The organism is Litchfieldella rifensis, assembly GCF_042646605.1.
In the GTDB taxonomy this organism is placed as follows: domain Bacteria; phylum Pseudomonadota; class Gammaproteobacteria; order Pseudomonadales; family Halomonadaceae; genus Litchfieldella; species Litchfieldella rifensis.
The window spans coordinates 310,228-414,619 of record NZ_JBHRUG010000027.1 but is presented as its reverse complement, the minus strand read 5'-3'; the positions used below and the strand labels follow the sequence as shown (position 1 = coordinate 414,619).

At 59.9% G+C, this 104,392-nt stretch carries 88 protein-coding genes, 1 tRNA gene and 3 pseudogenes; 33 read left to right on the top strand and 59 right to left on the bottom strand.

From position 1 onward, the window contains the following. Positions 1-351, top strand: a 351-nt coding sequence (locus tag ACFOEV_RS14495) for a Mu transposase domain-containing protein (RefSeq protein WP_449280242.1), incomplete at its 5' end; no start/stop codon positions are given. Next, positions 348-1,154 carry an IS21-like element helper ATPase IstB gene (gene istB, locus ACFOEV_RS14490; RefSeq protein ID WP_386775125.1) on the top strand — a complete coding sequence of 269 codons (807 nt, stop codon included), beginning with the start codon at positions 348-350 and terminating at the stop codon, positions 1,152-1,154. The genes ACFOEV_RS14495 and istB, both read left to right, overlap by 4 nt. A gap of 193 nt (positions 1,155-1,347) precedes the next feature. On the opposite strand, the gene ACFOEV_RS14485 is transcribed toward istB, so the two are convergent. The 3 genes and pseudogenes from ACFOEV_RS14485 to ACFOEV_RS14475 form a co-directional block, all read right to left on the bottom strand. Beyond that, positions 1,348-2,643 (bottom strand): hypothetical protein, encoded by a 1,296-nt coding sequence (locus tag ACFOEV_RS14485; RefSeq protein ID WP_386775123.1) that lies wholly within the window; start codon positions 2,641-2,643, stop codon positions 1,348-1,350. 1,149 nt (positions 2,644-3,792) lie between these two features. Further along, positions 3,793-4,815 carry an IS110 family transposase gene (locus ACFOEV_RS14480; protein WP_386775121.1) on the bottom strand — a complete coding sequence of 341 codons (1,023 nt, stop codon included), beginning with the start codon at positions 4,813-4,815 and terminating at the stop codon, positions 3,793-3,795. Positions 4,816-4,926: 111 nt separating this feature from the next. Continuing rightward, positions 4,927-5,097: pseudogene (locus tag ACFOEV_RS14475) on the bottom strand (ATP-binding protein); the annotation flags it as partial. A 383-nt stretch (positions 5,098-5,480) separates the two neighbouring features. Between ACFOEV_RS14475 and ACFOEV_RS14470 the strand changes: the two are divergent. Then, positions 5,481-5,714, top strand: coding sequence for a hypothetical protein (locus ACFOEV_RS14470; RefSeq protein WP_386775119.1), 234 nt, complete (start codon positions 5,481-5,483; stop codon positions 5,712-5,714). Positions 5,715-6,863: 1,149 nt separating this feature from the next. On the opposite strand, the gene ACFOEV_RS14465 is transcribed toward ACFOEV_RS14470, so the two are convergent. After that, on the bottom strand, positions 6,864-7,439 hold the full coding sequence (locus ACFOEV_RS14465; RefSeq protein WP_386775117.1) for a helix-turn-helix domain-containing protein: 576 nt from the start codon (positions 7,437-7,439) through the stop codon (positions 6,864-6,866). Positions 7,440-7,909: 470 nt separating this feature from the next. On the opposite strand from ACFOEV_RS14465, the gene ACFOEV_RS14460 reads away from it, so the two are divergent. After that, on the top strand, positions 7,910-8,182 hold the full coding sequence (locus ACFOEV_RS14460) for an HU family DNA-binding protein (RefSeq protein WP_386775115.1): 273 nt from the start codon (positions 7,910-7,912) through the stop codon (positions 8,180-8,182). A gap of 238 nt (positions 8,183-8,420) precedes the next feature. Here ACFOEV_RS14460 and rpiB read toward each other — a convergent pair whose 3' ends face one another. From rpiB to ACFOEV_RS14430, 6 genes and pseudogenes are all read right to left on the bottom strand, one after another. After that, on the bottom strand, positions 8,421-8,870 hold the full coding sequence (gene rpiB, locus ACFOEV_RS14455) for a ribose 5-phosphate isomerase B (protein ID WP_386775113.1): 450 nt from the start codon (positions 8,868-8,870) through the stop codon (positions 8,421-8,423). Between the two features lie 33 nt (positions 8,871-8,903). Further along, positions 8,904-10,178 carry a TRAP transporter large permease gene (locus ACFOEV_RS14450; protein ID WP_386775111.1) on the bottom strand — a complete coding sequence of 425 codons (1,275 nt, stop codon included), beginning with the start codon at positions 10,176-10,178 and terminating at the stop codon, positions 8,904-8,906. Further along, positions 10,179-10,658 carry a TRAP transporter small permease gene (locus ACFOEV_RS14445; RefSeq protein WP_386775109.1) on the bottom strand — a complete coding sequence of 160 codons (480 nt, stop codon included), beginning with the start codon at positions 10,656-10,658 and terminating at the stop codon, positions 10,179-10,181. A gap of 57 nt (positions 10,659-10,715) precedes the next feature. Then, positions 10,716-11,705 (bottom strand): TRAP transporter substrate-binding protein, encoded by a 990-nt coding sequence (locus tag ACFOEV_RS14440; protein WP_386775107.1) that lies wholly within the window; start codon positions 11,703-11,705, stop codon positions 10,716-10,718. Positions 11,706-11,778: 73 nt separating this feature from the next. Further along, positions 11,779-12,519, bottom strand: a complete 741-nt coding sequence (locus ACFOEV_RS14435; protein WP_386775105.1) for a FadR/GntR family transcriptional regulator — start codon at positions 12,517-12,519, stop codon at positions 11,779-11,781. 512 nt (positions 12,520-13,031) lie between these two features. Next, positions 13,032-13,227 (bottom strand): annotated as a pseudogene (locus ACFOEV_RS14430) (IS66 family transposase); the annotation flags it as partial. Between the two features lie 524 nt (positions 13,228-13,751). Between ACFOEV_RS14430 and ACFOEV_RS14425 the strand changes: the two are divergent. Beyond that, positions 13,752-13,922 carry a hypothetical protein gene (locus tag ACFOEV_RS14425; RefSeq protein WP_386775103.1) on the top strand — a complete coding sequence of 57 codons (171 nt, stop codon included), beginning with the start codon at positions 13,752-13,754 and terminating at the stop codon, positions 13,920-13,922. Between the two features lie 514 nt (positions 13,923-14,436). On the opposite strand, the gene dmeF is transcribed toward ACFOEV_RS14425, so the two are convergent. Beyond that, complete coding sequence (gene dmeF, locus ACFOEV_RS14420) at positions 14,437-15,384, bottom strand: CDF family Co(II)/Ni(II) efflux transporter DmeF (protein ID WP_386775101.1); 948 nt, start codon at positions 15,382-15,384, stop codon at positions 14,437-14,439. Positions 15,385-15,565: 181 nt separating this feature from the next. Between dmeF and ACFOEV_RS14415 the strand changes: the two genes are divergently transcribed. Both ACFOEV_RS14415 and ACFOEV_RS14410 read left to right on the top strand, forming a co-directional pair. Beyond that, complete coding sequence (locus ACFOEV_RS14415; RefSeq protein WP_386775099.1) at positions 15,566-15,832, top strand: hypothetical protein; 267 nt, start codon at positions 15,566-15,568, stop codon at positions 15,830-15,832. A 154-nt stretch (positions 15,833-15,986) separates the two neighbouring features. Then, positions 15,987-16,709, top strand: a complete 723-nt coding sequence (locus ACFOEV_RS14410) for a Crp/Fnr family transcriptional regulator (protein WP_386775097.1) — start codon at positions 15,987-15,989, stop codon at positions 16,707-16,709. Positions 16,710-16,764: 55 nt separating this feature from the next. Here ACFOEV_RS14410 and ACFOEV_RS14405 read toward each other — a convergent pair whose 3' ends face one another. Continuing rightward, positions 16,765-16,968: a hypothetical protein gene (locus ACFOEV_RS14405; protein WP_386775095.1), complete on the bottom strand. Its 204-nt coding sequence runs from the start codon at positions 16,966-16,968 to the stop codon at positions 16,765-16,767. A gap of 522 nt (positions 16,969-17,490) precedes the next feature. On the opposite strand from ACFOEV_RS14405, the gene ACFOEV_RS14400 reads away from it, so the two are divergent. Further along, a complete protein-coding gene (locus ACFOEV_RS14400; RefSeq protein ID WP_386775093.1) occupies positions 17,491-18,078 on the top strand; it encodes a histone deacetylase family protein in 588 nt (195 codons plus the stop codon). Positions 18,079-18,653: 575 nt separating this feature from the next. Here the strand turns inward: ACFOEV_RS14400 and ACFOEV_RS14395 are convergent. The 19 genes from ACFOEV_RS14395 to ACFOEV_RS14305 form a co-directional block, all read right to left on the bottom strand. After that, positions 18,654-21,926 (bottom strand): DEAD/DEAH box helicase, encoded by a 3,273-nt coding sequence (locus ACFOEV_RS14395; RefSeq protein WP_386775091.1) that lies wholly within the window; start codon positions 21,924-21,926, stop codon positions 18,654-18,656. 344 nt (positions 21,927-22,270) lie between these two features. Then, positions 22,271-23,125, bottom strand: a complete 855-nt coding sequence (locus ACFOEV_RS14390) for a hypothetical protein (protein ID WP_386775089.1) — start codon at positions 23,123-23,125, stop codon at positions 22,271-22,273. Next, on the bottom strand, positions 23,112-24,797 hold the full coding sequence (locus tag ACFOEV_RS14385) for an AAA family ATPase (RefSeq protein WP_386775087.1): 1,686 nt from the start codon (positions 24,795-24,797) through the stop codon (positions 23,112-23,114). Before ACFOEV_RS14385 ends, ACFOEV_RS14390 begins: the two co-directional genes overlap by 14 nt. A gap of 274 nt (positions 24,798-25,071) precedes the next feature. After that, positions 25,072-25,281 carry a hypothetical protein gene (locus tag ACFOEV_RS14380; protein WP_386775085.1) on the bottom strand — a complete coding sequence of 70 codons (210 nt, stop codon included), beginning with the start codon at positions 25,279-25,281 and terminating at the stop codon, positions 25,072-25,074. 100 nt (positions 25,282-25,381) lie between these two features. Further along, on the bottom strand, positions 25,382-26,302 hold the full coding sequence (locus ACFOEV_RS14375; RefSeq protein WP_386775083.1) for a nucleotidyl transferase AbiEii/AbiGii toxin family protein: 921 nt from the start codon (positions 26,300-26,302) through the stop codon (positions 25,382-25,384). Then, positions 26,292-27,068 carry a type IV toxin-antitoxin system AbiEi family antitoxin domain-containing protein gene (locus ACFOEV_RS14370; RefSeq protein ID WP_386775081.1) on the bottom strand — a complete coding sequence of 259 codons (777 nt, stop codon included), beginning with the start codon at positions 27,066-27,068 and terminating at the stop codon, positions 26,292-26,294. The genes ACFOEV_RS14375 and ACFOEV_RS14370 overlap by 11 nt, the downstream gene beginning before the upstream one ends. 302 nt (positions 27,069-27,370) lie before the next feature. Next, positions 27,371-27,727 (bottom strand): nucleotide pyrophosphohydrolase, encoded by a 357-nt coding sequence (locus ACFOEV_RS14365; protein WP_386775079.1) that lies wholly within the window; start codon positions 27,725-27,727, stop codon positions 27,371-27,373. Between the two features lie 99 nt (positions 27,728-27,826). Beyond that, positions 27,827-30,217, bottom strand: a complete 2,391-nt coding sequence (locus ACFOEV_RS14360) for a DNA/RNA helicase domain-containing protein (RefSeq protein WP_386775077.1) — start codon at positions 30,215-30,217, stop codon at positions 27,827-27,829. A gap of 187 nt (positions 30,218-30,404) precedes the next feature. Continuing rightward, a complete protein-coding gene (locus ACFOEV_RS14355; protein ID WP_386775075.1) occupies positions 30,405-30,680 on the bottom strand; it encodes a hypothetical protein in 276 nt (91 codons plus the stop codon). 16 nt (positions 30,681-30,696) lie between these two features. Continuing rightward, positions 30,697-31,227, bottom strand: coding sequence for a hypothetical protein (locus tag ACFOEV_RS14350; RefSeq protein ID WP_386775073.1), 531 nt, complete (start codon positions 31,225-31,227; stop codon positions 30,697-30,699). Between the two features lie 904 nt (positions 31,228-32,131). After that, the gene (locus ACFOEV_RS14345) at positions 32,132-33,127 is read right to left on the bottom strand and encodes a type IV secretion system protein (RefSeq protein ID WP_386775071.1); all 996 of its coding nucleotides are present in this window, start codon (positions 33,125-33,127) and stop codon (positions 32,132-32,134) included. Next, complete coding sequence (locus tag ACFOEV_RS14340; protein WP_386775069.1) at positions 33,124-33,417, bottom strand: EexN family lipoprotein; 294 nt, start codon at positions 33,415-33,417, stop codon at positions 33,124-33,126. Before ACFOEV_RS14340 ends, ACFOEV_RS14345 begins: the two co-directional genes overlap by 4 nt. A gap of 9 nt (positions 33,418-33,426) precedes the next feature. Next, positions 33,427-34,077 (bottom strand): type IV secretion system protein, encoded by a 651-nt coding sequence (locus tag ACFOEV_RS14335; RefSeq protein ID WP_386775067.1) that lies wholly within the window; start codon positions 34,075-34,077, stop codon positions 33,427-33,429. Between the two features lie 2 nt (positions 34,078-34,079). Beyond that, the gene (locus ACFOEV_RS14330; RefSeq protein ID WP_386775065.1) at positions 34,080-34,403 is read right to left on the bottom strand and encodes a hypothetical protein; all 324 of its coding nucleotides are present in this window, start codon (positions 34,401-34,403) and stop codon (positions 34,080-34,082) included. A 73-nt stretch (positions 34,404-34,476) separates the two neighbouring features. Beyond that, positions 34,477-35,163, bottom strand: a complete 687-nt coding sequence (locus ACFOEV_RS14325) for a hypothetical protein (protein ID WP_386775063.1) — start codon at positions 35,161-35,163, stop codon at positions 34,477-34,479. Further along, the gene (locus ACFOEV_RS14320) at positions 35,150-35,383 is read right to left on the bottom strand and encodes a plasmid-related protein (protein WP_386775061.1); all 234 of its coding nucleotides are present in this window, start codon (positions 35,381-35,383) and stop codon (positions 35,150-35,152) included. The genes ACFOEV_RS14325 and ACFOEV_RS14320 overlap by 14 nt, the downstream gene beginning before the upstream one ends. An 861-nt stretch (positions 35,384-36,244) precedes the next feature. Further along, complete coding sequence (locus ACFOEV_RS14315) at positions 36,245-37,195, bottom strand: DUF6602 domain-containing protein (RefSeq protein ID WP_386775059.1); 951 nt, start codon at positions 37,193-37,195, stop codon at positions 36,245-36,247. Between the two features lie 116 nt (positions 37,196-37,311). Continuing rightward, entirely contained in the window at positions 37,312-38,373 is a 1,062-nt protein-coding gene (locus tag ACFOEV_RS14310) for a site-specific integrase (protein ID WP_386775057.1), read from the bottom strand. Positions 38,374-38,470: 97 nt separating this feature from the next. Further along, positions 38,471-38,547 (bottom strand) — tRNA-Ile (locus ACFOEV_RS14305). Positions 38,548-38,678: 131 nt separating this feature from the next. Here ACFOEV_RS14305 and ACFOEV_RS14300 point away from each other — a divergent pair. From ACFOEV_RS14300 to fhuF, 10 genes and pseudogenes are all read left to right on the top strand, one after another. Beyond that, positions 38,679-39,254 carry a hypothetical protein gene (locus ACFOEV_RS14300; RefSeq protein WP_386775055.1) on the top strand — a complete coding sequence of 192 codons (576 nt, stop codon included), beginning with the start codon at positions 38,679-38,681 and terminating at the stop codon, positions 39,252-39,254. A 178-nt stretch (positions 39,255-39,432) separates the two neighbouring features. Beyond that, positions 39,433-41,529, top strand: coding sequence for a TonB-dependent receptor (locus tag ACFOEV_RS14295; RefSeq protein WP_386775053.1), 2,097 nt, complete (start codon positions 39,433-39,435; stop codon positions 41,527-41,529). Positions 41,530-41,686: 157 nt separating this feature from the next. Further along, a complete protein-coding gene (locus ACFOEV_RS14290; RefSeq protein WP_386775051.1) occupies positions 41,687-42,880 on the top strand; it encodes an MFS transporter in 1,194 nt (397 codons plus the stop codon). 89 nt (positions 42,881-42,969) lie between these two features. Then, entirely contained in the window at positions 42,970-44,730 is a 1,761-nt protein-coding gene (locus ACFOEV_RS14285) for an IucA/IucC family protein (RefSeq protein ID WP_386775049.1), read from the top strand. After that, positions 44,727-45,632, top strand: a complete 906-nt coding sequence (locus ACFOEV_RS14280) for a GNAT family N-acetyltransferase (RefSeq protein WP_386775047.1) — start codon at positions 44,727-44,729, stop codon at positions 45,630-45,632. The genes ACFOEV_RS14285 and ACFOEV_RS14280 overlap by 4 nt, the downstream gene beginning before the upstream one ends. Further along, positions 45,632-47,440, top strand: a complete 1,809-nt coding sequence (locus ACFOEV_RS14275) for an IucA/IucC family protein (protein WP_386775045.1) — start codon at positions 45,632-45,634, stop codon at positions 47,438-47,440. The genes ACFOEV_RS14280 and ACFOEV_RS14275 overlap by 1 nt, the downstream gene beginning before the upstream one ends. Then, positions 47,433-48,740, top strand: a complete 1,308-nt coding sequence (locus tag ACFOEV_RS14270; RefSeq protein ID WP_386775043.1) for a lysine N(6)-hydroxylase/L-ornithine N(5)-oxygenase family protein — start codon at positions 47,433-47,435, stop codon at positions 48,738-48,740. Before ACFOEV_RS14275 ends, ACFOEV_RS14270 begins: the two co-directional genes overlap by 8 nt. A gap of 296 nt (positions 48,741-49,036) precedes the next feature. Continuing rightward, a pseudogene (locus tag ACFOEV_RS14265) lies at positions 49,037-49,246 on the top strand (TonB-dependent receptor domain-containing protein); the annotation flags it as partial. Between the two features lie 56 nt (positions 49,247-49,302). Beyond that, on the top strand, positions 49,303-49,428 hold the full coding sequence (locus ACFOEV_RS14260) for a hypothetical protein (protein WP_386775041.1): 126 nt from the start codon (positions 49,303-49,305) through the stop codon (positions 49,426-49,428). Between the two features lie 115 nt (positions 49,429-49,543). Further along, complete coding sequence (fhuF, locus tag ACFOEV_RS14255; RefSeq protein WP_386775039.1) at positions 49,544-50,275, top strand: siderophore-iron reductase FhuF; 732 nt, start codon at positions 49,544-49,546, stop codon at positions 50,273-50,275. Between the two features lie 36 nt (positions 50,276-50,311). Here fhuF and ACFOEV_RS14250 read toward each other — a convergent pair whose 3' ends face one another. Further along, positions 50,312-50,923 carry a superoxide dismutase gene (locus ACFOEV_RS14250; RefSeq protein ID WP_386775038.1) on the bottom strand — a complete coding sequence of 204 codons (612 nt, stop codon included), beginning with the start codon at positions 50,921-50,923 and terminating at the stop codon, positions 50,312-50,314. A gap of 263 nt (positions 50,924-51,186) precedes the next feature. On the opposite strand from ACFOEV_RS14250, the gene ACFOEV_RS14245 reads away from it, so the two are divergent. The 4 genes from ACFOEV_RS14245 to ACFOEV_RS14230 all read left to right on the top strand — a co-directional run bounded on the left by ACFOEV_RS14245 (position 51,187) and on the right by ACFOEV_RS14230 (position 57,289). After that, on the top strand, positions 51,187-51,954 hold the full coding sequence (locus tag ACFOEV_RS14245; protein ID WP_386775036.1) for an ATP-binding cassette domain-containing protein: 768 nt from the start codon (positions 51,187-51,189) through the stop codon (positions 51,952-51,954). Between the two features lie 70 nt (positions 51,955-52,024). Beyond that, positions 52,025-52,918, top strand: coding sequence for an ABC transporter substrate-binding protein (locus ACFOEV_RS14240; protein WP_386775033.1), 894 nt, complete (start codon positions 52,025-52,027; stop codon positions 52,916-52,918). Beyond that, positions 52,908-54,893, top strand: a complete 1,986-nt coding sequence (gene fhuB, locus ACFOEV_RS14235) for a Fe(3+)-hydroxamate ABC transporter permease FhuB (RefSeq protein WP_386775031.1) — start codon at positions 52,908-52,910, stop codon at positions 54,891-54,893. Before ACFOEV_RS14240 ends, fhuB begins: the two co-directional genes overlap by 11 nt. A 257-nt stretch (positions 54,894-55,150) precedes the next feature. Then, a complete protein-coding gene (locus ACFOEV_RS14230; RefSeq protein ID WP_386775029.1) occupies positions 55,151-57,289 on the top strand; it encodes a TonB-dependent receptor in 2,139 nt (712 codons plus the stop codon). A 125-nt stretch (positions 57,290-57,414) separates the two neighbouring features. Here the strand turns inward: ACFOEV_RS14230 and ACFOEV_RS14225 are convergent, their stop codons facing one another. From ACFOEV_RS14225 to ACFOEV_RS14215, 3 genes are read right to left on the bottom strand one after another with little or no spacing between them, the layout of a single operon-like run. Continuing rightward, a complete protein-coding gene (locus ACFOEV_RS14225; RefSeq protein WP_386775027.1) occupies positions 57,415-58,452 on the bottom strand; it encodes a FecCD family ABC transporter permease in 1,038 nt (345 codons plus the stop codon). Further along, positions 58,449-59,453 (bottom strand): FecCD family ABC transporter permease, encoded by a 1,005-nt coding sequence (locus tag ACFOEV_RS14220; RefSeq protein ID WP_386775025.1) that lies wholly within the window; start codon positions 59,451-59,453, stop codon positions 58,449-58,451. Before ACFOEV_RS14220 ends, ACFOEV_RS14225 begins: the two co-directional genes overlap by 4 nt. A 4-nt stretch (positions 59,454-59,457) precedes the next feature. Continuing rightward, positions 59,458-60,420, bottom strand: a complete 963-nt coding sequence (locus ACFOEV_RS14215) for an ABC transporter substrate-binding protein (RefSeq protein ID WP_386775023.1) — start codon at positions 60,418-60,420, stop codon at positions 59,458-59,460. A 107-nt stretch (positions 60,421-60,527) separates the two neighbouring features. Between ACFOEV_RS14215 and ACFOEV_RS14210 the strand changes: the two genes are divergently transcribed. Both ACFOEV_RS14210 and ACFOEV_RS14205 read left to right on the top strand, forming a co-directional pair. Beyond that, positions 60,528-61,382: an ABC transporter ATP-binding protein gene (locus ACFOEV_RS14210; protein ID WP_386775143.1), complete on the top strand. Its 855-nt coding sequence runs from the start codon at positions 60,528-60,530 to the stop codon at positions 61,380-61,382. Further along, positions 61,379-62,320 carry a sucrase ferredoxin gene (locus ACFOEV_RS14205; RefSeq protein ID WP_386775021.1) on the top strand — a complete coding sequence of 314 codons (942 nt, stop codon included), beginning with the start codon at positions 61,379-61,381 and terminating at the stop codon, positions 62,318-62,320. The genes ACFOEV_RS14210 and ACFOEV_RS14205 overlap by 4 nt, the downstream gene beginning before the upstream one ends. A gap of 29 nt (positions 62,321-62,349) precedes the next feature. Here ACFOEV_RS14205 and purU read toward each other — a convergent pair whose 3' ends face one another. The 6 genes from purU to glyA are packed head-to-tail and all read right to left on the bottom strand — an operon-like array spanning position 62,350 to position 69,950. Next, the gene (purU, locus tag ACFOEV_RS14200; protein ID WP_386775019.1) at positions 62,350-63,216 is read right to left on the bottom strand and encodes a formyltetrahydrofolate deformylase; all 867 of its coding nucleotides are present in this window, start codon (positions 63,214-63,216) and stop codon (positions 62,350-62,352) included. Between the two features lie 52 nt (positions 63,217-63,268). Further along, entirely contained in the window at positions 63,269-63,904 is a 636-nt protein-coding gene (locus tag ACFOEV_RS14195) for a sarcosine oxidase subunit gamma (protein WP_386775018.1), read from the bottom strand. Continuing rightward, positions 63,897-66,947 carry a sarcosine oxidase subunit alpha family protein gene (locus ACFOEV_RS14190; RefSeq protein WP_386775016.1) on the bottom strand — a complete coding sequence of 1,017 codons (3,051 nt, stop codon included), beginning with the start codon at positions 66,945-66,947 and terminating at the stop codon, positions 63,897-63,899. Before ACFOEV_RS14190 ends, ACFOEV_RS14195 begins: the two co-directional genes overlap by 8 nt. Further along, on the bottom strand, positions 66,944-67,306 hold the full coding sequence (locus ACFOEV_RS14185; protein ID WP_386775014.1) for a sarcosine oxidase subunit delta: 363 nt from the start codon (positions 67,304-67,306) through the stop codon (positions 66,944-66,946). The genes ACFOEV_RS14190 and ACFOEV_RS14185 overlap by 4 nt, the downstream gene beginning before the upstream one ends. 12 nt (positions 67,307-67,318) lie before the next feature. Then, entirely contained in the window at positions 67,319-68,569 is a 1,251-nt protein-coding gene (locus ACFOEV_RS14180) for a sarcosine oxidase subunit beta family protein (RefSeq protein ID WP_386775012.1), read from the bottom strand. Positions 68,570-68,627: 58 nt separating this feature from the next. Beyond that, entirely contained in the window at positions 68,628-69,950 is a 1,323-nt protein-coding gene (gene glyA / locus ACFOEV_RS14175) for a serine hydroxymethyltransferase (RefSeq protein ID WP_386775010.1), read from the bottom strand. A 293-nt stretch (positions 69,951-70,243) separates the two neighbouring features. On the opposite strand from glyA, the gene ACFOEV_RS14170 reads away from it, so the two are divergent. Next, positions 70,244-71,122 carry an AEC family transporter gene (locus tag ACFOEV_RS14170; protein ID WP_386775008.1) on the top strand — a complete coding sequence of 293 codons (879 nt, stop codon included), beginning with the start codon at positions 70,244-70,246 and terminating at the stop codon, positions 71,120-71,122. Between the two features lie 24 nt (positions 71,123-71,146). Further along, on the top strand, positions 71,147-71,497 hold the full coding sequence (locus ACFOEV_RS14165; RefSeq protein WP_386775006.1) for a hypothetical protein: 351 nt from the start codon (positions 71,147-71,149) through the stop codon (positions 71,495-71,497). 78 nt (positions 71,498-71,575) lie between these two features. Here ACFOEV_RS14165 and ACFOEV_RS14160 read toward each other — a convergent pair whose 3' ends face one another. Further along, positions 71,576-72,682: an FAD-binding oxidoreductase gene (locus ACFOEV_RS14160; protein ID WP_386775004.1), complete on the bottom strand. Its 1,107-nt coding sequence runs from the start codon at positions 72,680-72,682 to the stop codon at positions 71,576-71,578. 359 nt (positions 72,683-73,041) lie between these two features. Here ACFOEV_RS14160 and ACFOEV_RS14155 point away from each other — a divergent pair, with 359 nt between their 5' ends. The 3 genes from ACFOEV_RS14155 to ACFOEV_RS14145 all read left to right on the top strand — a co-directional run bounded on the left by ACFOEV_RS14155 (position 73,042) and on the right by ACFOEV_RS14145 (position 77,368). After that, entirely contained in the window at positions 73,042-74,328 is a 1,287-nt protein-coding gene (locus ACFOEV_RS14155; protein ID WP_386775002.1) for an aromatic ring-hydroxylating oxygenase subunit alpha, read from the top strand. Between the two features lie 180 nt (positions 74,329-74,508). Continuing rightward, complete coding sequence (locus tag ACFOEV_RS14150; protein WP_386775000.1) at positions 74,509-75,969, top strand: sensor histidine kinase; 1,461 nt, start codon at positions 74,509-74,511, stop codon at positions 75,967-75,969. 10 nt (positions 75,970-75,979) lie between these two features. After that, positions 75,980-77,368, top strand: a complete 1,389-nt coding sequence (locus tag ACFOEV_RS14145) for a sigma-54-dependent transcriptional regulator (RefSeq protein ID WP_386774998.1) — start codon at positions 75,980-75,982, stop codon at positions 77,366-77,368. A gap of 355 nt (positions 77,369-77,723) precedes the next feature. Here ACFOEV_RS14145 and ACFOEV_RS14140 read toward each other — a convergent pair whose 3' ends face one another. The 4 genes from ACFOEV_RS14140 to ACFOEV_RS14125 all read right to left on the bottom strand — a co-directional run bounded on the left by ACFOEV_RS14140 (position 77,724) and on the right by ACFOEV_RS14125 (position 83,211). After that, positions 77,724-78,047 (bottom strand): hypothetical protein, encoded by a 324-nt coding sequence (locus tag ACFOEV_RS14140; RefSeq protein ID WP_386774996.1) that lies wholly within the window; start codon positions 78,045-78,047, stop codon positions 77,724-77,726. A 287-nt stretch (positions 78,048-78,334) separates the two neighbouring features. Next, complete coding sequence (locus ACFOEV_RS14135; RefSeq protein WP_386774993.1) at positions 78,335-78,574, bottom strand: hypothetical protein; 240 nt, start codon at positions 78,572-78,574, stop codon at positions 78,335-78,337. A gap of 30 nt (positions 78,575-78,604) precedes the next feature. Continuing rightward, positions 78,605-81,472 carry a formate dehydrogenase subunit alpha gene (fdhF, locus tag ACFOEV_RS14130; RefSeq protein ID WP_386774991.1) on the bottom strand — a complete coding sequence of 956 codons (2,868 nt, stop codon included), beginning with the start codon at positions 81,470-81,472 and terminating at the stop codon, positions 78,605-78,607. 17 nt (positions 81,473-81,489) lie between these two features. Continuing rightward, a complete protein-coding gene (locus ACFOEV_RS14125) occupies positions 81,490-83,211 on the bottom strand; it encodes an NADH-ubiquinone oxidoreductase-F iron-sulfur binding region domain-containing protein (RefSeq protein ID WP_386774989.1) in 1,722 nt (573 codons plus the stop codon). Positions 83,212-83,463: 252 nt separating this feature from the next. Between ACFOEV_RS14125 and ACFOEV_RS14120 the strand changes: the two genes are divergently transcribed. The 3 genes from ACFOEV_RS14120 to ACFOEV_RS14110 all read left to right on the top strand — a co-directional run bounded on the left by ACFOEV_RS14120 (position 83,464) and on the right by ACFOEV_RS14110 (position 87,725). Beyond that, positions 83,464-83,991, top strand: a complete 528-nt coding sequence (locus ACFOEV_RS14120) for a PRC-barrel domain-containing protein (RefSeq protein ID WP_386774987.1) — start codon at positions 83,464-83,466, stop codon at positions 83,989-83,991. A gap of 211 nt (positions 83,992-84,202) precedes the next feature. After that, positions 84,203-85,777, top strand: a complete 1,575-nt coding sequence (locus ACFOEV_RS14115; protein ID WP_386774985.1) for a BCCT family transporter — start codon at positions 84,203-84,205, stop codon at positions 85,775-85,777. 277 nt (positions 85,778-86,054) lie between these two features. Further along, positions 86,055-87,725, top strand: coding sequence for a BCCT family transporter (locus ACFOEV_RS14110; RefSeq protein WP_386774983.1), 1,671 nt, complete (start codon positions 86,055-86,057; stop codon positions 87,723-87,725). A 79-nt stretch (positions 87,726-87,804) separates the two neighbouring features. Here ACFOEV_RS14110 and ACFOEV_RS14105 read toward each other — a convergent pair whose 3' ends face one another. The 3 genes from ACFOEV_RS14105 to ACFOEV_RS14095 all read right to left on the bottom strand — a co-directional run bounded on the left by ACFOEV_RS14105 (position 87,805) and on the right by ACFOEV_RS14095 (position 91,012). Next, a complete protein-coding gene (locus ACFOEV_RS14105; RefSeq protein WP_386774981.1) occupies positions 87,805-88,527 on the bottom strand; it encodes a 3'-5' exonuclease in 723 nt (240 codons plus the stop codon). Between the two features lie 4 nt (positions 88,528-88,531). Further along, complete coding sequence (locus ACFOEV_RS14100; protein ID WP_386774979.1) at positions 88,532-90,442, bottom strand: DUF294 nucleotidyltransferase-like domain-containing protein; 1,911 nt, start codon at positions 90,440-90,442, stop codon at positions 88,532-88,534. Between the two features lie 168 nt (positions 90,443-90,610). Continuing rightward, positions 90,611-91,012 (bottom strand): DUF4168 domain-containing protein, encoded by a 402-nt coding sequence (locus ACFOEV_RS14095; RefSeq protein ID WP_386774977.1) that lies wholly within the window; start codon positions 91,010-91,012, stop codon positions 90,611-90,613. 259 nt (positions 91,013-91,271) lie between these two features. Here ACFOEV_RS14095 and ACFOEV_RS14090 point away from each other — a divergent pair, with 259 nt between their 5' ends. Then, entirely contained in the window at positions 91,272-92,228 is a 957-nt protein-coding gene (locus ACFOEV_RS14090) for a DMT family transporter (RefSeq protein WP_386774975.1), read from the top strand. 13 nt (positions 92,229-92,241) lie between these two features. Here the strand turns inward: ACFOEV_RS14090 and etfB are convergent, their stop codons facing one another. The 10 genes from etfB to ACFOEV_RS14040 all read right to left on the bottom strand — a co-directional run. Further along, positions 92,242-93,045 carry an electron transfer flavoprotein subunit beta gene (gene etfB, locus ACFOEV_RS14085; RefSeq protein WP_386774973.1) on the bottom strand — a complete coding sequence of 268 codons (804 nt, stop codon included), beginning with the start codon at positions 93,043-93,045 and terminating at the stop codon, positions 92,242-92,244. Next, a complete protein-coding gene (gene etfA, locus ACFOEV_RS14080) occupies positions 93,035-94,345 on the bottom strand; it encodes an electron transfer flavoprotein subunit alpha (protein WP_386774971.1) in 1,311 nt (436 codons plus the stop codon). Before etfA ends, etfB begins: the two co-directional genes overlap by 11 nt. Then, positions 94,342-96,309 (bottom strand): (Fe-S)-binding protein, encoded by a 1,968-nt coding sequence (locus ACFOEV_RS14075; RefSeq protein WP_386774969.1) that lies wholly within the window; start codon positions 96,307-96,309, stop codon positions 94,342-94,344. Before ACFOEV_RS14075 ends, etfA begins: the two co-directional genes overlap by 4 nt. A gap of 255 nt (positions 96,310-96,564) precedes the next feature. Further along, positions 96,565-98,637 (bottom strand): dimethylglycine demethylation protein DgcA, encoded by a 2,073-nt coding sequence (dgcA, locus tag ACFOEV_RS14070; RefSeq protein WP_386774967.1) that lies wholly within the window; start codon positions 98,635-98,637, stop codon positions 96,565-96,567. 10 nt (positions 98,638-98,647) lie between these two features. Beyond that, a complete protein-coding gene (locus ACFOEV_RS14065; RefSeq protein WP_386774965.1) occupies positions 98,648-99,193 on the bottom strand; it encodes a 4-vinyl reductase in 546 nt (181 codons plus the stop codon). Between the two features lie 194 nt (positions 99,194-99,387). Continuing rightward, the gene (locus ACFOEV_RS14060) at positions 99,388-100,365 is read right to left on the bottom strand and encodes a dipeptidase (RefSeq protein WP_386774963.1); all 978 of its coding nucleotides are present in this window, start codon (positions 100,363-100,365) and stop codon (positions 99,388-99,390) included. Positions 100,366-100,506: 141 nt separating this feature from the next. Then, complete coding sequence (gene mtgA, locus ACFOEV_RS14055) at positions 100,507-101,211, bottom strand: monofunctional biosynthetic peptidoglycan transglycosylase (protein WP_386774962.1); 705 nt, start codon at positions 101,209-101,211, stop codon at positions 100,507-100,509. A gap of 109 nt (positions 101,212-101,320) precedes the next feature. Further along, positions 101,321-102,454 carry a choline metabolism transcriptional regulator GbdR gene (gene gbdR / locus ACFOEV_RS14050; RefSeq protein WP_386774960.1) on the bottom strand — a complete coding sequence of 378 codons (1,134 nt, stop codon included), beginning with the start codon at positions 102,452-102,454 and terminating at the stop codon, positions 101,321-101,323. A 329-nt stretch (positions 102,455-102,783) separates the two neighbouring features. Next, on the bottom strand, positions 102,784-103,641 hold the full coding sequence (gene fghA / locus ACFOEV_RS14045; protein ID WP_386774958.1) for an S-formylglutathione hydrolase: 858 nt from the start codon (positions 103,639-103,641) through the stop codon (positions 102,784-102,786). Between the two features lie 84 nt (positions 103,642-103,725). Beyond that, on the bottom strand, positions 103,726-104,392 hold a 667-nt coding region (locus ACFOEV_RS14040), incomplete at its 5' end, for a zinc-binding dehydrogenase (protein ID WP_386774956.1).

Here is a 104,392-nt window from a genome sequence, read left to right as displayed (position 1 = left end):
TCCCCGGCGGAGCGCTTCGTGGCCGAAACCGAGGCACTGCAAGCCCTCCCGGCGACTGACTTCGACACCCGCTATCACGATCTCCGCCAGGTCGGCTGGGACGGCTATATCGAAGTGCGGGGCAACCGCTACAGCGTGCCGGACGCCCACTGCGGCCAGGCGGTGATCATTCGCCTGAGTCTCGATGACGAGTTGACGGTCTACACCCCGGCCGGCGAGGCCATTGCCCAGCATCGCCTCCAGGCCCCTCAAGCCGGCTGGCGCAGCGTACCGGAGCACCATGCCGCCCTGTGGCAGCAGACCCTGGCCGTGCAGCAGCGTGACCTGCGGGTCTACGAGGAGGTGCTGTGATGGCCCTGGAACAGCTTCTCAGTCGCCTGAAGATGGAACATCTCCAGGCTTCGCTCGACAGCCTCTGCGAGCACGCCAGCAAGCAGGACCTGAACTACCGTGAGTTCCTCGAGCAGGCCCTGGCCCAGGAATGGGGCGGGCGCCACCAGAAGGGCCTGGAGTCGCGGCTGAAACAGGCGCGGCTGCCGTGGATCAAGACCCTCGAGCAGTTCGACTTCAGCTTCCAGCCCAGCATCGACCACAAGATCGTGCGTGACTTGGCCGGCCTGGGCTTCGTCGAGCGTGGCGAAAACGTGGTGCTGCTCGGCCCGCCGGGCGTCGGAAAGACCCATATCGCCGTAGCGCTTGGGGTGAAAGCCGCCGAAGCCGGCCACCGCGTGCTGTTCATGACCCTGGATCGGCTGGTGAGCACCTTGGTGCGCTCCCGCCAAGAGAACCGCCTGGATCGGCAACTCCAGCAGCTGACCTATCCCAAGGTGCTGGTGCTCGACGAGATGGGCTACCTGCCGATGACCCGTGAGGAAGCCAGTCTGTTCTTTCGGCTGATCAACCGGCGCTACGAGCGAGCCAGCACCATCCTGACCTCGAACAAGTCGTTCATGGACTGGGGCGAGATCTTCGGGGATCAGGTGATTGCCACGGCGATCCTGGATCGGCTGCTGCACCATTCGACGACCCTGAACATCAAGGGCGAGAGCTACCGATTGAAGGACAAACGACGAGCCGGCCTGGTAACGACGCCCACTGCGAAGGAGGACGACACCTCACACGACCCTGAAGCTGTTCCGATGAAAGAGCACTGATGAAAACCGGACAATCCGAATTGATGAAAAACGGACAACCTTCAGTGATGTTGACACTGTTGGAAGACAGCGGGAGAACCGGTCAATCCGCCGGACGGCAAGCCAGTCGAATGTACCAGCTGTAGCCAATTGCTGGCGACTGACCAGTCCCGAGAGAGCCTTGCAGGAAACGATTTTGTGTCGACACAGCCAGTCATTGTTCCGACATGCGGGACTCCGGAAAACGCCCTCTCTCAGGAAACATGAGATCAAAATTGCTGGCTAGTAGTTGTATTTCCCTTTGATTATCACCCGCCCCATCAATTATAGAATAGATGGAGATGTCAAGGGTAAGTGCCAAATGCTTGAGTCGCTTGTACATTGGCAACTTTTTCTGCTTGGCGGCAAGAAACACTGCCTCCTTCAAGATTTGGCCAAGATTTTTTCCTGACCGATACAGGCTGAGCTTAACGGCTTCCTCATAACAGGGCAGTGCCCTCTGAAAATCTCCGGCCAGAATATGCCAACGACCCGATAGCCATTCCGTAAAGTAGACACCTACCCCGTATTGATCCTGATCTTCCTGCAGTTTTCGAAACTGCTCCAGCGCCAGGCGGGTGCGCTCCATGTCACCCTGGCTCTTGGAAGACTTCAGCTTGAGATCTTCGAAAAGAAGCAATCCCGACATGCAGACAGACTGAAGCCTGTTCCCGGAGGCAATGTTGATGTGCGACAGCACCAGGCCAATATCAACAGGGGGAGCATCCGCCAGGACCTCGCGGAATATGAGACGACGCAGCTCAGCGTGGGACTCGGCACGCGCCTCGAAGAAGGCCAGGGCCCGAGCGGTAATCAGCCACTCGATGAACACACCGGCAAGCGACTTGCGCTCCGGAAAACTCTCCTGCAACTCCCTCTGCAACCGCGCGATACTTACCAGAGAAGGCAACGGCTCCCCCTCTCTCCAACGCTTCAGATATTCTCGATAGTTTTTGTTCTCCCCTACCGACTCAGGATAAAGCCTGATGCCCAGCTGTCCCGATGCAACCCCCAACTCCTGCTCCAGCCACGTGAACACCACGTCTATAGGATTCCGGTCCGTGTCCAGCAACAGATTCAGATTCGGACCGGAGATGCCTTGAGACAGGTTCAATAGAAAGGATGCTGCTCGCGGTGCATAGCATTTCTCTATCAGAACCGGCAGGGTATCGGCACGGGTTAGAGCATCTACCGAGATATTCCTGACCATGCCGATGTATTCTTCATGCATGACTTCGACCGTTGCCATCACATAATCGGCGAATTCATCACTGCTTTTGTCTCGCAGGGGCCTGGAAATCAATCGCTGCTGCAGAACGGGTATCTTGCGCCAGTCATAGTCTCCCTCCCTGGCTAGACGATCCACATCCCTGTCACCTCCCTTCGTACCCAGCGCATTGGACAGCAAACGATAGCATTCGCCCAGACGGGGAAATGGGGGCAGGAAATCGTTGTGTGCGGGGCTGGTCATTGTCGGTTTCCTGAATTGGTTGAATCGGAGCGTGAGCGTCCCTGCTCGTGAAACGAATCCTGTCCGGATCAACAGCTATCGTTTCGGTCCCTGACCACGATTACCGCCGGACTTGTGCCCGCTCTTCTTGCTCGGCCAGTTGCCACCCGGAAAACTGGTTGCATGTACTTTATGTCGATTCCCGGAGGAATCACTCGATTTCCTGTCTTCCCGGTGCCCTGTCCTGTTGTGTGTCTGACGCTCGCGGGAACTGCTGGGATGGTTCTGCATGTGGAGTCTCCTTTCAGAATTAAAGTAGCCGAGTTGGCTACAATGACCACGATAGGAGAAGCGTTCCCGGGAATCGGCGCGAGATTGGTCAATTTTTTTCCAACAGTGGAAGACGGACTGACAAAACGGAGATGCGATGTGACATGTCAATCTGGTCTCCTCCCGTCTGCAGCTGCTTACCGGCCGGCCGTCATGATGGTGAAATCATGCCCGGTTACAGACCGGGTGATGATCAGGCACTCCGGTATAGTCTCCCATCCGGCCTTTGGAGTCCTTTTTCACTCACGCTCAACCGTCGTGGGGTAGCTTGCTGATCTCGTCGCAGGTCAAGCGGAGATGCCTACTAGCACGAGAACCCAGGACCCTTCATCCAGGCGAATTCAGCTCGCACTATCGATCATGGCCTGGCGCTGCGCGTCCTCGAGGCCCGATGTCAGGTCCGCATATAGGCGTGCATAGAGGTTTAGTGCCCAGGGTTGGCCTCCCATGAGCCCCAGCACCCCAAGGGTGGTTGCCCCCGGCTCGAGCGTCCAGTGTCAACGTCACTGAAGGCTGTCCGCATTTCATCAGTTCAGATTGTCCGTATATGGACTCCTCCTCGTTTGCCAGCATGATGTTCCAAGATGGGAGGTACGACTGCTCACGTATATCCGGTCTTTGAATGATGCCTTTCTCGATAGGCATCTGACCCAAATGGGCTATTCGCACGTCGGCTCCCAATCGTTTTTTCGAGTTCTTCCACTCTGCGGACAACAAGGGGTATTCCGACGTCGGTTCGACCTGTTCGCCATCTCACAGCATGCTAAGCAATCGTGGTGGTGGGTTCGCTCACGGCACATCGTGTGATACGTCGATGCTCTCAAGTCCAACTGCGCTGTCTCAGCCAGCCGCCAGTGCTGGATCATAGGCGGCCTTATGGCGTGAGATCGCCCAAGCGATGCGCGCCGTCTTATTGGCGAGCGCCACGGTAGCCACATTGGCATGTTTGCGTGCCGCCAGGGCTTGGAGCCAATGGCTCAGACCATCATCCTTGCCCTGTACGTGCCGAAGGACAGTTCTCGCGCCATGTACCAGTAGTTTGCGTAGGTAACTATCACCTCGCTTGCTGATCCCCAGTAGGCGATCGCGACCACCGGTACTGTGTTGCCGTGGTATTAGGCCAAGTGAAGCGGCAAAATCACGACCGCACTTGAATGCTTGACCATCGCCTAGGGCACTAGCCAAGGCACTGGCAGTGAGAGGCCCGACGCCACGCAGCATCAACAGCCGCTTGGCAAGGGGGTCTTCATGAACGCGTTGCTCGATCCTCTCCGTCAAGGATGTGATGCGGTCATCCAGATAGCGCAAGTCCTCCGCCAGCAGCATACGGAATTCATCGCTGAGGCCATTCTCAGCATCTTCCAGCCAGCGTGGCAGTGCAAGGCGTAACTGATGGATGCCAGTGGGCGCGACCAGACCATACTCACCCACCAGGCCACGGATCTGATTGACCTTGGCGGTCCGCTGACTGACCAGTTCTTCTCGGACGCGGTGGGCGGCTTGGATATCCTGTTGGGCCACAGTTTTCACCGCCACGAAGCGCATCTGGGGACGACCCATGGCTTCGCAAATTGCCTCAGCATCCACACGGTCGTTCTTGTGGCTTTTGACATAAGGCTTCACAAACTGGGCCGCGATCAGCCTCACGATATAGCCACGCTTCTGTAGCTCGCGTGCCCAGTGGTGGGAAGCGGAGCAAGCCTCCATCCCAATCGCAGCACCAGCCGGGACACGTTTACATAATGCATCCAGCCACTTCTGTCGTGAGTACTTGCCCTGCCACTGCACTTGGTCATGACGATCAACACCATGCACGTGAAACACCGACTTGGCGATATCGACTCCGACACGGATAATGTTCATCAGGGCTTCTCCTCATCCACATGATGGTTGGATCTTCACACCCACCATTTTGGCGCAATGACGCCGGAGTGGGGTGAGGAGGAGTCCATCCCATTGTTTTTGTCAGTCCTCTTACATCGGAACAGCTTCAGGCTCGTGTGAGGTCTCGTCCTCCTTCGGGGTGGGGGTGGTCACCAGGCCGGCTCGCCGCTTGTCTTTCAGCCGGTAGCTCTCGCCCTTGATGTTCAGGGTCGTCGAGTGGTGCAGCAGCCGATCCAGGATCGCCGTAGATGACCAGTGCTCCCAGGGGCACCGCGGCGAGACGAGTCCAGACGCTCCATGGGTGGGCATGGCGACGCCACATATCGGCATTGCGGGAGAGAAAGGGGCTCATGGAGATTTCGGGCTTCCTTGTTCTGGCATGGTGATCCGGGAGCGAATACGGGAATTTCATTACTACAGACCAACTTACGGTTGCCCTAACTAATAAAGAAGCGGCTGCAGCATTAGGCGAAGCTGCATCGGTGCAGCTTGAGCGCGAAGGTTACGTCTCGCCTTGAACAGTCGTGCATGAATCATGAACGAAGGTAGAGGAGGAAGAAGAGACAATAGATCCGTTTAGCGGGTCAAGAAGGTTGCCAGGTTGTATCAGGCTGGCACCTGACGGATTGAAATACGGTGAAGACATGAGGGAAATTGGAGGAGGAACTCGTAACCCACTGATCGGAAAAGAGATGTATTTGTGGCAAATGAACTTTTTCACAAAAGTGCAAAAAGCATTTGCAGTTCTACGCCTTACTGTTAAGGATGAAAATCAGGTGATCACCTACAAAATACTGTTCTATAAAGAGAAGCAGGAAATCATTGTTGAAATAATGAAGCAATTCAGTATTGCGCAACAGAATCTACCGTTGCGGTAAAGACTCAACCGTTGCGCAACCAAAAGTTGAAATTTCAACCCTAAGTTGACTCGACATTTTTTCTGGAAAACCCTGGAATTATCCGCTAAAACAGAAGAAGCCCCCGGGGCTGCAACCCCAGAGGCTTCGATTGTCCACCTAACAGCTACGAAAGGAGACATCATGAATCATAGCGCACTACGTCCGGGCGACCAACCTGAGCTTCCTGTAATCTCCGAGCTAATTGAGGCGTCGGGCGGTCTCGTTGCTTGCGCAGGGAGAGTTCACAATGACAAGCATCGACCGATTTTCAATGCAGCGGCGTATAACCTTAGCCTGCACGCTGCCTGTGTGCGCCTTGTCGCTGATCGGCTGAATGGGGCCCAAGGAAAGGCAAGCGAGGCTCTGTTGCGCGACTTGGCGATCTCTAAGTCTGATTCCTGCGCACCTCCCGAGGTTCTACTCGACGAATATGTGTCGTGCCATCTTGCGAGAGCTTCGGCTGCGCTGGGTGTGCTGAGGGCTGTTTACCAGGATAACGCCAGCCAGCTAAGCCAGTATGTTAGCAGCGCCCTCTTCGTTGCCATCCATTGGATCGAATGCGCCAGGCGATGTATTAAGGAGTGGATTCTGCACCGTCGAGCTACTTGAGTACCCATGGCTGCCCTCTGCGAGGCGGCCTTATTGAAACCTTCAGACGATCTGGTCTTCTACTCTGCTTTTTGTTCTGCGCACATCGGCTCACTGACATCATGCATCCTCTTGATTAGCTATGTATGCGAGCCCGGCTTCCAGTAGTCGTTGCTCATGAAGTCGCCGTGAGCCTTTTCGCCCTTAGGGGTTGCCACCACCCTCACGGTTTTCGGGTAAGTCCCTTCCCCTTGATCCGCCCTTCCCTTGCGGCCTTTTGCCGTTTGGGGCGGCCCTTTGGATGCCACTCCGGCCACGGTCCGGTAGATCGTGTTCGCTGCGTGAGTGAGGGAGTCCCATGCGGACTTGGCTTTCATGCGAGATAAGGACTCCACATTCTTCAGGTAGTGCCTACCTTGGATCAGGGATCGGATGATGTATGGAGTGGAATCCAAGAAGGGGCCACGAGGTCATCGAGAGGCGTGAATGGGCGTCACTGCGTATCTCTCAGGTATATCGGCGATATCAGATGGAGGGGGGTCACCTGTCGCTGGCAAGTTTACGGTGGCCTGCTGGTGACATCTCACGTGTTCCTGTGGCCAGGGCAATGAGGGCCGACATGTCCAGGATATGAACTTCTCGACCTGTCACTGAGATCATCCCCTTTCGCTGAAAACGGCCCACGGTTCGACTGATGGTTTCCACCGCCAATCCCAGGTAGTGGGCGATATCGGTCCGGGTCATGGGAAGCCGGAAGCGATAGGCGGAATAGCCTTGGCGGTGGAACCGCTCTGACAGATTCCAGAGGAAGAAGGCCAGGCGCTCATCGGAGGTCTTCCCCAGCAGCAGCCCTAGCAGCCGATGATCGCTTCGCAGTTCCTTGCTGATGCAGCCATAGAGGTAGTGGCGTAACTTGGGGTCACTCTCGGCCAAGGCATCAAGCCGATGAAACGGGAATTCGCAAACCGTGCTGGTTTCCAGCGTGATAAGCGAGCCCGGATAGTAGGGATCGTCGATACCATCCAGACCCACCAATTCACCGGGCAAGTAGAAATTGGTCAACTGGGTACCCCTCTCCTCCTGGATCACTTGCTTGAGGCTACCCGAGCGCACCATGAAAATGCTGGTGAAGGGATCCCCTGACGAACCAGGCTCTTCCCTTTTCTCAGCGCTCCGTGAAAACGGATCGTGTCATCGATGGTCGCAACATCCTCGCCATCCAGCGCATCGTGAACCCTGTGTACAAGTTCGGCAGCGGACTACAGTAAACGGATAGCATTGGTGGTCAGTGGCTCGGAAAGACATGATCATCCCTGGGGCACCGTGCTTCCCGCATTGTGAGGCTGGAGAACGACCAAGGGACGCACAATGAGAAAATTCGATTATTACTTAATTAGACTTAGCACAATGATGCGCAATTGCTTTCGCTTCAGTCAACCATTTTCATGCGCCACGTTTTGTTACTAATTGGCAATATTTATATACGGCAAATGTTCTGAATATTGGTTGTCATTCTTGAGAATAATCTATATAAGCGGGCATTGGATTATCTCCGTAATACTCACGCTGTTGCTTAAGGATAACAAATGAAGAAGGATGAACTGATCGAGAGAGTGTCGATGAAAGCAGGACTGAGCAAGGCCCAGGCAAGTCGAGCACTCGAGGCCATGACCACCTCCGTGGCCAAGACACTGCAACAGGGAGACTCCGTGTCATTGATCGGTTTCGGAACGTTCCAAGTGAGTCAGCGTGCTGCGCGCAGGGGACGTAATCCGCAGACGGGGGCGGAAATCGTCATCCCTGCGTCAAAGAGCCCGACGTTCAAGGCGGGTAAAGGGTTGAAAGACGCGGTGAAGTGATCCCGCTAGCCGGTACTTGCCGGCCATCTTTTCAAAGCTGTCTGTCCAGCAGCGAACAGATGAGTGATGACGGAGCCTGCAGATAACCTGTCGGGGCTTGCGGTATTCATCTAGGTGCCCACACAACAGCAGGTGGGTACCTAAAGTCATGAAATCAGATCGCAGGCCTCGACCTGCCCGGGGCCCAGGTCGGGTTCCTGGTGAATATCCTGGGGTAGTAGAAGTATCAGCGAGGCCCTTACTCAGCGCTCGTTTCCATCGCTGTCAGCTTCTCCACACGTCGGCGAAACTCCTCATCAGTGGAGAACTCCGCCTCGAGAAAGGCCTTGATCAAGTCATTGGCGAGCCAGGCGCCGACTATCTGGGCGCCGATGCACATCACATTGACATCATCGTGCTCCACGCACTGGTGGGCCGAGTGAATGTCGTGGCACACCGCCGCCCGGATGCCTTTCACCTTGTTGGCGGCAATCGAGGCCCCCACGCCGGTACCGCAGACCATCAGCCCACGATCCGCTTGGCCGGACATCACAAGGGATGTCACATCCTTTGCGATATCGGGAAAGTCCACGGGCTGATCATCATGGGAGCCGACGTCGACCACCTCGTGGCCCAGGGATTCGATGTAGGCAACGACGGTGGCTTTCAGCGGGAAGCCCGCGTGATCCGAACCAACAACGATTTTCATGGCAACTCCAGCATAGACAGGTGGGAACTCGTGTTAGCGCAGCAGGCCCGGCAACCACAGCACCATATCGGAGGCAAAGGTGATGATCGCCAGGGTCATGAACAGCGGCACGTAGAACGGCATCAGGGCCTTGAGCAACTGCCGCAAACTGATATTGGCAATTGACGAGATCAGATAGAGCGATAGTCCCATCGGCGGGGTTAGCAGACCGATCATCAGGTTGAAGATGGCGACGATGCCAAGATGTACCGGATCGACACCGGCCAGAACCATGGGCGGCGCGATCACCGGCACCACCAACAGGGTCGCGGTAGTCGAATCCAGGAACATCCCCACCACAAAGAAGATCAAGTTGGCGATCAGCAACAGCACCAGAGGGTCGGTCGAGATCTGCAGAATGAAGGCGGCGAAGGTCTGGGGGATCTGCTCTACCGCCAGTATCCACCCGAACAGGGATGCCGCCGCGACAATGATCAGGATGGCGCTGGTGCTTCTGAGAGTGGCCTGCATGGCTGACCACAAGTGCGACCAGGTCAGCTCCTTGTAGATAAAACCACTGATCAGCAGAACATAACCCGCGGTGACGGCTGCCGCCTCCGTTGGTGTAAAGAACCCCAGCATCATTCCGGCAATCATTAGCACCGGCGCCAGCAGCGCTGGCAAGGCAGGCAGCAGCGACGCTACCACCTCTCGAAGGTTCGGCCACCGCGGCGAGCGCGGCATGTCCGAGCGCATTGCCAGCACAGCCGCGGTGGCCATCAGCAAAGCCACGCAAATCAGCGCAGGCACGATGCCGGCGATCAGCAGCTGGATGATCGACACACTGGTAACAGAGCCATAGACGATCAGCGGAATACTTGGTGGGAAAATGGGACCCACGACTGCAGAAGAGGCGGTGACCGCCGCGGAGAAAGGCATCGCGAAGCCACGCTTGCGCATGGCTTCGATCTCGATCTTGCCAAGCCCACCCACGTCGGCCAGGGCAGCACCGGACATGCCAGAAAAGATCAAACTTGAGAAGATATTCACTTGGGCCAGGCCACCAGGAGCACGCCCCACCAGAGTATCGGCGAAACGAAAGATGCGATCGGTCACTCCCGAGAGATTCATTAGGTTGCCGACGAAGATAAAAATCGGCACCGCCACCAAGGGGAAACTGTCAAGAGCATAGGTGATCCGCTGCCCCAAAAGGCCTAGCGGAAACCCTTCTACCAATATGTAGACGATGCCGGGCAGCAGGATGGCGTAGACCACCGGAAAGCCAAGAAGAAAGAGGGCCAGAAAAGCCAGGATAAGCGCCATTCCCATTTACGAAGCCTCCGGCCGATGGTCGAGAGGTTCCTGGGGACAGCGGCGACGGAGCCGCAGAATGTGCTGCAGGCAAGCCACGAAGAACCCCACCGCGGTGGAGCCAAGGAAGATCCAAAACGGAATCTTTAGCGTCGGGGTGGCGTTGTTAAGGTTGTCGAAGATGGTGGTGAAGGTGGCATAGGCCACAAACCCGCTTGAAAAGGCCGCCCCCAGGAAGATGATCCCATCGAGAAGGCGTTTGAATCGGCCGGTCACGGCATCATGGAACTCGCCCATGCGAATATTCTCTCCATGACTAACCACCAGCGGATAGCTTGCGAACACCAGGTACACCAGGAGAAAGCGGGTGAACTCTTCGGCCCCCACCAAGGGCGCCGAGAATAGATCCCGCATGACTACCTGGGCCAGCGGGACGAGCACGATCCCGGCCAACAGTAGCGCACACAGTCCTTGCCATGCTTTCCTGACAATAGGCACCTGCATCTCCTCACCAAATCCTGATTCTCGGGGAGGGGCTCCCCCCCGAGCCGTGCCCTACTCCACCTGAGCGATCTGTTCGATGTAAGGCCCAAAATTGGGGAAGTCTTGGTCGATCTGAGCGCTGACCTGCTCGCGGAATGCCTCGAGATCCAAGCCATCGTCAGCGGTGATCACCGTCATGCCATGCCCTTTCAGCTCATCGACCAGCTCGCTTTCAGAGCTTCGGGCCCATTCAAGGGATTCATCGGCCTTCTTGTCGAGCACCTCGGTGATGGCGCTACACTGCTCGTCGGTGAGCGACTGCCAAGCCTTCTCGTTGACGAAGACGGCCAGCACCGAATGCATATGCCCCGTCAGCGCCACATGAGATTGCACTTCATAAAGCTTGTTGGCAGCGATCATGGTCAGTGGGTTTTCTTGCCCCACCACGAGCCCGGTCATGAGCGCTGTCGGCAGTTCGGATACCGCCACCGGGGTAGGGTTGGCGCCGAAGCCCTTGACCATGGAGATCCACAGATCCAGCGGCACCGCACGGAACGGTTTGCCTGCTAGATCCGCCGGCAACTTGACCGGGAAGTTGGACGACACGTGTCGCGCTCCGCGATAAATGCGGCCCACGATACGGACTCCGCCCTCCTCGATGAGACGCTCGTTGATTTCCTTGACAGCCGGTGTCTCGGGATCCGTTGCGGCAAGCGCGTGCGCGGCATCACGATAGATGTAGGGGGCGTTGAAGACAGCCACTTCCGGCACGATTCGAGCGAGAGACGCGAAGTCGTGGTGTCCCATGCCGATGGACCCCATGCGGATGCCATCCACCATTTCGGCGACACCGCCCAACTGGCTGGCGGGATAGACCTCTATTTCCAGATTACCCGAGGTGGCCTCATTGATCGCCGCCGCTGCCTCACTGGCAAATCGCGTTTGTAGATCACCTTCGGCGCCCACGTGGGCGTAGCGTAACATTTCTGCGGATACGCCACCGGCTGTCAGACTGACGAGCAACCCAAGGGTCAGTTGCTTGACGCTCATCTTGAGATTCATCGGACTCACCTCTCTTGTCGTTTATAATTGTCGATATCGTTCAGGGAGTTAGGAGCGGGACCGCATCCCTTCATCATCGCTCCCTGGTATAGGCGGCGATGATGCTCTTGCGGCGAAGTTCATCGCCGATGGAAAAGTGCTCACGCAAGCGCTTTACGGCCATGTCGCCGTCGCCTGCAACGATGGAGAGAAAGACTTGCCGGTGGGAGTCGATATGCGCCTCCACCACATCCGTTGAACCTAGAGTGATCTGGCGGCGCTGCACGTGACTTTTGAGCAGGAGCGCCGAGATGGCGTGATAGAGCGTCATCAGCGACTGACTGTGGCTCGCCTCGACGATGGCCAGATGGAACTGATAGTCCGCCCGCCCTCCCTGCTCGGGATCCTCCAGCGTGTCCATCAAGCGGGTGAAACAGGCCTCGATGCGAGCGATGTCGTTGTCCGTGGCCCGCTCACAGGCAAGGCGAATCGCCTGACATTCGATGGCGATGCGCGCCTGCATGATGTCATCCAGGGCGTTCTTCTCCTGAGCCAGGTAGAAGGCGAAAAAATCCGCGAGCACCTTGAAGTCGGCCTTGGCCACGAAAGTGCCCTTGCCGTGGCGGATATCGAGAACGCCCAACATGTCGAGCGAGCGCATCACTTCACGCAAAAGGGGGCGACCCACTCCGAGCTGTAGCGCCAACTCACGCTCGCTCGGCAGTCGATCACCCGGTTGCCATTCGCCACTCAGCACCCGTTCGCGAAAGACATCGAAGACCCGCTCATACCCCTTCGCGGAATCATCATCGTGGGATATAGCGTCAACCGCCATGACACCTCCTGATAGGTCTTACCACTTACGACCACTTATCTTAATCGTGAAACCAAAATTCAGAGATCTCGCCAGCCAATGCGTACGTTCTACGCAGCATTTCCGGTCTTCAATCCATAAATAGACAATAGAAGGGGGAAAGAGCGGTCAACAACGAGACTTTAGTGCCGCCTATCTGGTCTTACCAGTAGAAACCTTTGATTGGGCTTTAGCCTGGAGCGCGCGCCTCAGCCCGCGAGATGCCGGAAAGGAAGCCCACTGGTAACAGCGACTGTCAGCACGCAATCTGGGGCCAGGTTGAAAAAAGTGGCGAGCCAAAGTAGGAAGCGCAACGCCCCGCTGGAGTTACCCCGGTTCAATAGCCGGGGCACCGCTTTAACAAGAGGCTACCGCATACTGTCTCTGGAACTGCATAGGGCTGGCACGGCCAATCGCAGAGTGGCGACGGTGTGGGTTGTACCCCCTTCATGGACGCTAAGAGTAACTGTCCGCCGATCAACTCTTGTCGGTGATCACCTGCTGTGCTGCCAGTGCTTAGGCAGGAGCTCGTGGATCGCACTGGTCTTCTGTGTCGGTAGCCGGGTCAGCACACCTTTAGGGCTCGTAGCCGTTCAGCTTGGTGGACTGGATCAAGCTCATGATGTTGGCTGCGCGCCGGCCACTGCGCAGCGACCAGGCGAACAGCCAGTTCGACCGGCCTAGCGCCCACCAGCCGAGCCATGTGCGGCCGTAGATGACCAGTGCCCCGACGGGTACTGCGGCGAGACGCGTCCAGACGCTCCATGAGTGGGCATGGCAACTCCCCCCAAGCTCGAGGCATAACCCGGCGAGGTCTACTCGACCGTGGGAAGTCCACACTCAGCGAAGGTGGTCAGCTATGGCGTCAGAGGCTGTTCGCTGTCTCAGTGCTTGCCCCAGCCAGAACTCCAGAACCTCGTCATCACACGGATGGGATTGCGGTTGACCGGTTAACATAACGCGACGACTCCTGAGAAACGACACACTCAAGATAGCCTAGAATTGCTGCAACGCAACATTGAGGAAGGTGAACAACTTGGGAATGATTTGATCGAACGTATCGCCCGCGGGGCAGGACCGAGTAAAGCCCAACGGGTCATGCACGCGAAGTCGTCATGACCTGCCCCTCTAGCGGAGCCAGCACGCCATGGCCCCCTCGAACAGCGTTGTAACGCTAAACTGGTAGATACCCATTCCAACGTCAGGAGGGTGTCATGGAACAGCGATATGAAGTACGCGCCGTCTATACGTATCCGGACGAGTCCCACCCACAGGATTGGGAGGTCGTGGACTTACATAGAAATGACATCGTTTCGGTGCACAAGACTCGCGATGAGGCTAATGCAGCAGCTGCCGATCTAGAGGAACATGAAGAACATCATTGAGAACAAGGTCATCGCCATGTCCTCATAGTTGCCCCTTGATCCTCTCGAGACGCGCTCGAGCGACACCGCCGGTGGTTCGGTCGACGCCGCGTCTCCGCTTGCCGTGCGGCAACGACAGGTTTTTTCGGGAAAGGAGTCGTAATCGTGACGTCTTATTCCCAAGCAAAAAAGAAGCCCCGAAGGGCTTCAAGATAGACACAAGGAAGTTCTCAAGGAGACACGACAAATATCACGCAAGAAAGAAAAGTTGTGATCTCGGGTTAGAGATTATTCTCGAGCAACCACGCGACCATACGTGACATCAAGCCGATAAATGTCGGCTACCATAATAGGATAATATGGTTTGACGGTTTCCGAAGCCGTGAATTACCTTGCAAAAGTCGCTTTAACCAAGCGATACGGGGTCTTGCGTAGAATCCTGGAATGCTTCCGCGCAAGGCCCCTTTTCCTTGGATAAATGAGCCTGGAAATCCCCATCGGTGTTGCCGCTGTCCATGTGGTCGTCATTCGCACACTAGGCGGCCGAGACATGGCCGATATCGGTACAGGGTTCGACTTCTATGGTGGTGTGAACCAGCTCGGGGAGGCTGGCTTTCAGCTTGCTTCGATACACGTGGGGCGGCTCCGGCTTATCCGACACCAGGGCGATGATCCCCGCGTAGATCCCGGGCCCGATCGACCAGATATGCAGATCACTGATCCGGTCACTGGTGCCACTTTCCAGGATGTCGCGAACCTCAGGATCCAGCGCTCTAGCCTGCCGGTCGAGCAACACCTGGCTACTATCGCGCAGCAAGCCCCAGGACCACCGGGTCACCAGCACAGCACCGACGAGACCCATGGCCGGATCCATCCATTGCCAACCGAGATACTTGGCCGCCAGCAACGCGACGATCGCCAGGAGCGAGGTCAAGGCGTCCGCCAGGACATGGAAATAGGCCGCCCGACGGTTGTGGTCGTGTTGATGGCCGGAATGCTCAGCGTGGTGATGCCCGTGATGATGATCCTCGCCTCCGAGAATCCAGGCTGACACGCCGTTGACGGCGAGACCGATGACGGCCACGGCAATGGCCTTGTCGAACACGATATCCACGGGGTTGACGAATCGGGCCACACTCTCGATGCCCATGTAGAAGGCGAACCCGGCCAGCAACACCGCCCCGGCAAAGCCACCCAGCGCGTTGACCTTGCCGGTACCGAAGCTGAAACGATCATCGTGTGCGTGGCGGCGAGCGTAGGCATAGGCAAAGGCGGCAATGCCGAGCGCCGTTGCATGGGAGCCCATGTGCAGCCCATCGGCCAGCAGCGCAATCGAGCCGTAAAGCATCCCGGCAGCGATTTCGATGACCATGGTTACCAGGGTGAGGAGCACGACGATCCGGGTACGCTTCTCCCCGGCACGAACCTCGTCCTGATCGAAGATGTGATCGTGCTGCCAGGCACTCAGATTGTGATGATGCATGACAATCATCCCTTTTGGTTGGATAACGCGGCAAGGCTGCGCCTTGCAGGCGTTCTAACGAACCGTTCATCGATGATAGATAAACAAGGCCCACAATGGGACGCGACTACAACACGCCGAACTTCAAGGCATCATTTCACGTTGTCGTGACCGACTCCTGGAGCCATCTTTCGAACTCCCTGTGAATTACGCCGATTTCGCCAAGGGCAAGATCGTCGGCTCACCACCGGGCCTTGCGAAACTGCTGGTTGAAAAGGGCAGCGATCGGATCCAGGGCTTCCATATGATCGGCCCCCGGGCAGCCGACCTCATTCATGAGGTGGTGGTCGCCATGAACACCCCGGGGGCTAAGGCGGAGCGGGTGCGGGAACAGAATTGTGTCATGCCACCCCGCGACGGGGGTGGTGGGCGCAGTTGGACTCGAACCAGCGACCATCGGTACAGTTGACACCGGTCAGGCCTATGACGATCTCGTGATTGCGCTTCAAGGGCGGTAGCCCCGCGAAGCGGCTGACCCTGCGTACGGTTCGGTAGCGCTAAGTGAGGTCGGAATTACCTACACTCCAGTACAAGACGAGATTCCCTTCCGACGGTGACGGTACATGATCGAAAGTCGCTCGCCAGAGCAGAACCATCTACTAGCGGCCTTGCCAGACGAGGTCAAGCAACGGTTGGCCCCCCTTCTCGAGCCGGTGTACCTGTCGCTAGGCCAGGTACTATACGAGGCGGGAGGCACCCTGAGTCACGTTTATTTCCCCACTGAAGCGATCGTGTCGCTGCTCTATGTGACAGAAAACGGTGCGTCGGCGGAAATCTCGGTAGTGGGCAATGAAGGTCTGGTCGGCATCGCCGTCTTCATGGGAGGCGAGAGCACCACCAGCCGAGCCATCGTGCAAAGTGCCGGCCACGCCTTGCGATTACCGGTGAACCAGCTCAGGGATGAGTTCAATCGCCACGGAGAAATGCTGCATCTGTTGTTGCGCTATACCCAGGCGCTGATCACGCAGATGGCACAAACGGCAGTATGCAACCGCCACCACTCGATCGATCAACAACTATGCCGCTGGTTGCTGCTGTCTCTGGATCGGCTGCCGGGCAACCATTTGATCATGACCCAGGAACTGATCGCCAACATGCTGGGAGTGCGCCGCGAGGGTGTGACCGAGGCGGCCGGCAAACTGCACAAGCTCGGTGTGATCGAATATCGACGCGGGCATATTACGGTGCTGGACAGGCCCCGACTCGAGCAACTTAGTTGCGAGTGTTACGCCGTGGTCAAGAGGGAAAGCGATCGCCTGATGCCCTATCGGACGACCATGCAATGACCAAAACGACGGGATACCCGCAGGGGATGGCGGGGCTGAGCCCCGCCAGGTCGCTTCAGGCCTGCTTGGGGTCCATGCTCATGAGTTCGTCGTCCCCCCGGGCCGCTTGCAAGGGCATGACTCGGTTACCGTAAGCAGGAACGTGTATGTACTTGAGCGTACCGAAAGCGACCGGCTTGTGGCCGGAGCCGTGAGCAATGACAGGACGAAAGGCCATTGGAGCACCCGTGCGGACAGGCTGATCGATAAGCTTTTCCATGATAGTGACCTCGGTGACGCCATCCGCGAAATGCGAGATAGCGGCTAACCGACTATGCCAGGCTGTGCTCGTGATATCGGTGCGCTGGCGCGCTTAGCACTCGCTTTCTCTTCGGAATTCTCCCTACTTTTCGATAGCGAACCGACAAAAACTCGGGTCTCGCTCAGACTCCTGGTTACGAATGATCGCTTGCCCAGCAGGGCATAGCGCATCGGCCGGGATGGTAGCTTGTGGATGTATTGCTCCGTTATTTGCGCGGGTATCACTCATCGTCGCCGCCTTGGAATTCCACGGCCCCGGTGAGGGAGGAACTGTTCAGCGTAGAACGGCTCGAACAGCATGCCGGCAGCCTAGCGCTGGCACAACGTGTCACTAAAACGCCCCCAAGGTCATGCCGTTGGCGCGGCGGCTCGACGATAATGCCAAGGTCTTGCTGGCTGCCTACCGGGCGAGTGCTGCGGAGCTGGCTGATGGTCGCAGTGTCGTGCCGGCCGCGGCTTCTGCCTATTCAACAACGTCGCGGTGGCCGCGGCCCATGCCCACGCCGAGTTGGGTTGCGAACGGGTCCTGATCATCGACTGGGATGTTCACCACGGCAATGGCACCCAGGATATCTTCTGGGCCTCGCCGAATGTGATGTTCTTTGATACCCATTGTGCAGCGCCCTTCTATCCCGGTTCCGGCAACAAGGAAGAAATCGGCGAGGGTTTGGGTGAAGGGCTGACCATCAATGTCCCCCTGCCGGCCGGTTGCGGCGATCCCGCGCTGGTCAAGGTCTATCGCGAGATACTGACTCCAGCCGTGGAGTGGTTCAAGCCAGACCTCACACTGGTCTCGGCGGGCGTTGACATGCACCGCCAGGATCTGTGCATGAACTTGAGTTACAGCGGCTTCGGCGCACTGACCGGCATCGTACAGGAGCTTGCTGACAAACACTGCGGTGGGCGTTTAGTCATGGTGCTGAAAGGCGGCTACCATCTCGAAGCACTGGCGCGCGGGGTCCGAACCGTCCTGGAAGTCCTGGCGGGCGGAGAGCCTCCCGAGATCGAAGAGCCAGGCATCAGCGAGGTGACTAGCCTAGCCGATTTCCACCGTGACGCGTTTAGATGAATCGCGCTACACATGTGTCCGCCGTTGTTAACTCGGAGAATATTGCCGAGTAGTACGCTAAAACGAACGCCACAGGAGGGCCGTAACCCGCTGATTCAGGAGGTAAGAAGATGGTGGGCCCAGCTGGACTCGAACCAGCGACCAAGGGATTATGAGTTCGCTTTTAAAACAATAAGATACTGACACACAAGGAAAAGCGACCGTAATCGAGCGAAAGGTACAGTTCTTTGGAATCGGTAGTTTAGCGAAGGTTGAGGATAGCACACGAAGCTGGTGTGTGTACTGCTGCTGTACCGTTTGTGAGGGCTCCCTCTCTCGAGCAGAATGCACCTGAAGGGCAAAAGGTTGCATTTCTTTTTTCAAAACCATATTAATGGCTTTCAGCACTTGCGCATATATAACTATGCTCACCCACAGCATAATATTATAGTCAGTCACTTTTGTGGAAAACAGCTCATCCTCACCTAGGCAATTGCTGCATAGAACATATTACGCAGACCAGAGTTTTCATACGCGACTTTTCGTCAAAGTACTTTATGTAAACACCAGGATAGCACAAGCCCAACAACTAAACTTCAAACAGAGCCGACAACCTGGATATCTGCTTCAGTAGTTTTTTTGATAAACAGGGACGTGCAGCCCAACAATTTCAGCATCTCATTAGTTACTTGCCCAGCACTTAACCCAGGCTGAACAATTGTGACTTCCAAATTAATTTTGGCTGTTCTTGCACGATTTCTAATTGTAGCTAGATCCTCAATCCTTCCTTTTAGGAATCGAGAGCCACCTCTTTTTTGCCAAAGACTCTCACGGTGATAGATGTGTTTATATAAGTGAACCAACCCTGCGTGTTTCCAGTGAATTGATCTCTGTGCTTGCCCACAAACCTCATAGAGATCTTTGAGGCGCGCGCCTGGCTCATTTCCGCTTGAGTATTTACAGTGAACAAGATGCAAAAGGATTTGGTTTTCAGTCGCCTTGAGGGCTACCAAATCTGCAGCCTCGCCTTGACCATCGTCATTGATGATCACGTCGTAAACATCACGAATATCTAGGTACGAACTATATTGAACAGTGTTTTTATCTAAATACAGCCCCATTGACTCTGCCTTGATATTAATACTAGCCCAGTCTTTTTTCTCTATCTCATCCGGGTTGAACAGCCCTATTTTTTCCTTAATCTCAACCAGCCATTTGTTGTAAGAAAATGCGCCGTCTACATATTGAATGACAACGGGATCTCGATTCATATACTCCTCAAAGGAAATCGGAGCACCTCTCCCTAAAACGAAGAAAACCAGCTCACCATCCGAAAGCTCATAACTATACCCCGGTGCTTCTTTGAAAAGTGACAACCTATATGTAGCTGATTGCCCCTCACCAGACAAAGATATAAACATTCCCTCCTCTGAACTTGGCTGAATTTCTATACCAACCAAGTAAAGAGGAACTTTTACATCACCAAACACGAGATCCACTCGTTCCTCATAAGTTGACAAAAGCTGCTCACCCCACTGCACTGATATAGGGTTAGCATCATGATAGCTGTCTATCTTAGCTGGCCTTAAAAAGTCCCTAGTAATGTTATGTTCGTCAATTCCTCCCATGGCCACTTTATCCCAAGCCCGTCTTACCCAATCTGACCAGTCTGTCAACGTACCACCACTTTGTGGAGACCAGATCTTTCCTTTCTTTTGAGAGCACCCCCAGACCACACATTCGCCAGCTTCGTAACCTTTTGCTGCGATATTACTTAGACTCGATTGAGAGGCTTCAATTTGAGAGAGACCGTCGGTTACGTTTGGCCCGAAGAATTGCGTAAAGCTTATTGCGCCGACTTGTGAAGCTCCCAGATTCCTCACAAGCGGAAATTCTACACCATTAAGAACATTGAAAATCCTCTCTCCCGATACTGGCTCGCATTCCTCCCCGCAGACTTCTTTTGCCATTTGCTCCACCCGGAATGCCTTGTAGTCGCTCGAAAATATAAAAAGAGCCTTGCGTCGAGCATCCCACTGAGCAATTAATAGTTTAAATGCTACGTCATTCAGATTCCGATATGCCCCCCATTTTACCGGACTTCTTTGCACCCCCAAAACAACTAAAATTTTATTATCATCCGAGATTGAATGCCAGTACTCATCAAAATTAACCATTACTTGATTATAATTTATAGGAGTCCATTCCTCACAGTGTGTTTCGAACAATACTGCAGAGAAAGATGGCGCAAGATTCCACAATGATATGTGCTCGCTGAGTTCTCCGGCTCCCTGTTTCAAAGCATCGACAACCTCCTGAAGCCCAACCTCCCGATCGATGCGACTTTCTGATAGGCGCCGGAGTACGGAATCCCAGTCTGCATCTTGGGCATAGAGTTTTTGAAGGCCACCTTCGACACCAGGGTCAGCCGTATTTAAGACAACTGATGCATCACCCACTGGCGTATCAGCCGCTGACCGCGTGAATCTCCCTACGAACTGAAGTGCTATGGCTAGGCTTTTGTGTATATCATGAATAGCTGCCACTTTAAGATTCGGCAGGTCGTAACCTTCTCCCAGCATGTCAACGCAAACTACTATCCGAGATTTACGCGTTAATAATTTCTGGAGACATGAAGCATTATCAGCCTTTGAATAACTCGAATGTACCACAATTGGCTCATAATGATTGGCAATCACTCGATACACAGCAATCAGTGTATCAGCACGCTTTTTTGATTTAACCCGCGCCATCAACAAATGATCAAGCCCCGCCTCAAGATCTCGATCAAGAATCTCTACGGCTTTAAGCGCAATTGCTCGGTCAGCTTTTTCATCAAAATACTCTTCAATCGCATTCAACTGAATCGGTTTAAAATAACCTGCCCGTTGGGCTTCACCCATCGTATAGTTAAAGATTATCTTTCCTCCGAGGGATTGCCGGTCATTTCTGAATGGTGTCGCTGTAAACTGGACAACCCCTTTACCATTGAATTTTTCACGCACAGCATACCAAGACTTTGCAGAGACGTGATGTGCCTCATCAACAAACAAATGAGAGCAACGGTTGAGAAGTAAGTTAGTGGCCGCTTCATTGCCGCTGTTGAGTACATTAGGGGTTGCTATGATAACGTTGGCAGCCTCGGTCAGCTGACTTGCCACATCTTCTTCATTGAGCCCTCTAGAAAGCTTCGCAACATATGGTAACTGAACGTTTGGGCTCACCACACCGAGTTCCGGAAGACATCCTAAGGTGAGAAACTTTTTGAATAATTGTTCCCGCAATGAATTAGAAGGCACGACGACTAAGACTGGCGATAGACAGTGATATATCAGCGTAGCAATCATTGTCTCAGTCTTGCCTGTGCCAGTTGGCAAAACGACAGTTGCTGGATCCACAACCCTATCAGTAGAAAAGTGAGCGGAAATAGAATGAAGTGCTCCGAGCTGCGGCTGTCTTAAACCAGTAATGCCAGCATCAGGGTCATCACTTTGAAAGACAAATCCACCTTTCCAACTAGCACGTACTTCTTCAGGATTTTTCACTGTGTCAACGGGATACTGAGCCCAGATTAACGGTGTGGTGCTGTCAATTTCTTCCACTTCACAAAACGATGATAGCTTAAAACAAAAAGCATCTTCAGGTAGTTTAGCTGGTGCATTCCATTTTCGAAGAAGCAGTTCATTAAAAGGTGCGGGTAGCACTGTAACAAGCTTCAAAAGTCCCGCGTGTTCACTTGGCTCGATAGTGACGGTTGTCACGAAGCGTCTATTACCAAGTTTTTTTAGCTGATTCTTGGCGATGCTAGTTGATATTATAAGCCTTTCAGGAACTGTAATCTTTGTTTGCAATGGCGAAAACAAGTCCATAAATCGTTCACTCCATATAATCAATCGACTTCACCTAATAACCTGAAAAGCTTTTTTCCTTTACTTAAGGATACTCAAAGGCTTTTTTTAGGTCGTCATCTACGAAAAGCATTTTATCAGCGTAGACTAAAGTTCTTAAACTAGCCAGAGACGGGCTTTTAGACGGTCCTGTGGAACGCTTGGCTTTGCGCCGTGCCAGTGAGCAGCGAAGGTGCACCCGAAAACAGCTTATCGGACCGAGTAACTCTCCGCCTTACAATCTCTTCGCTTTACAATCTCTTCGCTTACATTTTTATAACATTAATTAGTGCGAGAGAGAACAAAACTCTGTGAAACATAACAACTCACCTTGATGTATTAATAATTATTGCCAATTGATCCACCCGAGCCTGATCGTTCATCAAACCAGTATAAAAAATGGATAACCAATTATTATAAGTATCATACTCTTTATCTTTGGAATTCCTATACCTCTCAATGGAACCCATCAACTCAGCACCCGTCACATCCTGCCCAGTAGGAGGAAGAACCAAATCCAATATATTGTGAGCACGTTGGCTTAAATCGCTCCAATATTTCTCAAACCAACCTTGAGTCGCATCATTAGAAATCACTTCATCCAAGTGGAACTGTAGAAGAGCTACTTGAGGATGATTGTCGTCTATTACTTCTATAGATATACTTGGCGTTTCAAAACTTCCCTTAAAATTAGATTGATACAATCGTTGTTCCAAAAAATTATCGAAGTATGGATGAATCACTCTCTGTGGCGATGCCCTACCCTTTACTGTAGTCCCACGCAAGGAATTGCAGTTACAGGCAGGAACGAGATTTTTTGAAAAAAAAGAATACTCGGGATAATCGTCTTTGGGAAGGTAGTGGTCCAATGTCCCATTGCCAAATCCTCCACACATTGGGCATATGATCGGTGACAAGGTACGACGATATTCGTTTATAAATTTTAGACGTCCAGTCGGAGGCTGATTGTAGTGCGCTATCAACGCTTTTTGAAGACGATTGCCAACAGGCAATTTAGTTATGCTCCAAGGATCTCCACCATGATGAATATAATCATCATATTGGCTGACAATCTTTGTATATTCATTCCTTAGATCAGGATAGCTACCCAACCTTTCATTATCGGCCAATAACTGTAATTCTTCAAAATCGTTGACTGGGGGTGGATTAATTCCCTTCACTTTTTTCCTCCATATTCAATTTCCTACGAAGGTACATAACGACATCGGCTGACAGCTCTTCATCTAATTCCTTCAACAATGATCTTCTAGATTCTAAGGACTCAGGGAACTGTTCTAATATATCTTCAACCAATGCATTGGTGATTTCATCTTCAAAAACAAAATATGAAATCGCCCCCACATCTGCACCAAAGGTCTTCAGCCTAGGATTCTGGATATTTAGTTGACCACCCTCACCCTCCTTAAATACAAGCACCTGAGTTCTTGTAACCTCGCGGACAAAATATGCTGAGTGAGTCGCAATAATTGAAATTGACCCACTTAATTTTAGCAAACGATCCAAGACCCTGACAAAACTCGAAACAAAGTTTGGATGAAGGTGTGTTTCTGGTTCATCGAGTAAAACAAGAGTTCCATTCTCCACGAACAAACAAGCTTGAACAACAAATTTAATAAATGCCAGCTGACCACTGCTTAGGGGAAAAACATCCCCATCAATGTACAGCATTGGATTTGCATTGCTAATGACTGCCCCTAGAACCTCGAGGTTTGCTTGCTCTCCCCCCTGATCTAACTTTAAAAGAGGAACGTAGTGCTTGCCTTTGTCTTTAATAACGTGACCAGCTTGGACTGAGACAGCTTTACTCAAAGGTATTACAACATTCTCTATTTTGGGAAAGAATTTCACGCTTTCTTTAAACAACTCCCAGCGGTCATGCTCACCGATAAACTCTTCAGATCGTACCAGTTGAACACAAAGATCACAGAATCCTCTGGAAGGCTTGGACCGTGCACCTCTGTTGAGTATCAATCGTCGATATTTAATCCGTTTATTGGCTCTCTCAGGTGGAAAGGTATTTACCGTTTCACCAGGTGTCGCTATGGCAAGTAAACGGCTAATCATGGGCCGACCAAGTTCATGATCAGAAAACAACCCATCTCCTTTAATTAGGGATCTAACAATATTATAAAGCGCTTGACTTTTCCCTAGACCGTTTCGACCAATAAGAACACTTATTCTTTTTGGCAATATGCTATCTGTATCGAATTTCAAGTCGAGATGATGATGCTCATGGTATCCTGCAATTTCGTAAGTCAGTGAAAGATTTGTTGAAATTCTAGAGAAGTCTTCCCTCTCTAATCCATCAAGAACCGAGTCCGCATTATGAAATGCAAAAAAGCGCTCTGAGTCCCTCATGAAGGCTAAGCTAAACACATCGGTTTTCATGGCTTCTTCGACCAGCTTTGATCGCTTAGCAACCCGTCTAGAAGCAACCAGATCGTTTAACGCTAATAAGAAAAGTTCAGAATCTTTCGCTCCATGCTCACGAACAAAGTGACGATAACTTTCCATTCCTCCCTGAAGAGTAAAGAAAGGGGGTAGCTCATGTGCCTCAACCATATTGGATTCCAGGGATATACGGCCACTATCATCAATATTCTTGTCGACCGACAAAAATCCCAGAAACACCTGCCCCTCAATATTTTCTCGATGATCACCGAACGTGATAAGGTATTTGTACCTACACTTATATCTAAAATCGTTCCAGCTATCTTCAACCGGAGAAAAGACAATTGCGGGAAGACTTGCTGGATGGAACTTTATGTCATCCATTACAAAATAGATTTTAAAGTCTAAACCCTTGCTTTCTTCCAAATTTTCATTGCCCATAAAAACAACTCAAGAGATTAAAAAAAACAACACACTCTCCAAAACACCCGACGCCTTATTAATAAAAGGCTACACCGCAGCTCATCTCTGAGTCTTCACGCTAAGGCCCACTCTAAAGTTGGAGACCTTCTTCGGGAACAGGCCGTGCATCACCTGATCTTCGCTGTGGTTTCGCAACTGGGCCATCACCGCTTCGTCGCGTTCGATGCGGTCGGCGATGCCATTGGCAAAGTGCGGCTTCTCGGGGTCGTGGAGCTCGCCTGAGCGGACATCGCTAACCGAGGTAAGGACCGTAGTCGCCCTCAGCCACTTCCAGGCGCAAGCGTTCCTCCTCACGCTTGATGAGGCGGTAGTGAGGCAGTTCCAGCTCGCTGACGTACTCCCCCTTACGGTTGTAGCTGCCGGCCTTACCAGCCTTCCAGCCGTGGGCGGTCATGGCCTTGGCGATGCCCCACTGGCACTGAGCTTCCCTGCTGTTCGCCATGTCATCCCCTGCGCCTGGCGTAATTATGTGTAACAGCCTAGCGCCTCAGAGATATAAGGAGAAGTCTACTTAGGCCGTTATACCACCTGGGCCCCAGCCATTATTCGCGAAGCCTACCCAAGGCCTGCTCCAACAGCTCCAGTGACTGACGGTGCTTGTCAGGCTGCATCTTCTGGATGTTGGCGAGCTTCCAACGCACGGCAGGCAGCCGTTCAACGCCCGGCAGCTGAAGCAGCGCCCAGTCAGGCGCCCCCTGCTTGAAGGTTAGAAGGAAGCGAACATCCTCATCCGTCATCAGCTGGCCCAGCCGCCTCAGAAGTTCGCGCCGGGCGTTCTCCAACTGCTGCAACGGGATATCGGCTCTGGCCATCCCGACAAATTCCTGTCGGTAGACGTCATCCAGCGGTTTCAGTCGCGGGTTGATCACTTCATTCAAGGGCCTGGGATGTCCTAGCAGATAGACCAGGAAGCCTTCGAATACGCTTCGATCCAGGCCGCCCTGGTTCAGAAGCAGCTTCACATCGAAGAGGTCCCGGGGGTGCTGGCGATCCAGCGCGGCGCAGATCTTGCCACCGTACAGGTCCGGCAGTGACACCACCTGCACCGCCGCAAAGCCGTACTCGTCCTCTACGGCTTCAACGACATCGCGCTCCTGAGGCGGGTGCAGGGTGCCACGTAGCACCGGTGATACTTCCACCTTCACCTGGCTATGCCCCTGGCGCACCAGGATCCTCAGCTCGTCTCGGCGATTGTCCTGAAGCTCGGCCCGCACGCCTGGCAGACGGGCACTGAAGGCCTCTGCCAGTCGCTGCAGCGCCTCGCGACAGCGTCGCAGGGCCTCGTCACGGGGTTCCAGCGGCAGGTAGGCCAGGTCGATATCGACAGAGAGACGCGGAAACGGCTGCACGAAGAGGTTGATGGCCGTGCCGCCCTTGAGGGCGAAGCACGGCTCGTCATTGAGAAACGGCAGCAGCGAGACCAGCAGCCTGACCTGTTCGTGGTAGCGAGCTTCAATCGGCATGCAGGAAAGCCTCCGGCACCGTAACGTGATATTCCCTGTCCAGCTTGCCGCCCTGGCAGAGCTGCCGCTTGCCTTTGCCGAGGTCCAGTCGATGTGGTTCCAGACGACCGTACCAGGCATGCCCGGCGTAGCGAGCCAGCACCAGAAAGGCCCGCTTGGTTCTCACCGAACGGCATCCCTCCAGCAATGCCTGCAGCCGGCGCGGACGCATCGTGTTAAGCCCGCCGAAGGTGTCCACCAGCTCACTGCTGAACAGCAGCTCATTCGGCGTCACGGCGATCCACTCCAGGACCGCTCGCTCGGGGGTCGATACCTGCAAGCTGAAGGCCCTGCCATCCGGCGCGTAGTCCGTGAAGCTACCGGGAAGCTGCACTGGTAGGCCCTTTTCCGAGTGGAGCACCATTCGCCCTGCCCACTCGGCGTCACTCAACCATCGGGGCAGCCGAGCGGCCTCCTTGCCATACAGGTGCGTTGTGTGCTCCCCCATGGGCAGATAGTGGACAAAGCCGTGCAATGCCAGGGCTGTCTGGCCACCCGGCCAAAGCGGTGGCACCCCAGAGTCGTCGCTTGCCTGCAGGGCGAAAACGGCGCTCTCCCAAGTAAGAGGCTCCCCCGCTTGGCAGTAGGCGCCGTGCCCCACGCGTTGCAGCCAGCCACTGCCAGCCAGCTTACGCGCCTGATCCGAGGTGACGCCATGTGATGCAAGCCAGGCGGTCGTAACGACGGCGCCATACGGGATCTTGTGCAGCAGATGGTTTATTTTCACGTGAAAAAGCGGCCTTAAATTCCCTCTTCAGAGTTAAGAGTAAACCACACCGGTTTATTTTCAAACACAAAATCGCCATTGTAGGCCGTTTTCAGCATATATTTTAAACCAACGACTGCATCTTCGGCCCTGCTCAGGCCACAGGGTAGCCCCACCACAGCGGTTGCAGGATCAGTTGGTCGACATCGACGCACCGCGCTCACATCCACGTGCCCGGCGCAACGTTTTAGCGGGGCGGCAGCTTGAGGGACGACGCTAAGCTGGGGAAATCACTGAAGAGAGCGAAGCGGCCGCACATCACGTTAATCTTGATAGTGCGTGTACTTTTTCGCACTTCCTTTCACTTGGTCGGAGGGATATTTCTCCGCATTCTTTTCCATCTTCGCCCAGCATGCCGCTTCGATATCCACGCCCAGCTTGCCTGCTAAACGGATCAGGTAGAGCTGAACATCGGCAATTTCGTCACGCACGGCGGCGAGTTGTTGTTCATCCAGCTCTTTGGACTGCGCTTCGGTCAGCCACTGAAAGCATTCTTGCAGCTCAGCTGCCTCCACCGTCAGCGCCATAGCCAGGTTCTTGGGCGAATGGAACTGGTCCCAGTCTCGCTCGGTGGCAAACTGATCCATGGCATCGTGTAGCTGCTTGAACGGGTCGGACATGAGGGACTCACCTAGTTCTGCTGTCTTGGATTGCTGAAAGCATGCCTGCTCTACTGCTCGGTATCCAGCCTGAGTCCAGGTGGATCGGCTCAGAGGGCCTCATAGCACGAAGAGAAACTCGCCTATGACCTTCAGGTCCTCAAGTTCGTCCTCGAGCACGATGTCCTTGTAACCGAAGGCGTTGGTCTGTGGCTTCAGGACGATACGCTGGTTCACGAACTCGCCGTATTCCTCGATCTTTTCGCTCTGGTACAGCTTCACCGTGAAGCTGCCGCCATGATCCGGGTCCTCAATGGCTCGATGCTGTACCACAACGATCTTGCCCTGACGCGTGCCGCCAGGATTTGCACGGAATAAACACCAGGCGCCATTGGGAATACGCCGGTTCATCGACTCACCCACTACCCGGCTGACAAACAGGTCAGGGCTTGCCCGCATAAAGTCAGGGAGCTCGACCCAGTGCTCAGCTTCAGCGATCTGCATGTCACTGAACTCGCCAGCGGCAATGCTCAGATCGTAGACAGGCACATGGCGCTCAAACGGCTCTGCCAGCTCTCGTGTCACGATAGGAAGGTGTAGGCCGTCTAACACCTCGGCTTCATCGAGCATAGCTGGATGCTCAGCCTTAGTGCGGGAACGTACAAAGGCTGCGAAGTACTCACAGGTCTCGGGGTCCGTTGCATAGACATAACAGCCCTTCTGCCCCCGCGTCATCAGAGTGCGGTAGGTGTTCTTGATGATCTGGTCTGCCAGAGCCTTCGCCCGCTCAGGTTCCTCCTTGAGCAGTGTCTTGTACCCGTGAACGGAACGGTCCTGTCCTGCCCTTTTCCCGGCATCGGTTACCACGCGACCGTCGCGAATCACAAAGTCATCCCCGATGATAACGCCGACGTAGTCGAACTCCAGGCCCTGGCAAGTGTGGATGCAACCTACCTGCTCTGCTGACCCATCGGCGATAGCCCAGAGCATGCCGTCGTCATCCAGGTTCCACTGGGCAGCGAAGCCATACTCAGCAAAGACGATATCCATGGCATGCTTGTCCTTCTTGCTCGTCCAAGGCCAGCAGTATCCCGCCACCATGCGTGCCTTGTTGGCCTTGCGATTCTTTTCAAGAATGGCTCGACGCAGCGCGCTGGGGTCATCAAAGACCTGGAAGTCGTAATCGATGTCATCCAAATCGGTGTTGGCCGTAGTGCGAACCTGAAGCGCGTGATCAAGCCACGCCAGATAGCCATCAGAGCCGTTGCAGCGAAACTGAGATGCCAGCTCAAGCTCCTGCACGTCAGCCCCACACTCCTCTGCTCGACGCTTGATCTCTTCTACCGTGCCCACATCCTTCAGCGTTACTCGCTGCGCTTCATCAATGAAGAATACCGATAGCCGGGAAGCCGTGATCACTTCCTTGATCTGGCTCTCTCCCATGTTCTGGTACATGCCGGACTTTTCATTCAGGCGGTGGGCCTCATCCACGATAAGCGCGTGGAAGGTATCTGGCTCGGTGCTCACGTAACTTCCCGAGCCTTTGAAGAGGTTATCGATATGGGTTTTCTTTCGGGTGCCTGTCAGCTTCTTCTTGAATACCTCACGTGGAGCCGAGTTACGTGTCACGTACTGCGTCATCATCTCGCGGTTGGTCAGCTCCACCAGCAGGTTGATCGCCACCACGGACTTGCCAGTCCCAGGACCGCCCTTGACGATGAGGCACTGCTTGTTTCCGTTGCCTGCACGGTGCGCAAGGTCGATCGCGGTTTCATAGACCAGCTTCTGATCATCGATCATCAGAAACTCGGCATTGCCCCGCATCATCGACGCCAGCGCATCCGCCAGGTTTTTGCTCGGCTTGATCACGCCATGCTCGATGCGATACATGATGTCGTTACTGTCACCGTACTTGATGTGCTGGCTCAGGAACTCGGAAAGCCGCATGGCGTCGCGCGAAATGAAAATCGGGGCACGGCGGGTGTGGTGTTCGTAGAAGGGGTCATTGATGGCGTCTGCCTGCTTCATGTTGTGAAGGTAGGCACAGGGCACCAAGCTGATGGACTCGGAGCGCACTGTCTCGTTGTAATCTTCGATCAGCGCCGCATAGGACCACGCCTGATACGAGGGATGGTTGGTTTCGCGAATACTGGAACCCAACTGGGTACGCACAATGGCATCCTTTTTCGTCACCTCAACGGACTGCCACTGTTTCAACTCCACAATGACGGCGGCATCGTCACGCTGGTGGTTCTTACCGGTAAGGATAAAGTCCACACGGCGGTTGGTCAGCGGGATGTTGTACTCGATAGCCACCCCTGCCGATGCGGGAATTCCCTCATCAAGCAGCACGCTCATCATGAAGCGAAGGGAGTTCTCCCAGGAGGTCACCTCACTGCGAGGTGAGTTGCGATTCAGCTTGCGCGCCACCTCGTTCTCGATGGCGTCGGTGATGACGTTGGCTCGCACGTCATCAATGAACTGCTGCTTGGTGGCGCTGTAGACCAGCATACCCTCGAAAGTTTCCTTTCCTGTCAGTCACTTATGGATTGTTCGCGTGGATGCATTTGACAATTATGCACGCTAGCGGCTGCTATAACATCACCTGAACTTCATATGCCAGTTAAAGCAGGCTTGGAGAGTCAACTGAGCCATCTTAGCTCGAGTAGGGCTGCGGTCCTGAGTTTGCCCTTATTAGTCATTCATCGGGCTTGAAGCTCAACTGCGTGTTACTCGGTCCGCTTGCTGGACTGGCTCCTATATCCCCGCCCTGTTCCGCGATCATCTCTTCGACCCATAGCTCACCGGTAAACTGTGCATTTTCGAACTCTTGCTGAATAATCCATGCATCTTCTGAAGGCGAGGCAAAGATCTCATAGCTTGGGATCTCCCAATCGTCCTCAAAGTAGCGGAGCACCCAGCCGTAGCCCTCTTCTGGTGGGCACGGATCGATCTTGAAGCTATAACGCGGCATTTCCGTTCTCCTGCGCTCAAACCAGATTCCAACGTTTGCGACTACCGTAGGCCAGCGCCATCACGCGATCATTAATCTCACTGACACGTTCCAGTAGCTCTTTGATACTAATTTCTCCCTGACTTTGGTCCTTGATACGCATGCGGGGTAAGCCCAGCCGGGTGCCGCCTGAGTTTTCAATCACGTCAGTCAGTGCGAAGGAAGCCTGGATCAGAGCCGAGAGTTCTTCTTCATTCATGACCGGTTTACGTAGCAGCGTGGCCCGAATCAGTGCCGAAGCCCAGCAGGTGCGATTCGGGAAGCCCTCGTAGGCGGCTCGCTCGATAATCAATTCTTGCTCCTGTCGAGTCAGCCGAATCGATAACTTGCAGGACTTGGGGCCACGCATCATGTCTCGTCCTTCTTCAGCGATGCTCTCCCCGCATACACGTTGGATCATTTCTCGAAGCACATCTGACTCCGAGCGGCCTGATGCCTCACACAGACGCTGCCAAGCTTCCTTCTCTCCAGGTGTCAGCCTGGTCTTGACCACAGCTGTGTCCGTCATTCCTTCATCCTCCATTCTGCGCCGACACTCGAATCTGATACCAAATGCCAGCGCAATACCGGCAGGTGGTACCACTTTGCGAATCCTGCCCTAGCCTCAAAGCCACCCACACTTTTCGTACGTAAGAAATTTTGGCTCCTGAAACATCTTCTCCAGGCGCGACCAACTCAAGGCGGCGGTACCAAGTGCTAGCAATTTCCGAATCCTGCCCTAGCTTCAAAACCGCCCCCAAATTTCGTACGCACGAAATTTTCTCGATGCCAGTGGGCAGGAGGCTCACACCGAATGGATAGCTGCTCATGACCCACAAAGCACTTGGGCACTACCCTGCTCCGTCGTCACCACGACTTTTCTTACGTAAGAAATTCAGGCTGCGCTGACAGGACTGAAGGCTTCGCCATTAGTAATACGGATGGACCTGTCTCAAACCTGATCATCGCCTGGGGCTGAGTCAGAGGCTTCGCCATTAGAAATAGGGGAGGGACTTGTGCCAGCCTCAACACCCTCTCTACGCTCGTGCCGACGTTTGGCCAGCTCAGCCTTCATCCACTGCCCAGCGGCGCGCATCTCGTTGCGCAAGTCTTCTATCTCCTGGGGGGTCAAACGGCGATAGCTCATGATTGTCTCTCCCGTGACGCATCTCGCCGAAGCTGCGGATAGATCGCCGTGCGCCATCGCCATTGAAGAACACACACGGCAATTCCCGCTGTGCAGACAAGCAGTGTTTTGATCGCATGGATATCACCCGCCGACGCATTCGAAACCACCCCAGGGAGTGCGGGTATTAAGGCCACAACCAGCAAGGCACCAATGAGTAGCAGTACGCCCGATAGCCCCAACTCTCCGAGACGTTTGATGCGCATCCAACGCGCACGCCAGGTGGCAAGCCATTGTGAGGGCATGTTCATCCTCCGGTTATCACGTTGCCGGCACCAAAGCGCTTCTGATACGCCCGATAAGCCGATTTGGCGCCACGATACGGTGCTGCCGCGGCATTACCTGCGATACGCGTATCACGCTGGATACCACGGTACTGACGCCTGATCGCTGAGGGACGCATCGCGCTCATGGCTGAGCCAAGGGCCCCTTGAGTTGCCAATGCCACGCCACCGCCCAATGCAGAAGCAATGGCCGGCACCTGCTTCAGCACCAGGATGCCCAGGGCAAAAAAAGCAATCAGATAGGCGCTTGTGGTCATACTGGCCATGCTGCTTGCCGAGGACTCCACGATGTTCATGAACGCTTCGCTGACATCGATGACCATGCGCCCAATGGCTGAACCCAAAACCAGCAGCATGCCGAAATTGATCACCATGCCCAGCCAGCTCTCGAAAAAGCGTTGGGTGCTGTTAAACAGCAGGCCGATGATAAAGAGCGGACCAATCGCCAGCAGCACCGTCGTTGCCACCTTGCTGGCCAGCAGGAGAAACGCCACTACGATGGCAACACCACCACCAAACACCATGATCAGAATTGCCACCAAATACATGCCGAAATCACCACTCATGACTCCCGCTTTATCCCAGGCCTGATCAGCTACGGCGAGAACGCGGGAGAACAGGCTGTCCAAAATGGCCGCTGCGCCTCCATTGGACCCCGTGATGACTGCTGCTACCTTTTCCGGGCCGTGAGCCAGCACGTCCACCACGACGCCCATATAGGTACCGACCGTCAGCCCCAGCGTCATGATGAAGCCGATGCGAAGGATGCGAAAAACGCCCTCCTGCAAGGGCTCACTGACCTTGCCAAACATCATTAAATAGCCCCAGATGGCAATCCAGACGATCAACATGCTGGTAAACATTGGAGTGATGTAAGCGATGAGGTCGGTAGCCGTGTTGATGATGTACTGGACCAGTGCCTGATCAACGACGGAGAACATGCCTTCAAACAGGTTCATGAGTCCTCCTCGCTCTTGAGGCTAGACAGGTCGAGCTCGAAGGGCTCACCGCTAGACAGTGCCCTTTCTGCCTGGAGTGCATTAATGCAATTCGGTGTCTCCTGGAGTTCACCAGGGTTGTTGCCGCACTTATCCAGTGTCACCTTGCGCTCGTCGTCATGTGATTTGTACCAGTCCACGGTCTGCACCGGGTCAGTATCCGGGGTATCATCAAAGCACCCGGTCTGCACAACACTGACCAGAACCACAACGGCAATATTTCGTGCGCACGAAATTTTCCTGGCACCCATAAGGCCTCCTTACCAATCAAGTTCGAAAGGTTCCCCTGATGACGCGATGCGCATCTGCTGAACCCGCTGAGCGTGAAGCGCCTGGTTGGCCTCGGCTTGCGACCGGAGCATGGTCAGCTTGGCCATCTCGTTTTGCAGCAAGACTTCCTCGGCGCCGATACGGGCCTGAAGGTCCAGAACGTCTTTCTGGTCTGGGCTGTTGTTGACCTCGGCCACCAATCCGGCCAGCTCGCTAAAGCGCTCCTGGGCTTGCTCCAGGGACTTTTCAGACTGGCCAAGCCAGGTCGCCGTGTTCTCGTTGCCGCTGTCGTACAGGTCCGCCACGCCGCCGGATAGGCCGTGTTCGCTCGCACTCCTAATGCCGGCGCTGTTCAGCACCTGGTTGGGGTCGACGTTCACGGCGGTGTCATAGGCCAAGTCGATGACGTTAGCCAAGCCTCGGACCCCGCTCATGCTGTCCAACTGCCTGTTGGCTGTTTCGAGCTGGTCTTGCAGTTGTTCGAGCTGACTCAGCATGTGCTCTACTTGCAGGATCTGCTGGGCCAGGTTCGACGTGTCGATGACGGGAATCCCACCAGCCATGGCAGGCTGCGATAGACTGATGGTGGCCGCGAGGGTGAAACCCGCGATTTTTCGTGCGCACGAAATTATGTTGCTCATGATCAGACCTCCTTTTGACGATTCTGGCGGGTCGCCTTGGCCTCCAGACGCCGTTTTGTCCTCTGGAGCGTGAGCGACCGTTTCTCAAAATCCAGACTTTTCAGGTCGATGGATTCCATCACCTCTTTCATCTCCTCGATACAGGTGAAGAAGTCTTCGGGGAGGGTTTCCATCCCTTCGGTGAGAAAATCGCAAGCGTAACCGGCAATGATCACCAGGGTTCGAATCTCACTCTGGATGGCGTGCTGTTCAACCGCGTGTGACCGGTACAACCGTGACAGACCACTGTCGGTAAAGGCGGGTGTGATACCCTGTTTGTTAGCCATGGATGCCTCCTATGCAGGCAGTCTTGGTTAGGCGCGGTCGGGGCCATCACCCCCGTTCCGCGCCGCTCGAATCCTATTTGCGGAGGGTTCTGCGCATTTCTTCTACTGCAGGAGCTCCAACCTTATCGCTGCCGTAATTTTTGGCTATGAGGTCTGCTCTTTGCTGGCCCAGCATCTCAGCCATCTCGGCCCGCGTTAATTTTGATTTATTCCCAGGATAACTCTCAGCTTTGGCCGCATCTCTTTTATTTCTTGCTGTATTCTGTGTTGTATTCTCTGTAATAGATTTGCCCTTTGGTAGAATCAAGGTTTGACCATCCTGATCACCAGATTGGCCAGAAGGAACATCAGAATCTACCAAAGGAAAAAACTTGGAATTACAACCACTTACAGAAGGCTCGTCATCAAGTTGCTCCGCAAGAAGCTCAAGCAAGCGCTCGCAGTTCACCCGATACCACATTTTTGCAGGAACATCTCTCCTTTCCTCTTCCAATACGCCAATTTCCACTAGCGATTTCCTAGCGTTAGCCTGCTGCTTTGGAGAAAGTCCAGTTTCTGACTCCCAACTATCTCTACCACGCTGATTTTTGTAAAACCACCCGCCTCTTTCCTCCGCCTTGGTGTTACGTGTCCAGTAAAATGCTTGGCTAAGGAAGACTGCACCAGGAACTGAAACGCCGGGAAGGAGCGTGAACGCAGCATGATAGGCGACTACCCTACCCAGAATTTTCTGCACTACCGATGGACTAACACGCGCCATATTCAGAAGGCTCCAAATCCAGGGCGTCTTTTACTTGGAGCGTCCGGAAATAGACACGACGCCCTACCTTCACCATCGTCGGCTTCAGCTTCCGAGAGACCTCAGTATCTGAATAAAGAGAAACCCGCACGCCATCGGGCGAACGACCAAGAAGATCCGCCAGGTCTGATATGCTCATCAGCAAGCCAAAACGATCGACCAGATATTCTTCAGTCGTCATCCCTGCACCTCATCTGCAACGAATGGTGTGAAGGCAGTGTTAAACGAAGTAAATACAGATGCAAATGGCGAAGGATCTGATTTCAATCACGTCAGCATCAAAGTATGTAACTTTGATAATCAAGATATACCATTTTGATCCTTATAATTATGAATAAAACATCAAAGTCCCGAGGAAAGAAAAAATAAAGCCGCTTAAAAACAAATAGTTATATATTGATTATATAAAACTATCAGCATGGCAATGTTCAATAAAAATATATTCCACCTGGCTGACTTCATACTCGTGAGGGGGCGTGGACCCTGCACCCAAGAGAGATGGGGAAGAAACCAGGGAGCATTACACCCCCTGCCATGACAAACCAGATATTTCGTATTTCATATTTCGTACAATATGAAATACGGTACAGAATATGATATGAAACCATCCCCTGTTAGATGAACAGTTGGGACGACACTAAAATTAAAGCCGTTACTTCAGGCTCCGTTACAATACTGTTCGACAAATCAAGATCGGGTCCAGTTTCTCCAGCAGGTCCTCGGCCATCAAGTGGGTGTAGCGCCGTAGAATCTACATGGACATTTACCACTGATGTCCGCCATCTCATCTGACGCTCGTTTATATCTAGTTGATTGACTATCTAATGGGGAAACTAAGAAAATAAGCTATCGATCCTTAGCTTCTTATTTATTTCGACGCCAAGGCTTCGTTTAATAACGCTGTTATATCGAGCCAAGGGAGACTAATAGGTCTGTCGAGCGCGTTTGCAAACCAAGACGATTTGCGAGGACTAGGTAAGCCTTTTTTAGATGACGCTCAGTGTAACGGTGACTGAGCATGGCACTCTCGCCACGCAGCCTCTCATATACTTATTTTTTGAAAAAAATCAAGCTTTGGATCTTTTACATCTGTTGCATTAACAACAATTCCATCCCATGGCCCTTCCATATCGCTTATCATGTGATAACCGATCAAGTTATATGTAATCGGCGTCCCGCCTAGCTGCTGTAACCCCACTCTTGAAATAATTAACTCAAGCATGCTAGCAATCAAATATTGCAATGGCGCTTCATCTTCTTTGACACCCGCCCCATAACAAAAACCTTCTTCAGGATTAACACCTACGCACTCACAATAGTTATTGTATGTGAGATTTTCTTCGAGCTGTGAGTTCAAACATGAAACAATGGGCATCATCTCTTTTTCAGTAGCTTTTCTCAATCCAAGTTGATTATTTAAATTCTTTACCGAGACACATCCCTCACTTGCTATCACCTCAGGAAAAACAGTTACGTCATGTTCGCCACGCTCAAAGTCTAGATGCCAGCTATTCAGGCTGGCTTTGAAGCTTTCAATCGATTTCTTCGTATAACCTTTATATGAGAAAATATAAGCTGGTGGTAAAACCATGCCCATTACTGAGTTCTTCTCAGTAACTGACAAATCATCATACTTATTCTCATAAACCAACTCAGAGTAGTCGTCTAAAGACTGACGTAAGAACGTAGGCCTTAAACTTCTAACCGACTTGCAATTATCTAAAGCCTCAAACAGCTTTTCTTCATCTAGCTTTGATTTTACCTCAATCGTTGCTAACACACCCTCAATAAAGTACACATCTAAACTACCCAGCGTTCTCAGAACAGGAAAGTCACCTCTGTAAACTATCACATCAACCTGTTTTGAATAATTATTACTCTGATCTACGATTTGGCCAGTACCGACAACGACATTTTGGGGTAAAAAACGAGTCAATACATCACGGATAAAGCTCTCTCTAGCGTCACCAAGAACGATTCCGTTATTTGACACAGAAGAACCAACCGAGAAAGCAGCGCTCAGTAGCTTAGCTATAGATTTAGACCACCTATTTATGACCGACAAAATGGCACCTTATGTTTCATTATGACTGCAATATGCCAACTATATTAGTTATTAATCATTTTATCCAGCTTTACAACTAAGTCCTCTGCCCTCAGGTGGGTATACCGCCTCAGCATCTGCATGGACTTGTGACCACTGATCGCAGCGACCTCCTGATCGGATAGCCCTGCCCCTACCAGCCGGCTGACGGCTTCATGGCGTAGGTCATGAAAGCGGAAGTCATTGAGTCCGGCCTTCTTCTTCGCCTGGTTCCAGAGCTTGGTATAGGCATAGGGACCACGCTTGCCGTCTCGACCAGGTTCACCGAAGAACACCAGGTCACAGCCAAGCGGGCGCACTGGGTTGTTCAGCGCTTGCTTGAACACCTCGGTGGCGGCCTGGGTCAGCGGCACCAAGCGGGCTTCGTTGTTCTTGGTGTCGGTGAGGCGCACCACGCGGCGTTTCACGTCGACCTGGGAGCGAGTCAGGGTCAGTATCTCCGACGAGCGCATGCCCGTCTCCAGGGCGATTCTGGCGATCCAGGCCAGCATTGGGTTGCTGTGTTGTCGTAGCACGGCGAACAAGCGCTTCTCCTCGTCGGGGCTCAGGCGGCGGTCGCGCCCTTCCCCCGGGCTTGGCTTGCGGATGTTCTGGACGGGGTTGTAGGTCAGGCCCAACCCCCATTCCTGGATGGCCACCGTGTAGAGGTGGCCGAGCAGCGCAAGCTCCAGGCGCACGGTATTGGCGCTGATAGGCTGCCCACGATGGCCAATGCTATTGAGGCGTGTATCGCGGTAGTTGGCGATCAGTTCCGGCGTCAGGGCCGCGAGGGAGTATTTTCCCAGGTGCTCGATCAGCGTGTTGGCCTTGTGGCGCTCGCTCTTCTGGGTACTGGGCTTCTTGGTGGGGGTGACGTCGGCCAGGTAGCGCTTGAGTGCCGCTTCGAGCGTCATGCGCTCCGAGGCGCTGCGCTGGATATAAACACCACGCACCATTTCGTCTTCGGTGCGGCGTGCCCAGTCCTGGGCGTCGCGTTTGGTGCGGAAGGTCTTGGCAGTGGTCGGCCAGCCGGTCTTGCGGATGACGGCTTTCCAGCTACCGGCAGGTGTCTTGACGATGGTGGCCATGAAAAACTCCAGGGGGCTGAAGGATCGGCACTGTACCGAAACTGTACCCTTGGACTATGGGACTCACCAAAGAAAATTCTTAAGTAGCTGATTTGAATGGTGGGCCCAGCTGGACTCGAACCAGCGACCAAGGGATTATGAGTCCCCTGCTCTAACCAACTGAGCTATAGGCCCTGCATTGCGCGGCAGTATGATAGCGAATGCCGTCGCGCTAGGCCAGCTCTGGCAGGTCATGATCGGGGCGGCCAGGCACTTTTCCGCGTTTGGTGGGTCAGGAACTGTGTCATTGATTCGGAGGCATCATCTTGAAAGCATCCCTTGCCATCGTGCCCCTTCTGCTCGCTCTGCCCGTCCAAGCGGCCTGGGAGCTTGATCCGGCCCAATCGCGTCTCGAGGCAACGGTAGTCGAGATCACGCCCAACGGGCCGGTTCCCCATCAGCATCAAGTACGCGAGTTACGTGGTGATATCGGGCCCGATGGCACCCTGCGCTTGCCGCTGCGGCTCGACCAGACCGATGTGCTTGACCGCCTGGGGCAACTGCCGCCCTGGCTATCGGGCGTGAAAAAGATGCCCTTGGCTACCCTGGTCACCCAACTACCGCCTGAACGCCTGGATGCCCTCGGTGTAGGCGACTCCATGACCGAAACCTTGATGTTCCGGATCCAGGCCGAGGGCGCCACCGAGCAGGAGCCGCTTCTACTGCGCTTCACTCGCGAGACCCACGATCTGATCCGAGTCACCAATGCCGAGCGGGTCGCGCTGGATGGCCGTGAATTGATGGCTCACCAGACGGCGCGTAGCGTGCTGTTGCTATTGGGCTATGAACGGATCGGCGACGAGGTGCCGGTGCAACTCGATGCCACCCTGATCGACCGCTAGTTTTCCTTCCTAACATCCCGCTCGGCGCTCCGGCTTACCGGAGCGTCGTTCAGCTTGTCCAGTGATTCGCCCCCAAGAATAAATACGAATCACTCTCATTGAGTTTTTATTTCATTCTGGTATGCTTGCCCCGCTCTCAGCCAGAGCAAGCCATGAATTGCCAGCAAGGGAACCCACAATGAAGAAGACACTGACCCTCGGTCTAGCCGTGGTCGCAGGTTCAGCGGCGATGACGCTGCAGGCCCAGGAAGAACAGGACACCATGGTTGTGGTCGGCTCGCGCACTCCGACCCAGATCAGCCAGATTCCAGGCGCCGTGTGGGTGATCGAAAAAGAGGACTTGCAGCAGCAGATCGAAACCGGCGCCGATCTCAAGACTGCCCTGGGCAAGCTGGTACCGGGACTCGACATGGCACCTCAAGGGCGCACCAACTATGGCCAGAACCTGCGTGGTCGTAGCGTCCAAGTACTGATCGATGGCGTATCACTCAATAGCTCACGTGGTCTCTCCCGTCAGTTCGACGCCATCGACCCCTTCAATATCGAACGCATCGAGGTGCTTTCCGGCGCCAGCAGCCTGTACGGCGGCGGCGCCACCGGCGGCATCATCAACATCATCACCAGAAAGGGTGACGTCGGCGGCCCCGACTGGCGCACTGAAGCCGGCATTACCACGGGCTTCAATAACAGCGACGACCTGGACAGGCGCATCGCCCAGTCGGTCAGCGGCGGTAGCGAACGAGTGCAGGGCTATCTCGGCACCGCCTACCAGGACAATGGCCGCCACTTCGACGCCAATGGCGATGAGATCTTCCCCGATATCGCCCAGACCGACCTGCAGGACAACCGCAGTATCGATGTGCTCGGCAACCTGACTTTCAACCTGGACGCCAACCAGACCCTGGAACTCGGCGCCCAGCTCTATCGCTCCGGCTACGAAGGCGATCGTGGCGTCTACTTCCCCAACCTGGATGCCGCCACGCCCGACCTGAACGATGCTGAAATCCACGACGGCTATCGCTCGGATCGCGACCCGGCCACCGACCGCAAGATGGTCAATGCGCAATACCATCACGGCAACCTGTTGAGTCAGGACTTCTATCTCCAGGTCTTCCACCGAGAGGAAGAATCCAGCTTCCAGGCCTTCCCCTATCCCGTCACTGATGGCTCCGAATTCCGCGCCTCCAAACAGAACACTAAGCTCAGCGGGATCAAGGCGCTGTTCGATGCCCAATTGAGCGACAGCATCGGTCTCACCTACGGCCTGGACCTGGATCGCGAAAAATTCGACGCCAGCCAGATGATCTTCGACAAGGCCGTGTCCGATGCGAGTGGCGGCCTGGTGCAGGAGCGGGCCAGTGTCGAGCCACGCTACCCCGGCTATCAGGTCGATGGCATCGCAGCCTTCGCCCAAGGCAAGTGGCAGGTGACCGATGGCCTGCAGCTCTCCGCCGGAGCGCGACGCCAGCACACTGACGTCGAGGTCGACGACTTCAAGGGCATCCCCGGTGGCGAGAACGACTACGATGCCACCCTGCTCAATGCTGGTGCCCTTTATGACTACGGCAACGGCCACCAGAACTGGCTGCAATTCAGCCAGGGCTTCGAACTGCCCGACCCGGCCAAGTACTACGGCAAGAGCGCCGACATCAGCGTTGCCGAAAACCCGCTGTCCGCCATCGAGACCGATCAGGTCGAGCTCGGTTGGCGCTATCGTGGCGGTGACTGGCTGACCCAGGCGGCAATCTACTACTCCTGGTCCGACAAGGCGGTGGAGAATGCCGAGGACCTGAGTGTGACGGTGGTCGACGAGAAGAAGCGCGACTACGGTTTCGAAGGCGCCCTGACCCGTTACTTTGACAATGGCATTGAGGCCGGCGGCACCCTGCATCTGGTACGGTCCGATCAAGAAAACGACGAAGGTGAGTGGGAAAAGCGTGATGCTCGCTATGCCTCGCTGTCTTCGGCCACCGCATTCGTCGGCTGGACGGATTATGTTCGCTCGGCACGTCTGCAGGCCAACCATGTCTTCAATCTGGAGGACGACAACGACCGCCAGATCGATGGCTTTACCACTCTGGATCTGCTGGCGAGCCAACGGACCGACTTTGGCAAGTTCAGCCTCGGGGTGCAGAACCTATTGAATGAGCAGTACTCCACCGTATGGGGCCAGCGTGCAGCAATGTTCTATTCCCCCTACTACGGCCCGGAATATCTCTACGACTACCAGGGCCGCGGCCGCACCTACACCCTGACCTGGTCTGTCGACTACTGAGCCCCTCATCGCGATATGCTCGCCCCTCACGCCCACCTTTCGGTGGGCGTTTTTCATGGCCGATGCAGCCATTTTTCACAAGCCGATACATTTCCTACCTTGACGGCAAAAGCTTAAATAATAACAATTCTCAATCGTGTTTATAGGGAGAGTAGTCATGCACGTTCCCCCACTGTGGCGAATCAGCACTTGTGCGGCTCTGCTGGGACTCGGTCAGAACGGCCTGCTGGTCGTGCTGCCGGTACTGGTGGAGCGTTTCGGCTTGCCGCTGTCGCAGTGGGCCGGACTGATTCTGCTAGGGTCGATGCTGTTCCTGCTCGGCAGCCCCTTCTGGGGGCGAGTCGCCGACCGCTACGGCGCGCGGGTGGTGGTGATACAGGCGCTGTTGGGCTATGTGATCAGCTTTGGCTTGATCGGCTTCGCTCTGTGGGCCACGGCCAAGGGCTTGCTCTCCGCTGGTGCGCTCCTGGTCGTGGTGGCCCTGTCTCGGGTGCTGTATGGCCTGACGGTCTCCGGCATGGTTCCCGCCTGCCAACAGTGGTCACTGGCGCTGCATGGCGGCGAAGAGCGAATCAAGGCCCTGGCCGCCGTCAGTGCCGGGCTCAGCAGTGGTCGCTTGCTGGGCCCGCTGGCCGCGGCTGCCAGCCTGGGGCTCGGCGTCTATGCCCCCTTCGGCTTGATGCTGCTTGGCGGACTGCTGGCCCTGGCACTGCTCAAGGACGTGCCACGGCCTCACGTCTCATCCCCTTCCAAGCGAGCGGCCGAATCGCCCCGCCTGGCACTCGGCCTGCTGCCCTGCCTGATCATGGCACTGCTATTGGCAATGTCGGTGTCGCTGATGCAACTGGGCCTGCCCAATGCCCTACAAGGCAAGCTCGACATCGATGCCACCCGAGCCGGGCATCTGATGGGGGTACTGCTGTCGCTTGGCGCCTTGGGCGCCTTGAGTGTCCAACTCGGTGTGACGCGCCGCCATCTTTTCGGTGGCTATGCCTTGCTAGCCTTGGGCGCACTGGGCCTGGTCGTGGGCTACGGACTACTGACACAAACGTCAAGCATGGCAGGGTTCGGGCTGGGCGTGATGATCGCCAGCACCGGTGCCGCCCTGGCCGTTCCGGGCTATACCGACGCGGCCACCCGCCACCAGGCCCAAGGAGCCAGTGCCGGTTTCCTGGCCATGGCTCATACCCTCGGCTACGGGGCTGCGACCGTGGTGGTCGGTCTGGTCACCGCATGGTGGCTGCTACCGCTGGCTTTTGTCGCCGCTCTGTTACTGCTGACACTGGTGCCCTTGGCCAAACGCCATTTTCTGACCGAACCCGCTTCCCGGGCTTCCGTCTCTTACGACTAGGATGACTTTCATGTTGGCGAGGAGAAGTAACGGCTAATTAACGGAATGATTCGTATTTGTACTTTTATTTTCAAAAAGGAGAACGCCCAATGTCTGCTCCCACCAGCCCAACGCTGTTATCCGAGGCCGACCCGGCCGCGAGTTGCTTCTTCAATGCCCTGCTACGCGAAAGCCAAGGCTGGCATCTCGACACCACCATGCATGGCGACCTGGCCATCCTGCCTGTCGATGACGGAGAGCTGCACCTGCGCTTGCACCATCGCAGCGCCAGCGGCGAATGCCGCTTCCAGTGGCCTGTCCTGTGGCTCAAGGATGGCACCCCTCGCGCGGTGGATTTCGCCACGGCTTTGGAACGCATCCTGGCAACACCGGCTCTGGTGGGTGAACTTGCCGCCGAGGCGCGCAGCATTTTCCGCGAGCGGGTACTGGAAAGTCGCACCAACACTCAAGCCAGCCTGGACGCCCGTGACGATCTCGGCCACCTGCAGCAAGGCCCGCTGAACTTTGCCGAGGCGGAACAGGGTCTGCTGGCCGGTCATGCCTTCCACCCCGCCCCCAAGTCTCGCTCTCCCTTCAGCGAGGCCGAGGCCCAAGCCTTCTGCCCCGAGCATCGCGCCCGTTTCGGCCTCGCCTGGTGGGCGTTGGCACCGGAACTGAGGGCCGGTGATACCAGCCGCGACGCCCGTGCCACCGAGCTGGCCCTGGGCCTGTTGCCGGAGGTGCTTGCCGAGCATCTGCCGGACGGCTTCTCGGTCCTGCCCATGCACCCCTGGCAAGCACAACGACTGCACCAGCTTCCCTGGGTCCAGGAGCAACAGCGAAATGGCCGGCTGCACTGGCTGGGTCACAGCGAGCCGGATTGGCTGCCGACGTCGTCGCATCGCTCGCTCTACGCTCCCGGCGTGCCCTGGATGGTCAAGGGGTCGCTATCGGCACGGCTGACCAACTCGCTACGCCTGCTCAGCGTCAAGGAAGTCCAGCGTGGCTTGCATCTGGATCACTGGATGCGTGAGCTGAACGTGGCGCAGCGCTTTCCCGGCTTCGCCGTCATGCAGGAGCCCGCCTGGTTGGGCTGGCGCGATGCCAATGGTGCAGTCGACCCGGCCAGCCTGGTGGTGCTGCGCGAGAACCTGTTGGCGGATGCGGCCGATAGCGAAGCCGTGGTATTGGCCACACTCACTCAACAACCGCTCGTCGCCGGTGGGCAGTCGCTGCTCTCGGCTCGCCTCCGCGCCAAGGCTCACAGCCTTGGCATGCCGCTGGCCCAAGTGGCACGTGGCTGGTTCACCGCCTTCTGCGAGCGCGTGCTGACACCGCTGTTCGGCCTGGCAGTGGAAGACGGCATCGTGCTGTTGGCCCACCAGCAGAACATCGTGTTGCGCCTGGATGACGGCTGGCCGGTGGGCATGTTCTACCGCGACTGTCAGGGCAGCGGGGTCGGCGATCGCTTCCTCGAGCGGCATCCACAGCTCGAGCAACCGCCGGAGAACCACTGGCCACCAGCCACGCTGCGCCGCTACTTCCTCTATTACCTGTTGATCAACTCCACCTTCGCCGTCACCAGTGCCCTCGCCGCCGACGGCCTGGTCGACGAAGCCACCCTGCTGGTCGACCTGCGCGCCCATCTCGAGGGACTGCAGGAACGGCTCGACGGTGATCTCGACTGTCTGAATCACGCCCTGAACGCTCACCACCTGGAAGCGAAGGGCAACTTCTTCTGCTACCTGAGCGGCGTCAACGAAGCCACGCTGGCCGAGCCGGCCCGCCTCTATCTGCCACTGGCCAACCCACTGGCAACAGTCCGCGCTGCCAGCGCCAACACCACACACCTCCAAGGAGTTCCGGCATGACCGTCAGTCTGAAGGCACGCCCCCATGGGCTCGAGATCGCTCCTCTCGAGGATGAAGCGGCCCGACTGCAGCGGAGCAGCGACTCGACAGGCTCGCTGATCGCGCACATCGATACCGTCTTTGTGCACCACCCTGGTCTGACGCTGCTGGTTCTGGAAGCGGAGGAGTGGCATACGCACCCCGGCTGGACGCGCCTGGTCGACGTGCTGGGCGGCGGCCATGTCCTGCGCCGCGACTTCTACCAACAGCCCTGGCAGTGGCTGCTGCATCCTCCCACTCAACCAGGCGAGACGCCCTACGATGCGACATCCGGTCATCCACAGCGGCCTGCCCAACCAAGCGGTACGCTGTATCGACGCTTCGACCCACGCCTCGAACGCACCTTTTCCTTGCGTGTGATCGATCCCGACCGCGACCTCGAACGCTTCGTGCGCTGGATGCATCTGCCACGGGTCGCCGAGTTCTGGGAACAGGCCTGGTCCGAAGCCGAGCTCGCCGAATTCATCGCACAGCGACTCGCCGACCCGCATACCCTGCCGTTGATCGGCGAATTCGATGATCGCCCCTTCGGCTACTTCGAACTCTACTGGGCCGCCGAAGATCGCCTGGCTCCCTACTACCCCTGGGCGCCGTTCGACCGCGGGATGCACCTCTTGGTCGGCGAAGAGGACGTGCGCGGGTCGCGCTTCGTCGACGCCTGGCTGGGCGGGCTGTCCCACTATGCCTACCTCTCCGAGCCCCGCACCAGCCGGCTGGTGCTGGAGCCACGCCACGACAATCAGCGCCTGTTCCGCCACCTGGAGCGACTGGGGCTTTCGCGGCTGCGTGACTTCGACTTCCCCCACAAGCGCGCCAGCCTGGTGATGGGCCATCGCGAGCGTTTCTTCCGGGAGGTGATGTGATGGAGCGTCTCGATAGCTGCCTGTCCCCCCATTGGGAGACAGCCAACCGCGCCTTGATCGCCAAGATGATCGGCGAGCTGACCTACGAGCAGATCATCGCCCCGCTGCGTGACGGCGACGGCTACCGGCTCACCCTGGGAGATACCGGCTGGCATTTTCGCGCCACCCCCAACCTGTGGGGGCAACTCCGAGTCGAGCCGGAGAGCCTCGCGCCACCGCCCGGCGCCACCTTTGAGGCCGCCGACTTTCTCCTTGCCCTGGCGCCGGAACTCGGCATGAGCGATGCCCAGGCCGCCGAACACCTGGAGGATCTGTTCGCCACGCTGCGTGCCGACTGCCAGTTGCGCGAGGCTCGTCGAGGACTGAACGCCGACGATGCCATTCGGTTGCCCGAACCGCAGCGTCAGCGCCTGCTCGACGGCCATCCCAAGTTCCTGTTCAACAAGGGACGCCGCGGCTGGGGGCTGGAGGCATTGGCGCGCTTCGCTCCCGAATACGACAATGCCTTCCGTCTCGCTTGGGTGGCCATCGCCGCCGATGCCCTGGAATGCGGCGGTGGGCGTATCGATGACGCGGCTCTGCTGGACTCGGCACTGAGTGCGGACGAACAGGCCCGCCTGCGCCAGGCACTGTCCGAAAGGATTCCCGCTCCCGAGGCCTATCGCTTATTGCCGGTCCACCCCTGGCAGTGGCAACAATGGCTCGGCACTCTGCATGCCGCCGATATCGCCCATCGGCGTCTCGTGTATCTAGGCGAATTCGGCGACGCCTACGTGCCACAGCAGTCGCTGCGCACCCTGACCAACGTCAGTCGGCCATCGGCCTACGATATCAAGCTGCCGCTGACCATCATGAACACCTCCTGTTATCGCGGCATTCCCGGCCGCTTCCTGCTCGCCGGGCCCGCGGCCTCGGCATGGCTGAAGACCAAGGCGCGGGAAGACGAGGAATTCGCCCGGGTCCATCTGGAAATACTCGCCGAACCCGCCGGCGCGGTGCTGCCCCATAGCCAGTACGAGCGCCTGCCGCGATCGCCCTATCGCTACCGCGAGCTATTCGGGGTGATCTGGCGCGAATCCCTGGCCCCCCGCCTGGCCAACAACGAGCAAGCCCTGCTGATGGCCGAACTGATGCAGGCCGACGATGACGGACGCCCCTGGCTCGCCGCCTACCTCGCAGCCGCCGGTGCCCACGACGTCGAATCCGCGGAAGCCTGGCTCACCCGCATGTTCGAGGTCACCCTGGTGCCCATGTGGCATCTGATGTGCCGCTATGGCATGTCGTTGATCGCCCATGGCCAGAACCTCACCCTGATTCTCCGCGACGGTTGGCCTCACCGTTTGGCACTCAAGGATTTTCAGGGCGACCTGCGCCTGGTCGATGAGGAGTTTCCGGAAGCCGACGACCTGCCCGCCGAGCTCAAGGAGGTCACGGTACGCCTGCCACCGGAGAAGTTGATCCATGACCTGCAGACCGGCCATTTCGTCACGACCCTGCGCTTTATCGCACCGTTGGCGGCAAGTTGCGGCATCTCGGAGGCGCGCTTCTACCGGTTATGTGGCGATGTACTCGACACCTACCGGGCCCGTCACCCGGAACTGGCCGAGCGCTTCGCCCGTTTCGAGCTGTTTGCACCGCGTATCCTGCGCCTGACCCTCAACCGCGCCAAGTTCCTTCACCCCACCGACAGCGCTGCCGAGCGCATGCTGGCGGAGATGGAACTGCGCGTCGACAACCCGCTGCATTTCGTTCGTCAACCGGTCGCCGTAGCTGACCGCCCCTCGACACAGGAGGTGTCCGATGTCTGATTCCACCGTTCTCGACCTGGCCGGCCTCGGCGCCGGCCCCTTCAACCTGAGCATCGCGGCCCTGGCCGATTCGCATCTGCCACAGCTCGCCACCCGCTTCTTCGAACGGCGTCACGACCCCGTCTGGCATCCCGGATTGATGCTGCCCGACACCCACCTGCAGACCGGCTTTCTCAAGGACCTGGTGACCGCGGTGGCCCCGGACAGCCCTCATTCCTTTCTCAGCTACCTGGTCGCCCATCGGCGCTTCTATCGCTTCCTCAACACCGAGCTAGGCACCGTCAGTCGCGCCGAATTCTCCGACTACCTGGTCTGGGCCGCGCGCCGGCTGGAAAACGTCTGCCTGGGTGAAGCGGTGCGCGAGGTCGAACTGGACGATGCCGGCTTCCGGCTGCGGACCGACACCGGCAACCACCGCGCTCGCCACTTATGTCTAGGCACCGGCAAGCGCCCTTGGCTACCGTCGTTCGCCGATGCGTTGCGTGGCCCTCATTGCCTGCACGCCGCCGAGATCGCCCGCACTCCCCGTGATTTCAGTGGGCGCCGAGTCGTGATCGTCGGTGGTGGCCAGAGCGGTGCCGATATCTTCCTCAACGCCCTGCGCGGTCACTGGGGGCAACCCCGAGAATTGCACTGGGTCTCACGGCGACGGAATTTCGAGCCCCTCGACGAAACGGCCTTCACCAACGAGTACTTTACGCCCCACTACACCCGCGGTTTCCACGACTTGCCGCGTGAGGTCCGTGAGCGCGAGGTCGCGGCCCAGAAGTTGGCCAGCGACGGCATCACACCCGCCGCACTGCAGATGCTCTACCGTGAGCTCTACCATCGTTTCGACGTACTCGGCGAGCCACGCTGGGCGCGTCTCTACCCCCATCGTGAAGCCACCGCCCTGGAGCGCAATGGCCTCGGCTTCACCCTGACCACCAGGCATGGTCTTAACGCCAGCCCTGAACGCTTCGTGGCCGACGTGGTGATTTTCGCCACTGGCTTCTGCTCTCACCTACCGGATTGCCTGATGCCCTTGGCCGAACGTTTCGAGCGCGATGCCCATGGCGAGCTGGTATTGGGCCCCCACTTCGAGGTGTGCTGGGAGGGTCCCGCGGCACACCGGCTCTATGCGGTCAACGCCGGTCGCCATAGTCACGGCATCGCCGAGCCGCAACTGTCGCTGATGGCCTGGCGTTCGGCGACCATCCTCAACCATGTCGCCGACCGCGACGTCTTCGATCTCAATGAAGATGACGGCCCCATCGCCTGGCACGCTTCGGGAGAACAACGCTGGGCGCAGGCCATCTGACACATTGAGCATTTGACTTAATGTACGAACGGCGTGCCTCGATGAGGCACGTTCTTGTATCGTTATTGCCGCTTGGTCCCGCCATGCCAACACCACAGTGCTATTCGGTCGCCGACTTCCAGAACTACGGTCGACACTATGGCATCGACTATCGATTCCCATGCTTGGTTCCCGCGAACGGCGCGCCGTCGTCCAGGGACAAGTGGAAGAATTCGAATTGCGCCCCGGCATCAGGCTGACCACATCGGACCTCGACGTGCTGCAGCACTACGAGTCCACCTCGCTGCTGCCACGGCATCGCGCCCTATCTGAGCTATTTCGAGTCGTTCAACCCCAACAGCTATGCGGACGAAAATGTTGACCCGCTCGAGCCCACCGAGGGCAGCCAGTACGAGATGGGCCTGAAGTATCAGCCCCGGGGTAGCGACAGCCAGTTCAGCGCGGCCCTATTCCATATCGATCAGGAGAACGTCGCCACCAAGCGCCCCGCTGAACCCTTCTACCGGGCGATCGGCGCGATCCGCTCGCAGGCCTGGACCTGGGACGCTTCGGCCTCACCGGCATGGAGGCGCGACTCAACGCCAACAACCTGCTCGACGAGGAGTATATCGCCTCCTGCTATGACCTCAATTACTGCTATTTCGGCGAGGAACGCAATGTGACCGCCACGCTGAGCTACCAGTTCTGATCCACCGACCCGGCTGGCGAGGATGCCGCCGGACAAAGAACGGCAACGGGAATCATTTGATAACGATTCGCATTTATTCTATGCTGGCCTTCCATTTCCTCGCTATCCGGCCCTCATGATCACCGCCCTATCCCGGCTCTATGTCGGCCCTCTGGAAGCCCTGATCCCGCCGCTGCTGTCGACGGTGCCTGCCCAGGCCATGCCAGCCGCCGACTTGCTGATACCCCAACGGCTGGAGGAACTGCTCGACCGATTCGCCGTCCAGTACCGGCAGGGTGATCGCCGTGCAGTGGCTTCGCTGTGGTCGAAGTGGCACTTCAGTGCCTTGCTCACCCCCGCTTTGGCCGCCAATCTGCTGCTCGAACGCGACCTGCCGTTGGCGCTCGAACGGGTGCAGGTGATCTTGACTGCCGAAGGGCGTACCGAGCGACTGTGCCTGGAGCATGAGGGAACGCCACTCCCGGCTCTCGGCGCCTTCACCCGCTTCGCGACCTTGCTGGATCGGCATCTGGCACCGCTGATCGAGGTGCTGTCCGCGCTGTCCGGAGCCTCGCCACGGGTGTTCTGGAGCAACGCCGGCAATGTCTTCGAACACTTCGTCAGCGTCGTCGACCAGCATCCGATGGCAAGCCCTGGCACCGCTGAGGAAGCACGCCTGTTGCTGGAAAGTCGCCATTATCCGGATGGTCGGCGCAATCCGTTGTTTCGCCCCGTACGCTACATCGAATCGCCGCATAACGAGGTGCAACGCGTGCGCAAGCTGTGCTGTCTGCGTTACTTGCTGCCGGAGCTGACTTATTGCGGCAATTGTCCGTTGGAAGGATGCGACGGAAGGGTTCGTGCATAGCAGGCCGCGGCCGGGGTGGCCGCGGCAAAGAGAGTATCAGGACATCGCTTCCTCGTAGCGACGTTCCACATCGGCCCAATGGATCACGTTATAGAAGGCAGCGACGTAGTCGGGGCGCTTGTTCTGGTACTTCAGATAATAGGCATGTTCCCAGACATCGAGCCCCAGGACCGGCGTGTTGCCGTGCATCAGCGGGCTGTCCTGGTTCAGCGTATTCTCGACCACCAGCTTCTTCTCCGGCGTCACGCTCAACCACGCCCAGCCGCTGCCGAAGCGTCCCAGTGCCGCCTTGGTAAAGGCATCCTTGAAGGCATCGAAGCCGCCCAGTTCGTTATTGATGGCTTCGGCCACCTTGCCCTGCGGCTCGCCACCACCCTGCGGCGACATCATCTTCCAGAATTTCGAGTGGTTGGAATGTCCGCCGCCGTTGTTGATGACCGCCTGGCGCTTTTCCTCGGGCACCCGGTCCAGATTGGCGATCACATCATCCACCGGCAACTCTTCGAGCCCGGTGCCCTCGAGCGCGGCATTGAGGTTGTTGACGTAGGTCTGGTGATGCCGGGAGTGGTGAATCTCCATGGTCATGGCATCGATGTGCGGTTCCAGTGCGTCATAGTCATACGGCAACTCGGGTAGTGTATGCGGCATAATGATGACTCCTCCGTGAACAGAACCAAAAGGGATTGCAACCACCGTTGCCTCATCTGAAAGGATGGCAGAGCATCGCGACTAACGCTAATAGAAACCGTTATCATCTTATATAGCGTCACTGCATCGATACGCCAGCAACAACACTATTGATAAGCATTATTATTTGCCTTATTCTCCTTCGGGTACTGTCACCGGCTACCGCCGGTGATACGTCCAGGAACCAGCGGGATCGCCACCCTCACGGCGATGCGGAGCCCATCATGTTCGACGTCAATGCCGCGACCTTCGAGGTCAACGGCAAATGCCTGTTGCATCCCACCGACCTGACCTTCGTGGAAGGACGGGTCTATGGCCTGATCGGTCACAACGGCTCCGGCAAGTCGACCCTGCTCAAGCTGCTGGCCCAGCAACAGCGTCCCAGTCGCGGCGAAATCCACTTCGACGATCGACCGCTATCCGCCTGGGGCAGCCGCGAGTTTGCCCGCCAGGTAGCCTACCTGCCCCAGCACCTGCCCAGTGCCGAGAACCTGACCGGGCACGAGTTGGTGGGCTTCGGCCGTTACCCCTGGCATGGCCTGCTGGGCCGGCTCACGTCCAAGGACCGGGCCCAGATCGAACGCGCCATCGAATTGACCCACACTCAGGACTTCGCCGAGCGCCTGGTCGACACCCTTTCCGGTGGCGAGCGTCAGCGCGTCTGGTTGGCCATGCTGCTGGCCCAGGGCAGCCGTTTCCTGCTGCTCGACGAGCCGCTGGCGGCGCTGGACATCGCCCACCAAGTGGAAGTCCTGGCGCTGGTGCGCCAGCTATGCCGCGAGCTGGGCCTGGGCGTGATCATCGTACTGCACGACGTCAATATGGCGGCGCGCTACTGCGATCACCTGGTGGCATTGCACAGCGGCCGCCTGCTGGCCCAAGGCTCGCCCGCAGAAATGATGGACAACGACACCCTGGAGGCCATCTACGGGATCCCCATGCGGGTCATGCCCCATCCCGGCGGAGAACATCCCATCGCCGTCGTGCATTGATCCCATCGTGCCTGGATCGCGTGCCGTGCCTGCTTCCTGTCAGCCCCTTGAATCACCGGCGGAGCCTGTCTTGCCCACCCCTGTTCCCGTGCCCCGCAACACCGTCCCGGCCTGGTTGTCCGGCCTGGTCCTGCTGCTACTGCTGATCCCCGCGCACGCCTCTCGCGCCGACTCCCCGGCCATCGCCACGCTGGACTGGACCATTGCCGAGACTCTCGTGGCCCTGGGAGTCGCGCCTCAGGCCGTGGCCCAGACCGAGGCCTACCGTGACTGGGTCGGCGAACCGGCATTACCGTCGAGCGTCACCGATCTCGGCCTGCGAACGCAGCCCAATCTCGAATTGCTGGCCACCCTCGCGCCCGACCGTATCCTGATCTCGCCGATGTTCGCCAACCTGACACCTCGTCTGTCACGGATCGCGCCGGTAGAGAATCTGGCTCTCTATACGCCGGAGGGCGATACCTGGCAGCAGATGTGCAGACTCACACGCCAAATCGCGCGCCTGGTCGGACGCCCGGCCGCCGGCGAGCGCCTGGTCGACGATACCGAGGCCCGTCTCGCCTCGCTGCGCGAGCGACTCGACGACGACCAGGCTCCGCTGCTGCTGGTGCAATTCATGGATTCGCGCCATGTGCGGGTATTCGGCAACAACGGACTCTACGAGGCGGTTCTCGACCGCCTGGGACTCGACAACGCCTGGCAGCGCCCCACCAACTACTGGGGCTTTGCGCTGGTGGGCATCGAGGCGCTGCTCGACATCGACGCACGCCTGGTGGTGGTGGAGCCGCTGCCGGTGGGCGTTGAGGAGCAGCTCGCCAGCAGTGGCCTGTGGCAACACCTGCCTAGCGTGCGCGACGGCACCCGGATCACCCTGCCGCCGGTCTGGAGCTTCGGTGCCCTGCCCTCGGCGCGGCGCTTCGCCGAACAGTTGGTCACGGCCCTGGAGGGCAGCGATGACGCCTAAGCCCTTCCCCTTGCTGACCCCGGGACGCACCTGCCTGCTACTGACACTGCCTCTGCTGGGATTGGCACTGGCCACCCTGCAGGCACACGACGGTCTGATCGAGGGTCTTCAGGCCCTGTTCGTCTCGCCTGACCGGGATAGCGATTGGTTGTTGTTGCATTACAGCTGGTGGCCACGCCTGGCCATCGCTTTACTCGCCGGTGGTGGCTTGGCGCTGGCCGGCGTGCTGATGCAACAGGTGCTGCGCAATCCGCTGGCCGCTCCCACCACGCTGGGCGTGGCCAGCGGCGCCAATCTGGCATTGATGGTCGCCACCCTGATGGCGCCCGGGCTGCTGGTTTTCGGCCGCGAGTGGGTGGCGCTACTTGGTGGCGGCCTGGCCATGGGCCTGGTATTCACCCTCGCCTGGCGTCGTGGCCTGGCCCCCATGGTGGTGGTGCTGGCCGGGCTGGTGGTCAACCTGTATTTCGGCGCGCTGGGCATGGCACTGCTGCTCTTCCATCAGGAAGCGCTCAAGGGGCTGCTGATCTGGGGTGCCGGGTCGCTGTCGCAGAACGGCTGGGATGGCGTTGCCTTCCTGTGGCCGCGGCTCGCGATCGGTGCCGCGCTGGCCTGGCTGCTGCTGCGCCCACTGGCGGTGCTCGAGCTCGACGACGCCAGCGCCCGCAGCCTGGGCGTGTCGCTCAAGCACCTGCGCCTGGTCGGGCTGGGGCTCGCGGTATTCGTCACCGGCTGCGTGGTCAGCGTGGTTGGGGTGATCGGCTTCATCGGGCTGGCCGCACCCAATATCGTGCGCCTGGCGGGCGCCCGGCGCCTGGGCCCGCGTCTGCTATGGTCGACCGTGCTCGGAGCCCTGTTGCTGGCCACCACCGACCTGCTCTTGCAGCGCTATTCCGGTGCGTTGCCGACGCTGATTCCCACCGGGGCGACGACCGCCGCGCTGGGGGCACCGCTACTGCTGTGGCTGATCCCACGACTCAAGCTTACCGGCGACCAGCCTCCCGGCATGGCCCATGCCATCGGCCACCGTCACCCGGCTCCCGGGCGCCTGGCGACATGGCTCGCCCTGGCATTGTCGCTGACGGCGGCAGTCGCCCTGCTCGCCGGCCAGGGTAGCGAGGGCTGGCAGTGGCTGTCACCCGCCCAGTGGCACGTACTCGAGTGGCGTGTGCCGCGCTTGCTGGCCGCCGCCGGCAGCGGCCTGATGCTGGCCATCGCCGGCACCGTGGTTCAGCGCCTCACCGCCAACCCCATGGCCAGCCCCGAGATCCTGGGCATCAGCGGCGGCAGCGCCATCGCCCTGATCGGGGCCATCTTCCTGCTGCCCTCACCCAGCAACCTGACGCTGGTCGCCACCGGCACCCTGGGAGCCCTGGCGACCCTGGCGCTGCTGGTGACCTTGAACCAGCGCAGTGGCTTTCTCCCCGAGCGCCTGTTGCTGACCGGGGTGGCGATCACCGCCTTGTTCGATGCCGTACGCAGCATCGTGCTCAGCGGCGGCGACCCGCGCGGCCAGCAGGTCATCGCCTGGCTGTCTGGCTCCACCTACTACGTCGACCTGAGCAGTGCCCTGATCGTCGCCGCCCTGGCCGTGGTACTGGCCCTGGCCGCACGCCCCTTCGCCCGCTGGCTGGATATCCTGCCGCTGGGCGCCGCCACCGCCCGCGCCCTGGGCATGCGGCTCAACCGCGCGCGCCTGGCCCTGCTGCTGCTGGTGGCCTTGCTGACCGCCTGCGCCACCCTGGTGGTGGGCCCACTCTCCTTCGTCGGCCTGCTGGCACCGCATATGGCACGGCTGCTGGGCTTCTCCCGCGCTCGGGCCCACCTGCTCGGTGCGGCCCTGGTCGGGGCATTGTTGATGGTGCTCGCCGACTGGCTGGGCCGCCAGTTGCTGTTCCCGCAGGAGATTCCCGCCGGCCTGGTCGCCGCGCTGCTGGGTGGCGCCTACTTCATGTGGGGGCTGAGGCGGCTGTAGCCCCTCTCTGCCTCATGGACGACGTCGCCCGGCCACGATGAACTGACCGGGCGTCGTCGTTTCAAGACGCCTTCTTCGTCACGTTGTTGCCGTTATGCTGCAACCGCCGGCCCACACCCAATACAAAACACTATTGTTTGAATTTGCATATAAAAACGAGAAGCATTATCATTACCGGCGCTGTTATGACGGTGACATCACCGGCTCATAGAAAAATAGAGACAACCGTTACACCACGGATCATGCAAGGGACACCCATGTCATCTCCTAGGCAGCCCCGCGTTACTTGGCTGATACCCGCCGTTCTTTCCGCCCTGCCCTCCATGGCACTCGCGCAGTCCGCCACGGAACGGACTGCCGACACCGCGGCCACCAGCGAACTATCGCCAGTGGTGGTGACCGCAACACGCAACAAGAGCGTCGCCGGCGAAACGCCGCAGAAGATCACCATCATCACTCACGAGCAGATCGAGCAGCAGTTGGCCATTACCAATGATCCCGGCCAGGTGCTCAGCAATCTGATTCCCTCCTATTCCCCGAGCCGGCAGAAACTCTCCAATGCTGGCGAAACCTTCCGCGGGCGTTCGCCGCTGTTCCTGGTCGATGGCGTTCCCCAAACCAACCCTCTGCGTGACAGTGCTCGCGACAGCTACACCATCGACCTGAGCATGGTCGAACGTATCGAGGTCATTCACGGTGCCAGCGCCGAGCATGGCCTGGGGGCGACCGGCGGGATCATCAACTATGTCACCAAGCGTGCCGACAGTGGACGAGTCAACCAGCATGCCGGGGTCAGCCTCACCAGCGACGACGATCTCGAGTCGGAAGGCTTCGGTCACAAGCTGGATTACCAGGTCAGCGGCCAAAGCGGTAACTGGGACTATCTCGCCGCCGCGACCCAGCAGGAGCGAGGGGTCTTCTTCGACGGCAACGATGAGCTCGTCGGGATCGCCTATCCGGGGGAAATCCAGAACTCTTCCAGCTACGACCTGCTGGCCAAGCTCGGTTATTGGATCGACGACAACCAGAACATCAACGTTTCCGCCAATCACTTCGAACTGGAAGGCAATCACGACTACGTACCGGTCATCGGCGATCGGGATGCCGGCATCCCGACCTCGGCCCGCAAGGGAAATCCCGATGGGGACCCGGGCTACAATGACGTGACGACGCTTAGCCTGGACTATTCCCACGCCGATTGGTTCGGCAATGACCTGGATGCCAAGCTTTACAGTCAGCGCTTTCGCGCCCAGTTCGCGACGACCCCCTTCTTCCCTTATGTCGATGAGGCGGGCAATACCCTCTTTGACCAGACCCGCAACGAGTCCGACAAGCTGGGCGGCAAATTCACGTTGAGCCGGGATGGTCTGCTGAACGACCGCCTGACCCTGACCACCGGTCTCGATGTACTGCAGGACGAGACCCGGCAAATGCTGGTGCATACGGATCGCATCTATGTCCCCGAGACGCAGTTTCGCAACTATGCCGTCTTCCTGCAGGGGGATTACGCACTCCTGGACAACTTGACGGTGCACTCCGGGGTGCGCCACGAATACGCCGAACTCGACGTCGACACCTTCTCGACCATCGACCGCAGCAACGTCACCCAGGACAACGTCACCGTCGACGGCGGCAAGCCGGACTTCGACGAAACCCTGTTCAACGCCGGCCTCGTCTATCAGGTGACATCCTGGGCACAGCTGTATGCCAATTATTCGGAAGGCTTCGGCATGCCGGATGTGGGCCGGGCGTTACGCGGCATCTCAGCGCCGGGCCAGGACGTCGACACCCTGCTGCAATTGCAGCCCATCGTCACTGACAATCGCGAGATTGGCGCTCGTTTCGACTGGGACCGTTATCGTTTCGAACTAAGCTATTACGAGTCCAACTCCGATTTGGGCGAGCGTCTGAGCGAGGAAAATGGCGTCTTCGTCGGCAATCGCGAGAAGACCGAGATCCAGGGAGTCGAACTCAGCGGTGAAATCCAGCTTAGCGACGCCCACGGCCTGCGCCTCTCCTACGCCCATGCCGAGGGCGAGTCGGACACCGATGGCGATGGCAAGGTCGATACCGAGCTGACCGGCATCAATATCGCGCCCGACACCCTGCGTCTGGCCTGGAGCGCCGCTTGGAACGATGTCCTCTCGACCCACCTGCAGACCAGTTACTACTTCGACCGCAGCGTCGACGACCCAGAGCTGGAGTTCGACGGTTACGGCCTGGTCGACGCCTCTCTGGCCTATCAACTGCCGCTCGGCCGCATGAGCGTCGGGATCGAGAACCTGACGGATAAGGACTACTTCACCTACTACTCTCAAGCCGCCCGCATCAGCGACGAATACTTTTTCAAGGGACGCGGCCGGACCTTCACGGTGGGCTACCAGCTCGACTTCTGATCGGCATTCGCCCAGAAGGAGGATCAAAAGGCGGTGACCAGGCGGTCATCGCCTTTTTCATGGTGATGGCTGGATAGCGAAGGCGCCCACCACCTGGGGCCGAATATCGAACTGGACTTGTTTTCTCAGTGGCGCCAGCGATACAGCAGATAAACAAAAAGCGGCGCCCCGATGCCGGCGACGAAGATCCCCGCCGGCAAATCGCGGGGCGTAAAGGCGATCCGCCCTAACAAGTCGGCGTAGAGCAGGATCAGGGCGCCGATCAGCGCCGTCACCGATACCAGCCCGGTAAAGCCGCGCGCCACCAGGCGACGGGCGATATGTGGAGCGATCAGCCCGATAAAGCTCAGGCCACCGGCGAAGGCCACCGCCGAGCCGGCCAGTGCCACACTGAGCAGCAGCAGCACCAGGCGACTGCCCTGCACGGCACTCCCTAGGCCGGTGGCCAGGTCGTCGCCCAAGGCGAGCACATCCAACTGCCGGGCTTGGCTGAGTGCCAGAGGCAGGCAGACCGCCATCCAGGGCAGCATCCCCACCACCTCGCGCCATTGCGCCGCATAGAGACTCCCGGTCAGCCATACATAGGCGCGCATCGCCGTCGTGTCCGGGCTCAGCACGATCGTCAGGGTGGTGATGGCGCCCAGCGCCGCGGCGATACCGATACCGATCAGCACCAGGCGCGCCGGGGTCACGCCACGCTGCCAGGCCAGGGCGATGATTCCCAGGGCAACCAGGAATGCCCCTCCCATCGCCACCACCGGCAACCACGACTCGCCCAGCGCCGCCCCTCCCAGCGTCAGGAACAGCACGGCAGCCACCGAGGCGCCGCCGGTAATGCCGATGACATCCGGTGACGCCAGCGGATTGCGTACCAGGCCCTGCAGGATCAGACCGGCCACCGCCAGGGATGCCCCGACCATCACCGCCAGCAGTACCCGCGGCAGGCGGATCTCATGGACGATCAGCGCAATGTCGCTATGCGCAGGAAACAGCAACGCCTCCAGTACCGCCGTCGGTGAAGTGGGATGACTGCCCAGACACAGCGACAGGAAGGCGCTGGCGACAAGTCCCAGCCCCAACACGGCCGTCACCGCCAGGGTGCGACGATCGAGCCGCAATGCCAGGTACCCCTTGGCGCTACGCCACACGATCGGTCGACTCATAGCGCCTGACTCCTACGACGGGCGAGATGGAGGAAGAACGGCGTACCCAGCAGGGCCGTCATCACCCCCACCGGCACCTCCTCGGGAGGCATCAGGAAGCGAGCCAGGGTATCCGCGACCAGTAGCAGCCCGGCGCCCAGCAAGGCACAACCAGGCAGCACCCAGCGGTGATCGCGACCGAACAGGCTGCGCACCATGTGCGGTACGATCAGCCCCACGAAGCCGATCATGCCGGCCACCGCCACCGACCCGCCGGCCAGCACGATGACCGCCACCCCCGCCAGCAGCTTGACCTGGCCGGAACGCTGCCCCAGTCCCTTGACCACTTCGTCGTCGAGGGCCAGGACGTTGAGCTGGCGCGTCAGCGCGGCGCAGAGAATGGCGGCACCGCAAAACAGCGGCAGCAATGGCGTCACCATCTCCAGGCCGCGACCGGACACCGAGCCGGCCAGCCAGAATAGAATGCTCTCGAAGCGCTCCTGGTTGACGATCAGCAGCCCTTGGGCGAAGGAGACGAACAGTGCGGTGATGGCGACCCCGGCCAGCACCACGCGCACCGGCGAAACCCCCTGCTGCCCCTCCCGTCCCAGCAAATAGACCAGCAGCGCGGCGACGCCGGCGCCGAGAAAGGCCGCCCAGACGAAAGCCAACGGCGTATGCAGAGCGAACCAGGTGCTGGCCACCACGACGAAGAACATGGCACCGGCATTGATGCCGAGGATGCTCGGTGCGGCCAGGGCATTACGGGTCAGCGTCTGCATCAGTGCCCCCGCCACCGCCAGACTGGCGCCGACCAGGGCGGCGATCACCGCACGGGAAAGACGCTCGGTACGCAGAATCAGGTGCTGCGTCGACCCCGGGTCATAGGCGAAGAAGGCATCCACCAGGGTGGTCGGGGCGATATCGGTATGCCCCAGCGCCAGGCTGGCGATCCAGGCCCCGAGTGTCAGCACTCCACCCGACAGCAGGCCCAGCACCTTTGCCGTGCGTGTCTTCAGCACCTGGTCACTCCTGCGTCTCGCGGCCCGGTTCCAGGCCATAGTGGGCATAGAGTGCGTCGAGCAGGCGATTGGCGGCCAGAATCCCGCCCCCCATGCTCCAGATCACCGGGTCGACCCGGTAGACCCGCCCCTGTCGCGCCGCCTTCAGGTTTTGCCACAACGGGTGTTGGGTCCACTGGCGATAGGTCTCGGCCACGGCAGGGTCCGAGTCGCGCATGAACACGAAGATGGCATCGGCATCCATGGCCGAAATGCTCTCGCGGCTGGTCAACTTGATGCCCCACCCCGACTGTTGCTGAGCGTCGGGGCTTTGGAAGCCCAGCTCGTCGAGGATGCTGCGTGCGAACCCGTCATAGTAGAGACGTGCGTGGTCGCTGCGGAAGCTGACCACCGCGACCTCCTGTGGCCAGGCCTCGCCGAGCGCCGCCGCGATCCGGCGCCGGAAATCGGCCACCCTCGCCTCCCAGTCATCGAGCAATGCCTGGGCTCGCCGCTCACGGCCGGTCGCCTCCCCCATCAGCCTGAGCATGGCCTTGAAATCGTAGGCAGTGTCCGGCACCACCGTGGGGGCGATGCGCGACAGCAGCGGATAGACCGCGTCGTGGCGATAACGGGCGCCGACGATCAGATCCGGCGCGAGCCAGGCGACGGTCTCGAGATCGGGCTGGGTTTCCAGCCCCAGATAGCGGACGTCTTCCGGCAAGCCGCCACGCAAGTAACGGTACATGGGCTTTTCCACCCAGGACTCGACGACGCCCACCGGCTCGAGGCCCAGCGCCACGGCCGTATCCGTGGCCCCTTGGTAGAGTGTCACGAGGCGCTGCGGCCTGTCTTCGATGCGGGTTTCACCGAAGGCATGCTCGACCGTGCGCACCGTTTCGGCCTGACTCGAGCCTGCCAGTGCCAGTAGTACCAGCACAGCCAGGCACCCACTGACCTTCTGGAGAACTTGCATCGGTCGCATCATGAGCGGCTTCCCTACGGGAGCGACAGTAGACAGAAGGGCGCAGACAATGCCACACTTGCGCGCCAAAATACAAATGATTCTCACTTTTCATGAGAGTGCAGCAGGCCATGACCGGCACCCGACTACAAGGCGAACGGCTCACCGCCGGCTATGAGGGCCATCGCGTTCTCAGCGAGGTCGATTTTCGCGTGGAAGACGGCCGGGTGACGGTATTGCTGGGGCCCAATGGCAGCGGCAAGTCGACGCTGTTGAAGACCCTGGCGCGCACACTCGCCCCCGAGCGCGGACAAGTGTTGCTCGACGGCAAGGATATCCATCACAGCCGCACCCGCGATGTCGCGCGCAAGCTGGGCATCCTTCCCCAAGGGCCCTCGGCGCCGGAGGGGGTGACGGTGCGCGAACTGGTCTGCCTGGGGCGCTTTCCCTATCAACACCTATGGCGCCAATGGTCGTCGGAGGACGAGCGCGCCGTGGTCGATGCCATGGCCACCGCCAATGTCGCCCAGTTCGCCGACCGCCCGATCGACGACCTGTCCGGCGGCCAGCGCCAGCGCTGCTGGATCGCCATGGTGCTGGCCCAGGAAACCGACCTGATCCTGCTCGACGAGCCGACGACCTTTCTCGACCTGAAGGTGCAGGTCGACCTGCTGGAGCTGCTGGTGCGACTCGCCCACGACAAGGGACGCACCCTGCTGGTGGTGCTGCACGACCTGAACCTGGCCGCGGCCTATGCCGACGTGCTGGTGATGATGCGCGAGGGGCGCATCGAACACGGTGGCACTCCCGAGACGGTCTTCACCGCCACCCATCTCAAGCAGGTCTTCGATCTCGATGCGCATGTCATCCGCGATCCCCATACCCAGCGATTGGTCTGCGTACCGACACTGGCCGGCTCGACGACTTCCACTCGGATCGACGTGGGACTCGCCCATCACGCACCGACGACCATGATTCCCCCATGACCGCCATGCCTAGACGCTTCTGTGCCCAGGAAAGCGCCGCCATCGGCGACCCCCTGGTCGGCACGGCTTCCCATGCCGAACGCAACCTGTTGATCAGCTGGCCACGCGCCAAATGGCTGCGCAGCCTGCGCGAGGCCAGCGACATGCCGGCGGAAGTCTCTGCGCTGATCGAGAACATCGCCGCGCATGGTCGTCGAGTCAACCTGATCCACCGCCAGGGACAGCCCAGCCATGTACATCGCATCTTCCTGATGCCGGAGTGCCGGAGCCATGACGTGCCACGCGAGGAGTTGGCCAGTTTTCTGCATGCCTTGCGTGACGGAGCGACTCTCGAACGCTGGCAGACCGGGACCGTTCATGGCTCGATGATCCTGTGCTGCACCCATGGCAGGAAGGACAAGTGCTGCGCCAAGTTCGGCTATCGCACCTACCAGGCGATCGCCGACGAAGCCCAACACCATGAGTACGCCTTCGATGTGTGGGAGAGCACCCACCTGGGAGGTTGCCGCCTGGCGGCCAGCGCCATCATTTTTCCCCAGCTGCGAAAGTACGGCCGCATCGGGATCGACGACATCCCCGGCCTGCTGCGGGCCGAAGCTACCGGCCAGCCCTATCTGCCGTGCTACCGCGGCGACTCCCGGCTTTCTCCGCCCGAACAGTGTGCCCAGGTCGCCGCGCTGGAGTGGCTGCAGGCACGCGGGCTGAGAGGCGAGGTGAGCGTGGAAAGCGAAAGCGCCATCGCCGAGGGCAACCGCCTGAGCGTGCCGGTTCGCTGGCAAACCGCCGGTCGGCAAGGCCGACTGGTGGTGACCTGTGTCGAATATGAACTCATCCGACACGACACCTGCGCCGACTACGCAGGCGACGGCGCGACACCCAGCAAGGTCTGGCGTGCGACGCAGGTCACGGCACTGGCCAGCGTGGACCAGAGCGTGTAGATCGGAATCTCCACGCTCGGAGAGACCTCCTACTTGGCAAACACCACCGTGCGCTTGGCGTGCAGGAACACCCGCCGTTCGAGATGGTAGCCCACGGCCCGCGCCAGTGTGAGGCATTCGATATCGCGCCCCTTGGCGACCAGGTCCTCGGGATAGTCGGCGTGGCTGACCGGCTCCACCCCCTGGGTGATGATCGGCCCCTCGTCGAGGTCATCGTTGATGTAGTGGGCGGTGGCCCCGACCAGCTTGACGCCCTTGTCGTAGGCCTGGTGGTAGGGCTTGGCGCCCTTGAAGCCGGGCAGCAGCGAGTGGTGGATATTGATCGCCCGCCCGGCGAGCTTCGCGCACATCTCGCTCGACAGCACCTGCATGTAGCGCGCCAGGATCACCAGCTCGGCGCCGGTCTCCTCGATCACGCCCCACACCCGGGCTTCCTGCTCGGCCTTGGTGTCGGGGGTAATGGGGAAATGGTAGTACGGCAGGTCATGCCAGGCCGCCAGCGGCTCGAGATCGGGGTGGTTGGAGACCACGGCGCGGATCTCGATCGGCAACTGGCCGATGCGATAGCGATACAGCAGGTCGTTGAGACAGTGATCGGCCTTGGAGACCAGGATCACCACCGGCATCCGCGTGCCCGGCGGGGTCAGCTCGAAGGTCATGTCGAATTCTTCGGCCCGCGGCGCGAAGGCCGCGCGGAAGGCCTCATCGTCGAAGTCATCGTCTAGCGGCCGGAACTCGGCGCGGATGAAGAAACGCTCCCCCAGGCGGTCGTCGAAGGAGTGCTGCTCGGTGATATAGCAACGGCTTTCCTTGAGGAAACGGGTGACCACGTCCACGGTGCCCAGGCGGCTGGGGCACTGGGCGGCGATGATCCAGGTATCGGAAGGGGGACTCATGAGAAACGCCTCCTTATATGGCAAAAGGCCGGGGCATGCCCCGGCCTGACACTCATTTTGCGACGCCGATGCCGTATTCCTCGCCGGCATCCAGCAGCCAGCGATAGCAGTAGTCGGCGAAGCTGCGCCGCACCACCAGCTCCCAACGGTCCTCGCTGGGGCGGCGCACGATGACGGTGGCCTTGGCGAAGACCGTGGTCACGCCCCGGCCGACCGGGAAGTGGCTGGGGTGGACGTCATAGATCACCGACTTCATCAGCACTTCGCGGGCCTTCTCGCCGGATAGCTCCAGTACGGTCTGGCCGCCGCCGACATTGACGATGCTGTAATGGGCATCGCCGAGACGCTCACGCAGGCGATTCTCGAGCTCGTACTCCTCGCCAGCGGGGACGATGACCAGCCATTCGTCGGGCGACAGCCATTGGATGGAGCGTTCGCCGGAGGCATCGAGCGCGAGCCCCTGGGGCTGGCCGGGCAGGTTGATGCCCAGCACGTCGCGCAGGGCCTCATCGAGGGTAATGGCACCGCCGCGCAGGATCAGATGGCCGAGAAAGGCCCGCTCCTTGAGCGTCACCGCGCTCTGCGCGCCGGCGGTCGGGCCCCCTGAGCGCTGGTACGAGTAGGCCAGTGGCGATTCGACCGGGATATTGGCCTCGGTGCGAGTATCGAAGACGGCGACCTTAGACATGCTGGCGCTCTCCCTTGGGATCGTAGAAGATCGGGCTGACGATTTCGGCCTCATGGGTCTTGCCATCGGCCATGGGTAGATAGACGGTCTCGCCCATCTTGTGCTGGCCGCCCTTGACCACCGCCAGGGCGAAGCCGGAGTCCAGCGTCGGGCTGTAGTAGCTCGACGTGACATGGCCGACCATCGGCATGGGGATCGCATGGCTCGGATCGAAGACGATCTGCGCGCCCTCTTCCAGCACCACCTTGGGGTCCTTGGGCTTGAGCCCGACCAGCTGCTTGCGGTCGCTGCGCTTGGTGTCGGGGCGCGACAGCGCACGCTTGCCGATCCACGAGAACGGCTTGTCGTAGCCGACGCACCACTGCATGCCCAGGTCTTCCGGGGTCACCGAGCCATCGGTGTCCTGGCCGACGATGATGAAGCCCTTCTCCGCCCGCAGCACGTGCATGGTCTCGGTACCGTAGGGCGTCAGGCCATACTTGTCGCCGTGCTCGAAGAGCGTCTTCCACACGTGCATGGCGTAGTTGGCCTGGACATTGATCTCGTAGGTCAGCTCACCGGTGAAGGAGATGCGGAAGACCCGTGCCGGCACCCCAGCGACCTGGCCCTGGCGCCACTCCATGAACTTGAAGCCGTCGCGATCGAGATCGATATCGGTGATCTCGGCGAGCAGATGGCGCGCTTCGGGGCCGGTGATAGTCATGGTCGCCCAGTGGTCGGTGACCGAGGTGAAATAGACCTCGAGTTCCGGCCATTCGGTCTGATGCCACAGTTCCAGCCATTCGAGGATCGCCGCGGCGCCCCCGGTGGTGGTGGTCATCAGGAAGTGGTTGTCGCCCAGGCAGGTGGTCACGCCGTCGTCGGTGACCATGCCGTCGTCCTTGCACATCAGGCCGTAGCGGGCCTTGCCGACAGCGAGCTTTTCCCACTTGTTGGTGTAGATGCGACCCAGGAATTCACGCGCATCCGGCCCCTGGATATCGATCTTGCCCAGGGTCGAGGCGTCGAGGATGCCCACGGACTCGCGCACCGCGCGACATTCGCGCGCCACCGCCTCGTGCATGGTCTCTTGCTTGCCTTTGACGGTCTGCGGGTAGTACCAGGGGCGCTTCCACTGGCCGACATCCTCGAACTCGGCGCCGTTTTCCACGTGCCACTGATGCAGGGCGGTGTAGCGCTCGGGGTCGAACAGCTCACGGCAGTGACGGCCGACGATGGCGCCGAAGGTCACCGGCGTGTAGTTGGGACGGAACACCGTGGTGCCCACTTCGGGAATCGAGCGGCCCAGGCAACGCGCGGCGATGGCCATGCCGTTGATGTTGCCGAGCTTGCCCTGGTCGGTGCCGAAGCCCATGGCGGTATAGCGCTTGACGTGCTCGATCGATTCGAAGCCCTCGCGGGTCGCGAGTTCGATGCCCGAGGCGGTCACGTCGTTCTGCAGGTCGACGAACTGCTTGGGCGCGCGCAGCGTCGGCTGTTCGTGCGGCACCTGATAGAGCGCACAGGCCAGCCCCGTTTTCACAGACACGGTCCGAGGCAGCGTCACGGCGGGCGCCTGGTGGCCGCAGGCAGCGGCAGCGCGAGTCCCCGCGGCCACGCCATCGGCCAGGGTCTCACCCAGCGCGTAGACGCCCTGGGCGCCACCCGTGGCGATGACACCCTTGACCAGTGACGGTACAAAGCCCAGCAGTTCCTCGTTCCAGGTCGGACGCGCACCGGTGTGCGACGCCAGGTGGATCACCGGGCTATAACCGCCGGAGCTGGCGATGGTGTCGCAGGCCAGCTCTTCCGCGCCACCGGTGATCTTGAAGCTGTCGAGATCGACCTTGGCCACGCGCGCCGCGCTGACGCGCTTGTCGCCCTTGGCCTCGATCACCGCACTGCCGGGGATGATACGGATGCCCTTGGCCTTGGCGGCCTCGACCCACTCCCCCTCCGGATTGGCACGGGCATCGACGATGGCGACCACGTCGCGACCGGCGTCCGCCCAGTCCAGGGCGGCACGGTAGGCGTGGTCGTTGCTGGTGGTCAGCACCAGCTTGTTGCCCGGTACCACGCCGTAGCGGCGGATATAGGTGGAGACGGCACCGGCCAGCATATTGCCCGGTACGTCGTTGTTGGCATACACCACCGGGCGCTCGTGGGCACCGGTAGCCAGAATGACCTGCCCGGCACGCACGCGATGCAGGCGCGCCCGTGGCTGACGACGCCCGTTGTGGCGCGGGGCGATGTCGGCCAAATGCTCGGTGCGCCGCTCGTGCAGGGTCACGAAGTTATGGTCGTGGTAGCCGTTGGCGGTGGTACGCGGCAACAGGGTCACGTTGTCCAGCGCCGCGAGTTCATTCACGACATCGGCGGCCCAGCGCTCGGCCGGCGCGCCATCGAGCGACTCGCGGCTGTCGAGCAGCGAGCCGCCCATCTCTTCCTGTTCGTCGGCGACGATCACCCGCGCCCCGCTGCGCGCGGCGGCCAGCGCCGCGGCCAGGCCCGCTGGGCCGGCACCGATCACCAGCACGTCGCAGTGGCGATGCAGGTGATCGTAGATGTCCGGATCCGACTCGTTGGGGCTACGGCCCAGGCCGGCGCTCTTGCGGATGTACTTCTCGTAGGTCATCCACAGCGAGGCCGGGGCCATGAAGGTCTTGTAGTAGAAGCCGGGGGGCATGAACTTGCCACCCAGCTTGCCGACCAGGCCCATCAGGTCACGCTGCACATTCGGCCAGCCATTGGTGCTGCGCGCGCTGAGACCGTCGTACAGCGCCTGCTGGGTCGCCCGCACATTGGGCACCTGGGCGGCCTCGGTGCTACCCAACTGGACCACGGCATTGGGTTCCTCGGCACCGGCGGCGACGATACCGCGCGGGCGCGAGTACTTGAAGCTGCGGTTGACGATGTCGACCCCGTTGGCCAGCAAGGCCGAGGCCAGGGTATCACCGGTATGGCCCTGGTAGGTCTCGCCATTGAAGGTGAAGGTCAACACCTGGCGGCGGTCGATGCGCCCGCCCTCGGCGAGACGATTCGGCTGTTTCAGCGACTGGCTCATGCCCGGGCTCCTGTTGTCTTGGCGACCTGAGACGCGCCCTGTTCCTGCTGCGGCTGTGCCGAGGCAGGGGAATAATTCTCGGCGGTGATCGACGGCTGCTCGCCCATCTTGTAGGTCTCGAGGATCTCGTAGGTCACCGTGTGCCGCGTGATATTGAAGAACTTGCGGCAACCGACGGCGTGCACCCACAACTCATGGTGGACACCGCGCGGGTTGTCGCGGAAGAACAGGTAATCGCCCCATTCCTCGTCGGTGCAGGTATCGGGGTCCGCGGGGCGCATGAGATGCGCCTGGCCCTTGGCGTGGAACTCTTCTTCCTCGCGGTGTTCGCCGCAGTAAGGACAGTGGATATAGAACATGTTGAAGCCTCCTTAGTGCGCGACACCCGCGGCGCCGTGTTCGTCGATCAGTGCACCGCTATGGAAACGGTCGATACTGAACGGTGCCGCAATCGGGTGCGGCTCGCCCTTGGCCAGGGTCGCGGCGAACACATGGCCCGAGCCCGGCGTGGCCTTGAAGCCACCGGTGCCCCAGCCGCAGTTGAAGAACAGCCCCTTGACCGGCGTCTTCGACAGGATCGGGCAGGCGTCCGGGCAGGTGTCGACGATGCCGCCCCACTGGCGGTTCATGCGCACCCGCGAGAAGATCGGGAACATCTCGACGATGGCCTGCAGGGTGTGCTCCACGGTGGGATAGCTGCCGCGCTGGCCGTAGCCGTTGTAGCCGTCGATGCCGGCGCCGATCACCAGATCGCCCTTGTCGGATTGGCTGATGTAGCCGTGGACGTGGTTGGACATCACCACGGTGTCGAGGATCGGCTTGAGCGGCTCGGACACCAGTGCCTGCAGCGGGTGGGATTCGATGGGCAGCTTGAAGCCGGCCATCTTGGCCAACACCCCCGAGTTGCCGGCGGTCACGCAGCCGACGGTCTTGGCGCCGATGTCACCACGGTTGGTATGTACGCCCAGCACCTTGCCGTCCTGGATCTTGAAGCCGGTGACCTCGGTCTGCTGCAGGATGTCCACCCCGTGCGCATCGGCACCACGGGCGTAGCCCCAGGCCACGGCGTCGTGACGCGCCACGCCGCCGCGCGGCTGCCAGGAGGCGCCCATCACCGGATAGCGGGCCCGCTTGGAGCAATCGAGGATCGGCACGATCTCCTGGACGCCCTTGGCATCGAGGACCTCGCCGTCGACACCGTTCAAGCGATTGGCGTTGACCCGGCGCTGGATGTCGCGCATGTCCTGCAGGGTGTGGCCGAGGTTCAACACACCACGCTGGGAGAACATCACGTTGTAGTTGAGGTCCTGCGACAGGCCTTCCCACAGCTTCATGGAGTGCTCGTACAGCGCCGCCGCCTCGTCCCACAGGTAGTTGGAACGCACGATGGTAGTGTTGCGCGCGGTATTGCCGCCGCCCAGCCAGCCCTTCTCGATCACCGCCACGTTCCTGACGCCGAACTCCTTGGCCAGGTAGTAGGCGGTGGCCAGGCCGTGGCCGCCACCGCCGATGATGATCACGTCGTACTCTTTCTTGGGCGTGGGGTTACGCCACTGGCGCTGCCAGTTCTCGTGGTGGCTCAGCGCGTGCTTGACCAGCCCGAAGCCTGAATAACGTTGCATGCTACTTCTCCTCAATCGGCGCCCGCCAGACTCACGGACGAGCGTCTGGCGGACGGGCTTAGGCGATGGATGTCTCGCGCGCGTCAGCGGTACGGGATTCGACATAGACCGGATAGCGCCCACACAGCTCGAAAACCTTGTCGCGCACCTCGGCCTCGATGGCACTGGTATTACCCTGCTCGGCCAGCACGTCGAGGATGTCGCACACCCAACCGGCCAGGGCCTCGCAGTCGGCCTCATTGAAACCACGAGTGGTCACCGCCGGGGTACCGAGGCGCAGGCCGGAGGTCACGAAGGGGCTCTGCGGGTCGTTGGGGACGGTGTTCTTGTTGACGGTGATATGCGCCCGGCCCAGCGCCGCGTCGGCGTCCTTGCCGGTCACGCCCTGCTGGATCAGCGACACCAGGAACAGATGGTCATCGGTGCCCCCGGAGACCACCTCGTAGCCACGCTCGACGAAGACCTGGGCCATGGTGCGCGCGTTGGCGATCACCTGGGTCTGGTAGCGCACGAAGTCCTGGCTCATGGCCTCCTTGAAGGCCACCGCCTTGGCCGCGATCACGTGCATCAGCGGGCCGCCCTGCTGGCCCGGGAACACCGCGCCATTGAGCTTCTTGTACAGCGCCTCGTCGCCGTGGGCGGAGAGGATCAACCCACCGCGCGGGCCACGCAGCGTCTTGTGGGTGGTGGTGGTCACCACATGCGCGTGCGGCAGCGGGCTGGGGTACAGGTCGGCGGCGACCAGACCGGCGACATGGGCCATGTCCACCATCAGATAAGCGCCGACGGCATCGGCGATGGCACGGAAGCGCCGCCAGTCGACCACTCGGGAGTAGGCGGAGAAGCCGGCGATGATCATCTTGGGCTGGTGCTCATGCGCCAGGCGCTCGACCTCGGCATAGTCGATCTCGCCGGTGTCGGGGTTCAGGCCGTACTGCACGGCATGGTAGTGCTTGCCGGAGAAGTTCGGAGCGGCACCATGGGTCAGGTGGCCGCCGTGGGCCAGACTCATGCCCAGCACGGTATCGCCGGGGCTGACCAGGGCCATGAACACGGCGGCATTGGCCTGGGCGCCGGAGTGCGGCTGGACGTTGGCGTAGTCGGCACCGAACAGGTCACAGGCCCGCTCGATGGCAAGCTGCTCGACCTTGTCGACGAACTCGCAGCCGCCGTAGTAACGCTTGCCCGGATAGCCTTCGGCGTACTTGTTGGTCAACTGAGTGCCCTGGGCTTCCATGACCCGCGCGCTGGCATAGTTCTCCGAGGCGATCAGCTCGATATGCGCCTCCTGACGAGCGGTTTCTTCAGCGATGGCCGTAGCCAGGGCGGCATCGAAGGATGCCAGGCGGTCGTTGTGGGCAAACCCATCACGGTGGGACATGCAAGCCTCCAGAATTGTTGTCGTGGCCGGGGAAGCAAGGAACATTTGTTCGGCACTTCCCAAGGAGCAGTCGTTATTCACTGTGCCATCCTTGCGGCGATGGTATTCCTTGCCCTGGGGGGCAAGATGCTTGGCGGCGTCACGACCCGATGCGTTTGCGACACCGGTGTCGCCCTTCGACAATCCCGTCGCCTTGCACGGCCGGCATAAGGGCTGGAGTTGCATCTTCGCAGGCTAATTAACGACAATACGCGCTCGCTGCGTCGCTTTCTTCTTCCTCAAGGACATTGCCCATGCTTGCCGAACTCTTCGCCGTGATGGCCCCGGTCTTCGTCGGCGCGAGTCTCGGTTTCCTGTGGGTGCGCCTGGGCCACGCTTATCCGGTAGAGTTCGTCACCAAGCTGGTCTTCAATATCGGGACCCCGGCTTTGATCCTGGCCTCGCTGTCGGGCGCCGAGATCGACGCCGGCAGCTTCAGCCGCACCATGCTCGGTACCCTGCTGGTGCTGGTCGCCATGGGGTTGCTGACATTCGCCATGGCGCCGCTACTGCGCAAGGACTGGCGGGTGCTACTGTCGCCGATGATGTATCCCAATACCGGCAACATGGGCCTGCCGGTCACGCTCTATGCCTTCGGCACCGCCGGTTTCGCCTTTGCCATCGCCGTCATGGTCACGGTCTCGCTGGTGCAGTTCACCTTCGGCACCCTGATCACCAGCCGCAGCAACCAGCCATGGCGGACGCTCGCGCGGACCCCCAACGTCTACGCCATCCTGATCGCCCTGGCCATCCTGCTGACCGACACCACGCTGCCACTGTGGTTGGGCAACACCCTGGACCTGATGTCCGGCTTCACCGTGCCGCTGATGCTGATCACTCTGGGGGTGTCGCTGGGCAGCATCCAGGTCAGGAGCCTGCGCTCCGGGGTCGGCTTCAGCCTGCTGCGCACGCTGAGCGCGGCACTGCTGGCCTCTGCCATCGGTTATCTGCTCGGGTTGCCGCCGCTGGCGCACAGTATCCTGGTGCTGCAGATGAGCATGCCGGTAGCGGTGTTCAACTACCTGTTCGCCCAGCGCGCCAAGCGCGAACCGGCCTATGTCGCCAGCCTGGTGTTCTGCTCGACCCTGCTGTCGTTCCTTTACTTGCCGTTGCTGCTGGCCTATCTAATGTGAAGGCACTCGACACGGAGAATCACCATGACACAGGATTCCACAACGAATCGACCGCCGACACGGCACCACGATACGGTGTTGGAGCCGAGGCACGAGACACACTCGCTGACACCATGGTTGCCCACCTTTCCCGGCTTTTCCCTGACCGTCAGCCGTGCGGAGATCACCATGCAGCATGGCCAGGCATACCTGAAGGCGGAACGCCATCAGATGGAGAATGGACGGGTAACGACGGAGCGAATGGAGGGCCATGTGCCTCCCGCCATGTATGACGAGGCTTGGCAAATGGCGGCGCGGCAGGCGGAAATGATCGGCGAGTGCATGTATCAGCAGATGCGCTTGTTCATGCCGTGGCTACCGAATTCACGGCGCTGAGACGATGGGATGGTGCGGGAGGCCACTCCTCGTCCGCCCTCACGACGATTCGAGGATGGCCTCGCCTTCTGAGAGTTATCAGTAGTCCACCACCACATTGCCGGTAGGCTTGCTGCAGCAGGAGAGGATGTAGCCTTCTTCGACGTCCTCGTCGGTGATACCGCCGTTGTGTTCCATGTCGACCTGTCCCGAGGTCAACGGCACGCGGCAGGTACCGCAAATCCCCATGCCACAGGCCTTGGGAATGTGCAGCCCCAGCTTGGCGGCGGCGGCGTGCACGGTTTCGCCAGGCTGGATGCGTACGCTCTTGCCGGCGGAAGTGAATTCGACACTGAGCATCTCGTTGACATCGAATTCCTCGGCTTCGGCCTCGGCCTGCTCGACATGCTCGAGCACTTCCTCCTGGACATCCATCGGCGTGGCGCCGAAGGATTCCTCATGGTAGCGGTTCATGTCGAAGCCGTTGTCGCGCAGCAGACGCTTGACGGCGTTCATGTAGGGTGTGGGGCCACAGCAGAAGATCTCGCGATCCATGAAGTCCGGCGCCATCAGTTCCAGCATCGCCTGGCTCAGATAGCCACGGAAGCCGGCCCAAGCCTCGCCCAGCTCGTCGCTTCGTTCACACACGATGTGCAGCTTGAACTCGGGAATCCGCGAGAAGATATGTTCGAGTTCGCGGTGGAAGATAATATCCTTCGGCGTGCGAGCGCTATGCACGAACTCCAGGTCGACGGCGGCATTGGTATCGAAGAACCAGCGCGCCATCGACATCAGCGGCGTGATGCCCACCCCGCCGGAGAGCATCAGGATCTTTTCGGCGGGATAGTCGATAGAGTTGAAGTTGCCTACCGGGCCATGCACTGCCAGTTCGTCGCCGACCTTGAGGTTGTCGTGCAGCCAGTTGGATACCACGCCCCCCGGCATGCGCTTGACGGTGATCGAGAAACTGTACGGCACCGATGGCGAGCTGGAGATGGTGTAGGAGCGCATGACCGGGTTGCCGTCGATCTCCAGCTCCAGGGTCACGAATTGCCCCGGCTTGAAGAAGAACAGTACCGGTTGCTCGGCCATGAAACAGAAGGTCCGCACGTCCCAGGTTTCCTGGATCACCTTGACGCAGCGCACCATGTGACGGCCGTTGGCCCAGGTCTGGGTAGTAACCGGATTGAGGAAACTCGTTGTCATTGTCGTCTCTGCCTGGCTGGGGCTGCACCATCGGTAGGCTCCAGCACCTGGGGCCACCGTCTCTTGATGAGCGCATTCTGCGCCATGCACCGGGGCGGCAACTTACCTGTCAGCGACATGGGCATATCCCTGAATTCCACTGTCGAGGCAGACTTTTCGCCATCGCGTCGTACTTGAACCGCCTTATGTCGTCGGCAGACAATTGACACGCCTCGCGCTGATCCAAACTCGCCGAAAATCGACGGCATATCCAAGAGATATGCCCATCCAGGCCCCGCACGATAACCCTAACACCAATAATCGTTACCGACCGACCGCGGCCACCCGCCGCGACAGCCATGCAAGAGGATGCTGCTGCCATGACCCCGATGTCTGCTCCACGTCTGGACGACCCCCTGGCTCCGGCCCGCGAGGCCACTGCCGACATGCTTGCCAAGCGTGAACGTAACTTCTCGCTGCCGCAACCGTTCTACAACGATGCCCGGTTGTTCGCCCTGGACATGCAGGAAATCTTCGAGAAGGAGTGGCTGTTCGCCGGCATGACCTGCGAGATTCCCACCAAGGGCAGTTTCATGACGCTGGAGGTGGGCGATAACCCGGTGATCATCGTGCGCGGCAACGACGGAGCGGTACACGGCTTCCACAATGTCTGCCGTCACCGTGGCTCACGCCTGTGTGTCAAGGACAAGGGCAAGGTCGCCAAGCTGGTCTGCCCCTATCATCAGTGGACCTACGAGCTGGACGGTCGTCTGCTGTTCGCCGGCAGTGACATGGGTGAGAATTTCGACCTCGGCGCCTATGGTCTGAAGCCGATTCACGTCAAGACCGCTGGTGGTTATATCTTCATCAGCCTTGCCGAGCAGCCGCTGGTCATCGATGACTTCCTGGTAACGCTCGAGCATTATCTCTCACCCTATGACATGGACAACGTCAAGGTGGCGGTGGAATCGAGCATCGTCGAGCAGGCCAACTGGAAGCTGGTGATCGAGAACAACCGGGAATGCTACCACTGCAATGGTGCGCATCCGGAATTGCTCAATTCGCTGCAGGAATTCGACGATACCGACGACCCGCGTGCCACCCCGGCCTACAAGGCGCTGGTCGAGCGCAAGCAGGCCGACTGGGACGCCGAGAACGTCCCCTGGCAGCTCAAGCGCTTCGGCAAGCGCAACCGCCTGACTCGGACGCCATTACTGGATGGCACCGTGTCGATGACCATGGACGGCCAGCCGGCGTGCAAGAAACTGATGGGGCGCCTGACCAGTCCCGACATGGGCTCACTGCGCATCCTGCACCTGCCCAACTCCTGGAACCACTTCATGGGCGACCACGCCGTGGTGTTCCGGGTCATGCCGCTGGGCCCGCAGCAAACGGTAGTCACCACCAAGTGGCTGGTGCACAAGGATGCCGTGGAAGGCGTCGACTACGATCCCGTCCAGATGCGCAAGGTGTGGGACGCCACCAACGACCAGGACCGGCGCCTGGCCGAGGAGAACCAGCGCGGCATCAACTCCAAGGCCTATCAACCGGGCCCCTACTCCGAGACCTATGAATTCGGGGTGATCGACTTCATCGACTGGTACAGCGAGCGCCTGCAGGAGAACCTGGGGCATACCGCACCGCATCTGCAGCTCGCTCGGGGCTAGCCGTACCCACCGCTACCTTCGTGACACGATCCCAGGGCCCGCCATGTGCGGGCCCTGTCGTCGTAGCGGGGATTGGCACGCGCAGGGCTCTGGACCCTCGGGGCTGAACATGCTGGGATAGGGCCGGTCATAAAGTACTGTCCTGCCACGCAGGTCACGGCAATGCATCCGAGGCCCTCAATGCGCCTACGCAACATCATCATCGTCACGGTCATCGTGCCGCTGTTCCTGATCTTGCTGGTATTCAGCCTGGTAGCGATCAAGTCGCTGGAAGACAATGTCCGCTCGAAGCTGCAAAGCGAAGTGCAGATCATCACCCATACCATTGGCGCCTCGCTGGGCTATGCGCTGGCACAGGACACCCCGGACTCCCTGCAGGAATCGTTGCATTCCGCCTTTTCCTTCCACCGCATCTATGGCGCCTACGTCTTCGACACCGAGGGCCGCAAGATCTATGGCCTGGGACTGGGCGAAGAGCTATTCACGCCCGAGGACATCCGTCAGGTCGCCAAAAACGGCGAGAGCACCGGTGCCTATCGCCAGCAAGACCGCTGGAACTATTACTCGGTCCTGACACCCTTGAACACGCCTGGCGGCGAAACGCGGGGCGTGCTGCAGGTCAATCGGCTCAATACCGGAGTCGAGAGCTACGCCGGTTTCATCAGTATCGTCGCAGTAGTGGTGTTCGCCATCGGCGCCGCCGGGATCGTACTGACGATATGGTGGGGTTTCCGACGCTACATCGAACGCCCGCTCAATCGCCTGCTGGGCGTAATGGAGAGAGTCGAGAAGGGCGATCGCGGTTATCGTGCCCCCATCAGGGGTCCCGAGGAGTACCGCCAGCTATCACAGGCGCTGAACGGCATGCTCGATGCCATGGCCGAGAAGGATGCCGATATCGAAGCCCGGCAGCAGAAGGAGATCGAACTGGAAAAACGCCTGCGCAAGTCGAAGAAGCTCGCCGAACTGGGTGTCCTGGCGGCCGGTGTCGCCCACGAGATCGGTGCCCCCTTGACGGTGATCAACGGCCAGGCCCAGCGCCTCGCCCGCCATGAGTCGCTCGGCGACAGCGAGCGCGCCAAGCTCACTCGCATTCGCAATGAGGTCGATCGCATTGTCGTCATCGTGCGACATTTGATGGAACTCGGCCGTCAGCATAATGTGGATAAGGAGGCCTGTCGCTTGTCCGATATCATCGTGACTGCTCAGGAATTGCTCGAGGACGAGCTAGCCTCCCGACAAGCGCACCTCGAGCTGGATCTGGGCGAGCCCGAGGCGGTGCTGATGGCCAACGCCCAGCAACTCACACAGGTGGTGACCAACTTGCTGCACAATGCCCTGCAGGCCACCCCTCACGGCAGAATACGCCTGCGCGCCCGTTGCCACGACGGCGAACTGCACGTCACGGTCGAGGATGACGGTCCCGGTATCGACGATGCCGACAAGAACCGGGTATTCGACCCGTTCTTCACCACCAAGCCGGTCGGCCAGGGCAGTGGCCTCGGGTTATCCGTGGTTCATCGTATCGTCAACGACCATGGAGGGAGCATCGGTGTCTTCGACAGCGAACTCGGAGGTGCCGGCTTCGACCTGACCCTGCCGCTGGAAAATGGTCCACAACAGGAAATAGGAGCACAGTGATCGCCAACCCATGGATTACCACCAGGAGGCCCCCGTGCACCCCCCCATCCTGATCGTCGAGGATGATCCTGCCATTCTCGAACTACTCGAAGAAGAATTACGTGATGCCGGCTACCCCACCCTCGGGGTGGAAAGCGCCGAAGACGCCATCGCCACCCTGAGCCACAGCCAAGTCGAACTGATCATCAGTGACGTACGCCTCCCCGGCATCAGCGGCATGACGCTGCTGGAGAACCTGCGCCGTGATGGCAATCCGGTCGGCTTTATCGTGATCACGGCCTTCGGCACCATCGAGCAGGCGGTCGAAGCCTTGAAGATCGGTGCCGACGACTTCCTGACCAAGCCCCTGGACCTGGAAAATGTGCGTGACGCGGTATTTCGTGTGCTGGAGAACCGCCGCCTGGCTTCACGCCTGGCCAACGCCGATCACCAGAACATGAACTTCCACGGCATCGTCGGGACCAGCGAAGTGATGCAAGGGCTTTTCCACGACGCCTCGCGCCTCGCCAAGAGCGATGCGCCGATCCTGATCCTTGGCGAGAGCGGAACCGGCAAGGAACTATTGGCACGAGCTATCCATGCCGAGAGCCTCCGTCATGATATGCCATTCGTGGCCGTCAACTGCGCCAGCATCCCGTCCGAACTGATGGAAAGCGAGTTCTTCGGGCATGTGAAGGGGGCCTTCACCGGCGCCAACGAGACACGTCCCGGGCTCTTCCAGGCGGCCCAAGGCGGCAGCCTGTTTCTCGACGAGATCGGCGAGATGTCGCCAAATCTGCAGGCCAAACTGCTACGCGCCCTGCAGGAAATGACCATACGCGCGGTGGGGGCCGAGAAGGAAGAAAGGGTCGATGTGAGGATCATCGCCGCCACGCATCGCGACCTTGAGGAAGAGATCGAGAAGGCGAACTTCCGTAGCGACCTCTTCTATCGCCTGGAAACCTTCTCGCTGCGCATCCCACCCCTACGCGAGCGTGAAGGCGATATCGAGCGACTGTTGTCGGCCCTGATCGACAAGCATTCCAGAGCCCGGGACAACCCCATCCAACAGGTCGAGCCCTTGGCCCTGCAAGCGTTACTGACCTACTCCTACCCGGGCAACGTGCGTGAGCTGGAAAATGCGATCATGCGTGCCGTAACGCTGGCCGAAGACGGTATCTTGAGCCATGCCGACCTACCGGAGCGTATTCGTCGGCATGGCGAGGACATGCCCCCGATCAACGGCAACGATCCGATACCCGGTGACACCGGCCAGCAATGGCCACGCCTGGAAGATGTCGAGAGACGCTATATACAGAAGGTCCTGGAGGCCACCGGCGGCAACAAGCGGCGTACCGCCGACATCCTGGGCATCGCTCGCAAGACCTTGTATCGGCGCCTGGAAGAAGACGAAGGCTAGCTTTCGAGAATTCTCACGACATCGCCCTCCCGGCAGACTCGGGAGGGCGATGCGTCACATCCCTATGAATGGACAACGCTCCTGATGAGTGGTCCGGCATGTCAGCCGTTACCGTGTGCTGTCGTCCCCTTGCTCCTCGTCGGGGCTTCCCATGCTTCCCCTTCATCCTGAGCATACCTCGTTGACTCGTATGCTTATTCGATCATGGGGAGGCAGCAGGCGGATCACCACGCACCGCGCCCCTCCTGTCACTTGTGGAGACAAACCTTTCCATGCCATCAAAAGGCTAGGAAACCGATATCTTGCTGGTTTTCCGTCGTCGGACCATTGCCGCCGGATCACCCCCCTCCTGGGTCTAGCCTTGCTGTTCTTCCTGTTGCTGCGAGCCGGACTCCTGTTGCTGCGAACCGGACTCCTGCTGCTGCGAGCCGGACTCCTGCTGCTGCGAGCCGGACTCCTGCTGCTGCGAGCCGGACTCCTGCTGCTGCGAGCCGGACTCCTGCTGCTGCGAGCCGGACTCCTGCTGCGAGCCGGACTCCTGCTGCTGCGAACCGGACTCCTGCTGATTCTGCTGATCCCCCCCGTTGTCACAGCCTGCGAGGGCCAGGGTCCCCAACGCCAAGGCAGTGCTCAAGGCCACCGCCATGCTCTTGTGGCGTGAGCCGTTGCGATCTTTCATCCTTGCCTCCTCAGGTGACTGCTCGCTCTTCATCTTCGCTCTTCATAGCCATCCAAGCAGATGGCATGCCAAGCATCAAAAATTTTATTAAAACCTCCACACATCAACAAGATAATAGCCAATCCTCATAGCGAAATCCATCCGCTTCCATGCCGCCCAAGGCTTCCGGGTGTGGCGCCAAATGACACATGGGTCACAATGGCCCGCAGGCCACATACGAAGTCGCCCCACCCGACATGGCGTCGAGCAGGGCGTCATTCCTGACCGAGGCAGGCAATCCCGTGGAATCAGCGTAGGCCAGGTAGCAAATAGCGCTCGATAGCGGCGCGGACCGAGGGCAACATGATGTCGGTGTGCTGCATCAGCTCGCGCACCAGATCTTGAAGCCCCAGGACGCCCACTTCCACATGCTTGCGCAGCGCCAGGCGAGCACAGGTCTCGGGACAGGCGCCCTCGGGAATCTGGATTCCCAGCGCCACCAGGCGATTGCGGAAGTCGTCGCCATCGATCAAATCGACGATCATCATTTGCCCACCCTCCTCATGACAGTCCCCTCTTCAATGGGTAACGGCTTCGCGAGCTTCCGCCCTGGTCAAGCGACAGGCGGCGTACTTGAACTCGGGGATCTTGCCGTACGGATCCAGTGCCGGGTTGGTGAGGATATTCGCCGCCGCTTCGGCATAGCAGAACGGCACGAATACCATCCCCTCCGGCATCAACGAGTCGGCGCGGGTGCGCAAGGTGATCTGCCCCCGGCGGGTGGTGATGCTCACGGGATCGCCCGGCTCCAGGCCCAGCCGGCGCAGCTCACTAGGCGCTAGGCTGGCCACCGCTTCGGGTTCCAGATCATCGAGCACCCGGGCGCGACGCGTCATCGAACCGGTATGCCAGTGCTCGAGCTGACGTCCGGTGGTCAGCACCGTCGGATAGTCACCATCGATCGGTTCATCGGGCGGCAACGGCAGGGTCGGCGAGAATTTCGCCCGGCCACTGGCGGTGGGGAAGGCGTCCGAGAACACCACGTCGGCGCCGGGCGCGTCGTCGGCCGGGCAGGGATAGGTCACCGAGTCTTCGCGCTCCAGGCGCTCCCACGAGATGTGATCGAGCGACGGCATGCCGTGGGTCATCTCGGCAAACACCTCGCGTGGGTGCCGGTAGTTCCAGGGCAGGCCGAAGCGCTTGGCGATCTCCTGGATGATCCACCAGTCGGGCTTGGCCTCGCCGGGCAGCGGCATGGCCTGGCGGCCCATCTGCACCTGGCGGTTGGTATTGGTCACGGTGCCATCCTTCTCCGGCCACGCGGATGCCGGCAGGATCACATCGGCGAACTGCGCGGTCTCGGTGACGAACAGGTCCTGCACCACCAGGTGCTCGAGCTTGGCCAGTGCGGCCCGCGCATGGTCCAGGTCGGGATCGGACATGGCCGGGTTCTCGCCCTGGATATACATGCCCTTGATCGTGCCGGCGTTGATGGCCTCCATGATCTCGACCACGGTCAGGCCGGGCTTGTCGTCGAGCTTGGTGTTCCACAGCTCTTCGAAGGCAGACCGCACCTGGGCATCGGAGACCGGCTGGTAATCGGGCATGACCATGGGAATCAGACCGGCATCCGAGGCCCCCTGGACGTTGTTCTGGCCACGCAGCGGATGCAGGCCGGTGCCGGGACGCCCCGTCTGGCCACACGCCAGTGCCAGCGAGATCAGGCAACGCGCGTTGTCGGTGCCGTGGACATGCTGGGAGATGCCCATGCCCCAGAAGATCATCGCCTTGTCGGCATTGGCGTACTCGCGCGCCACCGCGCGGATCTCCTCGGCACTGACGCCGCAACTCTCGGCCATCGCCTCGGGTGTCAGGTCACGCACATGCTCCTTCAGCGCCTCGAAGCCTTCGGTGTGCGCATCGATATAGGTCTGGTCGTACAGCTCTTCGGTGACGATCACGTTCAACATGGCGTTGAACAGCGAGACGTCGCTGCCCGGCGTAAAGCGCAGCGCCTTGTGCGCGTAGGCGCCCAGCGCCTGCCCGCGGGGGTCGATGACGATCAGGCGCGTCCCGCGCTTGGCGGCCTGCTTGAAGAAGGTCGCTGCCACCGGGTGGTTCACCGTCGGGTTGCAGCCGGTGAGGATCACCACGTCCGCTTCCAGTGCCTGCATGAACGAGGCGGTCACCGCCCCGGAGCCGATGCATTCCATCAGCGCCGCGACCGAGCTGGCATGGCACAGCCGCGTGCAGTGGTCGACGTGGTTGGAGCCGAAGCCGGTACGCACCAGTTTCTGGAACAGCCACGCCTCCTCGTTGGAGCACTTGGCGCTGCCGAAACCGGCCAGGGCATCGGGACCGTGGGCATCCTTCAGCTCGACCAGCCCCTTGGCTGCCAGGTCCAGTGCCTCGTCCCAGTTCGCTTCGCGGAAGTGGCTCAGCGGTTTGGCCGGATCGAACGCCGGATCGAGGCCTTTGGGCACGCCTTCGCGACGAACCAGGGGCACGGTCAGGCGCGACGGATGGCGCGGATAGTCGAAGCCGAAACGGCCCTTGACGCATAGGCGGTTCTGGTTCGACGGGCCGTCGCGGCCCTCGACGAACAGGATCTCGTCATCCTTGATGTGATAGGTGAGCTGACAGCCCACGCCGCAGTAAGGGCATACCGAGTCGACGGTCTTGTCGGCGACCTTCGAGTCGCCACGGCCCTTGTCGTCGATCAGCGTGGCCGGCATCAAGGCGCCGGTCGGGCAGGCCTGGACGCATTCGCCGCAGGCCACGCAGGTACTCTCGCCCATGGGATCGTCGAAGTCGAAGACGATCTTCGAGGCCGCCCCGCGATGGGCCAGACCGATGACGTCGTTGACCTGTACTTCGCGACAGGCGCGCACGCACAGGTTGCACTCGATGCAGGCGTCGAGATTGACGTTCATCGCCGAATGGGTGGTGTCGTGAGCAAGTGAGCCCTCGCGGGGCGTCACGTGGTGCACGGTCGGCCCGGACCGCGACTCGCGCGACGGCATCCACTCGCGGACCGCAGCGGCATCGATGGCCAGCTTGTCGGCCATGGCCCAGAAGTGGCTCGAGCGGTCGGGGCTGTCGTCGCGTTCGGGTTGGTCGGCAATCAACAGTTCCATCACCCCTTCACGGGAAGTACGCGCCCGCTCGGAAGTGGCACTCTTGACTACCATGCCGGGCTTGGCCTCGCGTATGCAGCTCGCCGCCAGCACTCGCTCGCCTTCGATTTCGACCATGCAGGCACGGCAGTTGCCGTCACTGCGATAGCCGGGAGCGTCCTTGAAACACAGGTGAGGAATGGTTTCCCCCGCGCGCTTGGCCACCTGCCATAGCGTCTCGCCGGGAAAAGCGCTGACCTCGGTACCGTCCAGGGTCAGGGTGAAGGGTTCGGCCTGCGTGGAAGCGGCCGGGGATAATGCGGTATTCATGTCGGTTTCCTCGCCCCTCAGCCTTTGACGATGATGTGTTGCGCCGCAAGCGGCTCACGAAAGTCCTTGAGCAATCCTAGCACCGGATTGGGCGCGGCCTGCCCGAGGCCACAGATCGAGGCATCCATCATGACTTGTGACAAGCGAGTCAGCTGTTCTACGTCCCAGGTTTCGCGCTCGAGCAGGGTCAGCATCTTTTCGGTGCCGACACGACATGGTGTGCACTGGCCACAGGACTCGTCGGCGAAGAACGCCAGCAGGTTGGTGGCCACCGCGCGCAGGTCGTCCTGATCGGAGACCACGATCACCGCCGCCGAGCCGATGAAACAGCCATGTTCCTGCAGGGTGTCGAAGTCGAGCGGCACGTCGGCCTTGGAGGCCGGCAGGATGCCACCGGAGGCCCCGCCGGGGAGGTAGGCCAACAGCCGATGTCCCTCCTGCATGCCGCCGCAATACTCGTCGAGCAGCTCGTTCATGGTGATGCCGGCCGGAGCCAGATGGACCCCGGGACGCTTGACGCGCCCCGACACCGAGAAGCTCCTCAGGCCGCTGCGGCCATGCCGGCCATGACCGGCAAACCACTCGGCGCCACGCTGCCAGATCAGCGGGATCCAGTAGACGGTTTCGACGTTATTGACCAGGGTCGGGCGATCGAACAGGCCCTTCTGGGCCACGAACGGGGGACGATGACGCGGCTTGCCGGGCTTGCCTTCCAGCGACTCGATCATTGCCGACTCTTCGCCGCAGATATAGGCACCGGCACCGCGACGCATCACCACATAGCCGGGCTCGACCAGGCCGGCCGCCTCCAACTCGGCGATGGCCTCATGCAAGACCCGGTGCAGGCCGGGGTATTCGTCGCGCAGGTAGATATAGAGGGCTTCGGCCTCCACCGCCCAGGCACTGATCAGCGCCCCCTCGAGAAAACGGTGCGGGGCGCGTTCCAGGTAATAGCGGTCCTTGAAGGTGCCCGGCTCGCCCTCGTCGGCGTTGATGGCGCAATAGCGCGGGCCGGGTTCCTGGCGTACGAAGTACCACTTCTTGAAGGTCGGGAACCCGGCGCCGCCCAGGCCACGCAGGTTGGCGGCCTCGAGTGTCTTCATCAGCGCGTCTACCGAGACCTGGCCGTTACGGCACTGGTCGAGCAGTTCATACCCGCCTTCGCAGCGATAATCGTCGAGACGCTGCCAGTCGATGGCCTCGGGATGGAAATGCCCGGTATCCACTACCGCCTCGACGGCTTCGACGCTGGCATGACTGACGTGGCGATGGCCCACTTCGACCACCGGTGCCATCTCGCAGCGCCCCATGCAGGGTGCTCGCAGCACGCGCACCCTCGACGGGTCGACACCGGCCTCCAACTCGGCCTTCAGCGCCGCGGCGCCGGCCAGTTGGCAGGACAACGAGTCGCAGACGCGAATCGTCGTCGCCGGCGGCGGCGTCTGGTCGTCGTGAATCACGTCGAAGTGAGCGTAGAAGGTCGCGGTTTCATAGACCGCCGCCATCGGCAGGTTCATATAGGCGGCCAGGGCCCGCAGGTGTCGCAGTGACAGATGGCCACGGGCGTCCTGGATGCCATGCAGATGTTCGATCAGCAGGTCACGGCGGCGCAACTCAGGATCCTTGCGCTCGTCACCGAGCAGCGAACGCAGTTCTTCCAGGGCAGCAGGGTCGAGGTCACGACCACGGGGCTTGCCCCGGAAGCGACGACGGGCAGGGGTCACGGTCTGGACGGTCATGGCACGTGCTCATTGTTATCGATAATGACATACCCGCATGGTGGCACCAGCGTTTATCGGTGGCAATCGTGCTGGTCCCGAGCGCCTGGCGAACGCCGAGAAAGGATACGCGTGCGTCGCTCTCGGCTACCCGGACAGAGGGCGCGGATACTTCAGGAAACAAAAAAATACCTACCCCCTCTGACAATTCCAAGCGCTGTCCATTACGTTGATCAGGGAAAGTGTTTTTCCGTCGGAAATGGAGGTGACGACATGCGCCTGACAACGCTTTCGATCGCCGTTGCCCTGATGGCGGCCAGCCTCGTGACCACCGGACAAGCGCTTGCCCAGCAAGCCGCCACCGAACCTCAAGGGTTGTATTCCGCCGATACCATCCTCGATGCCGATGCCTACCTGGCAAACGATCCGAATACCGCCATCGGCGAGATCGAAGACATCCTCCTCGACGACGCCATGCAAGTGCAGGCAGTGGTCGTCGAGAGCGGTGCCACCCTCGGCCTTGGCGGTCGCGATATCGTCATCGACAATGAGCACTATCGTCTGGAGAGCATTACCCAGGATGGCGGCGACGTCGAACATCGGGTCATCGTCGATGCCTCCAAGAGCGAACTGGAGAAGATGCCGAAGTATGACGCTGGCTGGTGGGAGGAAGCCCGGCAACGCGCTCGCGAAGCCTGGGAAGCCACTCGGGAAGGCGCCGAAAGTGCCTGGCAGCAGACCCGTGAAGGCGCCCAGCGCGCCGCGGATACCATTGACGAGAAGATCGGCGGCGACAATTGATTCTCCTGTGCCGCCTGCCATTGGGCCCGCCTGCCGGTGGGCCCAAATCGTCTTGGTGCCCCAAATAACATACCGCGCCGCATCCTGCCAGACATGCCGGGGTCGCTTTCACGACACTACTGGCGCCGGGATGCCACAAGAATGCGTGACTGAATCCGTCTGACATCGCAGTCAGTAAGATTCGGTTCAAAATAACAAACGAGGGCATCCCATGAAGTACGACGACGACCCGGTCCTGGCACTCGGCCAGGACAACAAACAGGTCATGGGGCTGGACTTCCACAACCCCGTCTTCCCACTCTCCGCCATTTGCATCCTGGCATTCATCATCTATGCGCTGGTCTATCCGGAGGCCGCCAACCAGCAACTCGTCGCCGCACGCGGTTGGTCGATCGAGCATTTCGACTGGTTGTTCATGATCGCCGGCAATATTTTCGTGGTGTTCTGTATCACACTGATCTTCCTGCCCCTTGGCAAGATCCGCCTGGGTGGCCAGGACGCTCGCCCCGAGTATTCACGAGTGTCGTGGTTCGCTATGCTGTTCGCCGCCGGTATGGGCATCGGCCTGATGTTCTGGAGCGTAGCCGAGCCGGTGGCCTATTACACCGACTGGTACGGCACGCCATTGAACGCCGCTGCCGGCACGGCCGAAGGCGCCAGCGCCGCCATGGGTGCGACCATGTTCCACTGGGGGCTCCACCCCTGGGCTATCTACGGTGTGGTGGGCCTGTCATTGGCCTTCTTCGCCTACAACAAGGGACTGCCGCTGACCCTGCGTTCGGCGTTCTACCCGGTGCTTGGTGAGCGCACCCGCGGCTGGATCGGCCATGTCATCGACATCGTGGCTGTGCTGTCCACCATCTTCGGCCTGGCCACCTCGCTGGGCTTCGGCGCCAGCCAGGCGGCCGGCGGGCTGGCCTATCTGTTCGACGTTCCCAACACCATCGGCACCCAGCTCGCCATCATCGTGGTGGTCACCGCCGTGGCGCTGTTCTCGGTGTGGCGCGGCATCGACGGCGGGGTCAAGCTGTTCTCCAACATCAACATGGTAATCGCCCTGGTACTGCTGCTGTTCGTGGTGTTCACCGGTTCCACCCTGCTGTTCCTCAACGGCTTGTGGACCACCACTGTCGATTACGTGTCGCACATCGTGCCCTTGTCGAGCTGGATCGGCCGCGACGATGAGACCTGGTACCACGGCTGGACGGTCTTCTACTGGGCCTGGTGGATCTCCTGGTCACCGTTCGTCGGCATGTTCATTGCCCGCGTCTCACGTGGCCGCACGGTACGCGAATTCCTCACCGCCGTGCTGGTGGTCCCCACTGTGGTGACCATCATATGGATGACCGCTTTCGGCGGCACCGCCCTGGACCAGGCTGCCAACCAGGTGGGAGCGCTATCCGAGGGCATCAGCGATGTGTCTCTGGCGATGTTCCAGATGCTCGAACACCTGCCGCTGACGATGCTGACCTCGACGCTGGCCATTGTGCTGGTGCTGGTGTTCTTCATCACCTCGTCGGACTCCGGCTCTCTGGTGATCGACAATATCACCGCCGGGGGCAAGACCGATGCGCCCAAGAGCCAGCGCGTGTTCTGGGCCACCCTGGAAGGCGTGATCGCCGGGGTACTGCTGTATGGTGGCGGCAGCACCGCACTCAGTGCACTGCAGGCCGGCGCCGTGACCACTGGTCTGCCCTTCACCCTGGTACTGCTGGTAATGTGCTTCAGCCTCTACAAGGGGTTGCATCAGGAACATCGCCAACTACGCTTGACCGCGGCCGCCTAACGCTGCTATCCACGCGCTGCCGGTAGGCAATATCGACCGGTTTCGCCTACTCTGCCAGGGACGGCCCGTTCAAGGCTTCCCTGGCATTGTCGTGACTAAGTTACCAAACTGGTTGGACAAACCCACGACTCATTCCGTTATGGTACGGAGGCCACTCATCGCATTCAGCAGGCTGAAGGAGACGCAAGAATGGAGAAAAAAACATAGTCCCGGAAGACTTATCCAACCCGACTCGAGCGATGCAGTTACCTGAAGTCACACAGACGGAGATTTCACTGTGGCAAATCATTCCTCTCAACAAACAGCCAAGGGGCAGAACGCAGGCTCCGAGGGCATACCGGCCCCTGACGGGCCAGCGAACCTCATCGATACCGACTACGTGATCGGCCAGGACAATATCACCGCCAGCCCCTTGGGGATCAACGTCGACTTGCATGGCAAGGTCTTCACCTTCTCCTCGCTGGTGATCCTGTTCTTCGTGATCATCACACTAGCCCTGCAGGATGAGATCGAGCCCATCTTCGATGCCATGTTCAGTTTTCTGACCGGAAACCTGTCGTGGTTCTTCCTGCTCTCGGCCAATATCTTCGTGATCCTCTCCATCGTGCTGATCTTCACCCCCCTGGGGAAGGTTCGGATCGGCGGCATGCATGCCAAGCCCGACTTCAGCTACCTGGGCTGGTTCTCCATGCTCTTCGCCGCCGGCATGGGCATCGGCCTGATGTTCTACGGCGTCTCCGAGCCAATCACGCACTTCGACACCGCCATTGGCGGTACCAGTATGGAAAACGGCGCACGCACCGACTGGGCCCCGCTGGGTGCCGCCGGCGGTAACGAGCAGGCCGCGATATCGCTGAGCATGGCCGCCACCATCTTCCACTGGGGCCTGCACCCCTGGGGGATCTATGCCGTGGTGGCGCTGGCGCTGGCGCTGTTCTCCTACAACAAGGGGTTACCGCTGACCATGCGCTCGATCTTCTACCCGATTCTGGGAGAGCGTATCTGGGGTTGGCCGGGGCATGTCATCGATATCCTGGCGGTGTTCGCCACCCTGTTCGGGCTGGCCACCTCGCTGGGGCTGGGCGCCACCCAGGCCACGGCGGGGCTCGGCTACCTGTTCGGCGTGCCCAACACCAACACCACCATGGTGCTGCTGATCATGGGCATTACCGCCGTGGCGCTGGTCTCGGTGGTGCTCGGCGTCGACAAAGGGGTGAAACGTCTGTCGCAGTTCAACATGGTGCTCGCCGCCCTGCTGCTGCTGTTCGTGATCCTCGTGGGTCCCACCCTGATGATCGTCACCGGCTTCTTCGAGAACCTGCTCTCCTACGCCGTGAACCTGCCGGCGCTGTCCAACCCCTTCGGGCGTGAGGACGCCAACTTCACTCAGGGCTGGACGGCCTTCTACTGGGCCTGGTGGATCGCCTGGTCGCCCTTCGTCGGCATGTTCATCGCCCGGGTCTCACGCGGTCGCAGCGTGCGCGAGTTCCTGATCGCCGTGTTGCTGGTGCCGTCGGTGGTGTCAGTGCTGTGGATGACCTCCTTCGGCGGCTCCGCCATCGACCAGGCCGTCAACCAGGGCTTCGAAGGCGTCCGGGAAGCGGCCCTCGAGCTGCAGCTCTTCCAGATGCTCAGCCAGCTGCCACTGACGGCCATCACCTCCTTCGTGGCCATCGTGCTGGTGATGGTGTTCTTCATCACCTCCTCGGATTCCGGCTCGCTGGTGATCGACTCCATCACCGCCGGTGGCAAGGTGGATGCGCCCAAGCCCCAACGCGTGTTCTGGGCCACCATCGAAGGCGCCATCGCCATTGCCCTGCTGTTGGGTGGCGGCCTCACGGCCCTGCAGACGGCGGTGATCACTACCGGCCTACCCTTTACCCTGGTGCTGCTGGCCGCCTGCTACGCGATCGTCAAGGGGCTGATGAGCGAACCCAAGGCTGCCTGACACGACACCCGCAATAAACGCGACAGGCGGCCCTGAGGCCGCCTGTCGTGTTTTCCCACTCGCCTCCCGCCAGAGGCTTCTAGCTCCATAATTTCCCGACCGGCGTATCCAATGAGTATCGATTGGCGATCTGGGCCTGCAGCAGTTCCGCCGTGGCCAGTGCATCGGTCAGCGCATGGTGGCCCTGATAGGCCGGCAGGCCGTAGCGCAGCCGGCTGTTGTGCAGGCGAATGGACACCGGCGGGCGTCTCATCCAACGCCGAAAACGTGCCCAGGGCGACTGGCGATGAATCCGCGCCTCCAGCGACATGGTATCGATCAGCGGGAAGCGTACCCCTTCATTCAGGCGAGCCTTGACGGCGGCGTTGAAGAACGGCCGTTCGATATGGCGGTAATGCACGACAGCCAACCGACCCGCCAGCATCTCCAACACCTCGTCCAGGATCTCTTCGAGGTCGGGCGCCTCGGCGATTTCCGAATGCGTGATGCGGTGGAAGGTCACCGATTTCCTGCTCAAGGGACGCGGCGGACGCACCACCCAGTAGCGACGTTGAGCCAGGAAAATGCGCTGCAAGGTGAAGGGAACCAGGCCGATGCTGACAATGGCGTGACGCCGCTCGTCGAGGCCCGTGGTTTCCATGTCCATGGCGATCAGGGGCGCGTCGCCAATCGGCGTGTTTGGCGCCAGGGCACCGGCGGCAAAAAAACGCTGCAATCGGGTATCACGGGCATCGGCCGCACGCTGCGCCATATATTCCGGCCATCCCGGCCGCGACTCCTGAGGAAAGCGAAGGGTAAGCATCGATTCAGAGTGCACGGCTCATGGAGGGAATGGGATAGCGGAATTTCAGGAATTTCTGGGCATTGCTCAACACCTGGAAGGCATCCTTGAGATTGTGGCGCTCGGTATCCGAGACATTGCCCGGCTCGATATTGTTGTCCGGCTCACGCTCCTCCTCGATATCGATGACCTGATGACGAATGCGCACCATGGAGATAAATTCCAGCGCATAGCGGATCTTGTCGCCAGTGCCCGCCGGCAACAGTTGGGTCTTGGTGATGTCATCGAGGCGGTCGAAGGAGTTCTGTGCGCGTGAGCCACAGGCCAGGGCATGCACCCGGATGAGATCGGTCATCGGTGCCGTGCCACGCCTCTTGAGGTTGATGGAATTGTTCTGCTTGCCATCCTTCTCCATCACGAAGGTACGGAAGAAGCCCAGCGGCGGCGTGCGGTTGAGCGCGTTGCGCGCCATGGCCGCCAGGAACCGCGGACTCTGCGACGCCTTGTCGGCCACCAGGTCCTGCAATTGCTCGACGAAGGCTTCCTCGCCATAGACGCTGTCGAGATCGAAAAAGATAGAACTGTGCAGCAGGTGCTCCGGATTGGGATTGTCGATCCAGTCGCTGAAGTAGCCCTTCCACACCCGTAACGGCTGCCGCCATTGCGGGTTGGTGGCCATGATCCCCCCCTTGCAATAGGTATAGCCGCAAGCATCCAGACCGTCGCTGACCCGCTTGGCCAACTCGGCAAAATAGCCGTCATGCTGTTCAGGGTCGAAGCTGTCGTCCAGGATCAGCGCATTGTCCTGGTCGGTGACGATACTCTGCTCGTTACGCGCCATGGACCCCAGTGCCATGAAGCAGTAGGGAACCGGAGGCGGTCCCAGTTCTTCCTGGGCCAATTCCAGCAGCCGTCGCGTGAAGCTACGACCGATGGTCGACAGCGCACTGCCGACCATCTGCGAGTCGGCACCGTCCTTGATCATGCGCACGAAAGCCGCCCGCACTTCCGGCTCGAGACGAGCCAGCCCTTGGGCGTTGGGCTGGCGGTAGATGTTACTGACCAGGTAAAGACTGCTATGCGTCTCGTAGCGAATGATGTCTGACAGATGCACGACCCCCACCGGTCGACGGCGGTACAGCACCGGCAGATGGTGCACGTTGCTGCGCAACATGTAGAGCATCGCTTCATGCACCGACTCGTCGGACTGGATGGTGATGAGGTTCTCGGTCACCACCTCGGCTACCGGGGTCGTGGCCGCCAGCCCCTTGGCAACGACCCGATTGCGAAGGTCCTGATCGGTCAGGATGCCCACCAGCCGCCATTGGCGCCCGCCCCCATCGGTGAAAGTGCGGCGCGGATCGTCATCGGGTTCGGCAATCACCAGCACCGCCGATACGCTCTCCTCGTTCATGCGCCGCGCGGCTTCCTGCACCGTAGCGCCGCTGTCGATCATCAAGGGCTTGCGGGAGACCAGCTTGCGAACCCGGGTGAGCATCATCTCGTTGCTCTTGCGCTGCTCTTCCACTGTCGACTTCAAGCGTGGCCTATCCAGCTCGACGAAATCGGCGAAGTGCTCGTCCGCCTCGCAGAGATGGTGAAAGACACGCTCGGGAATGTAATAGATCAGGGTGTCTTCGATGGCACGGGCGGGATGGCGTATCCGGTGATTGCGCAACAAGCTGAAGTGCCCGAAGATGTCGCCCTCGCCCAGGCGGTTGTAGAGATCGCCATTGCGGCGATAGATCTCCACCGCCCCGCTGCGGATATAGAGTAGCTCGGCGATGGTATCCTCGAGTTTCAGGATATCCGTGCCCGCCTTGAAGTAGGCCACCTCCACCTGCCCCGCAACCTCGTCGAGCAAGGCATCGGGAAGGCTGTCGAATGGAGGGAAGCGTCCCAAGTGCTCGCGGATTTCCAGTAACTCGACATCCATGCATATCACCCCACACAAGCTATAACGCTAGTTTGATGCGCCATCTTCCGGGTGTAAAGCGCGTCACTTCCGGATCATGTCCCTATGCAGAAGGCCACCCCGCAGGGTGGCCCTCTTCATTTGACGCTGTCGGCAATGGCCGACACGGCGAATCAGCTCATGACTGCTCTACTGCTGTCCTTGTGCCATCTGCTGAACGCGCTGCATCAACTCGGGATCCTGCTGGATGGCTTGTCCGATCGAGTTGAAGGTTTCGACGTCCAAGCCGCTATCCTCAACGACTTTGACCATCTTCTCGTTGGCCTCCATGCGGACTTCCTGCTGAGCGGTTTCATCTTCCGCCTCTTGCAAGCGTTTGGTGTACTCCTGAGAAATCATGGCGATTTCCTGCGATGCGTCGGCGAACTGCTGGAGCTGTTGATCGCTGAAATCCTGGGCCGGCGCGGCCTGTGACTGCTCCGGGGCGGCGGCTGGGTCTTGTGCAGGATCCTGCTGAGCGAAAGCCGCTTGCGCGGACAGCAGGCCGCCAGTCAGTAGGGCGGCGGAAAACAGAGCAGTCATCCGTTGCATGTGATACCTCCAAGGGTCTTACTGTGTATGTGACCTCATGTGACGACAATGACCGGGTCAGGTTCAATATTTCTTTGTAACATTGAGAAATATAAAGTTGTATGAAAGATACATGCGTATCCAAATAGAGACGCCTCTGCAACTGCCCTCGATTGGCGCTGTACCACGGTCAGCCTCAGCATGACTTCCGCCATCACCAATCAACGGGTAAGGTGGCGCTATCATCCGATTCGTAATCGACAAGGACCGCCCTCCCCCCATGCCCGGCCCCCGAACGTCCCTAGTTGCCATCACCGCCATGCCGGCATTATTCGTGCTGTTGTGGAGTACCGGTTTCATTGGCGCCAAATTCGGCCTCCCCTACGCGGAACCCTTTACCTTTCTGTTCGTGCGCTTCGTGCTCACGCTGGCATTGCTGATTCCGCTGGTGTTTCTGCTCAAGGGCGGCTGGCCAAAAGGCCCACGATTGTGGGGGCATATCGCCACTTCGGGCCTGATGGTTCACGGTGCCTACCTGGGCGGGGTTTTCTATGGCATCTACCTGGGCATGCCGGCGGGACTGGCTTCGCTGCTGGTCGGCCTGCAACCGCTGCTGACCGCGGCCCTGGCCAGGCCACTGCTCAACGAGCGTTTGAGCTCATACCAGTGGACCGGACTGGCACTCGGACTGGTCGGCATCACCTTGGTATTGGGCAGCAAGCTGGATCCGGGTGATGGCGGCCTGTTCCAAGGATTTGGCCTGGGAGCGCTGGCCTGCGTGATGGTTGCCCTGGCCGGCATCTCCTGCGGCACTCTCTACCAGAAACGCTACTGCACGGGCATGCCGCTGCTCGCCGGCACCGTGGTCCAGTACCTGGGGGCAAGCGTGATCCTGGGGCTCGGTGCCCTCCTGCTCGAGGAACGTCGCATCGACTGGACACCAACCTTCCTGGTGACCCTGGGCTGGCTGGTGCTGGTGCTGTCGATCGCCGCCATCCTGCTGCTGATGGCCCTGATCAAGCGTGGCGAGGCCTCTCGGGTGGCCAGCCTGTTCTACCTGGTGCCGCCGGTGACGGCCCTCGAAGCCTGGTGGCTGTTCGACGAGGCCCTTCCCCCCATCGCCCTGCTTGGGATGACCATCGCGCTGAGCGGGGTCGTGATGGTGGTGAAGGGCAAGAGCACGACCGTCCAGCACCGTGACGCTACGGCCGCTACGCGGGAAATAAAGACCGACTAGAAGGCGCTACGCCTCAGCGCAGCACCCCCTCCTCCTTGAGCAGTTTGTGGATCGCCTCGGCACCCTGTTCCGGTGTCACGTCGGACAGCACCTGGCCACCTCCGCCTTCGGCCTTGGCCGCGGCGGCCTTGAAACGGTCGCGAGCCGAGGCCGCCTTGACGATCTTCAAGCGCTTGGGTCGCTTGCGAGCCGCTTGCACCGTCCAGTCGTTCGAGGCTTCATCGAATACCGCAGGAGCTTCGACAAGCCGCAGTTCACCACGGCGTGCCGGCCCGTAGGCGCTCTGGCGCGCGGCCGAGGCGGCGCCATCGACGGTCACGATGGCCGGCAGACGCACCTGAAGCCGCCGACGCTGGCCGCGCGGCAGGGCCTGAAGGAGAGTGGCAACACCATTCTCCACCTTCTCCACGCTGGCCAAGCCGCTGACCATCGGCCAGCCCAGACGTTCGGCAAGCAGGTAGGGCAACAAGCCGGAGCCTTCTCCCTGTTCGGCACGTTCGCCGGCAATCACCAACTGGGGTTTCGCCTCGCTCAGGGCGCTGGCCAAGGCGGGAATCACATCGGCACCGGGAGGCTGCTCGATCAGGGTCAGGGCTTGGAAGCCCATGCCCAGATAGCCCCGCAGCGCGCCCTCGCTTTCCTCGTCGAGTACTCCCGCATGCACTAGCGTGATGCGCGACTTGTCGAGGGACATGGCCAGCTCCACGCCCCGGGCATCCTGATCGGCGCGCCGGGCACGTCCCGTCAACGGATGCCGGCCAATGGATACCAATATCGCCACATCGAGCGCTGCTTTGGCTTGGGCCTCAGGCTGCATCGCGCTTCTCCTCTCGTTGCTGTTCCACCAGGGCAACCAACGCTCCCAGGATCTTCGCCGAGTCGCCGATCACCGCCAGGTCGGCACGCTTGATCATGTCGCAGCCAGGGTCAAGATTGATGGCCACGACCTTGTCGCAACTCTGGATACCCTGCAAATGCTGGATGGCACCGCTGATGCCCACGGCTAGATAGACTCGCGCCGTTACCCAGGTTCCGGTAGCCCCCACCTGCCGATGGCGCGGCATGAATCCGTCGTCCACCGCCACCCGCGATGCTCCCTCGGTCGCCCCCAGCACCTTGGCGGCATGATGGAATCCGTCCCAGTCCTTGACGCCATTGCCGGCGGAAAGGATGAACTCGGCTTCCGCCAGCGCCACCCCGGCCGGGTCGACGGCAACCTGTCCCAGATCCTCGATACGACCCAGCTGCGATGGCAATGCCTGCGACAAGGCAAGCGACTGTGCAGCATGACGGGTTTCCGAGACCGGTTCGGCACACTCCGGCAGGGCCAAGGCCACACGCGGCAGAGCGCGCTGTATATCGGTGGTGCCCGCCGCTCCACGAGCGGTGCAGCGCCATCCCAATTCGTGGGTGTCGTCCCTCTCGATCTGCCAGACGCCGGTGGCGGGCCGTTCCTGAAGACGAGCCGCCAGCCGCCGCCCCAGGTCGGCTCCACCCAGCTTGGAGTCGGGTAACAGCCAGTGACGAGGGGCGAACTCGCCCTCGACCGCGCTCAAGGCCACCAGGCGCGACTCCGGGGAGTAGCCATCGAACAGCGCATCGTCGAGATGCAGCAGGCGATCGACACCGGCTTCGCCGAAAGCACCCCCTTTATGCTCGCTGCTGCCCTCGCTTTCCTTGTGACCGCCGAAGACCACCGCCAGCACGGCTCCCTGCCGTTCGCCATCGACATCGGCCAGTTGCCGGGCCAGGCCTAGCAGGTCGCGGTCGTGCGACGAGAGCCGTCCGCCGGGCATATCCGGCACCACCGCGACCAGGAAGGCCGGAGCTTCGATCTCGACACGCCGGCGATTGTCGGCAGCCGCAGCCGTTTGCCCAGCGCCTCGTCCCGCTGTGGGAGCCTGCTGGACGCCGCTGCGGTCGATGCGCTTGATGCCATTGGGGCCGATGAAACCCAAGCCATGGGGATTCTTGCGTATCACCCCATTGGGCCCCATCCACTCCGTTGCCATGGCCGTTCCCTGTCCCAACTCGAGTAACACCTGTTCGTGTTCGGGATGCAGGCGGTTCCGGGCGATCCATTCCTTGCGCGGGTCGCGACGCAATATCTCGGTCATGATGCCACCTCCTTGATCGCGATGCGTGCCTCGGCGGTGGATTGGGGGCGTGCTTCACTCTCCGTTACCAGGGCATCGGCCACCAGCTCGGCGATGTCGCGGATCTCGGCGGTGGCATCCACCACCCCCTCGAGCATGGCGGTACACTGCGGACAGCCGACTGCCACCAGCTCGGCACCGGTCTCCTTGACGTCGTTCATGCGCATGTCGGGAATCCGCTGCTTGCCGGGGATATCGGTGATCGGCGCACCACCGCCTCCGCCACAGCAGCGTGAACGATAGCCCGAGCGTGCCATTTCCTTCACTTCGATGCCCAGCGCCTTGAGCACGTTGCGCGGTGCCTCGTATTCGCCGTTGTAGCGTCCCAAGTAGCAAGGGTCGTGATAGGTGACCGAGCCCCCCTTCCAAGGCGTGAAATACAGACGCCCTGCCTCGTACAGTTCGGCGATATAGGTGCTGTGGTGGAACACTTCATAGTTGCCACCCAACTCGCCATACTCGTTCTTGAGCACATGGAAACTGTGCGGATCACAGGTGACGATGCGTTGGAAACGATACTGCGACAAGATGGCGATATTGCGCTTGGCGAGTGACTGGAACGTCGCCTCGTCGCCCAGGCGTCGTGCCACGTCGCCGCTATCACGCTCCTCGTTGCCGAGCACCGCGAAGTCGACGCCGGCGCCGCGCAGCACCTTGATCAGGGCACGCAACGTGCGCTGGTTGCGCATGTCGAAGGCGCCGTCGCCCAACCACAGCAGCACATCGGCCTGCTTGACGTCCCGCATCAGTGACAAGTTCAGGTCCGCGGCCCAGTGCATGCGCGAGCCAGGGTCGAAGCCACCGGGGTTGTCGGTGGCGATCAAGTTGTCGAGGACCTCGGCGCCCTTGTTGGGCGTATTGCCATGCTCCAGGGTCAGGAAGCGACGCATGTCGACGATGGCATCGACGTGCTCGATCATCATCGGGCATTCTTCGACGCAGGCCCGGCAGGTGGTGCACGACCACAGCGTCTCGGCATCGACCAGCGCCTTGCCCTCGCGCGCCACGATCGGTCCATGCGGGTCGCCGTGATGCTCGCCGACCGGTTTGTCCGGATAGGGGCTGCCGGCATAGTTGGCATCGCTGCCGCCGGCCATGCCCACCACCATGTCCTGGATCAGCTTCTTGGGGTTGAGCGGCTGACCGGCGGCGAAGGCCGGACACACCGCTTCGCAACGACCGCACTGCACGCAGGCGTCGAATCCGAGCAACTGGTTCCAGGTAAAGTCGCTGGGCGTCTCCACGCCGAGCGGCGCCTTGGGATCGTCCAGATTCAGGGCCTTGAGGCCGGTGGAACGCCCGCCACCGAAGCGCTCGGCGCGACGATGGAAGGCCAGGTGCAAGGCGCCGGCGAAGGCATGCTTCATGGGCCCGCCCCACGTCATGCCGAAGAACATCTCGCCCAGGCCCCAGACCAACACCGCGGCCAGAACCACGGCCAGAATCCAACTGCCAACGTCTTCAGGCAATACACCGACCGTCGGCAAGGTGATCAGGAACACGCTCAGCGAAAAGGCCATCAGGCTTTTCGGCAAACGCATCCAGGGTCCCTTGGACAAGCGCGCGGGCGGGTTGCGGCGTCGCCTGGCCACGAACAGGCTGCCGACGAACATGAGCACGCTGGCTGCCAACAGCGCCCAGCCGAGCACACCCTGCGCCAGTCCCAGACCATGCACCAGGATCATCAGCACCGCGGCCAGCACGAAACCGCCGGCGGTGGCCACGTGGGTATTGGACATTACCTTGTCGCGCCCCACCACATGGTGCAGATCCACCAGATAGCGCCGCGGCATGGCCACCAGCCCTTTGAGAATCGGGACAGGCGATGGCCGTCCCTGGCGCCACAAGCGGATACGCCGCCAGGCGCCGATCACCGCCAGCCCCAGCGCGGAGAAGATCAAAATCGGCAAGAGGGTCTCGAGCATCTCGCTCACCTCGCAAACTAGCAATTGTTATCGACGCCATTCAGTCAAGGACGAGGGAAGCGTCTCGCACCACACATTCGCGGCTACCGAACCTCGGTTGGCGACCTGCGGTCACGGCGTGAAAGGGCCGTCCCTGGCCCCCACGCCTCTGCCATCATCCCAACGGCAGGACCGCGTCGCTGCACCTCGGTTCGGGCGAATGCTGAGGGCGCTTCACCGCTTCCCTCTTCCTTCTTCTGTCTTCCGACTTGGCGGTTAGAAATCCTTGCAAAGACGCAGGGCATCATAGATCGCCGCATGCGTATTGCGTGGCGCCGTGCAATCGCCCAGCCGGAACAGCAGGAAGCCTTCACCCTCTTCCGCCAGGCATGGCTGCGGCTGGATGGCATACAGCGCCTCGACGTCGATCTGCCCCCGGTTACGCGACTGCTCCTTGAGCGCGTAGTAGAGCGCCTCATCGGGACGCACACCGTTCTCGACCACGACCTGGTCGACCACCCGCTCCTCCAGGGCGCCGGTGTACTCGTTCTCGAGCACCGCCACCAGCGAATCCCCCTCGCGATAGACCTTGTGCAGCGCCAGATCGGAGGTCATGATCACCTCCTTCTCGTAGAGGCTGCGGTAATAGGTCGGGAAGGTGGTGCCACCCACCGCCGCACCCGGCTTGATGTCGTCGGTGACGATCTCCACCTTGGCGCCCTTGTCGGCCAGGTAGTCCGCCGCCGAGACGCCGGAGAATTCACAGATGGTGTCGTAGATCAGCACATTCTTGCCCGGCTCGACGGCACCCGAGAGAATGTCCCAGGTGCTCACCACCAGGCTTTCTTCGGGATTCTCGGAATACCCCCACTCAGGGAATTGCGACAGGAACGGCTGCCCGCCAGTAGCCAGCACCACGACATCCGGACGCAGGTCGGCGATCGTCGCCTCGTCGGCCGGGGTTCCCAGGCGCAGATCGACGTTCAGGCGCGCCAGCTCGAGCTGATACCAGCGAGTGATACCGGCGATCTGATCGCGCTGCGGCGCCTTTGAGGCGAGGGTGATCTGTCCGCCCAGACTGTCCTTGGCCTCGAACAGGGTCACGTCATGACCACGCTCGGCAGCGACTCTCGCCGCTTCCATGCCGCCAGGACCGCCACCGACCACGACCACCTTGCGCTTGGAGCCTTCACTCTTCTCGATGATATGCGGCAGCCCCATGTACTCGCGGGAGGTTGCGGCGTTCTGGATGCACAGCACGTCAAGCCCCTGATACTGGCGATCGATGCAGTAGTTGGCCCCCACGCACTGCTTGATCTGGTCCACCTGGCCCATCTTGATCTTGGCAATGAAGTGCGGGTCGGCGATATGCGCCCGGGTCATGCCAACCAGGTCGACATAGCCGCCTTCCAGGATGCGCTGTGCCTGGTTGGGATCCTTGATGTTCTGGGCATGGATCACCGGCACGCTGACCACTTCCTTGATGCCCGCCGCCAGGTGCAGGAATGGCTCCGGCGGATAGGACATGTTGGGAATCACGTTGGCCAGGGTGTTGTGGGTATCGCAGCCCGAGCCCACCACGCCGAAGAAATCGAGCATGCCGGTGGCATCGTAGTAAGCGGCGATCTGCTTCATGTCCTCATGCGACAGGCCATCGGGATGGAACTCGTCACCGCAGATGCGCATGCCGACCACGAAGTCGTCACCAACCTCGGCGCGCACCGCCTTGAGCACCTCCAGACCGAAGCGCATGCGATTCTCGAGGCTGCCACCCCATTGATCGGTACGCTTGTTGACGCGCGGGCTCCAGAACTGATCGATCAGGTGCTGGTGCACAGCGGACAGCTCGACGCCGTCCAGACCACCCTCTTTCGCACGCCGCGCCGCCTGGGCGAAGTCATCGATGATGCGCCAGATCTCTTCTTCCTCGATGGTCTTGCAGGTCGAGCGGTGCACCGGTTCACGGATCCCCGAAGGCGACACCAGGGTTGACCAGTCGAACCCGTCCCAGCGCGAGCGGCGACCCATGTGGGTAATCTGGATCATGATCTTGCCGCCATGCTTGTGCACGGCATCCGCCAGGTTCTGGAAGTGCGGAATGATGCGATCGGTGGACAGGTTCACCGAGCTCCACCAGCCCTGAGGGCTGTCGATGGAGACGACCGACGAGCCACCGCAGATGCACAGGCCGCAGCCGCCCTTGGCCTTCTCTTCGTAATACTTGACGTAACGCTCGGTGGTCATGCCGCCGTCGGTGGCGTAGACCTCGGCGTGGGCGGTACTGACCACCCGGTTGCGGATGGTCAGCTTGCCGATCTCGATCGGCTGGAAAAGCGCTTCGAATGCCATCTCGGACCCCTCAGCCTTGGGAAGTGGAAAGCGGCTTGGTGATGAAAATACCCACGTCGCAACCTTCCTCGGCGGCGCTCTGGGTCTGCTCGGCAACGGTACGCAGGCTGCTGCCGCGGGCAGCGAGGATCTGGTCCATGGCCCCGGCGAACCAGCCGGTGAACATGTACTCGACCTTGCGGCCGACCTTGCCTAGTTGATACACGAAGGCGCTGTGTTCCAGACGCACCCGAACGGTACCGGCGTCGAGATCGATCTCCTCGGTAATGAACTTGCCCCAACCACGCTGGGACAGACGCTTCATGTAGTGCTCGAACACCGCCTCGCCTTCCAGTCCGTGCAGTTCGGCTTCCTTCTCGCACCAGTGCCAGGCGCTCTTGTAGCCGGCGTGATAAAGAATCTCGGCATACTTCTCCGCGCCCAGCGCCTCTTCCACGGCGACATGGTTGTTGATGAAGAAGTGCCGCGGCACGTAGAGCATGGGCAGGGCATCGGTGGTCCACACGCCGGTTTCAGTGTCCACTTCGATGGGCAGTTCGGGAGCTACCTTGGTCACGGTGTTTACCTCGAGAGATATAGTTGTTTGATTCAGCTTCGGGCTTCGGGCTTCGGGCTTCGGGCTTCGGGCTTCGGGCTTCGGGCTTCGGGCTTCGGGCTTCGGGCTTCGGGCTTCGGGCTTCGGGCTTCGGGCTTCGGCAGTAGTGTTTGCTTATCGCTCGTGGCCCGTAGCCCGTCACTCGTCGCTGGCCGTCATTCGCCCCAGACATCCTTCAAGACGCGTACCCAGTTCTCGCCCATGATCTTGCGCACCAAGGGCTCGCTGAAACCGCGACGCAGCAGCGCCTCGGTGAGGTTGGGGAACTCGCCGATGGTGCGGATCCCTTCGGGGTTGATGATCTTGCCGAAGCGGGTCAGGCGACGGGCGTAGCCCTTGTCGTGGGTCAGCCACTCGAAGAAGTCCTGGCCATGGCCTTGGGTGAAATCGGTACCGATGCCGATGGCGTCCTCGCCGACGATATTCATCACGTACTCGATGGCCTCGACATAGTCGTCGACCGTGGCGTCGACGCCGGCCCGCAGGAAGGGGGTGAACATGGTCACACCGACGAAGCCGCCGTGATCGGCGATGAACTTGAGCTCTTCGTCGGACTTGTTGCGTGGATGCTCCTTGAGGCCTGACGGCAGACAATGGGAGTAGCAGACCGGCTTCTTCGACTCCAGGATCACCTCCTCTGAGGTCTTGGCACCGACATGCGAGAGGTCGCACATGATGCCCACCCGGTTCATCTCGGCCACGATCTCGCGACCGAAACCGCTGAGCCCCCCATCACGCTCGTAGCAGCCGGTGCCCACCAGATTCTGGGTGTTGTAGCACATCTGCACGATGCCCACGCCGAGCTGCTTGAAGACCTCGACGTAGCCGATCTGGTCCTCGAAGGCATGGGCATTCTGGAAACCGTAAATGATGCCGGTCTTGCCCTCTTCCTTGGCCCGGGTGATATCCGCGGTAGTGCGTACCGGCTGCACCAGGTCGCTGCACTCGGCTATCAGGGCATTGGACTTGACGATGTTGTCGACGGTCGCCTGAAAGCCTTCCCACACCGAGACGGTGCAATTGGCAGCGGTGAGACCGCCGCGACGCATGTCCTCGAACAGCTCGCGGTTCCACTTGGCGATGATCAGTCCATCGATGACGATGGCGTCGTTATGCAGCTCTAGAGGGGTCATGGTCGGCTCCGGGGCAAGTGACAGTGCTCAATGACATCTTGCCGGCAGCATATCCCTCGCCCCCATCGTCGCGACGCTTGGAAACGACCGGAAAAATTCCAAAAACGTCACGCGTGTCGCAATCGCGATGACAGCGCCTGACTAGAGCTGCTGTAGGTAGGACGCCCCCCCTAGATTGCGCATCTGCTGGCGAATCCAGGCACTGCGGCGTTCGACATGGGGACCGGGGCGAGAAGCACTCCAGTCGCGTGGGTTGGGAAGAACGGCAGCCAGGCGACTGGCCTGCACCTCGGTGAGCTGGTGGGCCGAGACGCCGAAATGGTGTTGAGCCGCCGCCTCCAGGCCGAAGACCCCATTATCCCATTCGACGATATTGAGATAGACCTCGAGGATGCGCTCCTTGGGCCACAGCAGCTCGATCAGCAGTGTGAACCAGGCTTCCAGCCCCTTGCGTACCCAGCTTCGGCCAGTCCATAGAAACAGATTCTTGGCGGTCTGCTGGCTGATGGTGCTGGCCCCCCGTAGGCGGCCACCGTTCTGGCTGACCTCCCATGCGCGGCGCATCTCGTCGACATCGAAACCGTGATGCAGCGGAAAGCGCTGATCCTCGGCGGCGATGACCGCCAGCTTGGCATTGTCGGACAGCCCCGACCACGGCCGCCAGCGGTGCTCGATGGCGATCGGCTCACGCGTCAACCAGGACTGCATCTTGCGCTCGACCATCACCATGGAGCCAAACACCGGCACGGCCCGAAACAGCATGACCAGCATTATCGACAGCGCCACGAAACCGATCAGGCCAAGCAGCAACGCACGCTGCGCCTTGCGCAACCAACCCTGCATCATGAGGGAACCTTCCGTTGTTATCGAGCGATTCACGACGAATTCGGCCAGTATAACAAGGCTGCGCCCCGAATTTCGGGGCGCAGCATCGACAACGGATCGGGGATGGTGTTCACAAGGGAACGCTGGCATAGGTGGGTTCGCCCTGCGCCTGGGCCAGGGCCAGCACGGCGCTGGACACCAGCTCCTGCGACGGCGCCTCGGCCTGGGACCGCTTGAGCAAGGGGCCTTGCTCGCTGGCCAAGGGGACGCTGCGCGTGGTTTTGGCACCAATGCCCAGCCGCTCGTCACGCGGCGGAATGCCGAAGTACTCGCGATAGCACTTGGAGAAGTGCGGGGTAGAGACGAAGCCGCAAGCCGACGCCACCTCGATGATCGACATCGGGGTCTGCTTGAGCAACTGACGCGCCCGGGTCAAACGCAGCTTGAGGTAGTAGCGCGACGGTGAGCAGTGCAGGTATTTCTGGAACAGCCGCTCGAGTTGGCGCCGCGACACATCCACATAATGTGCCAGTTCGTCGAGGCCGATGGGCTCTTCCAGATTGGCTTCCATCAGCGCGACGATCTCCAGCAGCTTGGGCTGGGTAGTACCCAACACATGCTTGAGCGGTACCCGCTGCTGGTCCTGCTCGCCACGCACCCGATCATAGATGAACATCTCCGAGATCCCCGCCGACAACTCTCGACCATGGTCGCGGCTGATCAGGTTGAGCATCATGTCCAGCGGTGCGGTACCGCCCGAGGCAGTGGCGCGATCGCGGTCGATGGAGAACAGCCGGGTAGTCAACGCCACGCGCGGAAACGCCTCCTGCATGGCGGCCAGGCACTCCCAGTGGATGCTGGTTTCGAAACCATCCAGCAATCCAGCCTTGGCCAGTGCCCAACTACCGGTACACACTGCCCCCAGACGCCGTGATTGGCGCGCTTGCATCTGCAACCAGCTGACATGTTCGCGCTGCACGCTGCGATGCGGACCGACCCCACCACAGACGATCACCATATCCAGCGCCAACGGCACCGCCGTGGACGCATCGGGCGTGACCTGCAGGCCATCGCTGGCTCGTACCGGCGCACCATCCAGGCTCAGGGTATACCAGCGATACAGTTCGCGGCCGGCCAGTTGGTTGGCCATGCGCAACGGCTCGATGGCCGAGGCCAGCGAGATCAGGGTGAAGTTGTCCAGCAACAGGAAGCCCAGCGTCTGGGGCACGGGAGTCGAACGGGATGCTTCGGGAGTAGTTGCCATGGGTGAAACTCCTGCACGGTTGGCCTGTGGCGACCGTCGAGTGCGACTCGACGACCTCTGTTGTCGTTGTTGGATGTGCAATACGACCTGAGACCGCCGTAACGAGCCATCCATCGTGCTCGCATGTCGCAGTCAGGCAAGTTCTGCTGGCAATGTAATCGTTGTGTCGCAATCTGACATGACAAATTTACCTATCGACAAGCGGATGAACATTGCCCTTAGACAATGACGTCGCATATGGATATGCCAAAGTCGCCTGAAAGCACGGTAAACGACCATAAAAAGCGCCGACGAATGCGGCGCTTGAGGATCGGCCTGCCTGAGGCAAGTCAGGCCTGCTTCTGTAGCCGCTCGGCGTGATAACGCAGGTGGTCTTCGATGAAGGTGGCAATGAAGAAGTAGCTATGATCGTAACCCGGCTGGCGACGCAGGGTCAGGGGGTGATCATGTTCGGTGCACACTGCCTCGAGCCGTTCGGGGCGCAATTGCTCCTCGAGGAAATTATCAGCTTCCCCCTGGTCGATGAACAGCGGCTGGCGCGAGGCGCCCTTGGCCACCAGTTCGCAGGCATCGTACTGGGTCCAGGCACCGGCATCGTCGCCCAGGTAATTCGAGAATGCCTTCTTGCCCCAGGGGCAGGTGCTGGGATTGACGACCGGCGAGAAGGCGGACACCGCACTGTAGCGTCCGGGATGGCGCAGTGCCAGAACCAGGGCGCCGTGCCCCCCCATGGAGTGGCCACTGATCGACTCCCGTCCATTGAGCGGAAAATGCTGGCGCACCACCGACGGCAGCTCATCGGCCACATAGTCGTACATGCGATAGTGTCGCGACCAGGGCTCGCGAGTCGCGTTGACATAAAATCCGGCGCCGGAGCCGAAATCATAGCTGTCGTGCTCGCCGGGAAGGTCCAGTCCACGAGGACTGGTATCCGGGCAGACGATGGCAATGCCCAGTTCGGCAGCGACACGCTGAGCCCCCGCCTTCTGCATGAAATTCTCGTCGGTGCAGGTCAGCCCCGACAGCCACCACATCAGGGGCACCGTCTCGTTCTCGGCCTGGGGCGGCAGGTAGATAGCGAAGATCATCTCACAATCCAGCGCCCGAGAATGGTGCTTGTAACGCTTGATCCAGCCCCCGAAGCTCTTGCTGGCAGACACCAGTGAAAGTGATTCGGACATGGTCATGGCAACTCCTCTTGCAGCACGCTGCCCCACGGTCACGGGGGCAGCTGGTCAACGGCGATGCACTCTACTCAGGAGGATGGCGGTTCAATAATGCAACACGCTGCGGATGCTCTTGCCGGCATGCAGCAGATCGAAGGCCTCGTTGATCTTCTCGAACGGCATGTCTTGGGTGATGAACTCGTCGATCTTGAGCTCGCCGTTCATGTAGCGCTCGACATAGCCCGGCAGCTCGCTCCGGCCCTTCACGCCGCCGAACGCCGAGCCCTTCCACACCCGGCCGGTGACCAGCTGAAACGGCCGCGTGGCGATCTCCTCGCCGGCCCCGGCCACGCCGATGATCACCGACTCGCCCCAGCCCTTGTGGCAGCACTCCAAGGCCGAGCGCATCACGTTGACGTTGCCGATGCACTCGAAGGAGTAGTCGACGCCGCCGTCGGTCAGGTCGACGATCACCTGCTGGATGGGGTCCGAATAGTCCTTGGGGTTGACGAAGTCGGTGGCCCCGAACTGCTGGGCCAGGGCGAACTTGTCGGGATTGATGTCGATGGCGATGATGCGGCTGGCCTTGGCCATCACTGCGCCCTGGATCACCGCCAGGCCGATGGCGCCGAGCCCGAACACCGCCACCGTGGCGCCCGGCTCGACCTTGGCGGTGTTGAGCACCGCGCCGATGCCGGTGGTCACCCCGCAGCCGAGCAGGCAGATCTTGTCCAGCGGCGCCTCGGGGGAGACCTTGGCCAGCGACACCTCG

Bases quoted from the DNA above. Each gene is read 5' to 3' on its own strand.
- ACFOEV_RS14485 (WP_386775123.1), bottom strand. From the start codon at position 2,643: ATGACCAGCCCCGCACACAACGATTTCCTGCCCCCATTTCCCCGTCTG.
- ACFOEV_RS14480 (WP_386775121.1), bottom strand. From the start codon at position 4,815: ATGAACATTATCCGTGTCGGAGTCGATATCGCCAAGTCGGTGTTTCAC.
- ACFOEV_RS14470 (WP_386775119.1), top strand. From the start codon at position 5,481: ATGAGGGAAATTGGAGGAGGAACTCGTAACCCACTGATCGGAAAAGAG.
- ACFOEV_RS14465 (WP_386775117.1), bottom strand. From the start codon at position 7,439: ATGGTGCGCTCGGGTAGCCTCAAGCAAGTGATCCAGGAGGAGAGGGGT.
- ACFOEV_RS14460 (WP_386775115.1), top strand. From the start codon at position 7,910: ATGAAGAAGGATGAACTGATCGAGAGAGTGTCGATGAAAGCAGGACTG.
- rpiB (WP_386775113.1), bottom strand. From the start codon at position 8,870: ATGAAAATCGTTGTTGGTTCGGATCACGCGGGCTTCCCGCTGAAAGCC.
- ACFOEV_RS14450 (WP_386775111.1), bottom strand. From the start codon at position 10,178: ATGGGAATGGCGCTTATCCTGGCTTTTCTGGCCCTCTTTCTTCTTGGC.
- ACFOEV_RS14440 (WP_386775107.1), bottom strand. From the start codon at position 11,705: ATGAATCTCAAGATGAGCGTCAAGCAACTGACCCTTGGGTTGCTCGTC.
- ACFOEV_RS14435 (WP_386775105.1), bottom strand. From the start codon at position 12,519: ATGGCGGTTGACGCTATATCCCACGATGATGATTCCGCGAAGGGGTAT.
- ACFOEV_RS14425 (WP_386775103.1), top strand. From the start codon at position 13,752: ATGGAACAGCGATATGAAGTACGCGCCGTCTATACGTATCCGGACGAG.
- dmeF (WP_386775101.1), bottom strand. From the start codon at position 15,384: ATGCATCATCACAATCTGAGTGCCTGGCAGCACGATCACATCTTCGAT.
- ACFOEV_RS14410 (WP_386775097.1), top strand. From the start codon at position 15,987: ATGATCGAAAGTCGCTCGCCAGAGCAGAACCATCTACTAGCGGCCTTG.
- ACFOEV_RS14405 (WP_386775095.1), bottom strand. From the start codon at position 16,968: ATGGAAAAGCTTATCGATCAGCCTGTCCGCACGGGTGCTCCAATGGCC.
- ACFOEV_RS14395 (WP_386775091.1), bottom strand. From the start codon at position 21,926: ATGGACTTGTTTTCGCCATTGCAAACAAAGATTACAGTTCCTGAAAGG.
- ACFOEV_RS14385 (WP_386775087.1), bottom strand. From the start codon at position 24,797: ATGGGCAATGAAAATTTGGAAGAAAGCAAGGGTTTAGACTTTAAAATC.
- ACFOEV_RS14380 (WP_386775085.1), bottom strand. From the start codon at position 25,281: ATGGCGAACAGCAGGGAAGCTCAGTGCCAGTGGGGCATCGCCAAGGCC.
- ACFOEV_RS14375 (WP_386775083.1), bottom strand. From the start codon at position 26,302: ATGCCGATTGAAGCTCGCTACCACGAACAGGTCAGGCTGCTGGTCTCG.
- ACFOEV_RS14365 (WP_386775079.1), bottom strand. From the start codon at position 27,727: ATGTCCGACCCGTTCAAGCAGCTACACGATGCCATGGATCAGTTTGCC.
- ACFOEV_RS14360 (WP_386775077.1), bottom strand. From the start codon at position 30,217: ATGCTGGTCTACAGCGCCACCAAGCAGCAGTTCATTGATGACGTGCGA.
- ACFOEV_RS14355 (WP_386775075.1), bottom strand. From the start codon at position 30,680: ATGCCGCGTTATAGCTTCAAGATCGATCCGTGCCCACCAGAAGAGGGC.
- ACFOEV_RS14350 (WP_386775073.1), bottom strand. From the start codon at position 31,227: ATGACGGACACAGCTGTGGTCAAGACCAGGCTGACACCTGGAGAGAAG.
- ACFOEV_RS14345 (WP_386775071.1), bottom strand. From the start codon at position 33,127: ATGAACCTGTTTGAAGGCATGTTCTCCGTCGTTGATCAGGCACTGGTC.
- ACFOEV_RS14340 (WP_386775069.1), bottom strand. From the start codon at position 33,417: ATGGGTGCCAGGAAAATTTCGTGCGCACGAAATATTGCCGTTGTGGTT.
- ACFOEV_RS14335 (WP_386775067.1), bottom strand. From the start codon at position 34,077: ATGAGCAACATAATTTCGTGCGCACGAAAAATCGCGGGTTTCACCCTC.
- ACFOEV_RS14330 (WP_386775065.1), bottom strand. From the start codon at position 34,403: ATGGCTAACAAACAGGGTATCACACCCGCCTTTACCGACAGTGGTCTG.
- ACFOEV_RS14325 (WP_386775063.1), bottom strand. From the start codon at position 35,163: ATGGCGCGTGTTAGTCCATCGGTAGTGCAGAAAATTCTGGGTAGGGTA.
- ACFOEV_RS14320 (WP_386775061.1), bottom strand. From the start codon at position 35,383: ATGACGACTGAAGAATATCTGGTCGATCGTTTTGGCTTGCTGATGAGC.
- ACFOEV_RS14310 (WP_386775057.1), bottom strand. From the start codon at position 38,373: ATGGCCACCATCGTCAAGACACCTGCCGGTAGCTGGAAAGCCGTCATC.
- ACFOEV_RS14295 (WP_386775053.1), top strand. From the start codon at position 39,433: ATGAAGAAGACACTGACCCTCGGTCTAGCCGTGGTCGCAGGTTCAGCG.
- ACFOEV_RS14290 (WP_386775051.1), top strand. From the start codon at position 41,687: ATGCACGTTCCCCCACTGTGGCGAATCAGCACTTGTGCGGCTCTGCTG.
- ACFOEV_RS14285 (WP_386775049.1), top strand. From the start codon at position 42,970: ATGTCTGCTCCCACCAGCCCAACGCTGTTATCCGAGGCCGACCCGGCC.
- ACFOEV_RS14280 (WP_386775047.1), top strand. From the start codon at position 44,727: ATGACCGTCAGTCTGAAGGCACGCCCCCATGGGCTCGAGATCGCTCCT.
- ACFOEV_RS14275 (WP_386775045.1), top strand. From the start codon at position 45,632: ATGGAGCGTCTCGATAGCTGCCTGTCCCCCCATTGGGAGACAGCCAAC.
- ACFOEV_RS14270 (WP_386775043.1), top strand. From the start codon at position 47,433: ATGTCTGATTCCACCGTTCTCGACCTGGCCGGCCTCGGCGCCGGCCCC.
- ACFOEV_RS14260 (WP_386775041.1), top strand. From the start codon at position 49,303: ATGGAGGCGCGACTCAACGCCAACAACCTGCTCGACGAGGAGTATATC.
- fhuF (WP_386775039.1), top strand. From the start codon at position 49,544: ATGATCACCGCCCTATCCCGGCTCTATGTCGGCCCTCTGGAAGCCCTG.
- ACFOEV_RS14250 (WP_386775038.1), bottom strand. From the start codon at position 50,923: ATGCCGCATACACTACCCGAGTTGCCGTATGACTATGACGCACTGGAA.
- ACFOEV_RS14245 (WP_386775036.1), top strand. From the start codon at position 51,187: ATGTTCGACGTCAATGCCGCGACCTTCGAGGTCAACGGCAAATGCCTG.
- fhuB (WP_386775031.1), top strand. From the start codon at position 52,908: ATGACGCCTAAGCCCTTCCCCTTGCTGACCCCGGGACGCACCTGCCTG.
- ACFOEV_RS14230 (WP_386775029.1), top strand. From the start codon at position 55,151: ATGTCATCTCCTAGGCAGCCCCGCGTTACTTGGCTGATACCCGCCGTT.
- ACFOEV_RS14225 (WP_386775027.1), bottom strand. From the start codon at position 58,452: ATGAGTCGACCGATCGTGTGGCGTAGCGCCAAGGGGTACCTGGCATTG.
- ACFOEV_RS14215 (WP_386775023.1), bottom strand. From the start codon at position 60,420: ATGATGCGACCGATGCAAGTTCTCCAGAAGGTCAGTGGGTGCCTGGCT.
- ACFOEV_RS14210 (WP_386775143.1), top strand. From the start codon at position 60,528: ATGACCGGCACCCGACTACAAGGCGAACGGCTCACCGCCGGCTATGAG.
- ACFOEV_RS14205 (WP_386775021.1), top strand. From the start codon at position 61,379: ATGACCGCCATGCCTAGACGCTTCTGTGCCCAGGAAAGCGCCGCCATC.
- purU (WP_386775019.1), bottom strand. From the start codon at position 63,216: ATGAGTCCCCCTTCCGATACCTGGATCATCGCCGCCCAGTGCCCCAGC.
- ACFOEV_RS14195 (WP_386775018.1), bottom strand. From the start codon at position 63,904: ATGTCTAAGGTCGCCGTCTTCGATACTCGCACCGAGGCCAATATCCCG.
- ACFOEV_RS14190 (WP_386775016.1), bottom strand. From the start codon at position 66,947: ATGAGCCAGTCGCTGAAACAGCCGAATCGTCTCGCCGAGGGCGGGCGC.
- ACFOEV_RS14185 (WP_386775014.1), bottom strand. From the start codon at position 67,306: ATGTTCTATATCCACTGTCCTTACTGCGGCGAACACCGCGAGGAAGAA.
- ACFOEV_RS14180 (WP_386775012.1), bottom strand. From the start codon at position 68,569: ATGCAACGTTATTCAGGCTTCGGGCTGGTCAAGCACGCGCTGAGCCAC.
- glyA (WP_386775010.1), bottom strand. From the start codon at position 69,950: ATGTCCCACCGTGATGGGTTTGCCCACAACGACCGCCTGGCATCCTTC.
- ACFOEV_RS14170 (WP_386775008.1), top strand. From the start codon at position 70,244: ATGCTTGCCGAACTCTTCGCCGTGATGGCCCCGGTCTTCGTCGGCGCG.
- ACFOEV_RS14165 (WP_386775006.1), top strand. From the start codon at position 71,147: ATGACACAGGATTCCACAACGAATCGACCGCCGACACGGCACCACGAT.
- ACFOEV_RS14160 (WP_386775004.1), bottom strand. From the start codon at position 72,682: ATGACAACGAGTTTCCTCAATCCGGTTACTACCCAGACCTGGGCCAAC.
- ACFOEV_RS14155 (WP_386775002.1), top strand. From the start codon at position 73,042: ATGACCCCGATGTCTGCTCCACGTCTGGACGACCCCCTGGCTCCGGCC.
- ACFOEV_RS14150 (WP_386775000.1), top strand. From the start codon at position 74,509: ATGCGCCTACGCAACATCATCATCGTCACGGTCATCGTGCCGCTGTTC.
- ACFOEV_RS14145 (WP_386774998.1), top strand. From the start codon at position 75,980: ATGGATTACCACCAGGAGGCCCCCGTGCACCCCCCCATCCTGATCGTC.
- ACFOEV_RS14140 (WP_386774996.1), bottom strand. From the start codon at position 78,047: ATGAAAGATCGCAACGGCTCACGCCACAAGAGCATGGCGGTGGCCTTG.
- ACFOEV_RS14135 (WP_386774993.1), bottom strand. From the start codon at position 78,574: ATGATGATCGTCGATTTGATCGATGGCGACGACTTCCGCAATCGCCTG.
- fdhF (WP_386774991.1), bottom strand. From the start codon at position 81,472: ATGAATACCGCATTATCCCCGGCCGCTTCCACGCAGGCCGAACCCTTC.
- ACFOEV_RS14125 (WP_386774989.1), bottom strand. From the start codon at position 83,211: ATGACCGTCCAGACCGTGACCCCTGCCCGTCGTCGCTTCCGGGGCAAG.
- ACFOEV_RS14120 (WP_386774987.1), top strand. From the start codon at position 83,464: ATGCGCCTGACAACGCTTTCGATCGCCGTTGCCCTGATGGCGGCCAGC.
- ACFOEV_RS14115 (WP_386774985.1), top strand. From the start codon at position 84,203: ATGAAGTACGACGACGACCCGGTCCTGGCACTCGGCCAGGACAACAAA.
- ACFOEV_RS14105 (WP_386774981.1), bottom strand. From the start codon at position 88,527: ATGCTTACCCTTCGCTTTCCTCAGGAGTCGCGGCCGGGATGGCCGGAA.
- ACFOEV_RS14100 (WP_386774979.1), bottom strand. From the start codon at position 90,442: ATGGATGTCGAGTTACTGGAAATCCGCGAGCACTTGGGACGCTTCCCT.
- ACFOEV_RS14095 (WP_386774977.1), bottom strand. From the start codon at position 91,012: ATGCAACGGATGACTGCTCTGTTTTCCGCCGCCCTACTGACTGGCGGC.
- ACFOEV_RS14090 (WP_386774975.1), top strand. From the start codon at position 91,272: ATGCCCGGCCCCCGAACGTCCCTAGTTGCCATCACCGCCATGCCGGCA.
- etfB (WP_386774973.1), bottom strand. From the start codon at position 93,045: ATGCAGCCTGAGGCCCAAGCCAAAGCAGCGCTCGATGTGGCGATATTG.
- etfA (WP_386774971.1), bottom strand. From the start codon at position 94,345: ATGACCGAGATATTGCGTCGCGACCCGCGCAAGGAATGGATCGCCCGG.
- ACFOEV_RS14075 (WP_386774969.1), bottom strand. From the start codon at position 96,309: ATGCTCGAGACCCTCTTGCCGATTTTGATCTTCTCCGCGCTGGGGCTG.
- dgcA (WP_386774967.1), bottom strand. From the start codon at position 98,637: ATGGCATTCGAAGCGCTTTTCCAGCCGATCGAGATCGGCAAGCTGACC.
- ACFOEV_RS14060 (WP_386774963.1), bottom strand. From the start codon at position 100,365: ATGACCCCTCTAGAGCTGCATAACGACGCCATCGTCATCGATGGACTG.
- mtgA (WP_386774962.1), bottom strand. From the start codon at position 101,211: ATGATGCAGGGTTGGTTGCGCAAGGCGCAGCGTGCGTTGCTGCTTGGC.
- gbdR (WP_386774960.1), bottom strand. From the start codon at position 102,454: ATGGCAACTACTCCCGAAGCATCCCGTTCGACTCCCGTGCCCCAGACG.
- fghA (WP_386774958.1), bottom strand. From the start codon at position 103,641: ATGACCATGTCCGAATCACTTTCACTGGTGTCTGCCAGCAAGAGCTTC.